At 59.8% G+C, this 115,343-nt stretch carries 104 protein-coding genes and 5 tRNA genes (2 of these 109 running past the window's edge); 87 read left to right on the plus strand and 22 right to left on the minus strand.

All coding sequences use genetic code 11. From position 1 onward, the window contains the following. Positions 1-275 carry the end of a 1-deoxy-D-xylulose-5-phosphate synthase gene (gene dxs, locus I6E73_RS07855; protein WP_197124395.1) on the plus strand. The gene continues 1,672 nt to the left of window position 1, outside the view, so the window shows 275 of its 1,947 coding nt (coding positions 1,673-1,947); the start codon falls outside the window, past its left edge; its stop codon occupies positions 273-275. A gap of 128 nt (positions 276-403) precedes the next feature. On the opposite strand, the gene I6E73_RS07860 is transcribed toward dxs, so the two are convergent. The 4 genes from I6E73_RS07860 to I6E73_RS07875 form a co-directional block, all read right to left on the minus strand. Next, entirely contained in the window at positions 404-2,527 is a 2,124-nt protein-coding gene (locus I6E73_RS07860; protein ID WP_197109891.1) for a 3-hydroxyacyl-CoA dehydrogenase NAD-binding domain-containing protein, read from the minus strand. 2 nt (positions 2,528-2,529) lie between these two features. Further along, entirely contained in the window at positions 2,530-3,726 is a 1,197-nt protein-coding gene (locus I6E73_RS07865; RefSeq protein ID WP_197124397.1) for a thiolase family protein, read from the minus strand. 77 nt (positions 3,727-3,803) lie between these two features. Next, entirely contained in the window at positions 3,804-5,060 is a 1,257-nt protein-coding gene (locus tag I6E73_RS07870) for an HRDC domain-containing protein (RefSeq protein ID WP_307784254.1), read from the minus strand. Continuing rightward, entirely contained in the window at positions 5,053-5,649 is a 597-nt protein-coding gene (locus tag I6E73_RS07875) for a DUF3000 domain-containing protein (protein WP_197124401.1), read from the minus strand. The genes I6E73_RS07870 and I6E73_RS07875 overlap by 8 nt, the downstream gene beginning before the upstream one ends. A 79-nt stretch (positions 5,650-5,728) precedes the next feature. Here I6E73_RS07875 and I6E73_RS07880 point away from each other — a divergent pair, with 79 nt between their 5' ends. Next, entirely contained in the window at positions 5,729-6,937 is a 1,209-nt protein-coding gene (locus tag I6E73_RS07880; protein WP_197124403.1) for a S9 family peptidase, read from the plus strand. A gap of 59 nt (positions 6,938-6,996) precedes the next feature. Here the strand turns inward: I6E73_RS07880 and I6E73_RS07885 are convergent, their stop codons facing one another. Continuing rightward, entirely contained in the window at positions 6,997-7,434 is a 438-nt protein-coding gene (locus I6E73_RS07885) for a SufE family protein (protein WP_197124405.1), read from the minus strand. Positions 7,435-7,443: 9 nt separating this feature from the next. Continuing rightward, entirely contained in the window at positions 7,444-8,343 is a 900-nt protein-coding gene (locus I6E73_RS07890; protein WP_197124407.1) for a sulfurtransferase, read from the minus strand. Between the two features lie 138 nt (positions 8,344-8,481). Here I6E73_RS07890 and zapE point away from each other — a divergent pair, with 138 nt between their 5' ends. Together zapE and I6E73_RS07900 are read left to right on the plus strand one after the other, a co-directional pair. After that, a complete protein-coding gene (gene zapE / locus I6E73_RS07895) occupies positions 8,482-9,492 on the plus strand; it encodes a cell division protein ZapE (RefSeq protein ID WP_197124417.1) in 1,011 nt (336 codons plus the stop codon). Between the two features lie 91 nt (positions 9,493-9,583). After that, complete coding sequence (locus tag I6E73_RS07900) at positions 9,584-10,660, plus strand: ammonium transporter (RefSeq protein WP_307784255.1); 1,077 nt, start codon at positions 9,584-9,586, stop codon at positions 10,658-10,660. Here I6E73_RS07900 and I6E73_RS07905 read toward each other — a convergent pair. Together I6E73_RS07905 and I6E73_RS07910 are read right to left on the minus strand one after the other, a co-directional pair. Next, a complete protein-coding gene (locus tag I6E73_RS07905) occupies positions 10,583-11,413 on the minus strand; it encodes an EI24 domain-containing protein (protein WP_197124421.1) in 831 nt (276 codons plus the stop codon). The genes I6E73_RS07900 and I6E73_RS07905 overlap by 78 nt on opposite strands. Before the next feature lie 82 nt (positions 11,414-11,495). Beyond that, a tRNA-Val gene (locus I6E73_RS07910) sits at positions 11,496-11,568 on the minus strand. A gap of 115 nt (positions 11,569-11,683) precedes the next feature. Between I6E73_RS07910 and I6E73_RS07915 the strand changes: the two genes are divergently transcribed. The 18 genes from I6E73_RS07915 to I6E73_RS08000 all read left to right on the plus strand — a co-directional run bounded on the left by I6E73_RS07915 (position 11,684) and on the right by I6E73_RS08000 (position 28,678). After that, positions 11,684-11,755 (plus strand) — tRNA-Gly (locus I6E73_RS07915). 40 nt (positions 11,756-11,795) lie between these two features. Beyond that, a tRNA-Cys gene (locus I6E73_RS07920) sits at positions 11,796-11,866 on the plus strand. Between the two features lie 32 nt (positions 11,867-11,898). Further along, positions 11,899-11,970 (plus strand) — tRNA-Val (locus I6E73_RS07925). Positions 11,971-12,100: 130 nt separating this feature from the next. Beyond that, positions 12,101-13,960 carry a glycosyltransferase gene (locus I6E73_RS07930; RefSeq protein ID WP_231600594.1) on the plus strand — a complete coding sequence of 620 codons (1,860 nt, stop codon included), beginning with the start codon at positions 12,101-12,103 and terminating at the stop codon, positions 13,958-13,960. Continuing rightward, positions 13,953-15,107 carry a hypothetical protein gene (locus I6E73_RS07935; RefSeq protein ID WP_197124423.1) on the plus strand — a complete coding sequence of 385 codons (1,155 nt, stop codon included), beginning with the start codon at positions 13,953-13,955 and terminating at the stop codon, positions 15,105-15,107. The genes I6E73_RS07930 and I6E73_RS07935 overlap by 8 nt, the downstream gene beginning before the upstream one ends. Positions 15,108-15,202: 95 nt before the next feature. Next, a complete protein-coding gene (thrS, locus tag I6E73_RS07940; protein WP_231600857.1) occupies positions 15,203-17,116 on the plus strand; it encodes a threonine--tRNA ligase in 1,914 nt (637 codons plus the stop codon). A gap of 3 nt (positions 17,117-17,119) precedes the next feature. After that, on the plus strand, positions 17,120-17,683 hold the full coding sequence (locus I6E73_RS07945; RefSeq protein ID WP_197105724.1) for an HIT domain-containing protein: 564 nt from the start codon (positions 17,120-17,122) through the stop codon (positions 17,681-17,683). A gap of 50 nt (positions 17,684-17,733) precedes the next feature. Continuing rightward, the gene (gene pdxS / locus I6E73_RS07950) at positions 17,734-18,636 is read left to right on the plus strand and encodes a pyridoxal 5'-phosphate synthase lyase subunit PdxS (protein WP_197109896.1); all 903 of its coding nucleotides are present in this window, start codon (positions 17,734-17,736) and stop codon (positions 18,634-18,636) included. Further along, on the plus strand, positions 18,626-19,237 hold the full coding sequence (gene pdxT, locus I6E73_RS07955; protein ID WP_307783868.1) for a pyridoxal 5'-phosphate synthase glutaminase subunit PdxT: 612 nt from the start codon (positions 18,626-18,628) through the stop codon (positions 19,235-19,237). Before pdxS ends, pdxT begins: the two co-directional genes overlap by 11 nt. Before the next feature lie 18 nt (positions 19,238-19,255). After that, on the plus strand, positions 19,256-19,870 hold the full coding sequence (locus I6E73_RS07960; RefSeq protein ID WP_197124427.1) for a hypothetical protein: 615 nt from the start codon (positions 19,256-19,258) through the stop codon (positions 19,868-19,870). A gap of 51 nt (positions 19,871-19,921) precedes the next feature. Continuing rightward, positions 19,922-20,680 (plus strand): YebC/PmpR family DNA-binding transcriptional regulator, encoded by a 759-nt coding sequence (locus I6E73_RS07965; protein ID WP_197124429.1) that lies wholly within the window; start codon positions 19,922-19,924, stop codon positions 20,678-20,680. 9 nt (positions 20,681-20,689) lie between these two features. After that, positions 20,690-21,307, plus strand: a complete 618-nt coding sequence (gene ruvC / locus I6E73_RS07970) for a crossover junction endodeoxyribonuclease RuvC (RefSeq protein WP_374058847.1) — start codon at positions 20,690-20,692, stop codon at positions 21,305-21,307. Further along, complete coding sequence (ruvA, locus tag I6E73_RS07975) at positions 21,304-21,921, plus strand: Holliday junction branch migration protein RuvA (protein WP_197124431.1); 618 nt, start codon at positions 21,304-21,306, stop codon at positions 21,919-21,921. Before ruvC ends, ruvA begins: the two co-directional genes overlap by 4 nt. After that, complete coding sequence (ruvB, locus tag I6E73_RS07980; RefSeq protein ID WP_197105717.1) at positions 21,921-22,949, plus strand: Holliday junction branch migration DNA helicase RuvB; 1,029 nt, start codon at positions 21,921-21,923, stop codon at positions 22,947-22,949. The genes ruvA and ruvB overlap by 1 nt, the downstream gene beginning before the upstream one ends. 64 nt (positions 22,950-23,013) lie before the next feature. Then, positions 23,014-23,433, plus strand: a complete 420-nt coding sequence (yajC, locus tag I6E73_RS07985; protein WP_197105716.1) for a preprotein translocase subunit YajC — start codon at positions 23,014-23,016, stop codon at positions 23,431-23,433. Positions 23,434-23,560: 127 nt separating this feature from the next. Beyond that, positions 23,561-25,303, plus strand: a complete 1,743-nt coding sequence (secD, locus tag I6E73_RS07990; RefSeq protein WP_374189161.1) for a protein translocase subunit SecD — start codon at positions 23,561-23,563, stop codon at positions 25,301-25,303. Next, positions 25,303-26,319 carry a protein translocase subunit SecF gene (secF, locus tag I6E73_RS07995; RefSeq protein WP_197105714.1) on the plus strand — a complete coding sequence of 339 codons (1,017 nt, stop codon included), beginning with the start codon at positions 25,303-25,305 and terminating at the stop codon, positions 26,317-26,319. Before secD ends, secF begins: the two co-directional genes overlap by 1 nt. Before the next feature lie 112 nt (positions 26,320-26,431). Further along, the gene (locus I6E73_RS08000; protein WP_197105713.1) at positions 26,432-28,678 is read left to right on the plus strand and encodes a bifunctional (p)ppGpp synthetase/guanosine-3',5'-bis(diphosphate) 3'-pyrophosphohydrolase; all 2,247 of its coding nucleotides are present in this window, start codon (positions 26,432-26,434) and stop codon (positions 28,676-28,678) included. Here I6E73_RS08000 and I6E73_RS08005 read toward each other — a convergent pair. The 3 genes from I6E73_RS08005 to I6E73_RS08015 all read right to left on the minus strand — a co-directional run bounded on the left by I6E73_RS08005 (position 28,675) and on the right by I6E73_RS08015 (position 31,437). Continuing rightward, positions 28,675-29,247, minus strand: a complete 573-nt coding sequence (locus I6E73_RS08005; RefSeq protein WP_197109900.1) for a hypothetical protein — start codon at positions 29,245-29,247, stop codon at positions 28,675-28,677. The two genes, I6E73_RS08000 and I6E73_RS08005, sit on opposite strands and share 4 nt — an antisense overlap. Positions 29,248-29,329: 82 nt before the next feature. Further along, the gene (locus I6E73_RS08010) at positions 29,330-30,559 is read right to left on the minus strand and encodes a DUF349 domain-containing protein (RefSeq protein ID WP_197105711.1); all 1,230 of its coding nucleotides are present in this window, start codon (positions 30,557-30,559) and stop codon (positions 29,330-29,332) included. Between the two features lie 83 nt (positions 30,560-30,642). Next, a complete protein-coding gene (locus tag I6E73_RS08015) occupies positions 30,643-31,437 on the minus strand; it encodes a peptidylprolyl isomerase (protein ID WP_197124435.1) in 795 nt (264 codons plus the stop codon). 152 nt (positions 31,438-31,589) lie between these two features. On the opposite strand from I6E73_RS08015, the gene I6E73_RS08020 reads away from it, so the two are divergent. The 47 genes from I6E73_RS08020 (at position 31,590) to pyk (ending at position 81,398) form a co-directional block, all read left to right on the plus strand. After that, a complete protein-coding gene (locus I6E73_RS08020; protein WP_197105709.1) occupies positions 31,590-32,921 on the plus strand; it encodes a replication-associated recombination protein A in 1,332 nt (443 codons plus the stop codon). A 252-nt stretch (positions 32,922-33,173) separates the two neighbouring features. After that, complete coding sequence (gene rpsD / locus I6E73_RS08025) at positions 33,174-33,803, plus strand: 30S ribosomal protein S4 (RefSeq protein WP_010202678.1); 630 nt, start codon at positions 33,174-33,176, stop codon at positions 33,801-33,803. Positions 33,804-33,921: 118 nt separating this feature from the next. Then, on the plus strand, positions 33,922-34,284 hold the full coding sequence (locus I6E73_RS08030) for a DUF948 domain-containing protein (protein WP_197105708.1): 363 nt from the start codon (positions 33,922-33,924) through the stop codon (positions 34,282-34,284). A gap of 59 nt (positions 34,285-34,343) precedes the next feature. Continuing rightward, positions 34,344-34,571 carry a hypothetical protein gene (locus I6E73_RS08035; RefSeq protein ID WP_197105707.1) on the plus strand — a complete coding sequence of 76 codons (228 nt, stop codon included), beginning with the start codon at positions 34,344-34,346 and terminating at the stop codon, positions 34,569-34,571. A 47-nt stretch (positions 34,572-34,618) separates the two neighbouring features. Further along, positions 34,619-37,273 carry an alanine--tRNA ligase gene (gene alaS / locus I6E73_RS08040; protein WP_197124437.1) on the plus strand — a complete coding sequence of 885 codons (2,655 nt, stop codon included), beginning with the start codon at positions 34,619-34,621 and terminating at the stop codon, positions 37,271-37,273. A gap of 3 nt (positions 37,274-37,276) precedes the next feature. Next, positions 37,277-37,738: a Holliday junction resolvase RuvX gene (ruvX, locus tag I6E73_RS08045; RefSeq protein ID WP_197124440.1), complete on the plus strand. Its 462-nt coding sequence runs from the start codon at positions 37,277-37,279 to the stop codon at positions 37,736-37,738. 3 nt (positions 37,739-37,741) lie between these two features. Further along, a complete protein-coding gene (gene mltG, locus I6E73_RS08050; RefSeq protein WP_231600595.1) occupies positions 37,742-39,292 on the plus strand; it encodes an endolytic transglycosylase MltG in 1,551 nt (516 codons plus the stop codon). Then, on the plus strand, positions 39,286-40,170 hold the full coding sequence (locus I6E73_RS08055; RefSeq protein WP_197124442.1) for a shikimate dehydrogenase: 885 nt from the start codon (positions 39,286-39,288) through the stop codon (positions 40,168-40,170). Before mltG ends, I6E73_RS08055 begins: the two co-directional genes overlap by 7 nt. Positions 40,171-40,215: 45 nt before the next feature. Then, positions 40,216-41,421 carry a chorismate synthase gene (gene aroC / locus I6E73_RS08060; protein WP_197124450.1) on the plus strand — a complete coding sequence of 402 codons (1,206 nt, stop codon included), beginning with the start codon at positions 40,216-40,218 and terminating at the stop codon, positions 41,419-41,421. After that, positions 41,411-41,920 carry a shikimate kinase gene (locus I6E73_RS08065; RefSeq protein ID WP_197124452.1) on the plus strand — a complete coding sequence of 170 codons (510 nt, stop codon included), beginning with the start codon at positions 41,411-41,413 and terminating at the stop codon, positions 41,918-41,920. Before aroC ends, I6E73_RS08065 begins: the two co-directional genes overlap by 11 nt. Next, positions 41,917-42,993 (plus strand): 3-dehydroquinate synthase, encoded by a 1,077-nt coding sequence (gene aroB / locus I6E73_RS08070; protein WP_197109907.1) that lies wholly within the window; start codon positions 41,917-41,919, stop codon positions 42,991-42,993. The genes I6E73_RS08065 and aroB overlap by 4 nt, the downstream gene beginning before the upstream one ends. A gap of 26 nt (positions 42,994-43,019) precedes the next feature. Continuing rightward, a complete protein-coding gene (locus tag I6E73_RS08075; protein ID WP_197109908.1) occupies positions 43,020-43,475 on the plus strand; it encodes a type II 3-dehydroquinate dehydratase in 456 nt (151 codons plus the stop codon). A 71-nt stretch (positions 43,476-43,546) separates the two neighbouring features. Beyond that, complete coding sequence (efp, locus tag I6E73_RS08080; RefSeq protein WP_197105699.1) at positions 43,547-44,110, plus strand: elongation factor P; 564 nt, start codon at positions 43,547-43,549, stop codon at positions 44,108-44,110. Continuing rightward, positions 44,111-44,524 (plus strand): transcription antitermination factor NusB, encoded by a 414-nt coding sequence (gene nusB / locus I6E73_RS08085; RefSeq protein ID WP_197105698.1) that lies wholly within the window; start codon positions 44,111-44,113, stop codon positions 44,522-44,524. 91 nt (positions 44,525-44,615) lie between these two features. After that, positions 44,616-45,428 (plus strand): ABC transporter ATP-binding protein, encoded by an 813-nt coding sequence (locus I6E73_RS08090; RefSeq protein WP_197124454.1) that lies wholly within the window; start codon positions 44,616-44,618, stop codon positions 45,426-45,428. A 54-nt stretch (positions 45,429-45,482) separates the two neighbouring features. Further along, positions 45,483-46,523, plus strand: coding sequence for an aliphatic sulfonate ABC transporter substrate-binding protein (locus tag I6E73_RS08095; RefSeq protein WP_197124456.1), 1,041 nt, complete (start codon positions 45,483-45,485; stop codon positions 46,521-46,523). Next, a complete protein-coding gene (locus I6E73_RS08100; RefSeq protein ID WP_197124458.1) occupies positions 46,486-47,364 on the plus strand; it encodes an ABC transporter permease in 879 nt (292 codons plus the stop codon). The genes I6E73_RS08095 and I6E73_RS08100 overlap by 38 nt, the downstream gene beginning before the upstream one ends. A 78-nt stretch (positions 47,365-47,442) precedes the next feature. Beyond that, the gene (gene pyrR / locus I6E73_RS08105) at positions 47,443-47,970 is read left to right on the plus strand and encodes a bifunctional pyr operon transcriptional regulator/uracil phosphoribosyltransferase PyrR (protein ID WP_197124460.1); all 528 of its coding nucleotides are present in this window, start codon (positions 47,443-47,445) and stop codon (positions 47,968-47,970) included. Beyond that, positions 47,967-48,914 (plus strand): aspartate carbamoyltransferase catalytic subunit, encoded by a 948-nt coding sequence (locus I6E73_RS08110; protein ID WP_197124462.1) that lies wholly within the window; start codon positions 47,967-47,969, stop codon positions 48,912-48,914. Before pyrR ends, I6E73_RS08110 begins: the two co-directional genes overlap by 4 nt. Before the next feature lie 58 nt (positions 48,915-48,972). Then, entirely contained in the window at positions 48,973-50,298 is a 1,326-nt protein-coding gene (locus I6E73_RS08115) for a dihydroorotase (protein WP_197105693.1), read from the plus strand. Further along, on the plus strand, positions 50,291-50,785 hold the full coding sequence (locus I6E73_RS08120; RefSeq protein WP_197124464.1) for a hypothetical protein: 495 nt from the start codon (positions 50,291-50,293) through the stop codon (positions 50,783-50,785). Before I6E73_RS08115 ends, I6E73_RS08120 begins: the two co-directional genes overlap by 8 nt. Beyond that, positions 50,782-51,921: a glutamine-hydrolyzing carbamoyl-phosphate synthase small subunit gene (carA, locus tag I6E73_RS08125; RefSeq protein ID WP_197124472.1), complete on the plus strand. Its 1,140-nt coding sequence runs from the start codon at positions 50,782-50,784 to the stop codon at positions 51,919-51,921. The genes I6E73_RS08120 and carA overlap by 4 nt, the downstream gene beginning before the upstream one ends. Beyond that, positions 51,921-55,235 (plus strand): carbamoyl-phosphate synthase large subunit, encoded by a 3,315-nt coding sequence (gene carB, locus I6E73_RS08130; protein ID WP_197124482.1) that lies wholly within the window; start codon positions 51,921-51,923, stop codon positions 55,233-55,235. The genes carA and carB overlap by 1 nt, the downstream gene beginning before the upstream one ends. Continuing rightward, positions 55,228-56,070 (plus strand): orotidine-5'-phosphate decarboxylase, encoded by an 843-nt coding sequence (gene pyrF, locus I6E73_RS08135; RefSeq protein ID WP_197124484.1) that lies wholly within the window; start codon positions 55,228-55,230, stop codon positions 56,068-56,070. The genes carB and pyrF overlap by 8 nt, the downstream gene beginning before the upstream one ends. After that, entirely contained in the window at positions 56,070-56,999 is a 930-nt protein-coding gene (gene gmk / locus I6E73_RS08140) for a guanylate kinase (RefSeq protein ID WP_197105688.1), read from the plus strand. Before pyrF ends, gmk begins: the two co-directional genes overlap by 1 nt. Beyond that, positions 56,992-57,252 (plus strand): DNA-directed RNA polymerase subunit omega, encoded by a 261-nt coding sequence (gene rpoZ / locus I6E73_RS08145; RefSeq protein ID WP_197105687.1) that lies wholly within the window; start codon positions 56,992-56,994, stop codon positions 57,250-57,252. Before gmk ends, rpoZ begins: the two co-directional genes overlap by 8 nt. 9 nt (positions 57,253-57,261) lie before the next feature. Then, positions 57,262-58,461 (plus strand): bifunctional phosphopantothenoylcysteine decarboxylase/phosphopantothenate--cysteine ligase CoaBC, encoded by a 1,200-nt coding sequence (gene coaBC / locus I6E73_RS08150; RefSeq protein WP_197124486.1) that lies wholly within the window; start codon positions 57,262-57,264, stop codon positions 58,459-58,461. Positions 58,462-58,490: 29 nt separating this feature from the next. Next, positions 58,491-59,687, plus strand: coding sequence for a methionine adenosyltransferase (metK, locus tag I6E73_RS08155; protein ID WP_197105685.1), 1,197 nt, complete (start codon positions 58,491-58,493; stop codon positions 59,685-59,687). A 2-nt stretch (positions 59,688-59,689) separates the two neighbouring features. Further along, on the plus strand, positions 59,690-61,666 hold the full coding sequence (locus tag I6E73_RS08160) for a primosomal protein N' (RefSeq protein WP_197124488.1): 1,977 nt from the start codon (positions 59,690-59,692) through the stop codon (positions 61,664-61,666). A gap of 54 nt (positions 61,667-61,720) precedes the next feature. After that, positions 61,721-62,641, plus strand: coding sequence for a methionyl-tRNA formyltransferase (fmt, locus tag I6E73_RS08165; RefSeq protein WP_197125214.1), 921 nt, complete (start codon positions 61,721-61,723; stop codon positions 62,639-62,641). Then, the gene (locus I6E73_RS08170) at positions 62,638-64,002 is read left to right on the plus strand and encodes an RsmB/NOP family class I SAM-dependent RNA methyltransferase (RefSeq protein ID WP_197124490.1); all 1,365 of its coding nucleotides are present in this window, start codon (positions 62,638-62,640) and stop codon (positions 64,000-64,002) included. The genes fmt and I6E73_RS08170 overlap by 4 nt, the downstream gene beginning before the upstream one ends. A 13-nt stretch (positions 64,003-64,015) precedes the next feature. Continuing rightward, entirely contained in the window at positions 64,016-64,678 is a 663-nt protein-coding gene (gene rpe / locus I6E73_RS08175; RefSeq protein ID WP_197105682.1) for a ribulose-phosphate 3-epimerase, read from the plus strand. A gap of 97 nt (positions 64,679-64,775) precedes the next feature. Continuing rightward, entirely contained in the window at positions 64,776-65,150 is a 375-nt protein-coding gene (locus I6E73_RS08180) for an FKBP-type peptidyl-prolyl cis-trans isomerase (RefSeq protein WP_197105681.1), read from the plus strand. A gap of 59 nt (positions 65,151-65,209) precedes the next feature. After that, complete coding sequence (locus tag I6E73_RS08185; protein ID WP_197105680.1) at positions 65,210-65,473, plus strand: phosphoribosyl-ATP diphosphatase; 264 nt, start codon at positions 65,210-65,212, stop codon at positions 65,471-65,473. 43 nt (positions 65,474-65,516) lie between these two features. Beyond that, positions 65,517-66,356, plus strand: a complete 840-nt coding sequence (hisG, locus tag I6E73_RS08190; protein WP_197124492.1) for an ATP phosphoribosyltransferase — start codon at positions 65,517-65,519, stop codon at positions 66,354-66,356. A gap of 1 nt (position 66,357) precedes the next feature. After that, positions 66,358-67,110, plus strand: coding sequence for an imidazole glycerol phosphate synthase subunit HisF (gene hisF, locus I6E73_RS08195; protein WP_197124494.1), 753 nt, complete (start codon positions 66,358-66,360; stop codon positions 67,108-67,110). Continuing rightward, positions 67,107-67,484 carry a phosphoribosyl-AMP cyclohydrolase gene (gene hisI / locus I6E73_RS08200; RefSeq protein ID WP_197124496.1) on the plus strand — a complete coding sequence of 126 codons (378 nt, stop codon included), beginning with the start codon at positions 67,107-67,109 and terminating at the stop codon, positions 67,482-67,484. Before hisF ends, hisI begins: the two co-directional genes overlap by 4 nt. After that, on the plus strand, positions 67,477-69,003 hold the full coding sequence (locus I6E73_RS08205) for an anthranilate synthase component I (protein ID WP_197124498.1): 1,527 nt from the start codon (positions 67,477-67,479) through the stop codon (positions 69,001-69,003). Before hisI ends, I6E73_RS08205 begins: the two co-directional genes overlap by 8 nt. Then, on the plus strand, positions 69,000-69,569 hold the full coding sequence (locus I6E73_RS08210) for a Trp biosynthesis-associated membrane protein (RefSeq protein WP_197124500.1): 570 nt from the start codon (positions 69,000-69,002) through the stop codon (positions 69,567-69,569). The genes I6E73_RS08205 and I6E73_RS08210 overlap by 4 nt, the downstream gene beginning before the upstream one ends. Before the next feature lie 60 nt (positions 69,570-69,629). Continuing rightward, entirely contained in the window at positions 69,630-69,860 is a 231-nt protein-coding gene (locus tag I6E73_RS08215; protein WP_197105674.1) for a DUF6704 family protein, read from the plus strand. A 1-nt stretch (position 69,861) separates the two neighbouring features. Next, entirely contained in the window at positions 69,862-70,632 is a 771-nt protein-coding gene (gene trpC, locus I6E73_RS08220; protein WP_197105673.1) for an indole-3-glycerol phosphate synthase TrpC, read from the plus strand. Next, positions 70,632-71,906: a tryptophan synthase subunit beta gene (gene trpB / locus I6E73_RS08225; protein ID WP_197124502.1), complete on the plus strand. Its 1,275-nt coding sequence runs from the start codon at positions 70,632-70,634 to the stop codon at positions 71,904-71,906. The genes trpC and trpB overlap by 1 nt, the downstream gene beginning before the upstream one ends. Continuing rightward, on the plus strand, positions 71,903-72,685 hold the full coding sequence (gene trpA / locus I6E73_RS08230) for a tryptophan synthase subunit alpha (RefSeq protein ID WP_197124504.1): 783 nt from the start codon (positions 71,903-71,905) through the stop codon (positions 72,683-72,685). The genes trpB and trpA overlap by 4 nt, the downstream gene beginning before the upstream one ends. Before the next feature lie 33 nt (positions 72,686-72,718). Continuing rightward, positions 72,719-73,768 carry a prolipoprotein diacylglyceryl transferase gene (lgt, locus tag I6E73_RS08235; protein ID WP_197109926.1) on the plus strand — a complete coding sequence of 350 codons (1,050 nt, stop codon included), beginning with the start codon at positions 72,719-72,721 and terminating at the stop codon, positions 73,766-73,768. Positions 73,769-73,872: 104 nt separating this feature from the next. After that, positions 73,873-78,447: a glutamate synthase large subunit gene (gene gltB / locus I6E73_RS08240; protein ID WP_197105669.1), complete on the plus strand. Its 4,575-nt coding sequence runs from the start codon at positions 73,873-73,875 to the stop codon at positions 78,445-78,447. Continuing rightward, the gene (locus I6E73_RS08245) at positions 78,440-79,897 is read left to right on the plus strand and encodes a glutamate synthase subunit beta (RefSeq protein WP_197124506.1); all 1,458 of its coding nucleotides are present in this window, start codon (positions 78,440-78,442) and stop codon (positions 79,895-79,897) included. The genes gltB and I6E73_RS08245 overlap by 8 nt, the downstream gene beginning before the upstream one ends. 55 nt (positions 79,898-79,952) lie before the next feature. Beyond that, a complete protein-coding gene (gene pyk / locus I6E73_RS08250; RefSeq protein WP_197105667.1) occupies positions 79,953-81,398 on the plus strand; it encodes a pyruvate kinase in 1,446 nt (481 codons plus the stop codon). Between the two features lie 117 nt (positions 81,399-81,515). Here the strand turns inward: pyk and I6E73_RS08255 are convergent. Further along, positions 81,516-81,598 (minus strand) — tRNA-Leu (locus I6E73_RS08255). A gap of 39 nt (positions 81,599-81,637) precedes the next feature. On the opposite strand from I6E73_RS08255, the gene I6E73_RS08260 reads away from it, so the two are divergent. Beyond that, the gene (locus tag I6E73_RS08260) at positions 81,638-82,243 is read left to right on the plus strand and encodes an ANTAR domain-containing response regulator (RefSeq protein ID WP_197105666.1); all 606 of its coding nucleotides are present in this window, start codon (positions 81,638-81,640) and stop codon (positions 82,241-82,243) included. Positions 82,244-82,330: 87 nt separating this feature from the next. Here the strand turns inward: I6E73_RS08260 and I6E73_RS08265 are convergent, their stop codons facing one another. Next, complete coding sequence (locus tag I6E73_RS08265) at positions 82,331-82,762, minus strand: PaaI family thioesterase (protein WP_197109928.1); 432 nt, start codon at positions 82,760-82,762, stop codon at positions 82,331-82,333. Positions 82,763-82,849: 87 nt separating this feature from the next. Here I6E73_RS08265 and polA point away from each other — a divergent pair, with 87 nt between their 5' ends. The 4 genes from polA (at position 82,850) to rpsA (ending at position 89,286) form a co-directional block, all read left to right on the plus strand. Then, positions 82,850-85,498: a DNA polymerase I gene (gene polA / locus I6E73_RS08270; RefSeq protein ID WP_231600598.1), complete on the plus strand. Its 2,649-nt coding sequence runs from the start codon at positions 82,850-82,852 to the stop codon at positions 85,496-85,498. 50 nt (positions 85,499-85,548) lie between these two features. Next, entirely contained in the window at positions 85,549-85,818 is a 270-nt protein-coding gene (locus tag I6E73_RS08275) for an HPr family phosphocarrier protein (RefSeq protein ID WP_197124509.1), read from the plus strand. Between the two features lie 64 nt (positions 85,819-85,882). Continuing rightward, on the plus strand, positions 85,883-87,595 hold the full coding sequence (locus tag I6E73_RS08280; protein WP_197124511.1) for a DUF885 domain-containing protein: 1,713 nt from the start codon (positions 85,883-85,885) through the stop codon (positions 87,593-87,595). Positions 87,596-87,819: 224 nt separating this feature from the next. After that, complete coding sequence (rpsA, locus tag I6E73_RS08285; protein ID WP_197105661.1) at positions 87,820-89,286, plus strand: 30S ribosomal protein S1; 1,467 nt, start codon at positions 87,820-87,822, stop codon at positions 89,284-89,286. A gap of 142 nt (positions 89,287-89,428) precedes the next feature. Here rpsA and I6E73_RS08290 read toward each other — a convergent pair whose 3' ends face one another. After that, positions 89,429-90,019 (minus strand): DUF4126 domain-containing protein, encoded by a 591-nt coding sequence (locus I6E73_RS08290; protein ID WP_197124513.1) that lies wholly within the window; start codon positions 90,017-90,019, stop codon positions 89,429-89,431. Positions 90,020-90,058: 39 nt separating this feature from the next. On the opposite strand from I6E73_RS08290, the gene coaE reads away from it, so the two are divergent. Both coaE and uvrB read left to right on the plus strand, forming a co-directional pair. Next, positions 90,059-90,676, plus strand: a complete 618-nt coding sequence (gene coaE, locus I6E73_RS08295; protein ID WP_197124515.1) for a dephospho-CoA kinase — start codon at positions 90,059-90,061, stop codon at positions 90,674-90,676. Positions 90,677-90,736: 60 nt separating this feature from the next. Next, complete coding sequence (gene uvrB, locus I6E73_RS08300) at positions 90,737-92,809, plus strand: excinuclease ABC subunit UvrB (protein WP_197124517.1); 2,073 nt, start codon at positions 90,737-90,739, stop codon at positions 92,807-92,809. Here the strand turns inward: uvrB and I6E73_RS08305 are convergent. Then, entirely contained in the window at positions 92,763-93,908 is a 1,146-nt protein-coding gene (locus tag I6E73_RS08305) for a glycosyltransferase (RefSeq protein WP_197124519.1), read from the minus strand. The genes uvrB and I6E73_RS08305 overlap by 47 nt on opposite strands. A gap of 80 nt (positions 93,909-93,988) precedes the next feature. Here I6E73_RS08305 and uvrA point away from each other — a divergent pair, with 80 nt between their 5' ends. The 10 genes from uvrA (at position 93,989) to I6E73_RS08355 (ending at position 105,334) form a co-directional block, all read left to right on the plus strand. Continuing rightward, positions 93,989-96,862 carry an excinuclease ABC subunit UvrA gene (uvrA, locus tag I6E73_RS08310; RefSeq protein WP_197124521.1) on the plus strand — a complete coding sequence of 958 codons (2,874 nt, stop codon included), beginning with the start codon at positions 93,989-93,991 and terminating at the stop codon, positions 96,860-96,862. A gap of 17 nt (positions 96,863-96,879) precedes the next feature. Next, the gene (uvrC, locus tag I6E73_RS08315) at positions 96,880-98,832 is read left to right on the plus strand and encodes an excinuclease ABC subunit UvrC (protein WP_197124523.1); all 1,953 of its coding nucleotides are present in this window, start codon (positions 96,880-96,882) and stop codon (positions 98,830-98,832) included. A 21-nt stretch (positions 98,833-98,853) separates the two neighbouring features. Beyond that, positions 98,854-99,729: an RNase adapter RapZ gene (gene rapZ, locus I6E73_RS08320; RefSeq protein ID WP_197105654.1), complete on the plus strand. Its 876-nt coding sequence runs from the start codon at positions 98,854-98,856 to the stop codon at positions 99,727-99,729. A gap of 45 nt (positions 99,730-99,774) precedes the next feature. Next, on the plus strand, positions 99,775-100,755 hold the full coding sequence (whiA, locus tag I6E73_RS08325; RefSeq protein WP_197105653.1) for a DNA-binding protein WhiA: 981 nt from the start codon (positions 99,775-99,777) through the stop codon (positions 100,753-100,755). A 110-nt stretch (positions 100,756-100,865) separates the two neighbouring features. Continuing rightward, positions 100,866-101,492 carry a superoxide dismutase gene (locus tag I6E73_RS08330; protein WP_197105652.1) on the plus strand — a complete coding sequence of 209 codons (627 nt, stop codon included), beginning with the start codon at positions 100,866-100,868 and terminating at the stop codon, positions 101,490-101,492. A gap of 108 nt (positions 101,493-101,600) precedes the next feature. Beyond that, positions 101,601-102,608 carry a type I glyceraldehyde-3-phosphate dehydrogenase gene (gene gap / locus I6E73_RS08335; protein WP_197109937.1) on the plus strand — a complete coding sequence of 336 codons (1,008 nt, stop codon included), beginning with the start codon at positions 101,601-101,603 and terminating at the stop codon, positions 102,606-102,608. A 12-nt stretch (positions 102,609-102,620) separates the two neighbouring features. Beyond that, positions 102,621-103,838, plus strand: a complete 1,218-nt coding sequence (gene pgk / locus I6E73_RS08340) for a phosphoglycerate kinase (RefSeq protein ID WP_197124525.1) — start codon at positions 102,621-102,623, stop codon at positions 103,836-103,838. Next, complete coding sequence (gene tpiA / locus I6E73_RS08345) at positions 103,826-104,641, plus strand: triose-phosphate isomerase (protein ID WP_197124527.1); 816 nt, start codon at positions 103,826-103,828, stop codon at positions 104,639-104,641. The genes pgk and tpiA overlap by 13 nt, the downstream gene beginning before the upstream one ends. Positions 104,642-104,687: 46 nt before the next feature. After that, entirely contained in the window at positions 104,688-104,936 is a 249-nt protein-coding gene (secG, locus tag I6E73_RS08350) for a preprotein translocase subunit SecG (protein WP_197105648.1), read from the plus strand. A 32-nt stretch (positions 104,937-104,968) separates the two neighbouring features. Continuing rightward, positions 104,969-105,334: an RNA polymerase-binding protein RbpA gene (locus I6E73_RS08355; protein WP_197124529.1), complete on the plus strand. Its 366-nt coding sequence runs from the start codon at positions 104,969-104,971 to the stop codon at positions 105,332-105,334. A 117-nt stretch (positions 105,335-105,451) separates the two neighbouring features. Here I6E73_RS08355 and pgl read toward each other — a convergent pair whose 3' ends face one another. Genes pgl through tkt form a run of 6 tightly spaced genes read right to left on the minus strand, consistent with a single transcriptional unit; the run spans position 105,452 to position 113,625 of the window. Then, the gene (gene pgl, locus I6E73_RS08360; protein WP_197124531.1) at positions 105,452-106,255 is read right to left on the minus strand and encodes a 6-phosphogluconolactonase; all 804 of its coding nucleotides are present in this window, start codon (positions 106,253-106,255) and stop codon (positions 105,452-105,454) included. Continuing rightward, the gene (locus I6E73_RS08365; protein ID WP_197105645.1) at positions 106,252-107,226 is read right to left on the minus strand and encodes a glucose-6-phosphate dehydrogenase assembly protein OpcA; all 975 of its coding nucleotides are present in this window, start codon (positions 107,224-107,226) and stop codon (positions 106,252-106,254) included. Before I6E73_RS08365 ends, pgl begins: the two co-directional genes overlap by 4 nt. Continuing rightward, on the minus strand, positions 107,223-108,764 hold the full coding sequence (gene zwf / locus I6E73_RS08370; RefSeq protein WP_197105644.1) for a glucose-6-phosphate dehydrogenase: 1,542 nt from the start codon (positions 108,762-108,764) through the stop codon (positions 107,223-107,225). Before zwf ends, I6E73_RS08365 begins: the two co-directional genes overlap by 4 nt. Positions 108,765-108,799: 35 nt before the next feature. Continuing rightward, positions 108,800-110,398 carry a glucose-6-phosphate isomerase gene (locus I6E73_RS08375; RefSeq protein WP_197124533.1) on the minus strand — a complete coding sequence of 533 codons (1,599 nt, stop codon included), beginning with the start codon at positions 110,396-110,398 and terminating at the stop codon, positions 108,800-108,802. Next, a complete protein-coding gene (tal, locus tag I6E73_RS08380; protein ID WP_197124536.1) occupies positions 110,395-111,507 on the minus strand; it encodes a transaldolase in 1,113 nt (370 codons plus the stop codon). The genes I6E73_RS08375 and tal overlap by 4 nt, the downstream gene beginning before the upstream one ends. Before the next feature lie 24 nt (positions 111,508-111,531). Next, complete coding sequence (gene tkt, locus I6E73_RS08385) at positions 111,532-113,625, minus strand: transketolase (RefSeq protein ID WP_197124538.1); 2,094 nt, start codon at positions 113,623-113,625, stop codon at positions 111,532-111,534. Between the two features lie 235 nt (positions 113,626-113,860). Between tkt and I6E73_RS08390 the strand changes: the two genes are divergently transcribed. Beyond that, positions 113,861-114,781, plus strand: coding sequence for a heme o synthase (locus I6E73_RS08390; RefSeq protein WP_197124540.1), 921 nt, complete (start codon positions 113,861-113,863; stop codon positions 114,779-114,781). A gap of 33 nt (positions 114,782-114,814) precedes the next feature. Here I6E73_RS08390 and I6E73_RS08395 read toward each other — a convergent pair whose 3' ends face one another. Next, on the minus strand, positions 114,815-115,343 hold the 3' portion of the coding sequence (locus I6E73_RS08395) for a COX15/CtaA family protein (RefSeq protein WP_307784258.1). 347 nt of this gene lie beyond the right edge of the window; the window shows 529 of its 876 coding nt (coding positions 348-876); its start codon lies off the right edge, out of view; the stop codon is at positions 114,815-114,817.

Below are 115,343 nucleotides of genomic sequence, written 5' to 3' on the forward strand. Positions count from 1 at the left end.
CGATCGAGGATGGTGTGCGCGTGGGGGGAATCGGCACGCGTATCAGACAAGACATGCGGGCCAATGGCGTCGATACTGCGGTAAACGAGTTGGGATTGCCTGACAGCTTCCTCGACCACGGTAGTCGCGATTACATCCTCGACCAGGTCGGGCTGACACCTCAGCACATTGCTCGCGATGTGGTCGCTCAGGTGTTGGGGAGCAAGATCCCCGTGGCTCGTCCGCTGGCGGATCGCGACTCCGAAGAGTTCCGGTTGCCCGCAGAGCGCGGCTAGCCGCCTCGGGCCGAACGCCCGAGCAGTCTTTGTGGCATTGCGGCGAAATCCATTGTTTAACAGCCAAAGGCCCGGTTCAGAACTGATCTGAACCGGGCCTTTGACGGATGCCGTCTATCTACGAAGGGCTACTGCACTCCGCGAATCGGCGGGTTGTGGAACGTGCTGCCGAACGCTCGCTCCGATGCTCCCGCGCGGTCGAGGTACGGTGTGACGCCACCCATCTGGAACGGGTAACCCGCGCCGAGAATGAGGCAGAGGTCGATGTCCTCTGCCGCGGCAACGACGCCGTCTTCGAGCATCCGGTGAATCTCATCGGCCAGACCATCTTCGATCCGGATCTGAAGCTCCTCGGCCGTCATCGGCGTGTTTCCGCCCTTGACAATCTCGACGGCCTTCTTGGAGACGCCCTTCGACTTGCCCTTGTTGTCGCGGTCGAAAATGAATCCGAGTTCGGCGAGCTTGTGAAGGTTCTCACTCTCGAAGAACCGGTCAGGGAACGCAGCGTGGTGAGTATCAAGAACGTGAGCGCCGACCTTGAGACCAACCAACTCGAGGAGTTCGAAGGGAGTCATCGGCAGGCCGAAGGGGCGCGTCGATTCTTCAACAACTTCGAACGGCGTGCCGGTATCCACAGCGTGCATGGCCTCGCCGAGCACCTTAGCGAGAATGCGGTTCACGACGAAACCAGGGGTATCGGTCGTGATAACAGCGTTCTTACGGAGGTTCTTGGCCGTCACCATGGCTGTTGCGAGCGACTCATCGTTGGTGTGCGGGGTCTTCACGACCTCAATCAGCGGCATTACTGCCACCGGGTTGAAGAAGTGGAAGCCCACGACGCGCTCAGGGTGCTTGAGCTTGGCTCCGATTTGTTCCACCGACAGGGAGGACGTGTTCGTCGCCAAGATCGTCTCGTCAGAGATGTACTGCTCGACTTCAGCAAAGACGGCCTGCTTAGCGCCGAGTTCTTCATAGATGGCTTCAATAACCCAGTCGCAGTCAGCGAAGTCAGCCTTGTTGGTTGTGCCCGTGACGAGAGCCTTGAGACGGTTGGTGTCGTCAGACGAGAGACGACCCTTCTCATGCAACTTGTCGATTTCGGTGTGAATGGCGGCAACGCCGGCATCCGTTGCGGTCTGGTCGAGGTCAGTGATGACGACGGGGACCTGCAGTCGACGGACGAAAAGTAGTGCGAACTGACGTGCCATGAGCCCGGCGCCAATAACGCCAACCTTGGTCACCTTGCGCGCAAGCTCCTTGTCGGGAGCTCCCGCTGGGCGCTTTGCGCGCTTCTGCACGAGATTGAAGGCATAAATGCTCGCCTGGAACTGGTCGCCGGAGATCATGTCGGCGAGAGCGTTGTCCTCTGCTTCGAAACCGGTCTTCTTGTCGGTGTTCTTGGCGGCCTTGAGCAGCGCGAGAGCAGCGTAAGGAGACTTGGCAACGCGGCCGATGCGGTTAGCCAGCATCTTGTCGGCGATGCCGATAGCGACATCCCACTTCACGGTGCGTTCGATCTTGCCCGGCTCGTTCTTGCGCTTGACCTTGGTGGTGCCAGCGATGACTCCGTCGGCCCAGCGGATTGAGTCTTCGAGGAAGTTTGCCGGACCAAACATGGCATCGGCGATGCCGAGTTCGAAGGCCTCTGGGCCCTTGAGCATCCGGTTGTTCTTGAGTGGGTTTTCGATGACGACCTTGAGGGCGTTCTCGATACCGATCAGGTTGGGGAGCAACCACGCGCCACCCCAGCCAGGGATCAGTCCGAGGAAGACCTCGGGAAGCGCAAACGCAGGAACCGAGCTGTCGATCGTGCGGTAGTCAGCGTTGAGGGGAATCTCAACACCGCCACCGAGGGCAAGCCCATTGACGAATACGAACGATGGCACGCCAAGTTCGCTGAGCTTACCGAGCGCCCAGTGGCCCAACTGAGCCATCTGCTTGCCGGTCTCGCGGTCGGGGATTTCGCTTACCTTCGAGAGGTCAGCACCGGCCGCGAAAATGAAGGGCTTGCCCGTGACAGCGACACCGTGGATTTCGCCAGCGGTCGCGCGTTCCTTTTGCTCGTCGAGCACCTTCGCGAACTCAAGCAGAGTTGCCGGGCCGAGAGTGTTTGGGCGGGTGTGGTCCTTGCCGTTGTCGAGCGTGATGAGCGCGAGAGTGCGACCCGCGGAGAGCGGTACATCACGCACGAAGGAGTGAGTAATTACCTCGTCTTTTGCGAGGTCCGAAAGACGTGCGAACTGTTCGGTCATTGTTACTTTGCTCCCTTGTAGTTCGGGTTTTCCCAAATGACTGACCCACCCTGGCCGAGACCAACACACATCGCGGTGAGGCCGAACTGCACCTCGGGGTGCTGTTCAAATTGGGCAGCAAGCTGGATCATCAGGCGAACACCCGACGACGCAAGCGGGTGGCCCATCGCGATAGCGCCGCCCCACTGGTTGACACGAGGATCTTCGTCATCGATGCCAAAGTGATCAAGCAGCGACAGAACCTGAACCGCAAAAGCTTCGTTCAGCTCGAAGAGGCCGATGTCGTTGATCGTCAAGCCAGCCTTACGGAGCGCCTTCTCTGTGGACGGGATCGGGCCGATGCCCATGATCTCCGGTTCCACGCCAGCGTAGGCGAAGCTCACCATGCGCATCTTGGGCTTCAAACCAAACTCGCGTGCGGCATCCCCGCTAGCAATAATGCTGGCGGTTGCACCGTCGTTCAGCCCGGAAGCGTTGCCAGCGGTAATGCGTCCGTGTGAACGGAACGGCGTCTTGAGCGCTGCAAGGCCCTCAAGAGTGGTTTCGGGGCGCAAGCCCTCGTCGCGGGTGGCCAAGCCCCAGCCGGACTCGCTCTTGGTGGCAACCGAGATGAGGTCAGGCTGGATGTTGTTCGCGTCGTACGCGGCGGTGGCGCGCTGTTGGCTGCGCAGCGCGAACGCGTCGGAGCGTTCCTTGGTGAGCTGCGGGAAACGGTCGTGTAGCTTCTCGGCCGTGTTGCCCATGTTGAGAGCTTCAGGATCGACGAGCTTTTCTGAGAGGAAACGAGGGTTGGGGTCAACGCCCGAGCCCATGGGGTGATGACCCATGTGCTCAACGCCACCAGCGATTGCGAGATCGTAGGCGCCGAATGCGATGCCGCCAGCCACGTTTGTGACGGCCGTCATGGCGCCGGCACACATGCGGTCGATCGCATAGCCGGGAACAGACGTGGGCAGTCCAGCCAGCAAAGCAGCGCTGCGACCGATCGTGAGACCCTGATCGCCGGTCTGAGTTGTTGCTGCGATAGCGACTTCGTCGAAGCGATCCTTGGGGATCTGCGGATTCCGCTCCAGTACACCAATCATCGCCTTTACGACGAGGTCATCGGCTCTGGTATTCCAGAACATGCCCTTCTCGCCTGCACGTCCAAACGGAGTACGGACTCCATCTACGAATACAATCTCAGTTTCCTTGGCCACAATGCCTCCACTAAATCCTTGGATGTAGCACTGATCCTAGGCTGGGGAGATTAGCGGATGGAATCCTTTGACTGTTCCTACGACTTGGTGTCCGCGGAGTCCTCAGGCGTTTGGTTGGCTTCGACAAAGGCTTCGGCGATTGACTGTGCAGATACGTCAAGTTGCCAGCGGCGGGCGCCGAGCGCCGTGAGGGCGTCTGAGATGCTGTCGACCGTGATCTCCGCCGGTGGGTTCCATGCCACACGCCGCAAGTGATCGGGCGTGAGCAAGTTCTCAATGGGGATAGACATCTCTTCAGAGAACTCTGCCATGAGGGCACGAGCCGCTTTGAGGCGACGATCCGCAGCGGGGTTCTTGTCTGACCACACCCGTGGTGGCGGCAGAGTGTCGCTGGCCACTCGCGATGCTGGAATGTCAGTAGACGCTAGCCCGGCCAAAATGGCCTGCCACCAGCGATCAATCTGGGTGCGGCTCGCGCGCCCGCTGAACTCTCGGAGGCTCGACAGCTCCCGCTTCGACTCCGGCAGCAGCTTTGCGGCAGACAGAAGGGCGGAGTCTGGAACGAGGCGGCCAGGGGCAGTATCGACTTCTCGCGCGTAGGCGTCGCGGGCCAACCAGAGCTCGCGCGCAACAGCCAAGTTTTTGCCGCCGCGAATGGAATGAACTCCACTCAGTCGGCGCCATGGTTCGGCGCGCACGTGGCTCAAGTCACGAGCAAGAACTGACTCGAATTCTTGGCGGGCGATCTCGCTCTTGTCGTCGCCCTCAAGTACGCCGCCGAGCGCCTCGCGAAGATCTACGAGCAACTCAACGTCGAGCGCGGCGTACACGAGCCACGACTGGGGAAGTGGCCGCGTAGACCAGTCCGCTGACGAATGTTCCTTTGCGAGATGGATGCCCAACAAGTGTTCCACGACGGTTCCGAGTCCCACCCGCGGGAGGCCAGCGATCCGCGCCCCCAGTTCGGTATCGAACAAGCGCGTTGGGTGGAGGCCAACTTCACGCAAGCAGGTGAGGTCCTGTGTCGCTGCGTGCAGAATCCACTCTTCCTCAGCGATAACGTCGTTCAGCTCGCTAAAGTCACCAATGGCCGGCGGATCGAACAGAAAAGTACCCGCACCGCGACGGAAGATCTGGATGAGATAGGCGCGCTGCGAGTAGCGGTAGCCGCTTGCTCGTTCTGCGTCTATTCCGATAGGGCCATGGCCGGCAGCGATGGCTGCCACGGCGGCAAGATATTCGTCCCGATCGTCAATGACGTCAACGGGAACATGAGGGGCTTGGGTAGCGTGCGACTCGCCCTCGGGGGCTGCACTGTCGGTGGCGCTACTCACGCCCAGCTCTACGGGCCGACAACATAGTGACTCCTTCATTCGTGGGAGGAAGTCCGGCAAGCATGCAGACTAACTCGCTCCAGCCTTCCACATGTGCGGCGATATCGAGGTCTCGGGGGCTCCAAGACGCGCGAAGTTCGATTTGGGCACCATCCGGTTGGGACTCAAGTTCGCCAAATCCAGTGGAGAGAATACGGGTCGCGGTTCCCGATACCTGGTCGTACTGTGCGCCCCTGCTATCGAGAGCATCGACGAGCCAAGACCAGGTAACTTCACTCAGAAACTGGTCAACACCGATCTCGGGTTCGAGCGGCGCCTGAGCAAAACAGATGATCCGGAATTCGCCCTCCCACGCCTCGGGAGACGAGGGGTCATACAGAAGCACGAACCTGCCGGTGCCGAGATCGGAGTCTTCGCCGTGACGAGAGGGCGTGACATCCGCAGCTAGAGCAAAGGACCACGGGGCAATCTGCGTTGGTGCTGAAATCTCGGTAATGGCGAGCTCAGGGCGCAAAGTCGCAGCACGAAGCGACTCAACCGCTGAAGCAAATGCCGCGGGTGGTGTTGGTCCAGCTGGCGAATCGGGCACGAGTGAAGATTAGGCTTTAGGAGAACGATCGCTAGTGAGGCACGCCGCGCTAGGGCGGCTGCGAGACGGAGGTTTAGGGATGCGGGCACGGGATCGCTTGCGCATAGTCGCCGGAATCGCCGGCGGGGTTGCTATCGGGGCGGCCGCAATCGCCGCGATCGGAGTAGCGGTCGGTGCCGCGCTTTCAGTCTTTGTAGCGCGTCGTGTGGTGACGCCGCCGGGCCGAGCCGACAGTAACTTGCGAATTCTCGCTGTGGGGGAGTCCACGATCGTCTTGTCGTCGGCAGAGGAGAGCAGAGCCCCCGGTCGATTCAGCCTGTGGTTCGCCGACGAAACCGGATTCGCACGCATCGGGCCCGTGGTTTCGCAGGGCGCGCAGTGGGTTGCGCGGGAACTCATCGACGTTGAAACCGGTGTTCCGCATCCGGGAGACAACGCGCGCACGAGCGGATGGTTTTATCTGACGCCGGCTGGGCTGGGGCTTGAGTTCTCTGAGGTGCTGATTCGCACAGAGCTCGGCTTCGCGCCCGCGTGGTTGATACCCGCGGATTCGCCGAGCGCCACGTGGGCAATCCACATTCATGGTCGAGGAGTGCAGCGGCCAGAGACAGTGCGCGCGCTAGGTGAGTTTCACGATGCTGGGATCACTTCGCTGTCAATTTCGTATCGGAACGACACGGAAGCGCCCGATTCGGCAGATGGCCGGTATGGCTTAGGTTCTACCGAATATCGCGATGTTGACGCCGCGATCGCCTACGCACGCTCCGCTGGTGCCGAGCGCATTATTCTCATGGGCTGGTCAATGGGTGGAGCGACTGCGCTTCACACGCTGATCCGATCTCGCTATCGAGACATGATCATGGGGCTGGTGCTCGACTCGCCTGTCATCGCCTGGGGTCCGACGCTCGCGCTGCACGGCGACTTGAACCGCATCCCGTCGTTGATTCCTCGTGCTGCAGTAGCTGTACTGGGGAGCGACCAAGCCCAGTTTCTCGTGGGAACGGAAAACCCGCTCGACTTCGCCACGCTGAACTTCGTCGACCGCGCTCACGAGCTGGATCGCCCTATTCTGCTTATGCACAGCGAAGACGATGGCTACGTTCCCGTCGAACCCTCTCGAGCGTTGGCCGAGGCCCGACCTGACATTGTCACCTACGAGGAGTTTGACACCGCAGGTCACACGCGATTGTGGAACTATGACAGCGAACGCTGGCTATTGGCCATCCGCTCGTGGCTCGCAATCCAACGGGGTGTGGATGCTGCCGATGAAGAGTCCGACGTTGCCTAGAGCTCATGGCGAGCGCCGCTACACATTCACCGGCGGCACGCCAGAGCCAAAATCGGGGGTTACGCGACGCTCTTGAACCGGATCTGTCGCTTTGCTCGTGCCAGCATGCCCGTCATTCCGCGCAGCCGTAGTGGGCTCACAGCTTTAGCTAGACCCAGCGACTGGGGGTAGTCGTCGGAGAGTTCTAGTACCTCTTTGCTACTGAGGCCCGACAATCCTTGCGCCAAGATCGAAGCGAAGCCCCGAGTGGTCGGCGCCTCTGGTGGTGCCGTCGCGAACATGTGTACGACGTCGTTTTCAACCTCGATGAAGATGAAAACGGGGGACTGGCACTCCTCGACCCGTTCGAACAAATCGGGGTGGTCGCGGTACCGGTCTGGCAACTCCGGAAGCTCGTTCGCGAACTCCAGCAGGAGCTGCAGCCGATCCCGTAGTTCAAGCCCCAGAAAGTCGTCACGAATTTCGGCCAACTGGGATGGGATCTGCTGCTCACTCACCGCTTTAGTCTAACGGGACGGAACGTCGCCGGGTTCAGTGCCGACCGTGATCGGTACAGCAACCAAGGAGCCCCACTCGGTCCACGAACCGTCGTAGTTGCGCACGTTCTCGAAGCCCATCAGGTAGTTCAGAACGAACCAGGTGTGGCTCGAACGCTCGCCGATGCGGCAATAGGCCACTACTTGGTCGCCATTTTTGAGACCAGCGCCCTCACGATAGATCGCGTTGAGCTCATCGAGTGGACGGAAAGTTCCGTCTTCTGCAACTGCCTTTGACCACGGCACGCTCTGCGCGCTCGGGATGTGACCGGCACGCAGGGCGCCTTCTTCAGGATACGCGGGAGCGCTTGTGCGTTCGCCGCTGTACTCCTCGGGGGAGCGGACATCGATCAGTGGGTTTCCCAAGTGGGTCAGGACGTCGTCGCGGAACGCACGAATAACTGAGTCATCGCGCTCGATGATGGGGTACTCGGTGGGCGTCGGAGTGGGAACTTCGAGGGTGTATTCACGGCCATCCGCTTCCCACTTGGCGCGGCCGCCATCCATGAGGCGTACGTCTTCGTGGCCGAACAAGGTGAAGACCCAGAGAGCGTAGGCCGCCCACCAGTTGGTCTTGTCGCCATAAATCACCACAGTCGTGTCGCGCGCAATCCCGCTGCGCGACATGAGCTCGGCAAACTCTTCTCCATTGATGTAATCGCGGGTCACCGGGTCATTGAGGTCGGTGTGCCAGTCGATCTTGACGGCAGTGCGAATGTGCCCGGTTTCGTAGAGCAGTACGTCTTCGTCGGACTCGACGACAACGAGCCCTGGCTTGCCGAGTCGTTCTTCAAGCCAGTCTGCGGTGACCAATCGTTCCGGGTGTGAAAACTCGGAAAAGTGGGGGGCTGGGTCGCGTTCGATAGTCATAGCTACCTCCGATTGTTGGTGAAAAAATTGGCGCGGGCTTCAAACTAAGCTTGACGGGTCCCTTGCCCAAGAAATTACGCATTCGCCGCTGAGTTCACCGCGTTGCCGTAAGACTGCGAAAAATAACCGAGGCTGAGAATGAGCGCTACTGCGCCTACGACTCCTGAGCGTCTAGTCGATCGTATCCCGTCGTTGACCGGAGCGCAGATGCTTGCCGAACTTGTGCCTCCGCGCCAGTTCACCGGCGCGACTTTGGAGTCGTACCGCCCCGACCGGGACTACCCGTCACAGGGTGCTGCCGTAGCAGCAATGCGCCACTTTCTCACTAGTGCGCAGAAGGCCAAGCTCTTCTCTCGCAAGAAGGCGCCGGTGGCGAAGCCGGGCGTGTACCTCGATGGCGGATTTGGCGTTGGCAAGACTCATTTGTTGGCTGCGCTGTGGCACCAGACCGCTGGCCGCAAGTACTTCGGAACCTTCATCGAATACACCGCTCTCGTTGGCGCGGTCGGCTACGCGCCTGCAGTGCAACTCCTCAAGGGTGCGACTCTTGTCTGCATCGATGAGTTCGAGCTTGACGATCCCGGCGACACCCGCCTTATTTCGCGGCTGCTCTCGGAACTGGTCGCATCGGGAACAAAAATCGCGGCGACATCAAACACTCCTCCCAACGCCTTGGGAGAGGGCAGATTCGCCGCCCAAGACTTTTTGCGAGAGATCGACTCTCTCTCTGCCAAATTCGAAACGATCCGAATTGATGGTCTCGATTACCGCCGACGTGACACCGGTGCACATGCGATTGCGGTGGATGATGCGGCCGCCGCAATTTCCGCTGTGCAGGGGGTTGTAACCCTCGACTCCTTCGACGGAGTGCTCAAGCACTTGGCGGGCGTGCATCCTTCGCGTTACGTCAAACTCATCGAAGGTATCGACGCGATTGCCTTGACCGGTGTGCACGAGTTCACCAACCAGACAGATGCACTGCGATTTGTGGCTTTTGTTGATCGGCTCTACGACGCCCAGATCCCGGTCTACGCCGAGGGCACTCCGCTCGATGCGGTATTCCCTGACGACATGCTTGATGGGGGATACAGCAAGAAGTATCTCCGAGCAGTTTCCCGCCTCATCGCCCTCACCTCTAACAACGCCTAGTACGATTCGCAGTACTGGCTAGGCGCTCGGTGATCCGGGCAGTGTCCGGGGTGTCTGAGCGGGATCTAGAGGGCTGGGGAGGCTGACGTTGGTGGGAGACCTGGCGGCGGCAACTATCGGCGTGGTCGCGCTCGTCACGCTGCTGTTCTCCTTACTCGTGCTTTACTCGAGCACGCTGCCGGCTGTGAAGTGGCGGAGGCTCGTTCTGGAGTCCCTCGCTTGCGCGGTTCCAGGGGCTCTGGCCTGGGCATTGATCGTGCCCGCAATGGGGCTGAGCCTGCGTTTTGTCATGATGCCGTCGCTGGGCGCTCTCGGCGCTGTGTGTTGTCTTCTGGTGACACTCGTGTCCCGAAGCTCAGGGGCGTCACTCGTTCGAAGTATCGCGTATAGCTGTGTGTGGGCAGTCGGCGTCTATGTGCCCATCGCCGTGCGAACGTTTGAGCCCTTCGGGACGACGACGCCGTTGGGGCTGAACCCCATCGACCACGGCGGTGCGCTCGTCATGAGTGTTGCGGTTGGGGCGAGCATGCTCGCGGTGCTGGTGGTAGAACGTCACTCGCTCATCAGGGGCGCCCGAATGACGCTCCCGGCGCCAGTCGGGGTCATCGCCCTCGTCGGAGTTGTCCTGTCGTGGCTGCTGTGGCTCGTAGGGGCCGAATTTGCCCTCGACGACGTTGTAGGCCTCATCCTCACAAACGGAGCCGTGAGCGCGGTATTTGGCGTGATCGGCTGGGTAACGGTGCAGCTGATCAACCACGGAGTGGTTGGGCTGAAGTCACTCGCCGGTGGCGGTGTAAGCGGCTTGATCGCCGTTACCGCAGGTGCGCCGCTGTTCACTCCGGTATCCGCAGCAGTTGCGGGGTTGATCGCCGGTGCCGTGGCCTGTGCCTTTACCGTTCGAAAAGGATCACCCCTGGGCAATCAGCTTCGCTTTCTCGTCAATGCCCATTTGATGGGCGGGAGCATCGGAGTGGTTTCGCTCGGCGTTCTCGCGACCGGGTCGGGATTCTTATTCACCGGTCAGACCTACATCGTCGAGCAGCAGTTTTTGAGCGTTGTTGCCACAGCAAGCTATGCGTTCGTGGTGTCGTCAGTCTTCTGGTGGCTGCTCGGAAGGATCAGGAGCGTTGTTGAGGGCCCCCGGCCGCGCATCCTCTCCTCGCACTGAACGAGTCAGGAGCGTTGCCCCGGCGAGTGCTGCAGGCATCGCGACGACCGCGCCGAATGGAATAAGAAATACCAGATAGGTAGCAGCCCCGAACCCGACCGCCCGGGCGCGACTGCCGCGAAGGGCGCGGCGCCGAGCAGTGAGATGCAATCCACGAGCCTCAAAAGGGATGTTGCCCAGTTCGACGACGAGAAGCCAGCCGCCGAGCAGCGCGCCAGCGGTAGCAGCAACGATGCTGCCCACCACTGGGATAAAGCCGAGGATGAGAACGAGAATGGCCAACCCGACTGTCGGAATCAGTACGCGAACACCTTCACCGATGCCCCGGCGAAAGTCCTTCCAAAAACCCAGCGGCTGCTGTGCCGGGGGAGCGCCGTAGACCGCATCCACGTGGGCCGAAATTTTGCGGTAGAACGCATCACCCACCATCAACGTCGCGGTTGTGTAGGTGTTGACTACGAGCAGGATGCTGGCGAGCACCACCGCCAAGCCCGCGGCGAACTGAGTCGCGCCCTTTGCAAGCTCGCTCCAGTCGTTGGCGAATGGCGTAATAAATGCGGCCACCGTTTGGATGTTCGCGAACAGAGTCGCGAGCACAGCAATAGCGACCACACCAACAATTGCGGCTGGAACCATTCCCAGGACCATGAGGCGAGGCGCACTAATCCATGTCCGAAAACCTCGAAACAAAAAACTCGCACCAACGAAGAACTCGCGGATGGCCGACGGGCGTTTCGGCGAAAGCGTAGTCATGTAGCCAAGGCTACTTGGCCAAACAGAGTCGACTCTCCCGCGAGAACAGGCTTGTGAGCTGTTCAGACGGTCTAAATTTCAGTGGGCGATACCGGACTCGAACCGATGACCTCTTCCGTGTGAGGGAAGCGCGCTACCAACTGCGCCAATCGCCCGCAGAGCAATCTTCGCATATCTTGACGACACGCTCGCCGCCGAATTGGAAGTTCACGCACTCTTCGTATACAGTCATCTAGCACGCGAAAACGGGTAACCGAATAGCTTGTAAATGCGGATGTGGCGCAGTGGTAGCGCATAACCTTGCCAAGGTTAGGGTCGCGAGTTCGAATCTCGTCATCCGCTCAAGTGGGAAGTGTCAGCCTCGCTGGCACTTTCCATGTGCGGTGGAGTGGCCGAGAGGCGAGGCAGCGGCCTGCAAAGCCGTATACGCGGGTTCAAATCCCGTCTCCACCTCGTAACGAGTGTTTTACGTAACTAAATAGCATGAGCGATTGGCGCAGCGGTAGCGCGCTTCCCTGACACGGAAGAGGTCGCTGGTTCGATCCCAGTATCGCTCACAGATGAAGCCCCGGTTCGCCGGGGCTTCTGCTTTTAACTCCCTACCGCGCACGTGTGCGAAAGCCAACGGCCCACGCGAAGTCAGCGTGGCTCCCTCCCCGCGGCATGAGAGTGCGCGACGATAGGGCCATGGGGAAAATCGGGGAACCGTCGCGCCAGAGTGAAGCCTTTGTGAAGCTCCTACTCGACGAAGGACTGGCGACCCGCAGCCAGATTGCTGAAGCGCGCTCAGTCAAAGCACGCTCCGGCGTTCACATCGACCAAACTCTCGCTAGCCGTGGGCACCTCGACGACGCCACGTTGGTGGATGTGATCTCCCGCGTCTGGGGCATTGATCGTGCCACCATGTCTGACGTCGATGGTGACTTCGCTCGCCGGTGGAGCGGGCAGCTGTACATTGCCGAAAACTGGATGCCTCTCCGCGAGCTGCCAGACGGTCGCGCCCTCGTAGCGACCGCTCGGGTTCCGGACGAAGAGCGCAGCGAAAGAATCGCTGATGCGCTCGGGCGAGACGTCGTTTTTGTGGCGGCGACATCCGCCCAAATCTGGCACACCATTCTTGATGTCTTTGGGCCGCTGATTGCCGATCAGGCCGCGAATGAGTTGTGGAACCGCAATCCGGTGTTGTCGGCGAGAACTGTTGCGTCCCGCGGCCAGAAGATCGGTTTGCTCATACTGCTTATCGTCTTTGTGATCGCTCTGGTGTTCTGGCCGGTAACAACGGTGATTACCCTCATCGCTATCACCAGCCTGATATTTCTCGCAGGCACAGCCTTCAAGTTCTTTATTTCCTTGCGCGGAGCGCGGTTCGATCTCGTCGAGCGGGTGTCCGACAGTGAAGTTGAAGCGCTCAATGACGACGATCTGCCGCGCTACACAGTGCTGGTGCCAGTTTTCAAAGAAGCAAACATCGTCGCCCAGCTGGTCAGGAACCTAGGGGATATCGATTGGCCGACTAACCGGCTTGAGGTCTTTGTCTTGATCGAGGAATCGGACGATGAAACACGAGCGGCGTTCGAGGCGAGCTCTCCACCCGATCACTTTCAGATCATCACTATTCCTGCCGGGCACCCGCAGACCAAACCGCGGGCCTGCAACGTTGGTTTGTTCTTCGCAACGGGCGACTACCTAGTTATTTTCGATGCAGAAGACACGCCTGAGCCTGACCAGCTCAAAAAGGCCTATATTTCGTTCCAGCGCGGCGGCGAGAAGACGGTGTGCGTTCAGGCAGCGTTGAACTATTTCAATGCCAGCGAAAACGTGTTGACCCGGATGTTCTCGCTCGAGTATGGCTACTGGTTCGACTACATGTTGTCTGGCCTCGATTCGCTCGATTTACCTATCCCGCTTGGCGGCACTTCGAACCATTTCCGCACGGAGGCTCTCAAGAGCCTCGGGGGATGGGACCCGTACAACGTCACCGAAGACGCCGATTTGGGCATCCGTGCCAGTGCGCTCGGCTATCGCGTCGGTGTCGTGAACTCGGCAACGATGGAAGAGGCCAACAAGTCCATTCCCAACTTCATACGGCAGCGCAGTCGGTGGATCAAGGGCTACATGCAGACCACCCTCGTGCATGCGCGTCGGCCGGTGGCACTCATGCGAGAGATCGGGTTCTGGCGATTCTGTAGCTTCGTCCTGCTTATCGCCGGCACGCCAGCCACCTTCTTAGGGGTGCTGCCGTTCTACGTGCTCACGGTTCTGTCTCTTGTGCTGCCTACAGAACTTGTGGGGCAGTTCTTTCCCGTGTGGTTGCTCTGGGTGTGCTTTCTCAACTTCATCATCGGCAGCTCGATCATGGTGTATTTGTCGATGATGGGGCCCTATAAACGGGGAACATTCGCCCTTGTTCCCTGGGCGCTGCTGAATCCCTTGTATTGGATTTTGCACTCGATTGCGTCCTACAAGGCCCTCTGGCAGCTCATCACGAAACCGCACTACTGGGAGAAGACGGAGCATGGCCTGACAAGCCAGACCAATCATGAGTGAGCCGCTGACGAATACGCGGGCGCTTCGCATTGCAACCCGCCCGCCACGCACTCGCCTCGATGTCTGGCCGCGACGCACTCCTCGCCGGTGGATGCTCCGTGGCATCTTCGCGCTTCCCTACGTCATCTTTGCGCTCGTCGTTTCAGCGTTAGGAGCGACAGACTCGCCCAACGCCACCCTTGTTGCGCGAGCAACCCAGATAGATTGGCAGCGAGCAGACGCCCAATGGCTGGGAGATATTTTTCCGCCCATCAGCACCCTGCTCGCAGCTTTCGTGCCTGGTGGGGCGCTGACGCTCTCGATCATCGGAGCGCTCAGCGCCGGAGTCTTCTTGCAGAAGCTGATCGAGATCATGGTGCAGCGGCGCTTCGCACGATCCACGATCGTGATCCTGATGATGGCGCTCGCGCTCAACCCACTCTTTTTCTACAACGCGACTCAAAATTATGCAGCGTTCTTGGGGCTTATTCTCTTCGGCCTCGGGATGTCACACATCGTGAGATTTGTGGCGTGGGGTAACACCGAGTCCGGTTTTCGGGTCGGAATCTACTTCATGGTTGCAGTTCTCACCGATGTGACAGCACTCGTTTACGTCACTGCTGCGGCCCTCTCCGCGCCCATCCTTCGCCATCGTCGCGCGGGAGTAGTCGGCGCTCGACGAGCGAACGCTCTCGTCATCCTCTATCCCGCTGCGTCTGCGCTCATTTCCCTCGCCGTGCTCAACGCCCTCTTTCTCGGACGTCCATTTGCCGGGGCAACGCAATCGGCGTTTATCGGATTCGGCGATCGACTCGTTATCGTGGGCCAGTTCTTCAGCACTGTTGAAGGCTTCTTCGTGATCGCACCACTTGTCAGTGCGTGGCTGGTTGCGCTCATCGTTCGCAGGCCGGGCGCGATCATTATTTCGAGCCTTGTCTTTGCGGCGTTTATCGTCGGGTTCGCCCTCGGGCTCTTGCCTGACGGCTCGACCGGAAATATTTTCATGGCGATGACACTTCTTGCTATCGCCCTCATCCCTACGGCTCGCAGCGCCCGGGGAACGCTAATGATCTCGCTCGTGGGGGTGCTGCAACTCCTGATTGGGTGGGCCAACGCGCTCACCAGTACGGCACTTGCTCTGTGGGCGAGCCAGATCTTTGGTGGCTAGCGCATTGAGTGACGCGGAGTTGTCGGTATCGCGGCTAAAGTTGTTGTGTGAGTAAGACTGGATTCGACCTATTTACCGACCGCAACGTCGTCGCCATGCGCGTCAACGGTGAGCTGAAAGACCTCGCCTCGACGGTGACCGACACGGATGAGGTCGAGGCGGTCACTATCGACTCGCCTGACGGGCTCAACATCCTTCGCCATTCGGCGGCGCACGTCGCGGCACAGGCGGTTCAGACGATCAACCCCGAAGCGAAGCTTGGTATTGGTCCACCCGTGACCGATGGTTTCTACTACGACTTTGACGTCGAGGAGCCGTTCACGCCCGAGGATCTCAAAGCGATCACCAAGGCGATGGATCGCATCATCCGTCAGGGTCAACGTTTTCAGCGTCGTGTTGTGACGGAGGCTGAAGCTCGTGAAGAGCTCGCCAACGAGCCGTACAAGCTCGAATTGATTGGCCTCAAGGGCGCCGTAGCCGAGGGCGATGCTGACGCTGACAATGAGTCAGTCGAGGTCGGCGGCGCCGAGCTCACCATTTATGACAACGTCGACGGCAAGACGGGCGAGGTTTACTGGAAAGACCTGTGCCGCGGGCCGCACCTGCCGAACACTCGCATGATTGGCAACGGTTGGTCGCTCACACGTACCGCCGCCGCATATTGGCGCGGTTCGGAGAAGAACAAGCAGCTGCAACGTGTGTATGGCACGGCGTGGCCGACCAAAGACGAGCTTCGTGAGTACCAAGCTCGTCAAGAGGAAGCTCTCAAGCGCGACCACCGCAAGCTTGGTGCTGAGCTAGACCTATTCTCTTTCCCCGACGAAATTGGTTCTGGTCTTGCTGTGTTCCATCCCAAGGGCGGAATCATCCGCCACGAGATGGAGAATTATTCACGCACGCGTCACTTGCAAGAGGGCTACTCGTTCGTTAATACTCCTCACATCACCAAGGCGGCTCTGTTCGAGACCTCCGGTCACTTGGGCTGGTACAAGGACGGCATGTTCCCACCGATGCACCTCGATGAGGGCCGCAACGAAGAGGGCGAGATCACTCGCCAGGGCGCCGATTACTACCTCAAGCCCATGAACTGCCCGATGCACATCCTGATTTACAAGTCGAGCGGACGCTCGTACCGCGATCTTCCGATGCGCCTCTTCGAGTTCGGCACGGTCTACCGCAACGAAAAATCCGGCGTCATTCACGGCCTCACGCGTGTTCGTGGCCTCACGATGGACGACGCGCACATTTTCACCACCAAGGAAGGGATGAAGGAGGAGCTCACGAACACCCTCAACTTCGTTCTTTCGTTGCTGCGTGACTACGGTCTGACCGACTTCTACCTTGAGTTGTCGACGAAGGATCCAGAGAAGTATGTCGGCGATGACGACGTGTGGGACGAAGCGACGCAGACCCTTGCTGAGGTTGCAGCCGAATCCGGTCTAGAACTTGTTCCCGACCCGGGAGGGGCGGCGTTCTACGGCCCGAAAATTTCGGTTCAGGCTCGAGACGCTATTGGCCGCACGTGGCAAATGTCCACAGTGCAGCTCGACTTCAACCTTCCTGAGCGCTTCGAACTGGAATACACCGCTGCGGATGGTTCACGCCAGCGTCCGGTGATGATCCACCGTGCCCTGTTCGGTTCGATCGAGCGCTTCTTCGGTGTGCTCACTGAGCACTACGCCGGAGCATTCCCGGTCTGGCTGTCGCCGGTCCAGGTTGTCGGCATCCCCGTTGCTGAGGCCTACGAGGAATACTTGGGTGGCGTGATCGATCAGCTCACAGCGCTCGGCGTTCGCGCTGAGCTCGATGCCTCGAGTGAGCGGATGCAAAAGAAGATCCGCACTCACACCAAATCGAAGATTCCGTTCCAGCTCATTGCTGGTGAACAGGATCAGGCTGCGGGTTCAGTGAGCTTCCGTTTCCGTGATGGAACTCAGGAGAATGGAATCCCGATTGCTGATGCTGTCGCGCGCATCACTGAGGCGATCGCGACCCGAGCGCAGGTTTAGTTCGTGCAGGATTACGACGGTTCGGAATTGCCTGCGGGGGAGTCGAGTGCTGACTTCGCTGCGGTTCCCGATGCCTTCCAGCGGCTGTGGACACCGCATCGCATCGCATACATCATGGATCAGTCGCAGCCTGACAAGGACGACTGCCCCTTCTGCGTTGCGCCGACCCTTGACGACGAGAAAGCGCTGATCGTCGCGCGCGGTGAGCACGCTTTCGTTCTGCTCAACCTCTTCCCCTATAACAGTGGCCACCTCTTGGTGTGCCCCTATCGGCACGTGCCCTTGTACGACGAAGCGACGGATGAGGAGACGGCAGAGATCGCGTCGCTCACTCAGACAGCGATGCGAGTGCTCCGCGAAACGTCGAAGGCTCACGGTTTCAATATCGGGATGAATCAGGGTGCGCTAGCAGGCGCCGGTATCGCTAATCACCTGCATCAGCATGTTGTTCCGCGGTGGGCAACTGACTCGAACTTCTTCCCGATTGTGGCCGGAACGAAGGCCATTCCTCGGCTGCTTGGTGAGGTTCGCGAAGAACTGGCGAAGGCCTGGCCGACGAACCACTGAGTTCAAATTGGCTGCATTCTTTTGAGGGCTCCGGTCTTAGCGTTGTAGCTATGAGCGAGAACACTTCATCCAACGAATCCGGTACGAGCCGCGTTAAGCGCGGACTGGCAGAAATGCTTAAGGGTGGCGTCATCATGGATGTCGTCAACGCTGAGCAGGCAAAGATCGCTGAGGATGCCGGCGCTGTTGCCGTCATGGCCCTCGAGCGCGTTCCTGCTGACATCCGTTCGCAGGGTGGAGTAGCTCGCATGAGTGACCCCGACCTCATCGACGGCATCATCGACGCAGTTTCAATCCCCGTTATGGCCAAGGCCCGAATCGGACACTTCGTTGAAGCTCAGGTTCTTCAGGCGCTCAAGGTCGACTACATCGACGAGTCCGAGGTGCTGAGCCCCGCAGACTACGTCAACCACATCGATAAGTGGAACTTCGACGTTCCCTTCGTCTGTGGCGCAACCAACCTGGGCGAGGCGCTTCGTCGCATCACCGAGGGTGCTGCGATGATCCGCTCAAAGGGCGAGGCGGGCACGGGCGACGTTTCTGAGGCGACCAAACACATCCGCACTATCAAGGGCCAGATCAACGAACTGCGCTCGAAGTCTGCTGACGAACTGTACGTTGCGGCTAAGGAACTTCAGGCTCCCTATGAGCTCGTGCGCGAAATCGCGGAGACGGGAAAGCTTCCCGTTGTACTCTTCACGGCCGGCGGCGTAGCAACTCCCGCCGATGCTGCTCTGATGATGCAACTCGGTGCCGATGGAGTCTTCGTCGGGTCCGGAATCTTCAAGTCGGGCAACCCGGCGCAGCGCGCGGCCGCAATTGTGAAGGCGACGACCTTCTTCGATGACCCGAGCGTTATTGCTGCTGCCTCGCGCGGACTCGGTGAGGCCATGGTTGGCATCAACGTGTCTGACCTTGCTGCTCCCCACCGTCTCTCTGAGCGTGGCTGGTAGTCACACAGTCGATCAGCTCCCTATCGGAGTATTAGCTCTCCAGGGTGACTTCCGTGAGCACCTCGCTGTGCTCGAACTGCTGGGCGAAACCGCAATCGCGGTCAAGACCGCTCAGCAGCTTGAGCATATTGCTGGACTCATCATTCCCGGCGGAGAGTCGAGCGTGATCGACAAGCTCTCTCGTCTCTATGGGCTGTATGACCCGATACGCGAAGCGATTGCGGGCGGACTTCCGGTCTATGGCACGTGTGCGGGGCTGATCATGCTGGCTGACACTGTGCTCGATTCGATCGACGGGCAACGGTCTTTTGGCGGGCTGGATGTCGTGGTGCGCCGTAACGCGTTCGGGTCACAGACTGACTCCTTCGAGACGGACATCCATGTGCCGGAGTTGGGCGATGTGCCCGTTCACGCCATCTTCATTCGGGCTCCTGTTGTCGAATCCGTTGGCGCGAGCGCGCGAGCAATCGCAACGCTTGACGATGGGCGGATTGTGGCAGTCGAACAGGGAAACCTTCTCGGTACCTCCTTTCATCCGGAGATCACGGGAGATACCCGTTTTCACGAGTACTTCGTTTCTCGCGTGCGCGCTAAGCCATAGTTCCTGCATCATGGGGGAATGCAACTGTACGCAGACCTTCCCGCCCGCAGAGCTCGCCAGATTACGGCCGATGTGTTCTCGCTAGCATTCATTGTTCTCTGGATTGTGATCGGCAGTTGGGTTTACCAACTCATTGCAGCGTTCCAAGAGCTCGGCGCTCAGATGCAGGATGCCGGGGCAGGCTTCCGGTCGACGATGGTCGAGCTTGGAGACACCCTCGGTGCTGTTCCGCTGATTGGATCGGGCATCCGCGCTCCTTTCGATGGGGCGAGTGATGCCGGGGCTACGCTAGAGGCGGCAGGGCGGAATCAGCAGGAGACGGTTCTGGCTGCGGCAACTTTGGTTGGTGTCTTCATCGCTGTAGTTCCGGTTGTGCTGATACTGCTCGTGTGGTTGTTGCCCCGGATCCGTTTTGCGGTGCGAGCGGATGAGGCCAAGAAACTTCTCGCAACGCCGGGCGGCACTGATTTGCTCGCGCTTCGCGCACTGGCTTCTCAGAATTTGACCGCGTTATCTCAGGTTTCCGCTGATCCGGCTGCCGAGTGGAGGGCAGGGAATGCCACCACTGTCGCCCGGCTCGCCCAGCTTCAATTGAACGATGTCGGTGTGCGCACGAGGTTTGATCAGGCCTAGCGCGGGGATTCGCGCACGCGGGACCTCGCGAGGCCAGATAGAATAGCCGTCATGTCAGGGCATTCTAAATGGGCAACTACCAAGCACAAGAAGGCGATTACTGATTCTCGCCGCGCGAAGTCATTCGCGAAATTGATCAAGAATATCGAGGTCGCCGCCAAGATTGGCGGAGCAGATCTTGCGGGCAACCCGACTCTTGTCGACGCCATTCAAAAGGCGAAAAAGACGTCGGTTCCCAACGACAACATCGATCGTGCGGTCAAGCGTGGCTCCGGCCAGCTTGGCGACGCCATCGAGTACCTCAACATCATGTACGAGGGCTACGGTCCCAACGGTGTCGCTCTCCTGGTTGAATGTCTTACCGACAACAAGAACCGCGCGGCAGCCGATGTTCGCACGATCATGAGCCGCAACGGTGGCTCGTTGGCCGATCCCGGCAGCGTTGCGTACAACTTTGAACGCAAGGGCGTCATCTCGATCACCAAGACTGAGGGCGTCACCGAAGACGACATTCTCATGGCAGTGCTCGACGCTGGTGCTGAAGAAGTCATGAACCATGGCGAAGGCTTCGAGGTCATCACCGATACAGCTCGCCTGGTTGAGTCGCGTAACGCGCTTCAAGAGGCTGGCATCGACTATGACGCCTCGGAAGCCGAGTTCGTTCCGAACGTCAAGGTCGAAGTCGACGCCGATACTGCCCGCAAGGTTTTCAAGCTGATCGATGCGCTTGAAGAGTCCGACGACGTTCAGAACATCTACTCCAACTTTGACATCACGCCTGAGGTCCAAGCCGAGCTTGACGAGGACTAGTCGATGACGCTGCGTGTGATCGGGATCGATCCCGGGCTCACGCGGTGCGGCATCGGTGTGGTCGATGTTGCGCCCAATCGTCGTGCGACTTTGGTGTACGTCGGTGTAGTCCGCACTCCGCCAGCAATGGCATTGGAAGAGCGGTTGCGCGAGATTGGTGACGGTATTGACGCCATCATTGCCGAGTTCGCTCCACAGCAGCTCGCGCTTGAGCGAGTCTTCGCCCAAAACAATGTGAGCACGGTGATGGGCACGGCCCAGGCCAGTGGCGTCGCGATGTATGTCGCCGCACGTCATGGCATCCCGGTGACGTTGCATACACCTACCGAAGTGAAGCTTGCCATTACGGGCTATGGCGGTGCGGAGAAGAAGCAAGTAGGTGCCATGGTGGCGCGCGTGCTCGGTCTCGCTGAAGCACCCAAGCCAGCGGATGCCGCTGATGCGTGTGCGTTGGCGATCTGTGGTGCCTGGAAGAGCGGCCCCGGATTCACAGCAGCACCCGTTGCAGCACGAAGCGGAGCGGCAGGCGCACCAGCGGAATCGTCACGCTCAACCGGGCTCACCCCTGCTCAGGAGGCGTGGCGGTCAGCAGAGAAGTCAGCGGGTGCTCGTAGGCTGAACCTATGATTTCTTCCCTTCGTGGCACCGTTCTCGCCGCGGTCGGAACTTCGCTGGTTGTTGAGGTCGGGGGAGTCGGCCTGAGTGTGAGCGTGACTCCCGAACATGCCCTGTCCGTGCGGGTGGGCGCTGAAGCCCAACTCAATACGGCGCTGATTGTGCGGGAAGACGATCTAGCGCTCTATGGTTTCCGCACCACCGACGAGTTAGACGTGTTCAACTTATTGCGCGGCGTCACCGGTGTGGGGCCCAAGAGCGCGATGGGTGTTCTCGCCGCTCTGACCCCTGACGATGTCGCGCGAGCTGTCGCTGAAGAAAACGACTCCGCGTTCCGCAAGGTATCGGGTATCGGCCCCAAGACTGCCAAGCTCATCGTGTTGAACCTTGTCGGCAAGCTCATCGTTTCTGCGCATCGGCCCACTGCTGCAGCACCGCGCTCTACGTCTGTGTCCGAACAGGTGTCATTGGCCCTTCAAGGCTTGGGCTGGGCCGAGAAGCTCGCTCACCCCGCAGCTGAAGGCGCGGTTCAGGATGCCGACGAGTCGGAGCAGAGTGATGTGCAGGCCATTCTGCGCCGCGCCCTGCTGCTTGTTGGCTCGCAGACCGGCAAGGCGGGTCTCTAATGGCGGAGAACGACGACGTCGTGACGTCAGGCGTCGAGTCGGATGCTGAACTTGCGTTCGAGGGTGCCCTCCGTCCAAAATCTCTCGATGAGTTTGTCGGCCAAACGAAGGTCCGCGGTCAGCTGCAGTTGCTCTTGCGGGCGGCAGCGATGCAGAATCGCACGGCTGACCACATTCTTCTTGCCGGTCCTCCCGGGCTCGGCAAGACCACGTTGGCCATGATCGTCGCTCACGAGAGCGATCGCCCGTTGCGCATGTCAAGTGGCCCGGCTATTCAACACGCTGGTGACTTGGCGGCTGTGCTGTCGTCGCTGCTTCCCGGCGAAGTACTGTTCATCGACGAGATCCACCGCATGGCACGCTCCGCTGAAGAGATGCTGTACCTCGCGATGGAAGACTTCCGCATCGACATCATGGTGGGCAAGGGAGCGGGAGCCACATCCATCCCGCTCGACATCGCGCCCTTTACTCTGGTCGGTGCCACGACGCGTTCGGGCCTTTTGCCGAACCCGTTGCGCGACCGTTTCGGTTTTACAGCCCACCTCGAGTTTTATGACGAGGGCGAACTTGAGCGAGTGCTGGCTCGAGCTGCAACGATGTTGGAGCTGGATATCGACAAAGAGGCTATTGCAGAGATCGCCGGGCGCTGTCGCGGCACACCTCGAATCGCAAATCGTTTGCTACGCCGGGTTCGCGACTACGCGCTTGTTAACGGTATTCCCGCCAGTACGGATGCGGTCCGTGCGGCGCTCGAACTCTACGACGTCGACGAACGCGGTCTCGATCGCCTTGACCGCGCCGTCATGCACACGGTCCTCAGTCGTTTCGACGGGGGACCAGTCGGTCTCAGCACGTTGGCTGTCTCTGTCGGCGAAGAAGCGGAGACCGTCGAATCCGTTGTCGAGCCATTCCTCGTTCGGATCGGCTTGTTGTCTCGCACCCCGCGAGGCCGAGTGGCAACGCGTGCGGCGTGGGAACATTTTGGAATGGCTGACAGGAATTCGTCGCTGTTCAGCGATGAACTATAGTTTTACTGGCTTAACACGCGCATCAGCTTGAGCGCCAGGCCCACAGACCACCGAAAGGTACCTCATGGATCCTCTTTCTATTGCGATGCTCGCCATCCTCGGCGTGCTCATCTTTTTCATGTTCCGCAACAGCCGTAAGCGCAAAGCTCAGATGGAAGAACTGCGTGAGCAGATGATTCCTGGCGTCGAGGTCATGACCAACTTCGGTCTCTTCGGAACTCTCATCACGATGGACACCGTCAAGAACGAAGCTGAGATCGAAATCAGCAAGGGCGTTATCGTCAAGGTCCACAGCCAGACTCTTGCGAAGGTTGTCGCTGAAGACGCCGTCGAAGATGGTTCACCTCGTTCGGTTGAAGAAGCGATGGAAATCGCTAACCGCGAAGCAGCTGAGCGCGAAGCCGCTGGCGAAGCTGCTGTGTCCGAGACTGACCCGGAGTTCGGCGAGCTTTCCGACTCTAAAGACGACAAGTCGTCTAAATAGAAGAACGAGTTCCAGTAACCCACTAGTGTTGAGAGTCGTCCTCCCCGGGGGCGACTGTCCAACGGCGTGCGATCCTGCACTGCTCTGTCAAGAAAGCTGAGTCAAATAGGTGGCAAGAACAACCCCTGTGAAAAACGCGTGGCGAGCCATCGTCTGGCTCACAGCACTCACGGTGGGGCTCGCCGTTTTGATCGGTGCTGGCTCCATATTCGGAGAGGACTCCACGACTGGAGCGGCTTCATGGACACCGAAACTTGCGCTTGACCTTGAGGGCGGAACGCAAATCGTTCTCGCTCCTCAGCTCGAGAGTGGTCAGACGGTCACTGGCGAGCAGCTGACACAGGCTGTGTCGATCATTCGTGATCGGGTCGATGCCAGTGGTGTTGCCGAGGCAGAGGTCACCACTCAAGGTGCTAGCAACGTAGTGGTCTCGATCCCAGGCGTTCCTGACGAAGAGACGCTGAAGCGCATCCAATCGTCGGCAAAGCTCGAGTTCCGTCCGGTTCTGTACACGGATGTTGCGGCAACGTCGACGGCGACCGAAACTCCGGAGCCTACCGACACCGCTACACCTGATGGTGAAACTGCGACGCCGACTCCTGAGCCGACGCTCGCTACGACCCCAACGGCAGCACCTACCGATGCCAGCGACCTCAATTGGATTACTGAGGCGTTGTTCGATGAATTCACTAACTTTGACTGCGCTTCGCTGGATAACTTCAGCGTCGCCCCGGCGGGCGAAGCCCTCATCACGTGTGATTCCGATGGGCTGTACAAGTACATCCTCGGCCCGGTCGAAGTCGAAGGAAGCACGATCACCGACGCCTCGAGCGGACTTGTCACGAGCTCGCAGGGCATCAGCACTGGCCAGTGGGGCGTCTTCCCGACGTTCAACGCTGAAGGAACTGCGGATGTCGCTGAAATGACGACTCGCCTCTTCGGTTTCGATGAGACCGACCCGCGCAACCGGTTCGGCATCGTTCTCGATGGTCAAGTGATATCGGCCCCGACTACGCAGGGTGTCATCACCGGTGGAAACCCGCAGATTTCGGGCAGCTTCACTCAAGAGACCGCTGAGATTCTGGCTGACCAGCTCAAGTTCGGTGCACTGCCGATCGGGTTCGAAGTTCAGAGCAGCGAGAATATTTCCGCAACTCTGGGTAGCAACCAGTTGAACTCCGGATTGATCGCTGGGCTAATCGGTCTTCTGCTCGTTGTTATCTACTCACTCTTCCAATACCGACTTCTCGGTTTGGTGACGGTTGCATCGCTTATTGTCGCCGGCGTACTCACGTACTTGGTCATCGCGTACCTGTCGTGGCGTCATGGCTATCGCCTCTCACTCGCTGGCGTTGCGGGTCTCATCGTGGCTATTGGTTTCACGGCGGACTCGTTCATCGTCTACTTCGAGCGGATTCGCGATGAGCTCCGTGACGGACGTTCACTCACTGGTGCGGTAGAGGCCGGCTGGAAGCGCGCATTGCGCACGATCTTTGCCGCCAAGGCTGTCAACCTGCTCTCTGCGGTTGTGCTCTTCGTTCTTGCCGTGGGCAACGTTCGAGGCTTCGCACTCACGCTGGGAATTACGACGGTAATTGACGTACTCGTTGTGGTGCTGTTCACCCACCCGGTTCTTCAATTGCTCGCAACCACCCGGTTCTTCTCGAGTGGTCACCGTTTGAGCGGACTCGACCCCAATGCGCTCGGTGCGATCTATCGCGGACGAGCACAGTTCCGCACTCCGGCCCCCTCGAAGAACAAGACAGGCGCAAGCCGCGAAGCTGCGCGTCGACAGACTATTGCTGAACGTAAAGCTGCTGAGCTGGCAGGTACTGCCTCTGATGCCAGTTCAGATGGAAAGGACTCCTGATGGCTAGCTTCTCTAAGTTCGGCAACGACCTCTACACCGGCGACGTATCGATCAACTTCATCGGCCGCCGCAAAGTTTGGTACACGCTGGCCGCGGTATTGCTCGCCGTTTCCATCGTCGTACCGGCGCTGCGTGGCGGATATGTCTTCGGCATCGAGTTCACCGGTGGATCACAGTTCCAAATTGACTCGGTTGAGCAGCTTTCGGACCCCGATGTCAACGCTGAGGCCCAGACGCTGGCAACAGACACTGTTATCGATGTTGTAGCGGAAGCTGATCCCAAGGTCACCGTCGTCGGGACGAACTCGCTCCGTATTCAGACGGAGCAGCTTGAGACCGACGAGTCCAACGCCGTGCGTGACGCTCTTGCTAACGCGTTCGATGTCGAAAATGACCTAGTCGCGGCATCCTTCGTTGGCCCCTCGTGGGGCGCCGACATCACGAGTTCAGCCCTTCGTGCACTCATCGTCTTCATCGCCCTTGCCGCGATCATGATGGCAATTTACTTCCGTACCTGGAAGATGTCGATCGCCGCAATGATCGCATTGCTCCACGACATCGTGATCACCGCTGGTGTATACGGAGTCTTCGGTTTCGAAATCACTCCATCGGCGGTGATCGGATTCCTGACGATCCTAGGTTTCTCGCTGTATGACACCGTCGTTGTGTTCGACAAGATTCGAGAGAATACGTCGGAAGACGGCTCTGAATCGCGTCGCACGTTCGCGGAATCAGTGAACCTCGCGGTGAACCAGACTCTCGTTCGTTCGATCAATACCGGTGTCGTCGCGGCTCTGCCCGTGGCCGCCATCCTGTTCATCGGTGCTTACGTGCTTGGCGCAGGAACACTGCGCGACATCGCTCTGGCGTTGTTCATCGGTATTGTCGTCGGCACATATTCCACGATCTTTATCGCTGCTCCGCTCTATGCCCAGTTCCGCCAGAACGAGCCAGCGATCCTTAGCCGCACCAAGCGACTGACCGCTGCCCGCGCTGCAGACAAGGGCGGCAAGTAGCCACTGTGGGCGCACGAACGGTTGTTCGTGCGCAAGCAAAAACGCTGGTTGGTAGCGGTCGTGAACTTCTTGCTCTCGAACGCGTCCTAGAATCGATCTAGGAGGGAGCGGAATGAGCGATTCGCAGCAGTCATCAGCTTCTTTTCGCGCGCTCCTTCCGCGTCTGTTTTCGCGAGCTCAACCGGCGGGTTCGGTCGAGAAGCTTCTGCGCACCGTCAAGGCGAGTCACCCCAAGGCAAACCTTGCTCTGATCGAGCGCGCGTATGCCGCAGCATTTCGCGCGCACGACGGCCAGAAGCGCAAGAGCGGTGAGCCGTACATCACTCACCCGATTGCCGTAGCGCAGATTCTTGCGGAGCTCGGCATCGGTGAGAAGACGATTGCCGCGGCGCTGCTGCATGACACGGTAGAAGACACCGCCTATTCTCTCGACGAGCTTCGCCTCGAGTTCGGCGATGAGATCGCCATGCTCGTCGACGGCGTCACCAAGCTCGACAAGGTGAAATACGGCGACAGCGCTCAGGCGGAAACTGTTCGCAAGATGATCGTCGCGATGTCGAAAGACATTCGCGTGCTGGTAATCAAGCTTGCTGACCGCCTCCACAACGCCCGTACGTGGGGCTTTGTTCCTCGGGAGTCTGCCTCGCGCAAGGCGCAGGAGACCCTGGAGATTTACGCTCCTCTCGCCCACCGGCTCGGTATTCAGGCGATGAAGACCGAGCTTGAAGATCTGTCGTTCGCGGTGTTGCACCCGAAGATCTATGTCGAGATCGAAAGCCTGGTCTCAAAGCGAACCCCGCAACGTGACGAATTTGTCAAGCAGGTTATCGCGTCGGTGAAAGACGACCTCAGAACGTCGCGGATCAAGGGAACCGTCGCCGGCAGGCCCAAGCAGTATTACTCGATCTATCAGAAGATGATTCTGCGGGGTCGGGAGTTCGACGAGATTTATGATCTGGTCGGTATCCGCGTGCTCGTAAATTCGGTACGCGATTGCTACGCCGTGCTCGGATCGATCCACGCTCGCTGGAATCCGATTCCTGGTCGCTTCAAGGATTACATCGCAACTCCCAAGTTCAACCTGTATCAGTCACTTCACACCACAGTCATCGGACCTGATGGTCGTGCCGTCGAGATCCAAATTCGAACGAACGAGATGCACCACCGTGCTGAGTTTGGTGTTGCTGCACACTGGAAGTACAAGGACCGTGCCGCTGGTAAGGCGATTGAGTCAGGCCCAGCAGACAATGACATGGCGTGGTTAGCCCACATCACTGACTGGCAGGCAGAGACCTCTGATCCCAGTGAGTTCCTCGAGTCGCTGCGCTTCGAAATTGGCGCGAAAGAGGTGTACGTCTTCACTCCTCAGGGCAAGGTAATCGGCCTGCCTGCTGGCGCTACCCCTGTCGACTTTGCCTACGCAGTGCATACGGAAATCGGTCACCGCACCATGGGTGCCAAGGTCAATGCCCGTTTGGTTCCGCTTGAGACGGTACTCAACAGCGGGGACTCCGTCGAAGTCTTCACATCGAAGAGTCCGGATGCGGCACCGAGCCAGGACTGGCTTGGGTTCGTCAAGAGCACGCGAGCGCGCAACAAGATCCGTGCCTGGTTCACAAAAGAACGCCGAGACGAGGCCATCGAGCAAGGCAAAGATGCCATTGCTCGAGCGATGCGCAAGCAGAACATGCCCCTTCAAAAGCTCATGAGCCAAGAGTCTTTTGCCGAGCTTGCTGCGAACATGCGCTACGAAGACGTATCCGCGCTCTATGCGGCTGTTGGCGAAGGGCACATTTCCACTCAGTCAGTGATTGAGAAGCTTGTTGGCTCTCTGAGCGCTGGAACCGAAGAAGACGACGGCGAGCTCACGTTCCCTGCTGCGGGCAAACTGCGTCCCTACAAGCATTCAGACTCAGGTATCCTGGTGCGAGGCGCGCCGGACATTCTGGTGAAGCTTGCACGCTGCTGTACTCCCGTTCCCGGCGATGACGTCGTCGGCTTCGTTACTCGTGGAGCTGGCGTTTCGGTTCACCGCGCTGATTGCAAGAACGTGCAATCACTTCTCGATGAGCCCGAGCGCATGATCGAAGTGGAGTGGGCTCCTACGTCTAAGAGCTTGTTCCTCGTTCAAATCCAGGTTGAAGCTCTCGACCGTGCTGGACTGCTCTCTGACATCACCAAGGTGCTCAGTGAGACCCATGTCAACATACTTTCGGCTACCGTCAACACGTCGACTGCCCGCCTCGCGATCAGCAAGTTTGTTTTTGAGATGGGCGACACGACTCACCTCGACCGTGTGCTCAACGCCGTACGGCGCGTAGACGCTGTCTACGACGTCTATCGGGTCAATAGCGGCTAGCTGGCAGAGGTGAGCGCTGCGGGAGACTGTAGCGCTGCTAAGCGCGCGAGGGCGATTCGCTTTTGTGGCAAGTTTCGGCGCGCGTTGAGTGAATCGACGCACTGACCGTAGTCGAGCTTGCCTTCGGCCATGAGGACTCTGACTGCAGCCTCTTCTCGGGCTCCAAATGGTTCGCTAAAGCGGACGAGGTCAAAAACTGTGCGCAATCGAGACGTGACGCTAACGCCCGACACCGTGTCGATGTCATCATCGGTGATGACTACCTCCCGGAGCACCGCATTCAGGCTTGGATGTGGTCGCGTTCGGGCGCCAATGGCTACGCACAACTGGTGGCGAGCCGGGGGATTGAGGGCAGCACCCCACACCCAGGCGGCTGTCATCCGTTCGGCAATTATGCGAGCATCCAAGACGACCCCGAGTGCACGGGCGCGTAAATGAATGGTGTCGAATTCATCGATCGGGCAGAAGCACTGGTCAAGAGCGAACAGTTCACCGTCGAGTGCGGCGCATTGGAGTTCCGCTAGCGGCAAATCGATCGCGCTGAGCACTGGGGGGAGTCGTGGTGTCATGCCTCTATCGTGCGGTCGCGAGCAACCGCACGAAGACAACATCAGCGATTCAGTGGAGAACTAATCACCTGTGGACAACGACCTACTTGAGAGCGCCCAACCATGCCTTGCGGGCATCGAGCGCATCTTGGGCTGAGGCGATCTTCTTTGCATTGCCCGTAGCCTGGGCTTCCGCCAGTTCTGCCTCAAGCTTTGCGATCGCTTCGTTGAGTTGACCTAGGAAGCCTTCTGAGCGTTCTTGACGCTCAGGGTTGTTCTTGTGCCAGTGGTCCTCGTCGAGCTTGCGCACGGCAGTCTCGACCTTGCGGAGGCGTTCCTCAGCGGTCTTGATCTTGTCGCGGGGAACTTTGCCAATCTCATCCCAGCGCTTCTGAATCGAAAAAAGAGCCTTTTTGGCTTGCGCACGATCAGTTGCAGTGAGCAGCGGCTCGGCTTCGTCAAGCAGCGCTTTCTTCAACTCCCAGTTTGCGGTGAACTCGACGTTGTCGTGAGCATCAACTTCTGACTTAGCGGCGTAGAGCACGTCGCCGGCCTGCTTGAACTTCGCCCAGAGAGCGTCGTCAAACTTCTTGCCCGCGCGGCCAGCAGCCTTCCAGCTATCGAGCAATCGACGGTAGGTGTGGATGCCCTCGGCACCCTGTGCGGCAAGAGCCTCTGCTTCGTCGACAAGAGCTTGCTTGTCTGCGCGCGCCTTCTTGTGTGCGGAATCTAGTTCGGCGAAGAAGGCACGGCGGTGGGTGTCGATTGTGCTGCGCGCTGCACGGAATCGCTTCCACAATTCGTTCGCTTCGCTCTTGGGAAGGCGAGGACCGTCAGTCTGATGGGCTTTCCAGCGCGCAAAGATGTCGTCCATCTGAGCGGTGACTTGCTTCCACTGCGCTTTGGCCGGATCGCCAGCAGCGAGCGTCTCCGCCTCAACAACGAGTGCGTTGCGGGCAGCAATTGCCTCCGTGAGGGCAGCTTTCGCTTCTTCGCTTTGCTGTTCGGTGAGCTTCGATACGGAACCGCCAAGCGCCTGCACTCGCGTAAGCAGTGCTGCGAGGTCGCCGACAGCATTCGCTGTGGCAATCGACTCGTTGAGTGCTGTAACAGCCTTCGCAACGTCAGAGGCGGGAGCGCCGTTCTTGACCCGCTGTTCAAGCAACGTCACTTGCCCAGCAAGTTCGTGATACTTGCGGGTGAAGTAGGCCAATGCCTCTTCGGGAGTTCCGTCAGGGTACTGGCCGACGGCACGTTCGCCGTCCGCCTCGCGGACGAATACGGTGCCTGTCTCGTCGACGCGGCCCCACTCGTTCTGGTTCTCTGTAGCCAATTACTTCACCTTGCTGCTTATGCCGGAAGTTGCTGCCGGGTTACCCAAGCTTAGGACAACCGTACTCACGGTCGCTGACGCTGTTATTGGATCGTGAAGCCCGTGATGCTTGTGGCAGTCACCGGGGCCCCATCTTGGGCATCGCCAACGATGCCGCCAGCGACGATCTCCGATTGGAGAACGTCGAGTCCAGAGGTGACCTGACCGACGATGCTGTAGCCGCCGGCCGTGTCATCAGGAATGATCGCATCGTCAAAGACGATGAAGAATTGACGGCCATTCGAGAAAGGGTTGTCGCCCGTTCGTGCCATCGCGATGGTGCCTGCGGGGTAGAAGCCGCCGACTCCGGAGTTTTCAACGGGGCCGTAGGCATAGTCGGGGTCGCTCGCGCCGGTGCCGTCTAGCGAACCGCACTGAATCAATCCTGCGTTATCGGTGACGACCAGCCGGTGGCAGACGGTGCCAACGTAGTAGTCGGATGCCGCGGAGTCGACCAGAGAAGCCACGGCTTGTGGTGCCGCTGCGCCGTCGAGCTCAATGCCGAGTGCGACATCGTTGAGAGTAAGTTCCCCAGACCACGTGCGGGCTTCGGCGAGAGCAATATCCGGAACATCCCCGACATTGCCGGGTTCGGTGGCTTCGGCCTCCGGAGTGAAGGACGGCGCAGGCTCTGGAGTTCCCGGCCCTGCCGAGAAGTAGAAGACCTGAGCCGTAGCTACGAGCGCGATGATGACAAGACCGACGCCCACGGCGAGAACGTTGTCACGCTTGCGGCGAGCCACGGTCTGTTCATGCACTGACGCACGCGCAGTGTAGAGGCGCAGTCGTTCCCGAGCTTCTCGTTGCTCGCGGGAATGCTTCTTGCTGGATGCCACCATTACTCCTTGAAGAATCGCGGACGTCGCCGCTGTCGTAGGAACGCCACAATGAACCTTACGGTCTCCCGGGAATCTCAACCAAACGCCACGACGCCCGAACGTAATGAAGGTGCACTGTGCCGACGGTCAGTGCGGGCGATTACGATTGAGCTATGGATGCTTCCGCAACTCTGCACAGCGGAGCAACACCTCTTGCCGTGCGCATGCGGCCGCTGACTCTCGACGAGATCGTCGGTCAAAAACATTTGCTGCAGCGCGGGTCGCCGCTGATGAGCCTCGCAAACGATGCCGAAGGCAGCCATGGTTCGGCATCCATTATTTTGTGGGGCCCGCCTGGCACCGGTAAGACCACAATCGCTAAGGCGATCGCGCGGGGGTCTCAACGAAAGTTTGTAGAGCTTTCTGCGGTCACCGCCGGCGTGAAGGATGTGCGTCAGACCATGGAAGAGGCGCTGACTGCCCGCGATCTTTATGGTGTGTCTACGGTTCTGTTCCTCGATGAGATTCACCGTTTCACTAAGGCACAACAGGATGCGTTGCTTCCTGGGGTAGAAAACGGCTGGGTCATTCTGATTGCGGCGACGACAGAGAATCCGTCGTTCTCCGTGATTTCACCGCTATTGTCGCGGTCCCTGTTGCTGACGCTCAACCCGCTTGACGACAACGATCTGGGGGACTTGGTCGATCGCGCGGTCTCAGACCCCCGAGGGCTTCGGGATGCGGTGGTGCTGGAGCCTGAAGCGCGCGCACTCCTCATCCGACTGTCATCCGGAGATGCGCGCCGGGTGCTGACTGCGCTCGAAGCTTCCGCTGTTTCTGCATCGAATGACGAAGACGCAGCAACTCCAGCGCTAGTGACGGCAGAACATGTCGCGAATGCTGTTGATCGCGCCCTATTGCGTTACGACAGAAACGGTGATGAACACTACGACGTGATCAGCGCCTTCATTAAGTCTGTGCGTGGTTCTGACGTTGATGCCGCGCTCCATTACTTGGCACGCATGATCGAAGCGGGGGAGGATCCCCGTTTTATTGCGCGGCGCGTGATTATTAGCGCAGCGGAAGACGTGGGTGTTGCCGACCCTCAAGCGCTCGTCATTGCCGTAGCGGCCGCCGATGCAGTGCAGCTCATCGGAATGCCCGAAGGCCGCATCCCGCTGGCCGAAGCTGTTGTTTATCTGGCGACAGCCCCGAAATCGAATGCCGCCTATTCCGCTTTGGATGCCGCGATAGCCGATGTGCGTGCAGGCAAGATTGGCCGGGTGCCCAAGCCGCTTCGCGATGCTCACTATCCGGGTGCCAAACGTCTCGGCCACGGAAAGGGGTATCGCTACTCTCACGATTCTGAGTTTGGAGTGGTGAAGCAGGAGTACCTTCCCGATGTCTTGAAAGGCACCGAGTATTACACTCCGACGAACAACGGCAACGAACGCGAAGTTTCTGCCCGGCTCGTCAAACTGCGAGAGATTATTCGCGGCGAATAGCTGCCTCAACTCGCTCTCCGGCTCGGTGTGGCGAGTCGTGGCCTGCAGGGTGCTGCCGTGATAGAGTTACACGTCCCAACGATACGGTTTCGGCGCGCGGCTGCAATGAAATCGAATATCGCGGAACATCGGTCTGTAGCCGACCAGGTTCCCTAGGGTCATCCCTCTACTTCGTCTGGTGTGTTGTGTACGCGCGTTCGCGTGCGAGTGATCGCCAGATTGTTCTTACTTGAATCAATCGAAAAGGATCCTGTGTCTACTAAGTCACGTACCCGTAGCAAGACTCGCCTGTCGCGCGCGTTGGGCATTGCCCTCACGCCGAAGGCTGCCAAGTACCTCGAAAAGCGCCCCTATGCTCCCGGTGAGCACGGCCGCACCAAGCGCAAGCAGGACAGTGACTATGCTGTTCGTCTTCGCGAGAAGCAGCGTCTGCGTGCCCAGTACGGCATTCGTGAAGCTCAGCTGAAGATTCAGTTCGAGGAAGCTCGCAAGACCGCTGGCCTGACCGGTGAGAACCTGGTTGAGCAGCTCGAAATGCGTCTCGACGCTCTGCTCGTTCGTTCGGCAATCGCTCGCACGACCGCACAGGCTCGTCAGATGATCGTTCACCGCCACATCTTGGTTGATGGCCAGCTCGTCGACCGTCCCTCGTTCCGCGTTAAGCCGGGACAGCTCATGCACGTCAAGGCTCGCAGCGAAGGCATGGAAATCTTCCAGGTCGCCGCAGCTGGCGGACACGTGGATGTTCTTCCTAAGACTCCTGGTTACCTCGAAGTTGAAATCGACAAGCTGCAGGCACGTCTCGTACGTCGCCCCAAGCGCGCCGAGGTTCCCGTGACCTGTGAAGTTCAGCTCGTTGTTGAGTACTACGCAGCACGCTAACTATTGAAAGAAAGGGCCGGAGCTTTTGCTCCGGCCCTTTCTTGGTTTACGGCGGAGTTCGGCACGAATGTCGAATACCGTGTACTTGTACCTTTTCTTCAGATTGACGGGAGTAGCCATGACTGGTGGAGATATCGCAGGGCTCATTGCGGCCGGAGTGTTCGCAGTGCTGGTGGCATTGCTCGCTGTTCCTCTTCTCAAGCTGGGGAAGGTCTTTGACGAAACCAGCACCGCCATCCGTGGGGTGAGCGATAACCTCGATCCCATGCTGACGGAGGCCACGACAACGATTTCGGAAACTAACCGTCAAATCGCGCGCGTGGACGCCATCACTCGCAATGTGGAAGAAACGACGGGCAACATTTCTGCCCTCGTCGCCCTCGGCGCGGCCACCGTTGGCGGCCCGTTGATTAAGATCGCAGGCTTCAGCGCTGGAGTTCGGGCCGCTGTCCTGAGCCTTCGCCCTAAGCGCCGTCGCTGAGGCGTCGAAACCGCCTAAGCTAATACGGTTCGTGTTACCCCCAATCTGAAGGAGAAATCATGAAAGGCGCAGTCCTTTTCGTCGTTGGAATTGCCGTTGGGTTCGTGGCAGCACACCAAGTCGCAAAAACGCCAGAGGGAAAGCAGTTCTTCTCCGACGTTGACAGCAAAGCACGTGAGTTCACGAGTGCTGTTGTCGATGGCTATCGCGAACGCGAAGCAGAGCTTCGTGACGCCGTAGCGGATGTCGAAGAAGCAGTAGCTGACTTCTCTCAGCGTTCTAAGTAAGACCATCAGGGCCCTTGGGCCGCATCATTGAGTTCCCGGGGATCCCCATGCAAACCGCAGAAATCCAGAAACGTTGGCTGACCTATTTTGGTGAGCGTGGCCACACGATCGTTCCATCCGCATCGCTTGTTAGCGATGATCCGACACTGCTCTTTACTGTCGCAGGAATGGTTCCGTTCGTCCCCTATCTGACCGGTCTGGTCCCGGCTCCGTACGACCGTGCAACCAGCGTGCAGAAGTGCATCCGTACCCTCGACATCGAAGAGGTCGGCAAGACGCCACGCCACGGCACGTTCTTCCAGATGAATGGCAACTTCTCGTTCGGAGATTACTTCAAGAAGGAAGCCATCCAGTTTGCATGGGAATTCCTGACGCTGCCAGAAGATGAGGGCGGACTCGGTTTTCGACCTGATGACCTCTGGGTCACCGTGTACGAAGATGACGACGACGCTGTTGCATTCTGGAAAGAGACAGCAGGACTGCCGGATGAGCGCATCCAGCGACTCGGCATGGACAGCAACTATTGGTCGACCGGGCAGCCAGGGCCGGCTGGACCATGTTCGGAGATCTTCTTCGACCGTGGCCCCGCTTATGGCGCTGATGGCGGCCCGGCGACAGACGACGACCGTTATGTCGAAATCTGGAACCTCGTCTTTATGCAGTACTTGCGTGGCGAGGGTAAGGGCAAAGACTTCTCGATCCTTGGTGAGCTTCCGAAGCAAAATATTGACACTGGTATGGGGCTTGAGCGCGTCGCGTTTCTCAAGCAGGGCGTCGAGAACATGTATGAGATCGACCAGGTTCGCCCTGTCCTTGACAAGGCGGCGGAGCTAGCCGGACGCACTTACGGCGCCGACCACGAGGCTGATGTCCGGCTGCGTGTAGTCGCTGACCACGTGCGCTCCAGCCTCATGCTCATTTCTGATGGCGTAACACCCGGCAACGAAGGCCGTGGGTACGTGCTGCGTCGTCTGCTCCGTCGCACGGTGCGCGCGATGCGACTTTTGGGCGTCGAAGGCACCACGTTCGCAGAGCTCTTCCCGGCATCCCGCGATGCCATGAAGGCGGCGTACCCCGAAGTATCGAAAGACTACGATCGCATCTCGCGGATCGTGCTCGCCGAAGAAGACGTCTTCATGCGCACCCTCGCGAGCGGCACCACAATTCTCGACACTGCAGTAGAAAACACGAAGAAGTCAGGCGCGACTGAGCTGCCGAGCGACACCGCATTCTTGTTGCATGACACGTTCGGATTCCCCATCGACCTCACTCTGGAGATGGCTGCTGAAGCGGGGTTGAGCGTCAATCGCGATGCTTTCGACACCCTGATGAAGCAGCAGCGTGATCGCGCAAAGGCGGATGCCGGCTCAAAGAAGCAGTTCTTGGCAGACCTTTCTGTTTACGGTGCGTTCCGTGCTCTCGGCGAAACGACGTTCACCGGCTACGACACCCTGGAAACCGAGTCCAGCGTGATCGGCATCATCGTTGACGGCGTCTCAGTGAGCCGGGCCACGACGGGGCAGACGGCTGAAGTCATCCTTGCCGAGACTTCGTTGTACGCCGAGTCTGGTGGACAAGAAGCGGATGCCGGTGCCATCGTGGGCGCCAGTTTCCACCTCGAAGTTCTCGACGTGCAGCGCCCGGTTAAGGGCCTCATCAGTCACAAGGTCACCGTCACAGCCGGCGAGGTCGGAGTCGGAGATCCTGCTTCTGCGCTTGTTGACGCTGAATGGCGTCGCGGGGCGACTCAAGCTCACTCGGCTACCCACGTCATCCACGCAGCATTGCGTCAGATCTTGGGCGATGACGCTCACCAGTCTGGTTCCTACAACAAGGCCGGCTACATGCGCCTTGACTTCTCTTGGTCGCAAGCGCTGTCGGTTGAGACGAAGACCGAGATTGAAGAGGTTGCCAACACTGCAGTGCGCGACAACCTCGAGGTCTCGACGCGCATCATGGCCTTGGACGATGCCAAGGGGCTCGGCGCTATGGCGCTGTTCGGAGAGAAGTACGGCGACACAGTGCGCGTTGTCGAAATTGGCGGCCCCTGGTCGCTCGAACTCTGTGCAGGAACGCACGTTGCACGGTCATCCGAAATCGGACTGATCTCGCTGGTAGGGGAGTCGTCCGTTGGTTCGGCTAACCGGCGAATCGAATCTCTCGTAGGACTCAATGCATTCCGCAACTTCGCGACGGAACGCGCGATCGTGTCTGAACTGACGACGAACCTGAAGACTCCGCGCGAACAGCTTCCTGACCGTATCGCCGAGCTGCTGGCCAATCTGAAAGCGGCTGAGCGCAAAATTGCTCAGCTGGAGGCCGGTCAGCTGTCGCAGCGTGTTCCTGCGCTCGTGGAGACCGCTCGTGTTGCCGGATCTGTGACTGCTGTCATTGAGAATGTTGGCGAGTTGGCTTCGACCGACGATCTGCGCGGTCTTGTTCAGTCGGTGCGCGAACGGTTGGGTGCAGAGTCGGCAGTAGTCGCCCTCGCGGCCACCATCGGTGACAAGCCTGCCGTGATCGTCGCAACCAACGAGGCCTCACGGGCGCACGGCTTCAAGGCGGGCGAACTGGCCAAGGCTGCTGCTGGCGTGCTCGGCGGTGGCGGAGGCGGAAAGCCAGATATTGCTCAAGGTGGCGGTGCACACCCCGCGGCTATTCCCGACGCCCTCGCTCTCATTCTGTCGAGACTGTCGGCGTAACCGATGCGTTCGGGAACCAGAATCGGCGTAGATGTAGGCAAGGTCCGCGTCGGGGTCGCTCGCAGCGACCCTCACGGGATGCTGGCAACACCGGTCGAGACTGTTCAGCGAGCCCAGAAGAGCGTGAAGCGTATTCTCGCGCTTGCGGACGAGTATGACGCTGTCGAGTTCGTTGTCGGGCTTCCGATTGCGCTCTCTGGCCGGGATACCGCGTCGACGGGCGATGCGCGAGAGTTCGCTCAGCAACTCGCTAACAAGTCGTCGCTGCCGGTGCGACTGGTGGATGAGCGGATGACGACGATGACGGCGCAATCCGCTTTGCGTGCATCCGGTCGAACCACGAAGAATTCACGGTCGGTGGTCGATCAGGTTGCCGCCGTTATAATTTTGCAACATGCCCTCGACTTCGAGCGCTCGGCGGCCCGCCCGCCCGGAGAGCTCGTGGACCCGACGCAAGGATCCTGAATTATGGCTGACGAACCCAACTGGGAAGACATTTTCGGCGAACAACCCGCCGAGAGTGCTCCTAAGTCAGCGCGCGAGGCTGCCGCGCACGGGACCGATCGTTCCGCGGAGTCGGGCCAGCCAACTGACAGCGGCACCCCCGCCGAGCCGGCGAACTCCGCAGACCCCGCGAACCCCGCAAACCCCGCAAACCCCGCGATCCCAGAGAACCCTGTCCGGGGTTCAACGCCACCGGCGGCGAGTGGTCAGCCCATGACCCGTCGCGAGGCTCGGGCGGCGCAAGAGGCCGCGGCTGCCCGGCGGGGCGGCGATCCGCACCTTCCCGCTGTGACACAGGCGGCCCGAGAAGCCGATGCTTTCGCCACCTTTGAACAACTGACCGCCGGAACGGCAGAGTCAGGCAATGATGCCGCCGCAGTGCCCGGGGCGACGATGCCCGCGCAGGGCGATGGCGATGGAGGAGCGCCCGGTCGCAAGAAGCGTCGGTGGGGGCTCATCATCGGGCTTCCACTGCTCATCATCGCCCTCCTCGGCGCTGGAGTCGCTGCGTACGCCTGGGTCAACTACGAAGACAAAATTCGCGAAGTTCTGGGCTGGGAAATTCCCAATGACTTCGAGGGTTCGGGCAATGGCGAAGAGGTTATCGTCACAGTTAATTCGGGCGATATCGGCTCGGACATCGCTCGCAGCCTGAATGTTGCCGGCGTCACGATGAGCTTTGACGCGTTCTATGACCTCCTCTTGGCACAAGAAAGCGACCCAGCGTTCTTTCCCGGAAACTACTCGCTCCAAAAGGAGATGAGCGCGCAATCAGCTCTCGATGCGCTGCTCGATCCCGAGAATATCGTGACGGACAGGCTTCTCATCACTGAGGGCACCACGCTGCCGAATGCGCTTGAGATCATTTCTGAAACGACCGGTATTGCCTTGGCAGATCTGCAAGCGGCATCCGAAGACCTTGAGCACTTCGGGCTTCCATCGGAAGCGGTGAGTCTCGAGGGGTATCTATTCCCCGCGACGTATGAACTCGATGGCAACCAGGATCCATACGCCGTGCTCGACCTGATGGTCAACACGATGTACGAGAAGTTGGACGCCGCTGGCGTTGCTGTCGAAGATCGCTACCGGATTCTGACGATGGCTGCGCTCGTGCAACGCGAAGCCGGACCCAACACGGACGACTTCTACAAGATCGCGCGCGTCTTCTACAACCGGCTCGACCAAGACATGTTGCTGCAGTCTGATGCCACCGTCGCGTATGGCACCGGCAACCTACACACGGTGTGGACGACGGATGCCGAACGTGCGGATGCGAGCAACCCCTACAACACGTACGCGAACCCCGGCTTGCCGGTCGGCCCCATCGGCCTGCCAGGCGAACTGGCGATTGATGCGGCGCTTAACCCTGCAGAGGGAGACTGGCTCTTCTTCGTGCCGATCAACCTGGCCACGGGCGAAACAGTCTTCACGACCAACGTTGACGACCACGAAGCAGCGGCACAGCAATTGCGCGACTGGTGCGCAGCGAGTGACGAAAATGGGAGCTATTGCTAGAGAATTCTGAGGTGCCGGCTGAGGCATCCGATCGTTCGAAGCTCGCGGTACTCGGGTCGCCGATTACGCATTCCTTGAGCCCCACGATTCATCGCGCGGCGTATGAGACGCTCGGGTTCGACTGGGAGTATGACGCCGTTGAGCTGACGGGGGAGTCCCTTCCTGCGTTCTTAGGCGCGCTCGACCGGCGTTGGCGAGGTCTCTCTCTTACGATGCCCCTCAAGCGGGACGTAGTGCCCTTGCTCGATTGGGCGGATCCGCTCGTTGAGCTTGTCGGCGGAGCGAACACCGTCGTAGTGAGCGAAGGGCGCCTTCGCGGGTACAACACGGATGTCGAAGGCGCGATGCGTAGCTTTCTGGACGCGGGCCTGTCGAACTTAGATTCCGTGTGGATTTTGGGAGCAGGGGCCACTGCAGCCTCACTGCTCGTGGCATCCATTCGCATGGGCGCTCAGAGTATCGAGATTTTTGCACGCACTCCTTCGAAGGCGGAGCCGTTGAAGAAGCTCGGCGAGTCTCTTGGCGCCACCGTCACGCTGCGGCAATGGCAAGAAGCGGCCACTGCGACCACGACGCCCGACGTCATCATTACGACGGTTCCGGGAGGCGCAATGGATCTCCGTTTCGCCGAAGCTGTGCGCACCACCTCGGTGCTCTTTGATGTCGCCTACGACCCGTGGCCGAGTGATATTGCAACGAGCTGGTTCGAAGCGGACGGCACCGTAATCTCTGGGCATGATCTCTTGATTAATCAGGCGATCGCACAAGTGCGCATCTTTGCCGCCGGTACCTCCGACGTGCCACTGCCTCATGAGGCAGACGCAATCGACGCGATGCGCGCTTCAATTGAGCAGCCCGAGGGGCACAACCATCCGTAACTGACGGCGCGAAAGTGTCACCCGCTCATGTGGGAGGATTGACGCATGCTTCGATGGTTAACGGCCGGTGAATCTCACGGCCCAGAATTGGTCGCGATCCTTGAGGGGATGCCGTCGGGCGTCCCCATTTCTCCTGAGCAGATTCAGGCGGATCTTGTGCGTCGCACGCTCGGCTACGGCCGGGGTGCTCGCATGAAGTTCGAGCAGGACGAGTTGACCCTCAGTGGCGGAATTCGTTTTGGCGCAACGATGGGAAGCCCCATTGCGCTGCGGATCGGCAACACTGAGTGGCCTCGCTGGGTTGATGTAATGAGCCCCGTTCCCGTCGATCCCGACACCCTGCCGAAGGGTCGCGGTGCCGCTCTCACGCGCCCTCGCCCGGGGCACGCCGACCTCGTCGGCATGCAGAAATACGACTTCGCCGAGTCCCGCAATGTTCTCGAACGGGCCAGCGCCCGCGAGACTGCAGCTCGGGTGGCGCTCGGAGCGATCGCTCGTGCCTTCTTGGGCGGGCTCGGCATCCGTTTGGTCAGTCACACCCTGTCGATCGGCACCGTTCGTTCGCCCGAGGGAAGCGCGCTCCCTGCGCCAGACGACGTCGCGACGCTCGATGCTGATCTGCTGCGCTGCTTCGACCCCGCTACCTCTGAGCGCATGGTCGCCGAAGTCGATCAGGCTCACGAGGACGGCGACACTCTTGGCGGAGTAGTCGAAGTTCTCGCCTATGGTCTTCCGCCCGGGCTCGGTTCGTACACACATTGGGATCGTCGACTCGACGCTCAGCTCTCTGCCGCGCTCATGGGTATCCAAGCTATTAAGGGTGTCGAAGTCGGCGATGGCTTCGAAACCGCTGTTCGTCGCGGTTCTGTTGCTCATGACGAACTCGTGCAAGACACGGATGGCATCTCACGATTGAGCGACCGCGCTGGCGGTATCGAAGGCGGCATGACAACCGGCACCGTTTTGCGAGTGCGCGCAGCGATGAAGCCGATCTCCACCGTGCCTCGCGCTCTGCGCACCGTCGATGTTGCGACCGGTGAAGCCGCCGTTGCTCATCATCAACGTTCAGACGTGTGCGCCGTGCCAGCAGCCGGCGTTGTTGCTGAAGCGATGGTCGCGTTGACGCTCGCTGACTCAGTACTCGAGAAGTTTGGGGGCGACTCGCTTGGTGAGACCAAGCGCAACCTCGATTCTTACCTCGCATCGATCCCAGAATCGCTCAACACCACACGGGCTTCGCGTGCTGAATGACAGCGGTGCGCTCGTCGTCATCATCGGCGCACCAGGCTCAGGTAAGACGCGCGCAGGCAAGAAGCTGGCGAAGATTCTGGATGCCCCGCTTATCGATACCGACAAAGTAGTAGTGGCCTCCCACGGACCGATTCCGGAGCTTTTCGCTGAGTTCGGCGAAGAATACTTTCGGGAACGCGAGCGTGAAGCGGTCGCCAATGCGCTGCTTGAACCTGCTGTCGTCACCCTGGGCGGGGGAGCAGTGCTTAATTTCGACACGCAGGCTGACCTCGCTTCGCACCGTGTTGTCCAACTGACCATGTCAAAAGCTGCGGCTCGGCTTCGAATCGCCGGCAGCAAGCGCCCTCTGGCAAAGAACGCGGACGAGTGGGAGAAACTCGTTGACGCTCGCCGCCCCATTTACGACGAGCTTTCGTCGCTCACGATCGATACCTCACTGAAGCCAATGGAAAAAGTTGCGCGCGAGATCGCCGACTGGTTGGGAACCCAACAACAATGACTGAAACCACGATCATCCCGGTCGCCGGGACCAATCCTTACGACGTTCTTGTCGGCCACGGTTTGTTGCCGAAACTTGCGGAACAGCTTGGTACCCGCGTCGCGAAGGTGCTCATCATCCACCCGGCGACGCTTGGCGCGCGCGCAAACGCGCTGCGCGACTCGCTCTCCGAGAAGTACGAAGTGCTTCTTGCCGAGGTTCCGGATGCCGAAGATGCGAAGCGAATCGAAGTTGCCGCATTCTGCTGGCAGATCATGGGCCAGACCGATTTCACGCGCACGGACGCCGTCATCGGGTTCGGCGGCGGGGCATCAACCGACCTCGCGGGCTTTGTCGCTGCGACGTGGTTGCGCGGCGTGAAGCTTATTCAGTGCCCGACGAGCGTCGCCGGAATGGTTGATGCTGCCGTCGGTGGTAAGACGGGTATCAACACCGCTGAGGGCAAGAACCTTGTGGGCGCCTTTTATGCGCCGAGCGCGGTTGTTGCCGACCTCGATGTTCTTGACGATCTTCCTCGCAATGAGGTTTTGGCTGGCTTCGCGGAAATCGTGAAGTGTGGCTTCATCGGTGAGCCCGAGATCCTCGACCTGATCGAAGCCGATGTGGATGCTGTGACTGATCCGCACTCGGAGTCGTTCCGTCGTGTCGTTGAGCTCTCGATCGGGCTCAAGGCCCGGGTCGTTGGCGAAGACTTTATGGAGAAGGGCCTGCGCGAGACGCTCAATTACGGCCACACTCTTGGCCATGCAATCGAGCATGCCGAACGTTACCGCTGGCGCCACGGTGCCGCAGTGTCGGTCGGAATGGTGTTCGCTGCCGAACTTGCGCATCTTGCGGGTTCGTTGAGTTCAGACGTGGTGGACCGTCACCGCAGCATCCTGCAGTCGCTGAGTCTTCCCATTGATTACCCGCTCGGCCGCTGGAACACGCTGCTCGCCACGATGCAGCGTGACAAGAAGGCGCGTGCCGGCATGATTCGCTTTGTCGTGCTCGACTCCGTTGGTCATACGTCGATGCTCAATGGTCCCGACGAAGCCATGCTCTACTCCGCCTACCAAGAAGTCGGGGTCTAGCGGGTCATCCTCGCTAGAGTGGAGCGGTGACTACAGTATTCGTGCTCAACGGGCCCAACCTCGGTCGGCTCGGCAGCAGAGAACCCGATGTCTATGGCGGGGGAACGCTCGTCGACTTGAGCGCCGAGCTTGACGCTCACGCGCTGACGTTGCCCAACGCGGCATCCATTGTTCTCGATTTTCGCCAGACCGACAGCGAGACCGAACTCATTTCCTGGCTTCATGAAGCTGTGGATGCGGGTGCTCCCGTCATCATGAACCCCGCGGCGTTCACTCACTATTCGTATGCGCTTCGGGATGCTGCAGCTCAAGTGTCAGGCGCTGGACTGCCTCTGGTTGAGGTCCACATCACGAACCCACACACTCGCGAAGAGTTCCGTCACACCAGCGTGATCTCGGGAGTTGCCACCGGAGTGATCGCCGGCTTCGGTTTTGAGTCCTATATTCTTGCCCTCGACGCGGTTGCTCGACGACTCAGTTAGACTCGAACGTTGGTTTTTGTCGCTAGTCGACTCAATCGCGCTTTTGCTCGTTAACAGAAACGGATTTACGCATGGCCTCTACCGCTGACATCAGGAACGGCGTCGTTCTCAACATGGACGGTGGATTGTGGACCGTTATCGAGTTCCAACACGTCAAACCCGGCAAGGGTGGTGCTTTTGTTCGCACCAAGGTGAAGAACGTTCGCTCGGGTAAGACCGTAGACCGCACGTTCAACGCCGGCGCCAAGATCGAAACCGAAACCGTTGACCGTTCCGAGTTCCAGTACCTGTACAAGGATCTCGAAAACTTCGTGTTCATGAACACGAGCGACTACGACCAGATCACCTTGAGCGAGACTGCCGTTGGCGATGCTGCGAACTTCATGCTGGAAAACCAGAATGTCGTTATCGCGCTGCACAACGGTGAGCCGCTCTATGTAGAGCTTCCGGCATCCGTAGTTCTTGAAATCACGTACACCGAGCCTGGCCTTCAGGGCGACCGTTCCACCGGTGGCAGCAAGCCCGCCACCGTTGAGACTGGATACCAGATTCAGGTTCCGCTGTTCGTTGAACAGGGCACTCGCGTCAAGGTTGATACTCGTGACGGCAGCTACCTCGGTCGCGTGAACGACTAAATGGGGGCCCGCAGCAAGGCGCGTAAGCGCGCGCTTGACGTCATGTACGGCGCGGATGTCCGCGGTGAGAGTATCAATGCAGCTCTCGCGGCCGAATCTTCGCGCGCAATGAGTGAACCCGCCCGTGCAACAGCATGGGCTTATGCCCAAGACATCGTCGTGGGCATCACCGAGCACGGTGAAGAGATCGATGAACTCATCGAAACTTATTCGCAGGGGTGGCCTTTGAACCGCATGCCTGCGGTTGACCGTGCTCTGCTCCGCATTGGTCTGTGGGAGATCATGTACAACGATGAGGTCCCGACGGGTGTCGCGATCTCCGAGGCTGTTGAATCAGCAAAAGTGCACTCGACCGAAGACTCCGCCGGATTCATCAATGGTTTGCTCGGTCGCATCGCGGCCAGCACCGAATAGTTCGACTTATGTGACGTAGCGTTACGCCTTTGCGTGACGCTACGTTACGACCTCGCTGGCCAGCGCTTTCGCGCGGCCCTAGCGTTCAGGGATGAGTTCTTCCTCCCTTCGCGACAGCACGGCTGCCGATGCGCTGTCTGTCTCCATTCACGACCTTTCGCGCCGCTTTGGCGACCGTGTGGTCTTGAGCGAACTCTCACTCGAGATCGCAGCAGGAGAGATTGTCGCGCTGATTGGCCCGTCTGGTTGCGGTAAATCAACGCTGCTACGCCACATCGGTGGCTTGGATAGCCCTACCGGTGGCTCAATCGCTATCGGAGGCACTCCCGTCACTGGGCTGGATGCTCGCTCCGCGATCGCCTTCCAGGAACCTCGCCTTCTTCCATGGTGCTCCATCACCCGCAACGTCGAGGTGGGGCTCCCGCGCGGTAAGCGCGCCCACGACGATCGGGACCGGGTTGCCGCACTGCTTGAGCTGGTGAAACTTTCCTCGTCGGCCCATCTGCGTCCCCGGGAAATCTCCGGTGGTATGGCCCAGCGTGTGTCGTTGGCGCGGGCATTGGCTCGTCGTCCTGGCGTACTTCTGCTCGATGAGCCGTTTGGTGCTCTCGACGCTCTGACTCGCCTGTCAATGCAGGACCTGCTCCTTGATCTCCACGCCGCAGAGCCCGCGACGATCGTCATCGTCACTCACGATGTCGATGAGGCCCTGTATCTCGCCGACCGCGTGATTCTGCTTGGCGCAATTGACGCCGAGGAGAACGCCGCTCAGGCGAGCATCCGCTCCACCGTCGTCGTGCCAGGGGTTCGCCCGCGCGACCGGGGAAGCGGAGATCTTGCCGAACTACGGGCTGAGCTGCTCGAAGGGCTCGGCGTTCCCACCCATCACCTCGCGGCGCGCTAGCGTCCGCTGACCTTTTCCACCATCCATTCTCATTTCTCTCCCCTGAAGGAAACAATGTCTCCCCGTTCTCGTATCGCTTCTGTTGCCGCCGGTGTTCTTGTTCTCGCTCTTGGCGTCTCGGGCTGCGTGGAAGGTGAAGGCTCGTCGCTCTCGCCCGATGCCCCTGACTCTGCCGCCGGCTGGAGCAGTGACCAACTCACGGTCGACTTCGCAACGTACAACCCACTCAGCCTCATCATCAAAGAAGAGGGCTGGCTAGAAGAGACGCTTGGCGACGACGTTGAAGTCACTTGGATTCAGTCATCAGGCTCCGCCGCAGCCAACGATGCGCTTCGCTCCGGCTCACTCGATGTCGGGTCAACGGCTGGTTCCGCTGCCCTCTTGGCGCGAGCCAATGGTTCGCCAATCAAGACGATTGATGTCTACTCGCAGCCCAACTGGTCGGCAATCGTTGTTGCCGCCGATTCGGACATTCAGTCGGCTGAGGACCTTCGCGGCAAGAACATTGCGGCCAATGCGGGAACCGACCCATATTTCTTCCTGCTCCAGACTCTTGCGGAGGCCGGTATCGGCCTCGACGAGGTTACGATCACGCAGCTTCAGCACGCTGATGGAAAGACCGCGCTCGAAGCGGGAACTGTAGATGCGTGGGCCGGGCTCGATCCACTCATGAGCGCATCCGTCGTCAACGCAGGTTCGCGCATCGTTTACGACAATCCTGATTTCAATAGCTATGGCTTCCTGAACGCTACAGAGAGCTTCCTCGAGACATCACCTGACCTCGCGCAGCTCGTCGTTGATGCGTATGAGAAGGCGCGTCAGTGGGCCGCCGATAGCCCGGATGACGCTGCAGCGATCTTCGCGGATGTCGCCGGCATCGATCTCCCCATTGCCAACTCTGTGCTGCTGGAGCGCACGAATCTCGCGATCGACCCCGCGCCCGGCCAGAAGCAGCTCGACGTTCTGAATGTCATTGGTCCGATCTTCGTTGACTCAGGTGCCGTTGCGGAGCAGTCGCAAATCGATGACGCTCTCGCGTCGCTCTTCGAGACAACGTATGTCGACGCTGCGGACCCGAGTCGTGTCAGTGAATAGCGGAACACCGGTGCTCGAGCGGCCTCTGGTCGACGACGCAGTGGGCACCCCGGTGCCCACTGCGTCGGCGCTACCACGGCCGCCACGCCGTTGGGTGCGGGCCACCATCCTCGGCGCAGTGATTCCCATCGCCGTGATCGTTCTCTGGCAAGCTATCGCAACGTCCGGCTTGGTGCCGAGCTACCGGCTTCCGACGCCGCTCAGCGTGTGGGCCGCGGGAGTCGATCTCTACGAGCGCGGAGTGCTTTACCAACACATCGCGATCTCCACGCAGCGCGTGCTGCTGGGGTTCGGAATTGGAGCCATCGTCGGACTGGCGCTTGCTTCGATTGTCGGGCTCTCGGCGCGGGCGTCCGAACTCTTCGCACCGACTCTGGGCGCATTGCGGGCCGTGCCGTCTCTGGCCTGGGTGCCGCTTCTTGGGCTCTACCTCGGTCTCAACGAAGACTCGAAGGTGGCTCTCGTCGCTATCGGAGCGTTCTTTCCGGTCTACACGACGGTCGCCCCAGCCCTTCGGCATGTGGATGCTCATTTGGTCGAGCTGGGGCGCAGCTACGGCTACTCCGGTCCGGCGTTGCTGAGCCTCGTGCAGTTGCCCGCCGTAGTTCCCGCCGTTATTTCATCGCTACGCCTTGCGCTAGCCCAAGCGTGGCTCTTCTTGGTCGCGGGGGAGTTGCTTGGCGCCTCGCTCGGGCTGGGGTTCTTGCTCGTGGATTCGCAACAAAATGGCCGAATAGATCGACTGTTTCTCACGATCATCCTGCTCGGCATTCTGGGCAAGGGAACCGATGGAGCGGTTGGTTTACTCGAACGGTTCTTACTGAAGCGTTGGGGGTCGTAGCGCTGCCGCGAGCGCGGTATAGTCGGTGAAACAGATTTCCTTTAAATTCCGTCCAGAGAGGCGGGGAAGGAGGTCAGAATGTCTGTACGCACCGTCTTGCAGCATGCTGATATCACCCGAGCGTTGACTCGGATTTCCCATGAAATCCTTGAGTCCAATCGCGGTTCCGACGATCTCGTCATTCTCGGTATTCCTACGCGTGGGGTGACCCTCGCTAAGCGGATTGCGGCGATCATCCAGTCGGTCGACTCCACGTCCGTGACGTCAGGTGTACTCGACGTCACGATGTACCGCGATGATCTGGCCCAGAATCCCACTCGAGCAACTGGCCCGACCGACATTCCTGCGGGCGGCATTGACGGCAAGACCGTCGTACTAGTCGACGATGTGTTGTATTCCGGGCGCACCATCCGTGCGGCACTCGATGCTCTGGGCGATCTCGGCCGCCCTCGCGCTGTGCGGCTCGCGGTTCTGGTCGATCGTGGCCACCGGGAATTTCCGATCCGGGCCGACTTTGTGGGCAAAAACCTGCCGAGCTCCATGGAGGAGCGTATTAACGTGCGCCTTGAAGAGACCGACGGATCGGATGAGGTGACGATCGGATGAGGCACCTACTCAGCACCCAGGGTCTGCCCCGCGACGAAGCTATTGCGATTCTCGATGTCGCCGAAGATATGGCAGCCGTCTCCGAGCGCGAAGTGAAGAAGCTTCCGACGCTGCGCGGCAAGACCGTGATCAACCTCTTTTTTGAAGACTCAACGCGCACGCGCATCTCGTTCGAAGCGGCGGCGAAGCGACTGAGCGCCGATGTCATCAACTTTGCGGCCAAGGGATCGAGCGTCTCCAAGGGGGAGAACCTCAAGGACACCGCTCAGACTCTCGCTGCCATGGGAGCCGATGCGGTCGTCGTTCGACACTGGGCATCCGGCGCTCCGAAGACCTTGGCCGATGCTGGCTGGATCGATGCCGGAATTGTGAACGCCGGTGACGGCACGCATGAGCATCCGACTCAGGCTCTGCTCGACGCGTTCACGATTCGTCGTCGTCTTCACGGGGCTGCTGCTCGGGGCAAAGGTTTGGACGGCGTGACCGTCACGATCGTGGGAGATATCGTTCACTCTCGAGTGGCACGCTCGAACGTGTGGTTGCTCACAACGCTTGGCGCTCACGTGACGCTCGTCGCCCCGGCGACTCTTCTTCCCGTGAACATCAGCGGTTGGCCTGTTGAGGTCTCCTATGACCTTGACCACGCGATCGCCCAGGGCCCCGACGTCATCATGATGTTGCGAGTGCAGGCCGAGCGCATGAAAGCAGCATTCTTCCCCAACGCACGCGAGTATTCACGGCAATGGGGTCTCAATGATGAACGGATGGCGGCCCTGCCAACAAGTAGCATGGTTATGCACCCTGGGCCGATGAACCGCGGCCTAGAAATCTCGGCTGGAGCCGCGGATTCGCCACAATCGACAGTGCTCGAGCAAGTGTCGAATGGCGTCTCGGTCAGAATGTCGGTGCTGTATCACTTGCTGTCCGGAGCTGTGGAGCGGTGAGCGCGGGATTTATGCCTGCCGCCCCTGATTGCGTACTAATCCAGAGAAGAGGACTCTCGTGAGTATAAGAATCGTTAACGCCACGCTGCCCAACGGTGAGCGCGCCGACTTCACGATTGAGCGCGGCGTTTTCACCGACGCGACATCCGCTGATCGCACGATTGATGCCTCAGGCCTGCAGGCCCTGCCCGGACTTGTTGATCTCCACACTCACTTGCGTGAACCTGGCTTCGAGCAGAGCGAAACGGTGCTTTCGGGCAGTCGTGCTGCTGCGATGGGCGGCTTCACCGCCGTCTTCGCCATGGCCAACACCATGCCGGTTCAAGACACCGCTGGAGTTGTTGAGCAGGTTCAGTCGCTCGGTATTGATCACGGGTACGCGACTGTGCGCCCCATCGGCGCCGTCACCGAAGGGCTTGACGGCGTCAAGCTTTCGGAGATCGGTGCCATGGCCAATTCGCGAGCCGGCGTGCGCGTTTTCTCCGATGATGGCAAGTGCGTTCACAACGCGTTGCTCATGCGTCGCGCGCTCGAATATGTGAAGACGTTTGACGGTGTTGTCGCTCAGCATGCTCAGGAGCCGACGCTCACTGTTGATGCGCAAATGAACGAGGGCGCAGTATCCAGTGAGCTTGGTCTTGCGGGCTGGCCTGCCGTCGCAGAAGAGTCGATCATCGCGCGCGACGTGCTCCTCGCCGAGCATGTGGGGGCACGCCTCCATATCTGTCACCTGTCGACCGCTGGCTCGGTTGACGTCATCCGCTGGGCTAAGGCTCGCGGAATTGCTGTGACGGCAGAAGTGACGCCTCACCACCTGCTTCTCACTGAGGAACTTGTGCGCGGCTACGACGCTCGCTTCAAAGTGAACCCGCCTCTGCGTCGTGACGAAGACGTTCACGCGCTTCGTGCCGCTCTCGCCGACGGAACCATTGACATCGTCGCTACCGACCACGCACCGCATCCGCCAGAGGCAAAAGAGTGCTCGTGGGCAGAAGCTGCGTTTGGCATGGTCGGTCTTGAATCCGCTCTCAACGTTGTTCAGCAGGCTGTCGTCGATACTGGCCAGTTGAACTGGACGGATGTCGCCCGCGTTCTTTCGCAGAAGCCGGCCGAGATCGGTCGCCTCGACGGCTACGCGACCCCGTTCGCTCTCGGCTCGGCCGCGAATCTCGTGCTGCTCGACCCGAGCGCACGGTCTACGTTCTCGACCGAATCCCTGCGGGGCAAGAGCACGAACTCGCCCTACCTAGGCCGCGAACTCCCTGGCCGAGTGATGACCACCATCCACAACGGCTACGAAACCGTTCGCGATGGCGACGTCGTCGATGCGACTGAGGTCGCTCAGCAGGCCAGACTGGCTGAAAGCGAGGCAGCGAATGTCTAAAGACGTCTCACTGCTCATCGTGATCGGCATCCTGGTTATCTTGCTGGCACTCATGGTTGCTGGCTGGTATTCACGAAAGCGACGACAGGCTCACATCGGGCTCCCGGTTGCACCGCCGGCTGACCTAGCCGACACTGACCTGCGGTTTAGCGGCAAGTACGTATCGACCACGGTTGCCGGCGATCAGCTCAACCGTGTGAACGTGCACGGCCTGGGATTCCGGGCGAACTGTTTGCTCGAAGTGCATTCCGAAGGCATCGTCGTCTCGCGCGCGGGATCAGACGATCTCTGGCTTGCTCGTGACACAGTGCGCGGCATTTCCCGCGCTACCTGGACCATCGACCGTGTGGTCGAAAACAACGGATTGCAGGTGATCGAGTGGACGCTCGATGGCACTGCAGTCGATAGTTATTTCCGAATGGACGACCCCGAGACGTGTGAACGCGCTCTCGATACAGTCGTCGGCAATGAAAGGCAGTCCCTGTGACTTTTGAACCTGCAGTGCTCGTCCTTGAAGATGGCACACGCTATCTCGGTCAGGCCTACGGCGCCCGCGGTCAACGCCTCGGCGAGGTAGTCTTCGCCACCGGCATGACCGGCTACCAAGAGACGATCACCGACCCCAGCTATGCGGGCCAGATCGTTGTCATGACGGCACCGCACATCGGCAACACCGGTGTGAATGATGAAGACCCTGAATCCTCACGAATTTGGGTCTCCGGTTTCGTCGTGCGCGATGCGAGCCGCGTGGTGTCGAACTACCGTGCCGATGGATCGCTGGATGACGACCTCGTCACCCAGAACATCGTCGGCATCAGCGGCGTCGATACCCGCGCGATCACCCGTCGCTTGCGCGACTCCGGCTCCATGCGCGGAGGAATCTTCTCCGGCGCGGATGCTGAACTCAGCGACGCCGAGCAACTTGCCGCGGTCACCGCCGCAGCACAGATGAGCGGCCAAAGCCTGTCGTCTGAAGTGTCGACATCTGAGGCCTACGTTGTTGCCGCAGTGGGGGAGAGCATCGGCCGCTTGGCTGTTCTTGACCTCGGAGTGAAGACGTCAACGCTCAACTACCTCGCCGAGCGAGGCTTCGACGTTCATGTGCTGCCCCAGACCGTTACTTTCGACGAGCTGCTGTCGATCGAGCCGGTCGCCGTCTTCTACTCGAACGGACCAGGCGACCCGTCGGCATCCGACGCTCACGTTGCACTCCTCACAGAGGTGCTCAAGAAAGGGCTTCCTTTCTTCGGTATCTGTTTCGGCAACCAGCTTCTCGGTCGCGCACTCGGCTACGGCACCTACAAGCTGCCGTTTGGCCACCGCGGAATAAACCAGCCCGTCATCGATGTGCAGACGCAGCGCACCGAGATCACCGCCCACAATCACGGCTTTGCCGTTGATGCTCCGGTCGGCGAGATCAGCCAATCACCGGCAGGTTTTGGCCGCGTCGAGGTCAGTCACGTCAACCTCAACGACAACGTTGTTGAAGGACTTCGAGCCCTCGATATCCCCGCATTTTCTGTGCAGTACCACCCCGAGGCGGCCTCAGGCCCCCACGACGCCAATTACCTTTTCGACAGGTTCCGCGACCTTGTCCTCAAGAACGCAAAGGACAGCAAGTAATGCCCAAGAGAGAAGACATTTCCTCGGTACTGGTCATCGGCTCCGGCCCGATCGTTATCGGTCAGGCCGCAGAGTTCGACTACTCCGGAACGCAAGCCTGCCGCGTACTGCGGGAAGAGGGCATCCGAGTCATCCTGGTGAACTCGAACCCGGCCACAATCATGACTGACCCCGATTTCGCCGATGCAACCTACATCGAACCGATCACGTGGGAAGTCATCGAGTCGATCATTGCCAAGGAGCGTCCGGATGCGCTGCTGCCGACATTGGGTGGCCAGACCGCTCTCAACGCAGCGATCGAGCTCGACGCTCACGGCATCCTCGAGAAGTACAACGTCGAACTGATCGGCGCCAACCTCGAAGCGATCAACCGTGGTGAAGATCGCCAGATCTTCAAGCAGCTCGTGATCGATTGTGGGGCCGAGGTCGCGAAGTCCTACATCGCGCACACGGTTCCTGAGGCGGTTGAGTTCGCCGAGGATCTCGGATACCCACTCGTGATCCGCCCCTCCTTCACGATGGGCGGCCTCGGCTCGGGCTTCGCGTATTCACGTGAGGAACTGATCCGGATGGTCACCGACGGCTTGCACCAGAGCCCCACGACCGAGGTGTTGCTCGAAGAGAGCATCCTGGGCTGGAAAGAGTACGAGCTCGAGCTCATGCGCGACACGTCAGACAACACCGTTGTCGTGTGTTCGATCGAGAATGTTGACCCGGTCGGTGTTCACACCGGCGACTCGATCACGGTGGCTCCGGCGCTCACGCTGACCGACCGCGAGTACCAGAACCTTCGCAATATCGGCATCGACATCATCCGAGCGGTTGGCGTCGACACCGGCGGCTGCAACGTTCAGTTCGCTATCGATCCCGCTACCGGGCGAGTGATCGTCATCGAGATGAACCCCCGCGTTTCGCGGTCGAGCGCTCTGGCGTCGAAGGCAACGGGCTTCCCGATCGCCAAGATCGCGGCCAAGCTCGCCATCGGCTACCGTCTCGATGAGATCCCCAATGACATCACGAAGGTCACTCCGGCGAGCTTTGAACCGACCCTCGACTACGTCGTGGTCAAGGTTCCGCGGTTCGCGTTTGAGAAGTTCCCGGCGGCAGACACCCGCCTCACGACCACGATGAAATCGGTCGGTGAGGCCATGGCAATCGGTCGCAATTATTCGACCGCTTTGCAAAAGGCTCTTCGTTCACTCGAAAAGCGCGATTCGAGCTTCCATTGGAAGGGCGAAGTCGGCGACAAGGCTGAACTATTGGCGCTGTCGTCCATTGCGACCGATGGTCGTATCGTCACGGTGCAGCAGGCGATGCGCGCTGGCGCCACGACCGAAGAGGTCTTCGAGGCCACCAAGATTGACCCGTGGTTTGTCGATCAGATCGCTCTCATCAACGAAGTTGCGGTTGACATTGCGGATGCCGCAGAGCTGTCAGCCGCATTGCTCACGCACGCCAAGAACCACGGTTTTAGTGACGCGCAAATCGCTGAGCTTCGGGGGACCACTGAGGCAGAGGTTCGCGACCTGCGTTGGGGACTCGATGTGCGCCCCGTCTTCAAGACGGTCGACACGTGTGCCGGAGAGTTCCCGGCTCTCACCCCGTACCACTACTCAAGCTACGACTCCGAGACTGAAGTTGCCCCGAGCGATAAGACGAAGGTCATCATTCTTGGTTCCGGCCCGAACCGTATCGGTCAGGGAATTGAGTTTGACTACTCGTGTGTTCATGCCTCGTTCGCCCTCTCTGATGCGGGCTACGAGACCATCATGATCAACTGCAACCCCGAGACGGTCTCGACTGACTACGATACGAGTGACCGTCTCTACTTTGAGCCGCTCACGCTCGAAGACGTGCTCGAGATCGTCCACGCGGAAAGCCAGAGTGGCGAACTCCTCGGAGTGATCGTGCAGCTTGGTGGCCAGACGGCACTTGGTCTTGCTCAGGGGCTCAAGGATGCCGGCATCCCGATTTTGGGAACAACGCCCGAGGCGATCGACCTTGCCGAGGAACGTGGTTTGTTCTCCACGATTCTCGACAACGCCGGGCTGCTCGCACCCAAGAACGGCACTGCCACGAACCAGACCGAAGCGATTGAAATCGCCGAACACATTGGGTTCCCGGTTCTCGTTCGTCCCTCGCACGTTCTTGGTGGGCGTGGCATGGAGATCATCTATGACTCCGAGGCTCTCGCCGACTACTTCGAACGGGTTCGCGATGTCGTCATCATTTCGCCGAGCTCACCGTTGCTCGTCGATCGGTTCCTCGATGACGCAATTGAGATCGATATCGACGCGATTTACGACGGCACTGAGCTCTACGTCGGCGGCATCATGGAACACATCGAAGAAGCTGGCATTCACTCCGGCGACTCTGCCTGCACCCTTCCTTCGGTCACTCTTGGCCGCGACGTGCTCAAGCGCGTGCGGGAAGCAACCCTCGCTATCGCGGAAGGCGTCGGCGTGCGCGGCTTGCTGAACGTGCAGTTCGCGATCGGTCAGGGCATCCTTTACGTGCTTGAAGCCAACCCGCGTGCCAGCCGCACGGTTCCCTTCGTCTCGAAGGCGCTCGGGATTCCACTCGCGAAGGCTGCGGCTCTCGTCATGGCCGGTTCAAGCATCCGCCAACTCGTCGACAGCGGACTGCTGCCGATTCTTGACGGCTCGCAAGTACCGTCGACGTCACCGGTCTCGGTGAAAGAAGCGGTACTTCCGTTCCGACGCTTCCGCACCGTTGAGGGCCAAGTCGTTGACTCGGTGCTCGGCCCGGAGATGCGTTCCACCGGTGAGGTTATGGGTATCGACTCGAACTTCCCCAAGGCATTCGCCAAGAGCCAAGAGGCCGCGTACGGCGGGCTGCCCGACAGCGGGTCGGTATTCGTGTCGGTTGCTGACCGCGATAAGCGTGCCGTCATTCTGCCGGTTCTGCGCCTTAGCCAGCTGGGCTTCACGATTCTCGCCACCGAAGGCACCGCCGAGATTCTCGCGCGCAACGGCATCGAGGCTCAGGTCGTGCGCAAGTACTTCATGGGCCAGGAAGCAAATGCTGCTGAACCGTCGATCGTTGAAATGATCAACGACGGCAAGGTGGATGTCGTGATCAATACGCCAAGCGGACGCAGTGCGCGTGCCGATGGCTACGAGATCCGCACCGCGACAGTCGCCGCCGACAAGCCGATCTTCACGACCATGGCCCAGCTTGCGGCCGCTGTTGCGTCGTTTGAAGCTATTCGCGACGGCTTTGATGTGCGTTCGCTTCAGGACTACGCCTTGGATCGTGCCGCCGAGCTCGAGAAGGTAGCCAACAATGCCTAGTTTCTCCTCACGGCTTGCGCAGACCTTCGAAGAGTTCGGGGGAGTGTGCATGGGAGTGGACCCGCATCCGTTCCTTCTCGAAAGCTGGGGCCTCTCCAACGACGCCCACGGCGTGCGCGAATTCGCCCTCCGTGCGGTGGATGCTGCCGCCGGCAACGTGGGAATGATCAAGCCCCAAGTCGCTTTCTTCGAACGCTTCGGGTCTGCGGGTTACGCGATTCTCGAGGAGTCTTTTGCCCTGGCGCGCTCCGCCGGATTGCTTGTGATTGCCGATGTGAAGCGTGGCGACCTGTCGTCGTCCGTCGATGCTTATGGGCAAGCCTGGCTGACGCCGGGCTCACCCCTGGAGGCCGACGCAATGACTGCCGTGGCCTATCAAGGAGTTTCGGAGCTGTCTGGGCCATTCGAACTTGCTCGCTCAGCGGGCAAAGGAATCTTCGTGCTGGCAGCAACCTCTAACGCTTCGGCGCACAGCATCCAATCGGCGCGAATCGCTGAAGGTGAACACGCGGGCGCGACTGTCGCCGCTAGTGTCGTGCGCGATGTGGCGGCCCTCAATACCGAAAGCGGGCTTGGATCGTTTGGTGTCGTAATCGGTGCCACCGTCGATGTTGCCGACTACGGCATCCGCAACGGTGAACTGGTTGACTTGCCCATTCTTGCTCCAGGGTTCGGCGCTCAAGGGGCGCAGGTCGAGCAGGCCCGCGAACTGTACGGCGATGCCGTCGCGAATACGATCGTGACCGTTTCCCGCAGTGTGCTGCAAGAGGGTGCCAGTCAGATTCCGGCAGAGCTTCGATCGCTGCGCTCGCAACTTCGTGAGCAGGTTCGCTAATGGGACCTCGCCCGGAGCCACCCGCCGTTGACCGTGCAGCGGCATCGCGCGCGGCAATTGCAGCGCGACGCGCCCGGGCTTCTGTCAAACGTGAAGTTGCTGAGCGCGCTCGGACAGCGCTCAGTGTTGCCCGCACAGCGTGGGCTCAGCCCGACAGCGCAGAAGCTCGACTGCTCGTGCGCGAACTGCTGATGAGCGTTCCCTCTCTCGGGCCAACCCGGGTCGAATCGATCATGGCCGATCTGGCAATCGCCGATCGCAAACGGGTCGGTGGCCTCGGTCCGAAGCAGCGTGAACGCCTCACAAATTACTTGTCAGAGCGGCAGGGGCCCGAGCCAACACGACTCGTGGTCTTAGCTGGCCCGACCGCTGTCGGCAAAGGTACCGTCTCCAGTTTTATCCGCGACAACCACCCCGATGTGCTGCTGAGCGTGTCAGCGACTACTCGTAAGCCCCGTCCGGGCGAGGTCAACGGTGTTCACTACTATTTCGTGACCGACGACGAGTTTGACTCTATGATCGCGAATAATGAGTTGCTGGAGTGGGCGGTAGTCCATAACTCCTACCGTTACGGCACTCCACGACCCCCGATCGATGTCGCCCTCTCTGAGGGAAAGCGCGTGATGTTGGAGATTGATTTGCAGGGTGCACGATCGGTGCGCAAGGTTATGCCCGAGGCACTTTTGGTCTTTCTTTTGCCGCCAACCTGGGAAGAATTGGTGCGCCGCTTGATCGGTCGCGGCACCGAGGATGCCGCAGAACAGAGCCGTCGTTTGGAGACCGCCAAGGTCGAAATGGCGGCCCAAGAAGAGTTCGATGTGAGAGTCGTGAACACAGAAGTAAGCCAAGCGGCTCAAGAAGTCGTAGAATTGATGGATGCGCCCGCTGGCGCGACCACTTCCGACTCCAAGGAGCACCCTCATGGCTGACAAGAACTCGGGCATCATTGATCCCCCCATCGACGAACTGCTGTCGAAGGTTGACTCCAAGTACCAGCTCGTTATCTTCGCTTCGAAGCGCGCTCGCCAGATCAACGACTACTACGCTGACCTCCACGAAGGCAGCCTGTTCGACAACGTCGGACCGCTCGTAGATTCCACGATCGACGACAAGCCGCTCTCCGTTGCTCTCCACGAGATCAACGAAAACAAGCTCGAGCTCAAGCGCCTCAGCAACGAATAGAACCTTTCGGTGGCCGCGCTCAACATTGTCGTCGGGATATCCGGCGGAATAGCTGCCTATAAGGCGGTGTCCATTGTGCGTGAGCTGGTGCTCGCGGGCCACGACGTTCATGTCGTGGCCACGAGCAACGCTCTCAAATTCGTGGGTCTTCCCACCCTTGAGGCCATAAGCCGAAATCCGGTTCACACCGACCTCTATGAGGGTGTGGACGAAGTGCGGCATGTTTCTGTCGGCCAAGCCGCAGATGTCATCGTCGTCGCTCCCGCTACTGCGAATACGATCGCTAAGATCGCGACCGGTCAAGCGAGTGACTTTCTCGGCAACACCATCCTCGCGACCCGTGCGCCCGTCATTGTGGCGCCGGCGATGCACACCGAGATGTGGCAGAACCCGGCGACCGTCGCCAACATCGAGACGCTGCGTTCGCGTGGCATCCGCATTGTTGGTCCAGAGTCTGGCCAGCTGACTGGTTCCGATAGCGGGCCCGGTCGGATGTCTGAGCCCAGCGACATCGTCGCCGCGGTTCTCGAAACCGTGGTTTCGTCGCGCGACCTCGTCGGTCGCTCAGTGCTGGTTACGGCGGGTGGCACTCGGGAACCCCTAGATCCGGTGCGCTTCATCGGTAATCGTTCGAGCGGAAAACAGGGCGTTGCTCTGGCAACGGCAGCCGCGGCGCGCGGCGCTGATGTCACCCTCATCGCCGCCAATCTTGAGGTTCCGCTTCCTGCCGGGGTTCGCTGCATTCAGGTGTCTACGACCCTGGAGTTGCAATCAGCGGTGCAGGCTGAAGCGAAGTCGGCCGGTGCCATCGTTATGGCGGCGGCGGTTGCTGACTACCGCCCAGCCGAGACTGCTCAATCCAAGATCAAGAAGCGCAGCGATTCGAGCACGCTCGAGTTGCGTCTTGAAGAGAACCCCGACATTTTGCGTGGTCTCGCGGCAGAGAGCCCCGAGAGCCAAATCGTCGTTGGCTTCGCTGCGGAGACTGAGCCTCAAGACGCTGCGCTGCTTGAGTTGGGCCGCGCAAAGATCGCCCGTAAGGGCTGTGACTTCTTGGTCATCAACCGCGTCGGGTGGACTGAAGGTTTTGCCTCAGACCGTAACACCGTGATCGTCATCGATAAGGTCGGCGATAGAGTGGGTGAGGCAAGCGGAAGCAAGTTGTCGGTGGCTCACCGCATTCTGGATCTTGTGTTCGCAGCCCGCTGACATCCATTCATCGCTACCGGAGACGGCTTATGACTTCGCCCCTGCGCACCTTCACCTCAGAGTCTGTTACCGAGGGACACCCCGACAAGATCTGTGATCAGATCAGTGACAGCATTCTTGACGCTTTGCTCGAGGAAGACCCGAATGCTCGGGTCGCTGTTGAGACTCTCGTGACAACGGGGCTCGTGCATGTCGCCGGTGAAGTGACCACAACCGGCTACGCCGACATCCCCGCGATTGTGCGTGATCGCATTTCCTCCATCGGTTACAACTCGTCTGATGTTGGCTTTGACGGTCGTTCGTGCGGCGTGTCCGTCTCGATTGGTGCACAGTCACCCGACATCGCTCAGGGTGTTGACCGTGCGCTCGAAGCGCGTGAAGGCAATTCAACAGACTCGCTGGATGTCTTGGGCGCTGGAGACCAGGGCGTCATGTTCGGGTACGCCACTAATGAGACTCCGCAGCTCATGCCCGCCCCTGTCTGGTTCGCTCACCGCATGGCCGAGCGTCTCGCGGCTGTGCGCAAAGAGGGGCTTGTCGACTACCTGCGTCCCGACGGAAAGACTCAGGTCACCGTGGGCTACGAGGGATCGGTGCCGCGCAGCATTGAAACCGTCGTGTTATCGACACAGCATTCGCCCTCGGTGTCAACCGCTCAGTTGCGCCGTGAGATCGAAGAACTCGTCGTGCGACCGATTGCGGAAAGCTCGGGCCTCGACCTGTCGAATCTGCAATCAATCGTTAATCCCAGCGGCCGTTTTGAGATTGGCGGCCCTCAGGGCGACGCCGGTGTCACCGGTCGTAAAGTCATTGTTGATACTTACGGCGGAGCATCCCGTCACGGTGGGGGAGCATTCAGCGGTAAAGACCCCTCGAAGGTAGACCGCTCGGCAACCTATGCCATGCGCTGGGTGGCGAAGAATGCGGTTGCCGCAGGTCTTGCTGATCGTCTCGAAGTGCAGATCGCGTATGCGATTGGCCGGGCAGCACCCGTCAGCTTGTACGTCGAAACCTTCGGCACCGGCCATGTTTCTGACGAGGCCATTCTGGGCGCGATCCATGATGTCTTCGATCTGCGCCCGGGCGCGATCATCCGCGATCTCGATCTCTTGCGTCCCATTTACGCGAAGACTGCAACCTACGGTCACTTCGGTCGTGAGCTTCCTGAGTTCACCTGGGAGCGCCTTGACCGCGTTGAGGCTCTTCGCGGGGCCGCCGGGCTGTAGAGATGAGTGAAGCATCCATCGCTCGGGTGCTCATTGATTCGCCGCTGCCCCAACTCGACAGACTCTTTGACTACGCGGTTCCCGAGAAGTTTCGTGCCGAGGCGCGCGCTGGCGTTCGTGTCAAGGTGCCGCTGCGCACGCTCGGCCGGCTCGTGGAGGGCTGGATCGTCGAGCTCACCGACACCGTCGCCTACGCAGGCAAACTCAGCGAGCTTGAAGCAGTAATCTCCCCGTTCCCCGTGTTGTCGCCCGAGGTGTGGACACTAGCGCGCACGGCGGCGGATCGAGCGGCGGGCAACGCAGCCGATGTGCTGCGGTTGGGCATCCCGAAACGTCATGCTCGGGCGGAGAAGTCACTTCTCGACCCCACGACGGTGACGTACGAACCGCTCCCTGAAGCACGTGCAGTGTCGTACTTCGACGCGGGTGCCATCGGCACTCTGATCGCCGAGCACAAGCGGGCCGCGCTGGCCGCACCGACCGGCGTAGCGGAGGTCGCTCCCGGCGTGTGGGTTGGCCGTTGGGCTGTCACGATGGCCGAACTCGCCTCGCAGGCTCTTGCTCGCGGCACGACCGCGATTCTGGCGACCCCCGACTTTCGTGATCAGGAACAACTTGAGGCAGCCGTCGCGGCTCTGCTGCCCGCTGAGCGCGTGTTGAGATTGGATGCTCGCCAGAGCGTTCAGAAGCGCTACAGCAACTTTCTGCGCACCCACGAAGACACCCCGTTCGTCATCATCGGCAATCGTTCCGCGGTGTATGCACCCGCGTCTAACCTCGGGCTGATCGTGGTGTGGGATGACGGCGATCCGCTCTACAGCGAGAACCTCACGCCCTACATCCATACGCGGGATGCCGCGCTGCTCCGCCAAGAGCAACAACAGTGCTCGCTGGTGTTCATGAGCCATTCGCGCAGCACCGAAGTGCAACGACTCGTTGAAGTCGGGTGGTTAGCGGCCATCAGTCCCGGCGGTATCCGACCGCCAAAGGTGATTCCCACCGCAAACCAGGAGAGCCAGGACCGCCTCGCAGCCCTTGCTCGTATTCCCTCATCAGCGTGGAAGGCGGCGCGCGCCGGGCTCGACGAAGGTCCCGTGCTCGTGCAGGTGGCGCGCCCCGGCTACGCACCCCGCTTGGCCTGCGCCGAGTGCTCGCAGTCTGCACGCTGCACCACGTGCGCCGGTCCGCTTGCGCAACACTCTGCCTCCGCCACTCCCAGCTGTGTCTGGTGTGGCGCGCTTGCCGTCAAGTGGCGCTGTCGCGAATGCGATGGCACCCGACTGCGCATGGTGGGGTCGGGCACCGGCCGTACCGCGGACGAACTGGGGCGCGCCTTTCCTGGCTATCGCGTGATCGTCGCCGACGGCGAGCATCAAATCCTCACGGTGGCGAACGAACCTTCGCTCATCATTGCCACTCGCGGTGCAGAGCCGATCGCGGAGGGCGGCTACCGCGCCGTCATCCTGCTTGACGGTGCCGGAATGTTGGCGCGAGAGAGTCTGCGCGTCGCCGAGGACTGTCTGCGCGCGTGGTCAAATGCGATTGCTCTCGGCGCTGACGGCGTCCCCTCCGTCGTTGTCGGGGTCGGCGGCTCACTCGCGACGGCTCTTGTCACGTGGCGCCAAGAAGATTTCGCGCAAGCGGAACTCGCCGATCGCCGTGAGTTGCGGTTTCCGCCGGCAGTGCGGGTCGCGACTCTCACGGGAAAGATTCCGCTCGTTTCGGATGCGATTAGCCAGCTGCCGGTCGCTCCGCTCGATGTGCTCGGCCCCGTCGATCTGCCCGAAGGGCTGGTTCGCACCATCATCCGTTTCGACTACAAAGACGGAGCAGCCGTCGCTGAGCAACTCAAAGCACTCGTGGTGGCGGCCACGACGGTCTCCCGCAGCAGCCGCAAACCGGGGGCTCCACGCTCCAGCCAGCCGGCGCCAGGGCTACGCGTTCATCTCGACGATCTGGAGCCGTTTGTTGACCTGTAGCCCCAGCGTGCACCCGTTCGGGCCATTTCGCGAGACAATTGGGGGATGACTTCGTTGCGACTTCTTTTTGCCGGTAGCCCCGAGGTTGCTGTTCCCAGTCTCGACGCGCTCTTGAACTCCGAGCACGAGGTAGCTGGCGTCCTCACCCGCACCGACTCGCCGCAGGGCCGTCGACGCGTCATGACTCCGACGCCGGTGGCCGCGCGCGCTGAAGAAGCGGGGATCAGCGTGATTCGCGCCAATCGGCTCGACGCCGCTGCGGCATCCGCGATTACTGACCTCACCGTTGATCTGGGCGTCATTGTGGCCTATGGCGGGCTTGTTCCGGCCTCAGTTCTCACGATTCCGCGGCTCGGGTGGATCAACCTCCATTTCTCTCTCCTGCCTCAGTGGCGCGGAGCCGCCCCGGTGCAGCGCGCGATCATGGCGGGCGACACCATCTCAGGCGCAGCGGTCTTTCAACTCGTCGAACAGCTTGATGCTGGCGACGTTTTCGCGACGATGACTGAACCGATTGGCGCCCAGCAAACAGCAGGGTCGCTCCTGCAACAGTTGTCCTTCTCGGGCGCTGAGCTGCTCGGCCGCGTGGTCGACTCCATCGGCGCAGGCACTGCCACCGCAGTTCCACAAACCGGCGACGTGACTCTCGCGCCCAAGCTGTCGCTCGAAGACGGCCGCATTGACTGGACAGAACCCGCGCACGCAGTGCACAACCGCATCCGCGGCGTGACGCCAGAGCCCGGTGCCTCGACGACAATCGACGGAGCACGACTCAAGGTTCTCGAGGCCGCGATCGCTCGCGACGTCCCGACGCTCGCGCCGGGGCACTTCGATTTCGTCGGCAAGAAGGTGCTGGTCGGTACCGCAACCGAACCCCTCGAACTTCTCCGGGTCCATCCCGAGGGACGCAAAGCAATGGATGCCGCAGCCTGGTGGCGCGGCCTTAACTCAGAATCAGAGGTGGTGGCTTCGTGAGCTACGCACAGTCAGCCCGTCGGGTCGCGCTCGACGTCATCATGGCGGTGCGCGAGTCGGATGCGTACGCGAACCTTCTTCTTCCCGTGCACCTGGAGCGCGCGAAACTCTCGAGCGCGGATGCCGGCCTTGCCACCGAACTCACCTACGGCACCCTGCGCATGCAGGGCTACTACGACGCGGTGATCGCTCAGGCGGCCGGCCGCGACGTGTCCAAGATCGACCCGCCTGTGCTCGACGTGTTGCGCCTCGCCACGCACCAGTTGCTGTCAATGCGCGTTCCCTCGCACGCGGCAGTGGATGAGTCGGTGCGCCTCGCTAAGACGATCGGCTCGCGTTCCGCGGTCGGCTTTGTCAACGCGGTGCTGCGTGCGATCACGAAGCACGATGCTGATACGTGGCGCGAGCGAGTGATTGGTGCTGCAAGCTCGGGGGAGCAAGCCCTTGCGGTGGCGTATTCCCATCCGTTATGGGTGACCCGGGCCTTCCGGCAGGTACTGGTCGCTGAGGGTCGCGAAGCTGAGCTCGAAGGTTTGCTCGCAGCAGACAATGTTCCTGCCCGCGTATCGGTCGCGGCGCTTCCTGGATTCTCGGAGGTCGCCGACATCGACGTCACGCCGGCACAATACTCGCCGGTGGGCGGAACTTTGCGTGAAGGAGACCCGTCGAAGAACTCGGCCATCGCCGCAGGGCGCGCTCGCGTGCAAGACGAAGGCTCGCAGATTGCGGCACTCGCGCTCAGCCGCGTCCGGCCCATTGTGGCGGGGGAGTCGTGGCTCGATATGTGTGCTGGCCCGGGTGGCAAAGCCGCTCTGTTGGCCGCGGAAGCTCTGGAGGGTGGTGCCGTGCTCACCGCCAACGAACTGATTCCGGCGCGCGCCAAGCTCGTTCGCAACGCCCTCGCGGTCTTCGACGCTCCGCCTGTGGTCTGGGAGAAAGACGGCATCGATATCGGCGAGGAGCATCCCGAGCAGTTTGATCGCATCCTTCTCGATGCGCCGTGCACCGGCCTCGGTGCGCTACGCCGTCGCCCTGAAGCTCGCTGGCGCAAACAACCCGGCGATGTCGCTCAGCTGGGCGCGATTCAGACGGCGTTGCTGCAATCAGCATTGAAGGCACTCAAGCCGGGCGGAGTGTTGGCGTATGTGACCTGCTCGCCTCATGCCGCCGAGACAAAGGCGATTGTCGGTTCTGTGCTGCGCAAGGCTGAGGGCATCACCAAGATGGATACGCCCTCCGTGGTTCAGAGTTTCTCGAAAGCAGAACTCGACCTGCCGGAGGCAACTCATGTTCAGCTGTGGCCACACCGTCACGGAACAGACGCCATGTTCATCCAACTCCTTGTCAAAGCAGACTCCTAGATAGGCTCTCGGTATGTCAGTGCGCATTAGCCCCAGTATTCTCGCCGCCGATTTCGTCAACCTTGAGCGAGATATCGCGAAGATTTCGAATGCGGATTTCGTCCACGTCGACATCATGGACAACCATTTCGTGCCCAACCTCACGTTCGGTCTCCAAATGACAGAGCGTATTCAACAGGTCTCGTCGATTCCGCTCGATGTGCACCTGATGATCACCGATCCCGACCGCTGGGCCCCCGACTACGCCGATCTCGGTGCCTATGGTGTTACTTTCCACGCCGAGGCGGCAGCGGATGCGGTGGCTCTCGCCCGCACGCTGCGGGCGAAGGGTGCGCGAGCGGGCATCGCGGTCAAGCCGGGCACCGCTATCGAGCCGTACCTCGAGTTGCTCGAGGAATTCGACCAGGTGCTCGTGATGACGGTCGAACCGGGTTTTGGCGGCCAAAGCTTTATGGAAGAGACAATGCCGAAGCTGCGACAGCTGCGGGAGCTGGTCGACAAGCGCGGTCTCGACGTGTGGCTCGAAGTTGATGGCGGTGTCGATGAGCGCACGATTGAGATTGCCGCAGCTGCGGGTGCCGACACCTTTGTCGCGGGCTCCTCGGTGTATCGCGGAGATGATCCCTCGTTGCGTGTCTCAGAACTTCGTGAGCGCGCGAGCGCGCACCAGCACTGATCATCGCCGCCGCGTGACCACGCCGCCGAGAGCGAACATAGGCTCACACGGCATCCACGAGCGCCGGTTTTAGTTTTGTTTCTGGTTGACTGGTCATATGACCGATTCAGGAAAAACTAAGCCAGAGGTCGAGTTCTATGCGGGCGATGCCCCCACCGAACTCGTCATTATTGACATTGAAGAGGGAACCGGCGCTGAAGCAACTGCTGGTTCCACCGTTGACGTGCACTACTTGGGCGTCGACTTTGAGACTCTCGAAGAGTTCGACTCCTCGTGGAGCCGCGGCGAGTCCATCAACTTCCCGCTGATGGCGCTCATCAGCGGTTGGCAAGAAGGAATCCCCGGCATGAAGGTGGGCGGACGTCGCCAGCTCATCTGCCCGCCGCACCTCGCTTACGGTCCCGCAGGCGGAGGGCATCAGCTCTCCGGCCGCACGTTGACCTTCGTGATCGACCTGCTCGGCACGAACTAGTAACCCCACGTTCGAGTCATGCGGCAAGGGACCGCCCTCCGGGGCGGTACCCTTGACGTGTGAAAGACTTCGACGCACTTTTTGCTGAACTCAGCCGCAAAGCGGTAGAACGCCCGGCCGACTCCGGTTCGGTTGCCCTATTGGATGCCGGAGTGCATTCGATCGGCAAGAAGATTGTGGAAGAGGCTGCCGAAGTATGGATGGCAGCCGAGTACCAGTCGGATGAAGAAACCGCAGACGAAATCTCCCAACTCATTTATCACCTTCAGGTTCTGATGGTTGCTAAAGGGCTCAGCCCCGAGGACGTGTGGCGACATCTCTGATGTCCCTACGACCACTTTTCGCACCAACTGACTGAGAGCTGACATGTTAAGAGTTGCAGTGCCCAACAAGGGTTCACTGAGTGAGATCGCCTCCGAAATGCTGTACGAAGCGGGCTACACGGGCCGTCGCGATCCACGCGCGTTGAATGTGCGTGACGACCGCAACGGCGTCGAGTTTTTCTATCTTCGCCCTCGCGACATCGCGACCTACGTGGGCTCGGGAGCGCTCGACGTAGGAATCACCGGCCGAGACCTCCTGCTGGATTCCGGATCCACCGCGACAGAGATCGCCAGCCTCAACTTTGGCGATTCCACGTTCCGTTTCGCCGGGGAGCCTGGCCGCTTCACTGAACTTTCCGATCTCAACGGTGTTCGCGTTGCCACGAGCTACGCCGGGCTCGTCGGTGCCTTCCTCGAACGCAATGGCGTCACGGCAGAGCTCGTCAGCCTCGACGGTGCCGTTGAATCTGCGATCCGACTTGGTGTGGCGGATGCCGTGGCCGACGTCGTGTCGACAGGCTCAACCCTGCGCGCGCAGGGCCTCGAAATTTTCGGCCCCGTCATCCTCGATTCAACTGCTGTGTTGATCAGTTCAGGCAATGAGGTTGAGGGCAGCGCCACGCTCCAACGCCGCCTGCAGGGTGTGCTTGTCGCCCGCCAGTATGTGTTGATCGACTACGACGTGCCGGTAGCCCTCCTCGAGGCTGCGACGAAGGTGACTCCCGGTATCGAGAGTCCAACCGTTTCTCCGCTCCAAGACCCCGCGTGGGTTGCGGTGCGCTCAATGGTGCGTCGCGTCGATACCAATCAGGTGATGGACGAGCTTCACGCGGTTGGGGCGCGCGCGATCTTGGTCAGCGCGATTCACGCAGCGAGGATCTAAAATGGCGGTCGCAGTTCGGGTCATTCCGTGCCTCGATGTCGCCGACGGTCGTGTCGTCAAAGGCGTCAACTTCAAGGATCTCCGCGATGCGGGTGACCCGGTTTCCCTCGCGCGGCTGTATTACGAGCAGGGCGCTGACGAAGTGACGTTTCTCGATGTCACGGCAACTGTCGAGGGACGCGCAACGATGTATGACGTCGTGCGGTCGGCAGCCGAGCAAATCTTTATCCCCTTGACGGTCGGTGGGGGAGTCCGCGAGCCAGATGATGTCTCCAAGCTTCTCGCCCACGGGGCAGACAAAGTCGGCGTCAATAGCGCCGCCCTTGCTCGCCCGCAGCTTATCGATGACATTGCCCACCGCTTTGGGGCACAGGTCCTCGTGCTGAGCCTCGACATCAAACGCCGCGGCGATGGCTGGATCGTCACTACTCACGGTGGTCGCACCGAGACAGACCGCGACGCGCTCGAGTGGGCTCGTGAAGCCATGGAGCGCGGCGCGGGCGAGTTGCTCGTCAATTCCATCGACGCGGATGGCACGAAGGAAGGCTTTGACCTCGAACTCGTGTCCGCGATCAGTGAGTTTGCGACAGTCCCCGTCATCGCCAGTGGCGGAGCGGGCAAAGTCGAACACTTTGCGCCGGCTATCGACGCCGGTGCCGATGCCCTGCTCGCGGCATCCGTTTTCCACAGTCGCCAGTTGACGGTGGGAGACGTTAAAGCTTCACTCAACAGTCATGGATTGGTTACACGATGAGCGATGAACTCACTCTTGAGACCGTCAGCGATGTGCTGGAACGCGCGCAGTTTGCTGCCGATGGTTTGTTGCCGGCAATTATTCAGCAGTGGGAAACCAAAGAGGTACTCATGCTTGGTTACATGAACGCTGAGGCGCTGACCCGCACGCTGACCGAGGGTCGCGTGACGTTTTATAGCCGTAGCCGCCAAGAGCTGTGGCGCAAGGGCGACACGAGTGGGCACCGTCAGTACGTCCGCACTGCGGCCCTTGACTGCGACCGCGATGCACTGTTGGTCGGAGTGGAGCAGGTTGGTCCTGCATGCCACACGGGCGCTCATTCCTGCTTCGAAGTAGACCCACTCGTACCTCATCAGGGGTTTTCCCATGAATAGCACGACGAGTCGCGAGGAATTCGAGGCGCTGGTTGCCGGCGGCAATCGCGTTGTCCCCGTTATCCGTCAGCTCTTCGCCGATGGTGAAACTCCCGTCGGGGTGTATCGCAAGCTCGCCAAGGCAAACCCGGGAACGTTTTTGCTTGAGTCGGCGGGCCAGGGCGGCATCTGGTCACGCTTCTCCTTCGTGGGCGTCGCCAGCTTCGGTGTTCTCACCCAACACGAGCACGGCGTCGAGTGGATTGACTACGGGATGCCGCGCGAGCGAATCCTCGGTGATGACTGCCCGACGGCGCCGCTGGAAGCCCTCGCTCATCTCAACGAGCGTTGGAAAACGCCGCGCGTCGAGGGGCATCCTCCGCTCACCGGCGGCCTTGTCGGGTTCATTGGTTGGGAGGCTGTTCGCGAGCTGGAGAACCTTCCCGATGCCCCGCCCGCCGACTTCGAGGTTCCGAGCCAGGCGCTAAGCTTTGTCTCCGACCTCGTGGTGCTCGACCACCGTTTCGGCACCGTCATGCTCATCTCGACTGCGCTGAACGACGGGCATCAGGATGTCGAGGAGATGTGGACCGAGACCCAGTCCCGCCTCGACGTGCTTCAGTCTGGCCTCGCTCAACCCACGGATGCTTTCCTCGCTGATGTGGATATCGAGATCGATCCCGAGCCAACGTCGCGCTCCACGCCGGCGGAGTATGCGAAGGCGATCGAGAAGTCGAAGGAGTTCATCCGCGACGGCGATGTCTTCCAGGTTGTCATTTCGCAGCGGTTTGACCATGAGGTTTCGGCGACTCCGCTTGATGTCTATCGCGTCTTGCGCACCCTCAACCCGTCGCCCTATATGTATTTGCTGTCGCTTGTTGACATGGATGGTCGTCCGTATTCGATCGTCGGCGCGAGTCCGGAAGCACTCGTGAAGGTCTCCCAAAAACGCGTGCACATGCATCCCATCGCCGGTTCACGACCTCGTGGCGCTGACACCGAGCGAGACCTTGAGCTCGCCGAGGAACTGCTCGCCGACACGAAAGAACGTGCCGAACACCTGATGCTCGTCGACCTCGCGCGTAATGACCTCCTGAAGGTTTGCACGCCGGGTACCGTCGCTGTCACCGAGTTCATGCAGGTCGAACGATTTAGCCACATCATGCACCTCGTCTCCTCGGTGGAAGGCGATCTCAGACCCGAAGCCTCCGCTGTCGATGTGTTCCGTGCGACTTTTCCTGCAGGCACGCTCTCGGGCGCACCCAAGCCTCGCGCCCTCGAGATTATCGATGAGCTAGAACCAGCCCAGCGTGGCGTGTATGGGGGAGTCGTTGGCTACTTCGACTTCGCCGGCGATGCTGATCTCGCGATCGCCATTCGCACGGTCACGATCGTGGATGGCGTTGCTCGCGTTCAAGCCGGAGCCGGCCTTGTTGCCGATTCCGACCCTGCCGCCGAGCACCAAGAGGCTCAGAACAAGGCTGCGGCGCCCCTTCGCGCTGTCGCGGTCGCTAATGCGATGACTCACCTCAGCTCATGATCTGGAAACGTTCACGTTCGATCGTGCTGAGCAGCCTGGTGCTGCTTGGTGCAGTAGTAATGCTGTCGTGGACGCAGCGCTGGTTCACGATCACACTCCAGGATGAGGTGAGCGTCGAGGTGCTGGGCAGCGATGTTGCCGGGGCGCTTGCTGCGCTCGCGCTCTCGACTTTCGCGCTCGTCGCAGCCCTCGGCATCGCATCGGTCACTGTACGGCGCGTTCTCGGAATCATCGCCGCCATCGTAGGGGGAATCATCGTTGCGGTCAGCCAGGCGACGCTTGCCGACCCCACCCGCGCAGCCTCGGAATTGATTACTGAGGCGACGGGAATCAGCGGCATCGACTCAATCCGTTCCCTAGTAGTCGCTGTTGACGGTAGTGCGTGGTCGTTCACGGCACTGGTCGCCGGCGTCCTCATCATCGCTATCGGCATCGCTGCCGCAGTTTCCGCTCGGCACTGGCCGACCGCAACCAAGAAGTATGACCGAACGACCACGGTTATCGCCGATGATCCGGCATCACAGTGGGATGCTCAAAGTCGAGGATTAGACCCGACAGAGGGCTGATTGGCAACGCCAAGCGGGTTACTCCCGCTACAATTTAGGATCAGCAAAGAATGGAGCCTGATGAGTACTGATACTGACCCCGGCCACGGAAATTCCCCGGCGGCATGGACCGCTGTAGTGATCATGTTGGTCGCGTTCACGATCGGAACGCTCGCTTTTTGGTTCAACGTGGCATGGCTGGTGTACGCATCGGCTGGGCTGGTCGTCGTTGGTCTCCTTGTTGGCCAGGTGCTGAAGAAGCTTGGCTATGGCGTGGGTGGCGACAAGCTCACCCCCAAGCCGCACAGCTAGAGTGCTCTCCGATTTAGTTGACGGCGCGCTCGAAGATGCCGCCGTCCGTCGTGAGTCCGTCAGCCTTGCTGATGTAGAGCGTGCTGCCGCTGATGCGCTTCCGGCGTTAGATGCGCTGGAGGCTTTGTCTCCTCGCGAGCGAGTTCACATCATTGCGGAGATCAAGCGGTCAAGCCCGTCTCGTGGTGCTTTGGCTGAGATCAGCGACCCGGCGTCGCTTGCGACGTCCTACCAAACTGGTGGAGCAAGCGCGATCAGCGTTCTGACTGAACAGCGTCGTTTTGGTGGTTCTCTCGAGGACCTCATGACGGTGAAGTCGATCGTGCGCCTCCCGGTGCTTCGCAAGGATTTCATTGCTGAGCCGTATCAAGTGTTTGAGGCGCGAGCCGCTGGTGCTGACCTCGTTTTGCTGATCGTGGCGGCCCTGGAGCAAGAGAAACTTCGCACGCTCTACGACCTCATCGTCGAGCTAGGCATGACGCCGCTCGTCGAAACACACTCCGCAGACGAGGTCTCTCGTGCTCTCGATGTTGGCGCAAGCCTCGTCGGCGTTAACGCGCGCAACTTGAGCACTTTCGAACTCGATCAGAATCTGTTCGGTGAGCTTGCCGACCAGATTCCTAGTGGAGTCATCCGTATCGCAGAATCAGCGGTCAAAACGGCCGCTGATGTCGCGCACTATCGCAACGCCGGCGCCGATGTGGTTCTGGTTGGCGAGGCTCTCGTCACCGGTGATCCGATCGCCACGTTGCAAGACTTTTTGGACTGCTAATGCTGAAAGATGAATTGGGCCCCTACTTTGGAGAGTTCGGTGGTCGATTCGTTCCTGAATCGCTCATCGCTGCTCTCGACGAGTTGGATGCCGCCTATAACGAAGCCAAGAATGATCCGGAGTTTGTCGCTGAGCTTGCCGAGCTTCACGCAAGCTACACCGGTCGGCCGTCGATTATCACCGAAGTACCGCGGTTTGCGGAGTACGCCGGTGGGGCTCGCATCATTCTGAAGCGCGAAGACCTCAACCACACGGGATCGCACAAAATCAACAATGTGCTCGGTCAGGCGTTGCTTGCCCGTCGCCTGGGCAAGACCCGCCTCATTGCTGAAACCGGCGCCGGTCAACACGGCGTTGCAACGGCCACCGCTGCTGCGCTCTTCGGAATGTCATGCATCGTGTACATGGGGGAGGTCGACACCGAGCGTCAAGCGCTCAATGTTGCCCGCATGCGGCTTCTTGGCGCCGAGGTTATTCCGGTCACTGCAGGGTCGCGCACTCTCAAGGACGCGATCAACGAGGGTTTGCGCGATTGGGTAGCCAACGTCGATGACAGCCACTACCTCATGGGAACCGTTGCTGGCCCGCATCCCTTCCCCGTCATGGTTCGCGACTTCCACCGTGTCATCGGTGACGAAGCTCGTGAGCAAGTCATCAAGCTGACGGGCGCACTGCCGGATGCCGTCGTGGCGTGCGTCGGTGGTGGCAGCAATGCCATGGGTATTTTCCACGCTTTCCTCGACGACGCCGATGTTGCGCTCTACGGCTACGAGGCCGCTGGAGAGGGCCACCTGACGGAACGTCACGCCGCTACGCTCACTCGCGGTCGTCCGGGTGTTCTCCACGGGGCGCGCAGCTACATGCTGCAAGACGCTGAGGGCCAAACTATCGAGTCGCACTCCATCTCTGCCGGTCTCGACTACCCCGGAGTTGGCCCTGAGCATTCGTGGTTGAAAGACATCGGTCGAGCCAACTATGAGCCCATTACCGATGCTGAAGCCATGGATGCGCTGCGCCTGCTCAGCCGCACCGAGGGCATCATTCCCGCAATCGAGTCGGCACACGCCCTCGCCGGAGCGATCAAGCTCGGCAAGGAACTTGGTCCGGATTCGGTGATCCTCGTGAACCTCAGCGGCCGCGGTGACAAAGATATGGAAACTGCGGCGGAATACTTCGATCTGATCGATTCGGCTGAGAAAGCGTCAGCGGAGGACAGGAAGGCGTCCGACAAGAAGGCCGCCGACGAGCAGAACGCTGCGGGGAATAAGTCATGAGCGCTGTAGAAGTAGCAATCGCTCAGGCCAATCGTGACCGTGCGGGTGCCCTCATCGGCTACTTGCCTGTCGGTTTTCCCACTGTTGCTGAGAGCATCGAAGCTGCTGTGGCCCTCGCAGAGAATGGCGTCGACGTCATTGAGCTCGGCCTGCCGTACTCAGACCCCGTCATGGACGGCCCTGCTATTCAGAAGGCTACCCAGCTCGCTCTCACGAACGGTTTTCGCCTCCAGGACGGCTTCGACGCGGTCGCCGAGATCACGTCTCGCGTGTCGACGCCTGTCGTTCTCATGAGTTACTGGAATCCGATCATGCAGTATGGCGTCGATCGTTTTGCAGACGAGCTGAAGGCTGCTGGCGGAGCGGGAATCATCACGCCAGACCTCGTGAGCGATGAGGCCGCTGACTGGATTGCCGCCTCCGAGCGCACCGGTCTTGACCGCATTTTCTTGGCGGCTCCGTCCTCCAGCGATGAACGGCTCGTGCGCGCTGTTGAGGCCAGCACCGGCTTTGTCTATGCCGTATCGACCATGGGTATCACTGGTGCTCGTTCCGACGTAGATATCGCGGCCAAAACCCTCGTGGCACGCTTGCGTGAGGCAGGCTCCACGAGTGCGTGTGTCGGTCTGGGTATCTCCACTGCTGAGCAGGTTCGCGAAGTTCTTACCTACGCGGATGGCGCCATTGTGGGGTCCGTTTTCGTTAGTGCGTTGTCTTCCGGTGGGGTGGATGCTGTCGCTAAAACGGCCGCGTCGCTTTCGACCGGTACTCTTGCTTAGTCGCAGTTCAGAAAGGTCACCGTTTTGTCACTAATGCCGTTGAGCATTCCCAGCCCGCCTGATTCATGGGCGACGCTTGTTACCCTTCCGTTTGGCCAGTGGTTCAGCAACCTGGGCCTCAATTTCGGCGGTACGGTCGTGATTCACACGTACGCGATCTGCATCCTGATCGGCATTATTGCGGCAACATGGCTGACGTCACGTCGGCTGACTCGTCACGGTGCTGAGCCCGGGATTGTCATCGACATCATCATTTGGGCTGTCCCCCTTGGCCTTGTGGGTGCACGTTTGTATCACGTGTTTACTCACCCGGGCGATTACTTCTACGACGGCGCAGACCCCTGGGAGATCATTCGCATCTGGAATGGTGGAAACGCCATCTTCGGATCGCTGATTGGTGGTGCTGTCGGTGCCTACATCGGTGCTCGCCTGACGGGCATCCGTTTCTGGAGCTTTGCGGATGCACTGGCGCCCGCAATTCTGCTCGCTCAGGCCATTGGCCGCCTCGGTAACTACTTCAATCACGAACTCTTCGGTCAGCCGACGGCTTTGCCCTGGGGCCTCGAGATTGAGGCGGGCAACTCGGCTATTCCCGTTGGCCTGCCGGTTGACACTCTCTTCCACCCGACCTTCCTGTACGAAATGGTCTGGAACGTCGTCGGAATCGTCTTCTTGCTCACGATGGAGCGCCAGTACGGCTTCGTCAAGAAGCACGTTCTTGGTCTCTCCGTTCCTGTTTTCGCTGCGGTCGGTCCCGTCCGGTTGCAGTGGGGCAAGGTCTGGGCCTTGTACATGATTTGGTACGGAGTCGGCCGCTCGTGGTTCGAATCGATCCGTATTGATCCCAGCGAGGTCTACTTCGGTTTGCGCGTGAACGTGTGGGGAGCCATCCTTACTGTTGCGCTCGGTATCCTGCTCTATGTCATTCAGTCTCGCCGTCACGTTGGTCGCGAAAAGAGCGCCTACGTCGACGGTCACGTCTGGAGTGCCGATGGTGTTGTAAACTCCGATGAAAGATATTCCGAGCATGACATTGTCGTCAGCGCTGCGGAGGAGTCCGCTCCTGTCGTAGATTCGAAGTAGTCCGCCACAAGCGGCCACACCCCCTCAGGCCTGAATCAGGTACTGATTTTCTTTGGGCCATAGAAGTCCCTCTCCGCACCAGTAATACGTGAGGACGGTACGGCATGGCTGTTACCCCACCCTTTGAACGCTTTGGTTCTATTCCCGCAGCACAGGGAATGTACGACCCATCCAATGAGAAAGATGCCTGTGGCCTTGCCATGGTGGCGACGCTTCGCGGCACGCCGGGGCATGACATTATTGCGACGGCTCTAGAGGCGCTGCGCAACCTTGAACACCGCGGGGCCGTAGGGTCCGACGCGGGCACCGGTGACGGTGCTGGCATCATGACGCAGATCCCGGATGCCTTCTTCCGCGATGTTGTCGACTTTGAGTTGCCTTCTGTTGGCCGCTACGCCGTCGGCATTGCGTTCTTGCCGCTCGACAGTGTTGCTCGTGATGACGTCAAGCGCGGCATTGAGAAGCTAGCGGAAGAGGAAGACCTCACTGTCCTCGGGTGGCGCACTGTGCCGATCCAGCCGGGGGAGCTCGGTTCGCTCGCACGCGGAGCGATGCCCGCATTTGAGCAGCTATTTCTGCAGTCGAAGCGCGTTGACCTCAAGGGCACGCTTCGCGGCATCCACCTCGATCGCCAGACCTACCGCTTGCGCAAGCGGGCTGAGCGGGATCTGCACGTCTACTTCCCGTCGCTGTCGTGCCGCACCATTACCTACAAGGGAATGGTCACGACCCTGCAGCTCGAGCCGTTCTACCCTGACCTGTCAGATGAACGCTTTGCCTCGAAGCTTGCTCTCGTGCACTCGCGGTACTCCACCAACACGTTCCCCTCATGGCCGCTCGCACAGCCGTTCCGTATGGTCGCGCACAACGGTGAGATCAACACGGTGCAGGGAAACCGCAACTGGATGCGCGCACGCCAGTCGCAGCTTGAATCTGCCGTTTTCGGCGACATCAAGGACATTCTGCCGGTCAACACGCCTGGCGCTAGCGACTCGGCGTCGTTCGATGAGGTTGTTGAGCTTCTCAACCTCGCTGGGCGTCCGCTGCCGCACGCCATGATGATGATGGTTCCGGAAGCGTATGAGAACCAGACAGACACCGATCCTCGTCGCCGTGCATTCTACGAGTACCACTCGATGCTCATGGAGCCGTGGGATGGTCCAGCCGCCCTGGTCTTCACCGACGGTTCGCTCGTAGGCGCGACTCTCGACCGCAATGGGCTTCGCCCCGGTCGCTACCTTGTCACCGACGATGGTCTTGTCGTGTTGGCGAGTGAGATTGGCGTCTTCGATATTGAGCCGACGAAGGTCGTGCGCAAGGGGCGGCTTCGTCCGGGCAAGATGTTCCTTGTCGACACGGCTGCCGGTCGTCTTATTGAAGATGATGAGATCAAGGCTGAGCTTGCCGCGTCGCGTCCCTGGGCTGAGTGGCTCGAGAGCGGCCGCATTGCTCTCGAAGAACTTCCCGAGCGCGAACACATCGTGCACACGCCGGCGTCAGTTACGCGCCGCCAACGTACCTTCGGTTACACCGAGGAAGAAGTTCGCATTCTCATCGAGCCAATGTCGCGGCTCGGTGCGGAACCGCTGGGCGCCATGGGCTCTGACACTCCCATTGCCGTGTTGTCTCAGCGACCCCGTTTGCTATTCGATTACTTCACGCAGCAGTTTGCTCAGGTCACGAACCCGCCGCTTGACTCGATCCGAGAGGCCGTCGTCACGTCGATGCGCCTCGGGGTTGGCCCTCAGCGCAACTTGCTCAGCGCAACTCAGGACCACGCTAGGCAAGTAGCGCTAGCGTTCCCGGTGATTGACAACGATGAGCTAGCGAAGATCCAACACATCGAGCCTCATCCTGGCAGCCGCTTAGCTACCACGATCAAGGGTCTCTATCGTGTGGATGCTGGTCCGTCCGCGATGCAAAAGCGTCTTGACGAAATGTGCGCGGAAGCTGACGCAGCAATCGCCGACGGCGCAGAATTCATCGTGCTCTCCGACCGCGATTCCAACAAGGATTTGGCACCGATTCCGTCGTTGCTCATGTTGGCAACGGTTCACCACCACCTCATCCGCCAAGAAGAGCGCATGAAGGTCGGCATGATCGTCGAAGCTGGCGACGTGCGTGAAGTTCACCATGTTGCACTGCTTGTGGGTTATGGCGCTTCCGCCATCAACCCGTACCTCGCTATGGAGTCAGCTGAAGAGCTCGTGCGTAACGGCACGATCACCGACATCACTCCCGAGAAGGCTGTTCGCAACCTGATTACCGCGCTCGGTAAGGGCGTTCTGAAGATCATGTCCAAGATGGGCATCTCTGTGGTCAGTTCCTATGCTGGCGCTCAGGCTTTCGAAGCTGTTGGTTTGTCGCAGGCGTTCGTTGACCAGTACTTCACGGGAACCACGAGCATCTTGGGGGGAGTCGGTCTCGACGCGATTGCACGCGAGAACGCTGCCCGCCACGTAGCGGCGTACCCCGAAGACCGCGCACCCACGGTTCACGAACGACTCAACACGGGTGGCGAGTACCAGTGGCGTCGCGAGGGTCCGCCCCACCTCTTCAACCCGGAGACCGTATTCAAGCTGCAGCACTCTACTCGCACGCGCCGCTACGACATCTTCCGCGAGTACACCTCGAAGGTCGATGAGCAGGCCGAAGCGCTGATGACCCTTCGCGGGCTCTTTAAATTCAACATGACGGATCGCACGCCGGTTCCGATTGATGAGGTTGAACCGATCTCGAGCATCGTTAAGCGCTTTAGTACCGGTGCGATGAGCTATGGATCGATTAGCAAGGAAGCGCACGAAACGCTTGCTATTGCGATGAACCAGCTCGGCGCGCGCTCGAACACTGGTGAGGGCGGCGAGGATGTCGATCGACTTCTTGACCCCACTCGCCGCAGCGCCATCAAGCAGGTGGCATCTGGTCGCTTTGGCGTCACGAGCATGTACTTAACGCACGCTGACGACATTCAGATCAAAATGGCTCAGGGAGCGAAGCCCGGTGAGGGTGGCCAGCTTCCCGCAGGCAAGGTTTATCCCTGGATTGCGCGCACTCGACACGGCACGCCCGGCGTCGGCCTCATTTCGCCGCCTCCGCATCACGACATCTATTCGATCGAAGACCTCAAGCAATTGATCTTCGATCTCAAGCGCTCGAACCCTTCGGCGCGGGTGCACGTCAAGCTCGTGAGCCAAAAGGGCATTGGTGCTGTGGCTGCCGGCGTCACCAAGGCGAAGGCTGATGTCGTGCTGGTGTCTGGCCACGACGGCGGAACGGGTGCTAGCCCGCTCAACTCGCTCAAGCACGCCGGAACGCCGTGGGAAATCGGTCTTGCGGAAACGCAGCAGACCCTCATGCTCAATGGCATGCGCGATCGTGTTGTGGTGCAGGTAGATGGCCAAATGAAGACCGGTCGCGACGTCATTATTGGCGCGCTTCTCGGTGCCGAAGAGTACGGTTTCGCCACCGCTCCTCTCGTTGTCTCTGGTTGCATCCTCATGCGTGTGTGTCATCTCGACACATGCCCGGTCGGTGTTGCCACGCAAAACCCCGTGCTTCGGGAGCGCTTCACCGGCAAGCCAGAGTTCGTCGTCAACTTCTTCGAGTTCTTGGCTCAAGAAGTTCGCGAATACCTCGCTGAGCTCGGTTTCCGCACTCTTGAGGAAGCCATTGGCCACAGCGAGATTCTCGACGTCAACCGCGCTATTTCACACTGGAAGACTGACGGTCTCGACCTGTCGCCCGTGTTCAATGGTCCGGAGTTCAGCGACACTGAGCCTCGCACGCACGCTGTCGAACAGGACCACGAGCTTGCTGAGCACTTTGACCAGCAGCTGATCGCCCTGAGCGAGGCTGCTCTTGAACGCAAAGAGCCTGTCTCGATCGATCTCCGCGTTCGCAACACCGACCGCGCGGTCGGCACGATGCTCGGTCACAATGTCACGTTGCGCCACGGGGAGCACGGCTTGCCCACCGACACGATTTCGATCACGCTGCACGGTTCTGCCGGTCAGTCGTTGGCCGCGTTCGTTCCGGCCGGTATTTCGATCAAACTGTATGGCGATAGCAATGACTACGTCGGAAAGGGATTGTCTGGCGGTTCCGTCGTAGTACGCCCTGATCTGACGAGCACGTTTGCGGCGGAGACCAACGTCATCGCCGGAAACGTCATTGGTTATGGCGCTACGAGCGGCAGCATCTTCATTCGCGGCAAGGTTGGCGAACGATTCATGGTGCGCAACTCGGGAGCCACTGCCGTCGCGGAGGGAGTGGGAGACCATGCCCTGGAGTACATGACCGGTGGCCTCGTTCTCATTCTGGGAGCCACAGGCCGCAACCTCGGCGCTGGTATGTCGGGCGGCACCGCCTACATCCACCAGCTTCGCGAGGAGCGCGTCAACGGTGACTCACTGAGTTCCGGCGAGCTTCAGCTGAGCGGACTCGGTGGCGCCGACGTTGAGATCGTCAAGGATCTTCTCGAACGCCACCTCGAAGAAACCGGCTCGGTCGTTGCCGAAGGCATGCTGGCCGACATGGATGCCACGGCAGCCCAGTTCACGAAGGTTACTCCTCGTGATTACGCGGCTGTCATCCAGACTCGAGAGACTGCAATAGCCGAGGGACTCGACCCCGACGGGGACGTTACCTGGGCTCGAATTAGGGAGGTAACCGGTGGCTGATCCCAAGGGATTCCTCAAGGTTCAAGAGCGTGAATTGCCGAAGCGGCGGCCTGTCAGCCTTCGGTTGATGGATTACAAAGAGGTCTACGAGCAGCAAGAATCGGGTGAACTGGCCCGTCAAGCTGGTCGCTGCATGGATTGCGGTGTGCCGTTCTGCCATCAGGGATGCCCGTTGGGCAACCTGATTCCCGAGTGGAACGACCTTATGCGTCGCGGCGAGAGCGCTGAAGCAATTGAGCGCCTCCATGCGACAAACAACTTCCCGGAGTTCACCGGACGTTTGTGTCCAGCACCGTGTGAGAGCTCGTGTGTTCTGGGAATCAACCAGCCTGCCGTCACGATCAAGCAGATCGAAGTCTCGATCATTGATCAGGCGTTCGCCGACGGTAATGTCACTCCGCATCCTCCGGGACGTTTGACGGGTAAAACTGTTGCTGTTGTCGGTTCGGGGCCTGCCGGCCTTGCTGCTGCTCAGCAGTTGACGCGCGCTGGCCACACGGTCGCTGTTTTCGAGCGTGAAGATCGCATCGGTGGATTGCTGCGCTACGGCATCCCCGATTTCAAGATGGAAAAGCGCCACATCGAGCTGCGTTTGGCTCAAATGCAGGCCGAGGGAACTCGTTTCCGTGCCGGCGTGAACATCGGCGTCGATATTTCGTGGAGCGATCTTCGCACCCGCTACGACGCTGTCGTGGTTGCTACTGGATCTACAGTGCCGCGCGATCTGCCCATCCCCGGCCGCGATGCGCTCGGCGTTCACTTCGCTATGGAGTATCTTGTCCAGTCGAACCGCGCCGTTGCCGGCGACACGGTGAGCGAGCAGGTCACCGCAGAGGGCAAGCACGTCGTTGTTCTCGGTGGTGGCGACACCGGTGCTGACTGCATCGGCACAGCTCACCGTCAGGGTGCACTGTCGGTCACAAATCTGGCCATTGGTGTTCAGCCTCCCTCGGAGCGCCCGGAACACCAGCCGTGGCCATTGACGCCGACCCTGTTTGAGATGTCGAGCGCCCACGAAGAGGGCGGCGAGCGCGAATACCTTGCATCGACGGTGGAGTTCTTGACGAACTCGGTCGGCGAAGTTCGAGCGATTCGTGTCGCTGAGACTGAGTTCCTCGACGGCCGTCGTGTTCCCAAGGCTGGAACCGAGCGGGAGATTCCTGCCGACCTGGTTCTTCTTGCGCTCGGCTTCACCGGGCCTGAGACCGAAACACTCTCCACACAGCTTCCTCTCGAAGCGGATGCGCGGGGAAACCTCTCGCGCGACGAAAGCTACGAGACCGCAACCCCCGGCGTGTACGTTGTCGGGGATGCTGGCCGTGGGCAGTCGCTCATCGTGTGGGCTATCGCTGAGGGAAGGGCTGCGGCATCCGCTGTAGATCGCTACCTTGAAGGGGAGACGCAATTGCCATTCCCTGTTCGCCCAGACGATCGCGGCATGTCTCTCTAGAAGTTCCACCACCACCACTACCACCACCACCACCACTAACCCGTCAAAGGAAGTTATGAGACGCGCAAAAATCGTCGCGACACTCGGCCCGGCTACGTCGAGCTACGAGAACATCAGAGCAATCATCGATGCAGGTGTCGATGTTGCCCGGATGAACCTCAGCCATGGAAGCTATGCCGTCCACGAAGAGGTGTACGCGAACGTTCGTCGCGCCGCTGAGGATGCCGGCAAGCCGGTAGCGGTGATGGTTGACCTTCAGGGCCCCAAGATTCGTCTCGGAAAGTTCGAGGACGGCCCCTACGACCTCGCGGTCGGCGACATCTTCAAGATCACTATCGACGACATCGTGGGTAACCGCGAGATTTGCGGCACCACGTTCAAGGGTCTTCCTCAGGACGTTGCTCCCGGTGACTTCTTGCTCATTGACGACGGCAAGGTCAAAGTTAAGGTCGTGAGCGCGACTGACACGGTTGTCACAACTGAGGTCATCGTCGCCGGCGCGGTTTCTAACAACAAGGGCATCAACCTTCCCGGAGTTGCGGTCAATGTTCCTGCTCTGTCAGAGAAGGATGAAGACGACCTGCGCTGGGGCCTCAAGCTCGGCGCAGACCTCATTGCTCTTTCTTTCGTGCGCAACGCAGAAGACATTGTTCGCGTCCACGAGATTATGGACGAAGAGGGCCGTCGGGTTCCCGTCATCGCAAAGATCGAGAAGCCTCAGGCCGTCGACCACCTCGAAGCGATCATCGATGCGTTCGACGCCATCATGGTTGCCCGTGGTGACCTGGGCGTAGAGCTTCCTCTCGAGGCTGTTCCGATTGTGCAGAAGCGCACCGTTGAACTCGCGCGTCGCATGGCGAAGCCGGTAATTGTCGCGACTCAGATGCTTGAGTCGATGATTTCCAGCCCCGTGCCGACCCGTGCTGAAACATCTGACGTCGCGAACGCAATCCTCGATGGTGCTGATGCCGTCATGCTCAGCGGTGAGACGAGCGTGGGGGAGTACCCCGTGATTACCGTTCAGACCATGGCGAAAATCGTTGAGTCCACGGAAGAGCACGGTCTCGACCGCATCGCAAAGCTGGGCACCAAGCCCAAGACTCAGAGTGGTGCGATTACTCTTGCGGCAGCCGAGGTCGCTTCATTCGTTGAGGCGAAGTTCGTCTGTGTCTTCACGGAGTCGGGAGACTCTGCGCGTCGTATGTCGCGTTTGCGCTTCCGTATCCCTATGAAGGCGTTCACTCCGAGTCCAGAAATCCAGCGTCGCATGTCGCTGATTTGGGGCATTGAGTCGTTCATCGTTGACCGCGTTACGCACACCGATGAAATGTATCGCCAGGTAGACGAACTTCTGCTTGGCCAAGAACTCGCTGAGGTTGGCGACAAGGTCGTCGTGATTTCGGGATCCCCTCCCGGAATTTCGGGTTCCACTAACGACCTGCGAGTGCACGTGATCGGCGATGCCGTGAACGCCAAGGCACCCGCGTGGGCTACGAAGTAGCGTCAGCGCACTAATAAACGCCCAGCAGCGGCGCGAACTCTCGGGTTCGTGCCGCTGCTGTCGTTAACAAGAAAAACCGGGAGCACGTGCTGCTCCCGGTTTTTCGTGTAAATGTTGTGCCGAATGTGGGACTCGAACCCACACGTCCTTTCGAACAAAGCATTTTGAGTGCTCCGCGTCTACCATTCCGCCAATTCGGCTGACTACAACGCTGAATAGAATACCGTAGGCTTGCACTTGTGACTGACCAAAACACCAATCAAACTGCTCCCCGCCGCGTTGTCGTTGCCGAAGATGAGTCGCTCATCCGCATGGACATTGTCGAAATCCTGCGGGATGCCGGCTACGAGGTTGTCGGAGAAGCGGGTGACGGCGAGACTGCTGTTGCGCTCGCTACCGAGCTTCGCCCCGACCTGGTCATCATGGATGTCAAGATGCCTCAGCTCGACGGAATCTCCGCTGCGGAGCGCCTCAGCGCCAACCACATCGCCCCTGTCGTACTGCTGACTGCCTTTAGCCAGAAAGAACTCGTAGAGCGGGCTTCTGAGGCCGGAGCGCTGGCCTACGTGGTCAAGCCCTTCACCCCGAACGATCTTCTTCCGGCAATCGAGATCGCTCTCAGCCGTTACACACAGATCCTCACCCTCGAGGCTGAAGTGAGCGACCTGGTTGAGCGTTTCGAGACCCGCAAGCTCGTCGACCGCGCTAAGGGACTGCTGAACGAGAAGATGGGGCTCAGCGAGCCTGACGCTTTCCGTTGGATTCAGAAGGCATCCATGGATCGCCGCCTGACGATGCACGATGTGTCTCAGGCCATCATCGACCAGCTCAGCGCCAAAAAGTAGCAGGCGCCCGCACCTTCTCCTCTGGGGTTCAGTTGCGGGCTCTCAACGCCGCTGAGAACTCCTAGCGGGGTTTCGACACGCCCGCCGCTACGCGGTTGGGCGATCTTTCAGGATGTTCGTAATCCGGATGGTGGAGAGCCGACGTTCTTCCTCATCGCGGATAACGATTTCATGTGTCGCTAGAGTGCGCCCGAGGGCGATCGCGGTGCAGGTAGCGGTGACGATGCCTGAGCGCACAGAGCGGCTGTGGGTCGCGTTGATTTCGATTCCCATCGCGACACGACCAGGGCCGGCGTGGATCGCCGACGAAATTGATCCGAGGGACTCGCCGAGCACGACGTGAGCGCCTCCGTGCAGGATGCCGATCACTTGAGTGTTGCCTTCAACGGGCATCGTTGCGACGGATCGCTCTGCGCCAAGTTCGAGAAACTCAATTCCCATTTTTCGCGTGAGAGAGCCGCCCCCTGACTCGACAAGTCGCGCAAATAGTTCGGGATCGAGGTCATCGGGGTACTTCACAGAGGGTGTCCTTCGCATTCGGCCGTTTCCGCTGTCGGCAGCCGCAGCTAGGCTGGCTCCGTGTCGGATTCCCAAAAGCCTACTCTTATGATCATTGATGGCCACTCGTTGGCCTTCCGAGCCTTTTATGCGCTCCCCGTCGACAGTTTTCAGAACCGCGAGGGGCAGCACACCAATGCCATCCACGGTTTCTTGTCGATGCTGATTTCTCTCTTGCAGAACGAGAAACCTACGCATTTGGCCGTTGCCTTCGATATTTCACGGTACTCATTCCGTACGCGGGAGTATCCCGAGTACAAGGGAACCCGTGGCGAAACGCCGGTGGAGTTCGTGGGGCAGATTCCCTTGCTCGAAGAGGCCCTCAAGGCGATGGGCATCCAAACCCTGAGCAAAGAGGACTACGAGGCTGACGACATCCTCGCCACCTTGGCGCACGAGGGCTCAGAGAACGGCTTCCGTGTTCTCGTGGTCTCCGGTGACCGCGATGCCATTCAGATGGTCAACGACAACGTCACCCTGCTGTATCCGAATGCTCGCGGTGTTTCTGAACTCAAGCGTTACGACCGTGACGCGGTTTTCGAGCGGTACGGCATCGAGCCTCACCAGTATCCGGATGTCGCAGCGCTTGTCGGAGAAACCAGCGACAACCTGATCGGCGTCGACAAGGTGGGGGAGAAGACTGCAGTCAAGTGGATCAACCTCTACGGCTCTCTCGATGAGGTGTTGGCTCACGCCGAGGAGATCAAGGGCGTTGTAGGCCAGAACCTTCGTGATCAGATTGATCGCCCCGTTCGCAACCGCAAGCTCAACCACTTGCTCACCGATGTTGAGCTTCCGGTCAATGTCGGCGATCTCGATCGCCGTGCGATCGACGAGGCTGCTGTACGTGAGGTGTTCGATCGCCTGCAGTTCAAGACGCTCCTGCAGCGCGTGATGAAGATTTCTGCGGTCGAAGGCGGCGGTGATGCGCAATCGTCGTCAGCAGCGAGCGCTCCTGACGATGCTGCAGCTATTCCTGCCGTGCGCACCATGGTTGACGAAGAGTTGGCCAAGTGGATTGCGACCAATAGCAACGGCAGTACGTCACCGCTGGGGCTCACCATCGCGAGTGTTGATGGCGTTGTCACCGGGCTTGGTCTTGCGACGGTCTCGGAGACTGCCTTTGTGCCGTGGGCGGCGGATCGCCCAGACTATGACGTGCTCACGCAGTGGCTCGCAAGTGACGCCCCCAAGTACATGCACTCCGCTAAGTCCCAGCTCAAAATTGCCGCCAACTGCGGCCTAACGATCGCGGGCGTGGCGTTCGACACAACGCTCGCGTCGTGGCTCTTGAAGCCGGGCGGCAAGCCTGAAGAGCTTGAGTCTCAGGTGTACAACTACCTCGGCGAAACAATCGAGCAGGGCGACCCCAACCAGTTGGTTCCGGAGACTGAAGAACTGAGTCCCGCCACCAAGTCGTGGTACGTCGTTCGCTTGGCTGCTTACCTTGCTGGGCGCCTCGACGAGGGCTCTCTTGCTGTGCTCACCGATATTGAGATGCCGCTCGTGCCTGTCTTTGCTCAGATGGAACGCACGGGCATTGCGGTCAACCGCCAGTTGCTTGACGACCTCAGTAGCTCCCTCAGCACGACCGCGGCCGATGTCGCCCGCAATGCGTTCGAGGTCATCGGTCGCGAGATCAATCTCGGCAGCCCCAAGCAATTGCAAGAGGTTCTCTTCACGCAGCTTGAGATGCCCAAGACCCGCGCGAACAAGACGGGCTTCTCGACGGATGCCGCGAGCTTGGCTGACCTCCAGGAACAAGCACCGCATCCGTTCCTCGACTTGCTCCTGCAGCACCGTGACGCCACCAAGCTCGTGCAGATCATTACCGGCATCGAGAAAGCCATCGATGCCTCGGGCCGGGTGCACACCACGTACGAGCAGGCGGGGTCGAGCACTGGCCGAATCGCTTCGAACGATCCGAACTTGCAGAATGTTCCCGTCAAAACGGCGACGGGGCGCCAGATCCGTGCCGCTTTCGAGGCGGGAGAGGGGTACGACACTCTTCTCACCGCTGACTATTCACAGATCGAAATGCGCATCATGGCGCATCTCTCGGGCGATGAGGGGCTTATTCAGGCTTTCAACGAGGGCGAAGATCTTCACCGCTTCGTTGGCTCTCGCATCTTCGGCGTCGAGCCGGCCGATGTCACTCCCGAAATGCGTACCAAGGTGAAGGCAATGTCCTACGGCTTGGCATACGGGCTGAGCGCGTTTGGCCTGAGCAAACAGCTTCGTATCGAGACGAGCGAAGCCAAAGCACTCATGACGGATTACTTCGCGCGGTTTGGCGCGGTGCGGGACTACCTGCGCAACGTTGTCGAGCAGGCCCGAGTTGATGGGTACACCACAACGATTTTCGGCCGCCGTCGGCCTTTCGGAGATCTCACGTCAAAGAACCGAGTGTTGCGCGATAACGCGGAACGTCAGGCACTCAATTCGCCCATCCAGGGCTCGGCAGCAGACATCCTCAAGCGCGCCATGCTTCAGATCGATGGCGATATCCGTGAGGAGGGCCTGAAGTCACGAATGTTGCTTCAGGTGCATGACGAATTGGTGTTCGAAATCGCTGGAGGTGAGCTCGAGCGAATGACTACTATTGTTCATGAGCGAATGTCAGGGGCTGCAACCCTGTCGGTTCCGCTTGATGTGCAGATCGGCACCGGTCACAACTGGGATTCGGCGGCACATTAGGCTCGCGCCGTGCGGCATTCATTCTCAGAGCACCCCACAAAGGAGCAGCGGTGAGTAGCACGACAGTAGTGATCGGTTCACGGGTTGGCCTGCACGCGCGTCCCGCTTCTGTCTTCGCGCATGCCGTTGCGCAGTGCGGAATCACCGTGATGCTGGCGGATGCTGCGGGCTCCACGATCAACGCTGGCAGCATCCTCAGCGTGCTCGCGATGGGCATCGGCTATGGCGATGTCATCACTCTCAGCTCAGACGACGAGGGGGCGGAGCCCGTCTTGGCCTCCCTCGCCGAGCTGCTCGAACGCGAACTCGATAGGCCTTAGCGTGACCTCGGGGCGGATTGTCCGCCCGTTCAACGCCGACGATTAACCAAGGAGCCAGACAACGATGTCCGATTTGACGCCCTCTACTTCAGATGCTGCACCCTCGGGTCGGCAGGCTACTCCGCTCGATGCGATTGCTGAGGAATGGGTCTCCACTCTGGTCGAACTAGACCCAACCATCGGAACGTACATCGGTTCGCCGGGACGCCACTCGGGGTATGCCGACTATTCGCCCGAGGGGCATGCTCACGTGGTGGCGTCGACTAGGGACATTCTTGCTCGACTGGAAGCCGCTCCTGTCATGGATGACGTTGATCTCGTCACAAAGTCCGACATGGTCTCGACTCTGAAGCTCGATCTAGAGTCCGATGCCGCGCAATTGTGGAAGCGCGATCTTAATAATCTGGCGAGTCCCGCCCAAGAGATCCGTGGCGTTCTCGATCTGATGCCGACCGCATCGAGCGAAGATTGGTCCGTGATTGCGGAGCGCCTGCACAATATTCCGGAGGCGATCAATGGCTACATCGCCACTCTTCGTCACGGTATGGATGGGGCAGTGGTTCCTGCGCAGCGTCAGGTTGCCGAAGTTGTGGCGCAAGCCCGCCAGATCTCAGCCCCCGGAGGATTCTTCGAGTCGTTCATTGCGCAGGCTGAGGCTGTGGGCGGCGACAGCGCTCTCCAAGCAGCGCTGGCTGATGGCGCTGCCGTTGCGGCATCCAGTTATCAGCAACTTGAGCGTTTTTTGAGTGACGAGCTTGCTCCGCGGGCGACACCTCAGGACGCTTTTGGACGCGAGCTTTACGCGTTGCAGTCTCAACGCTTCCTCGGTGCCACGGTCGACCTCGATGAAACCTATGAGTGGGGGATTGAGGAACTGGCGCGCATGACTGCTGAGCAAAAGCAGATCGCGCACGAGATCAAGCCGGGAGCATCCATCGCCGAAGCAATCGAGCTTCTTGACTCTGACCCTTCGCGAACGCTGCACGGCACCGATGCCCTGCAGAGGTGGATGCAGCAGCTCAGCGATGAAGCCATCGAAGCGTTGGCAGGCACCCACTTCGATATCGCAGAGCCCATGCGCGCGTTGGAGTGCATGATTGCGCCGACTCACGACGGAATCATCTATTACACGGGGCCGAGCGATGACTTTTCGAGGCCGGGTCGCATGTGGTGGTCTGTGCCGGAATCGGTCACTGAGTTCACCACGTGGCGCGAGGCGACAACCGTCTATCACGAGGGCGTTCCCGGGCATCACCTCCAGATCGCCCAAGCCGTCTATAACCGCGATCAGCTGAATACCTACCGTCGGCAGCTGTCGGGAACCTCTGGCCATGCCGAGGGATGGGCGCTCTATGCTGAGCGGCTGATGGCGGACCTCGGTTTCCTCGACGACCCTGCCAATCGACTCGGGATGCTCGATGGTCAGCGGATGCGTGCTGCCCGCGTCGTTCTCGACATCGGTGTCCATCTCGGCAAGCCCAAGCTCACTGGTTCGGGCGTCTGGGATTGGGATTATGCTCTCGATTTCATGACGAACAACGTCACGCTAGATCCCGCCAATGTTCGCTTCGAAGTGAACCGTTATTTCGGTTGGCCAGGACAGGCACCGTCATACAAGGTGGGGCAGCGCATCTGGGAGCAGCTGCGCGATGAGTGCAGTGCCATTGAGGGCGCTGATTTCTCACTTCGTGAGTTCCACCGTCGTGCCCTCAATGTGGGTGGCGTTGGGCTGGATACCCTTCGGGCCGCGCTTCTGGCCCCCTACACAGCACGCTGATCTTCGGCAGGATTTTCGCTCGAGAGGTCTGAGGGATCCAGCAGCACGAGATACCTCGAAACACGGCTGTTAAGTGGTTGGTTTTACCGCCGTCGAAGCGCTAGGCTGGAGTGTCGCATTTGTGACTTCTTATTCGCCTGCCTACGGCGAGCACACAGATTCATTTCGCCGTCGGCCCAATTATGCGCTTTTCGAAGCGTGACCCATACCGGAGCAACTACTACATGACAAACGCAACGACTGACAAGGCACCCAAGCAGGTCGCCATCAATGACATCGGATCTGCTGAAGATTTCCTCGCCGCAGTCGAAAAGACGCTGAAGTTCTTCAACGATGGTGACCTTATCGAAGGTACCGTCGTCAAGATCGACCGTGACGAGGTTCTCCTCGACGTCGGTTACAAGACTGAGGGTGTTATCCCCTCTCGTGAACTTTCCATCAAGCACGACGTTGACCCCACTGAGGTTGTCAACGTCGGTGACACCGTTGAGGCCCTCGTTCTTCAGAAAGAAGACAAAGAAGGCCGCCTCATCCTCTCCAAGAAGCGCGCACAGTACGAGCGTGCATGGGGCGACGTCGAGAAGATCAAGGAATCGGATGGCGTTGTCACCGGTTCGGTCATCGAGGTTGTCAAGGGTGGACTCATCGTCGACATCGGACTTCGTGGATTCCTCCCCGCATCGCTCATCGAGCTTCGCCGCGTTCGTGACCTCACGCCGTACCTCGGCCAGGAGATCGAAGCCAAGATCCTCGAGCTCGACAAGAACCGCAACAACGTTGTTCTGTCGCGCCGTGCACTCCTCGAAGAGACGCAGTCGGCAAGCCGCACTTCGTTCCTCAACAACCTCGCCAAGGGCCAGGTTCGCAAGGGTGTCGTGTCGTCGATCGTCAACTTCGGTGCATTCGTTGACCTCGGTGGCGTAGACGGCCTCGTCCACGTTTCTGAGCTCTCGTGGAAGCACATCGAGCACGCTTCAGAAGTTGTTGAAGTTGGCCAGGAAGTTACGGTTGAGATCCTTGAGGTTGACCTCGAGCGCGAGCGCGTGTCGCTGTCGCTCAAGGCAACCCAGGAAGACCCGTGGCAGGTATTCGCCCGCACCCACGCAATCGGACAGGTTGCTCCCGGTAAGGTCACCAAGCTCGTTCCGTTCGGTGCGTTCGTTCGCGTCGCAGACGGCATCGAGGGCCTCGTGCACATCTCCGAGCTTTCGGGTAAGCACGTTGAACTCGCCGAGCAGGTTGTTTCGGTTGGCGACGAAGTATTCGTCAAGGTCATCGACATCGACCTCGAGCGTCGTCGCATCTCGCTTAGCCTCAAGCAGGCTAACGAGGGTGTTGACCCCGAGGGTACCGAGTTCGACCCGGCACTCTACGGAATGCTCACCGAGTACGACGACCAGGGCAACTACAAGTACCCCGATGGTTTCGACCCCGAGACCAACGAGTGGAAAGACGGCTTCGAGTCACAGCGCGAGAAGTGGGAGCAGGACTATGCTGCAGCCCAGGCGCGTTGGGAACAGCACAAGAAGCAGGTTGCCGCCGCAGCGATTCAGGAAGAGTCGATCAGCAGTGCACCCGCCGGAGCATCGTCGTTCTCCAACGACGACGCTGCAACGAGTGCAGGCGCGGGCACGCTCGCAGACGACGAGACTCTCGCCGCTCTGCGCGAGAAGCTCTCGAGCAACAACTAGTAACACTTAGCTGAACAGTGTGGCCAGTCTCCTTCGGGAGGCTGGCCACACTCAGTTAACGAGCCACGGCTATCCGCTGAATGGTCGGCGGAAATCGGGCGGGGGAGCGCTCTGCTCAGCTGGCGAGCCTGAGCGGGGGTGCCTAGGTTGTGCGCTTTGTGGCGCGTCGCGCTCGTCGAACTCGTGCAACCAGCCACGCCATGAGCCCGATGAGGGCAAGCGTTCCGATAACAGGAACAATGAGCGCCATCAGACTGAGCAGTACGCTACTGATGTCCTCTGCGGCGCTGACCACTGGTGCAGCCGCTCCGGCAGTAGCGGCGTTGAGCACAGGGCGTGCAGCCATCTTGGTGGCGTGCGTGCCGAACGCAAGAATGATTCCGATGACGACGGGCACCCACGCCTCTGACGTGAAAAATGATGCTGGATCGGTGACCACTGCTGTCTCAGAAGCGGCACCCGTGCCGAAGGCGATACCGCCTGCTGCGGGACGCACGATGGTCTGAATCCAATCGTTCACGGAATCCACGATGGGCACTTTGTCGGCGATTACTTCCACGACGAGCAGCACCCCGAGAACGGCGATCACCCAGGGGTTTTCGAGCCACGACCATGCGGCGGGCAGCTCTACAAAGTCAAAGACTCGGCCGGCGATGCCCAATATGAGAAGCGGAATATAAGCGTTGAGGCCAGCCGCAACGGCGAGGCCGCTGCCGGTGAGTATTTCGAACATCCGCTCTCCCTTTCAACAGGCTGAGGTTAGCATTGAGGAATGCACTTGATAGCGCTCACCGGTGGGATTGCTTCGGGAAAGTCGACTGTCGCTAAGCGGTGGGCCGGACACGGAGCTGTCGTCGTCGACGCGGATGCTCTCGCCCGCGAAGTGGTTGAGCCAGACTCCCTGGCGCTGGCCGCGATCGTTGATCATTTTGGCGCAGACGTCCTGAACGACGATGGATCTCTCAACCGCCAGGCTCTCGGCAGTATCGTTTTTGGTGACTCGGATGCCCGTCAGGCTCTTAACAGCATCACCCATCCGGCGATCAGTCGGCTCGCCCAGCAACGTTTCGCGGCCGCCTTCGATCGCGACCCTGAGGCGCTGATTGTGTACGACATCCCCTTACTGGTGGAGTCGGGTCAACCCGTCGATAAGTTCTCGGCAGTAGTGACGGTTGAGGCTGATCCAGAAACTCGCATTCAGCGTTTGATCGAGCACCGCAACATGCCGCGCAGTGAGGCAGAGGGGCGCGTCGCGTCTCAAGCGTCGAGCGCCAATCGCAGAGCGGTGGCCGACTTCGTCGTGGATTCCGGAGCCGATTTGGCGGATACAGAACGTCACGCTGACGAAGTGTGGCAGTTGCTTCGCGACCAATTAGTGAGTTCGCGCTAAGCGTTCGCTTGGCGACTCCGTTTTCGGGTCGTTGTCAGTGCCGGTGCCTACACTTGAGGTATGGAACCAACTCGCTCAGTACGTCCTTTTGAGGTAATTAGCGAGTACTCACCTTCCGGAGATCAGCCTCAGGCGATCCGCGAGCTTGCTCAGCGCATCAATGCCGGCGAAACCGATATTGTGCTGCTCGGCGCCACCGGCACGGGAAAGTCGGCAACAACCGCGTGGCTTATCGAACAGGTGCAGCGACCAACGCTCATCATGTCCCACAACAAGACTCTTGCCGCTCAACTGGCCAACGAGTTCCGGGATTTGATGCCCAACAACGCGGTGGAGTATTTCGTTTCGTACTACGACTACTACCAGCCCGAGGCCTACATTCCGCAGACAGATACCTTTATCGAGAAGGACTCGTCGGTCAACGCCGAAGTCGAGCGACTGCGACATTCCACTACCAACTCTTTGCTCAGCCGCCGCGACACGGTCGTGGTCTCCACAGTGTCGAGCATTTACGGGCTTGGCGCTGCTGAGTCCTATCTTGAAGCGATGATCGCCCTGCAGGTGGGAATGCGCATCGATCGCGAAACGCTCATCCGCAAGTTTGTGGGAATGCAGTATCAGCGCAACGACTACGACTTCTCGCGGGGAAACTTCCGCGTGCGCGGCGACACCATTGAGATCATTCCAGTGTATGAAGAGCTTGCTATCCGAATCGAGATGTTCGGAGACGAAATCGAGGCGCTCTACTCCCTGCATCCGTTGACCGGCGACATCGTCAAGAAGATGGATTCGGTGTCGGTGTTCCCTGGCACCCACTATTCGGCAAGCCCCGAAACGATCAAAACCGCAATCGTATCCATTCAGGCGGAGCTCGCCGACCGGCTTGCCGTGCTGGAGCGTCAAGGAAAGCTTCTCGAAGCTCAACGCTTGCGTATGCGCACGACCTTCGACATCGAAATGATGGAGCAGATCGGTTTTTGTAACGGCATTGAGAACTATTCTCTCCACATGGACGGGCGCCAACCCGGCGAACCACCAAGCTGTTTGCTCGACTACTTCCCGGATGATTTTCTCGTGGTGCTCGATGAGTCGCACGTCACGGTGCCTCAGATCGGCGCCATGTACGAGGGCGATGCCTCACGAAAGCGCACTCTTGTGGAACACGGGTTCCGCCTCCCGAGCGCGCTCGACAATCGCCCGTTGAAATGGGAAGAGTTTCTTGAGCGTGCCGGCCAGAAGGTCTACCTTTCTGCGACACCGGGCAAATACGAGATGGGTATCACTGACTCCGTTGTCGAGCAGGTGATCCGCCCGACAGGACTCATCGATCCGCAAATCGTCGTTAAGCCGTCGAAGGGTCAAATTGACGACCTTCTCGAACAAATCAGGCTTCGCGTCGAGAAGAACGAGCGTGTGCTCGTCACCACGCTCACAAAGAAGATGGCTGAAGAACTCACCGAATTCCTTTCGGAGAATGGTGTTCGGGTGCGCTACTTGCACTCTGACGTCGACACGCTACGCCGCGTGGAGCTACTCACCGAGCTCCGACAGGGCATCTATGACGTGCTCGTGGGCATCAACCTCCTGCGGGAAGGGCTTGACCTTCCCGAAGTGTCGCTCGTCGCGATTCTGGATGCAGACAAGGAAGGCTTCTTGCGGTCGTCCACATCACTCATTCAAACCATCGGGCGTGCCGCTCGAAACGTCTCCGGCGAGGTTCACATGTACGCCGACGTCATTACGCGATCGATGGCGTTTGCGATCGAGGAGACTGATCGTCGCCGCGAAAAGCAGGTGGCATACAACACCGAGCACGGTATTGACCCCCAGCCGCTACGCAAGAAAATTGCTGACATCACTGATGCCCTTCTCCGTGAGGGCGCTGACACCGCAGAGCTGCTTGCCACCCGCAATCGCGACGGCAAGAAACGCACTCCGACGCCCAAACTGGCGCGGGAAGGAATCGCTGCCGCCGGCGGAAATGATCTTGAAAATATCATCGGCGATCTCAACGAACAGATGCTGCAAGCGGCATCCGAGTTGAAGTTTGAGCTTGCTGCTCGATTACGAGATGAAGTTCAGGAACTCAAGAAGGAACTGCGCCAGATGGAGCAGGCTGGTCATTTAAAGTAGTGGCCAGCGTTTCGTGCATCGCAATCATGCGGCGCTCCTGAGCGAAGGAGTCGTGGGGGAGTGCGGTAGTTCGCGCAGCCCCACGTCGTTCCTCTACCGGGATATCGGCAAGAACTCTGAGCGCGTGAGCGATATGAGTATGATCCGGAGCCACCGTGAGTCCACCGCCATCGGCGAATGCAATGTGCTCCTTGCACGCGGTAGTGATAATCGTGGGAGTGCCCGTAGCGAGGGATTCCAGAGCTATGGCCTGAGCGCACGATCCGTTTGTTGTGACGATCGCAAGGTCTGCGGTCGCAAAGACTTCTGCTCGCTCCACCAGCGTGAGGTCGTGCGCGCTCAGAAATTGAACTGAAATCCCCACCGCACTTCGTTCGAGCCGGGCACGCAGCGGGCCATCGCCCAAGATCACCAAATGGAGGTCCTCGCCCTGAGAAGCTCGGTGCCGCACTGCGTCAATCGCGACTGAGACCGCTCCCGCGGAGGTGAGCGGCGCCGCACATACGACGACCAATTCGGCGCCGCTTGAGTCGCGGAGAGGGCTGTTGTGGCGCAGCGGAGAGAACGCTTCGACGTTTACCCCTGACGGGATGCTCACAACGCGATTGTCGGGAGCGGACGTCGTTGCAGGGTCGGTCGCCGTGCGCGAGTTTTCGTGGGTCGCAGAATCGGAACCCTGCGCGCCGACTACCCCCATGTGAATGACCTGGTCGAACCCCAGTGGGGTGTGTGCCGTAGCCCACTCGGCTTCGCCATCGTCCGTGAGGAGCACGGCCGGCACACGGTTGTCGCGCGCCCACGCGCCCAGTTCGCGAGCACTGAGGCGGTCGGCGACTTCGATCTGATCGGGCACAAGTTTTTCGAGAGCACGGCGCACAGCTTTGGCGATAGGAACGAATCCGCGGGATAATGCTCGGCCACGAGCGGGCACCGTGACCACCGTGCCGTATTCGGTCCAGGTCACCGATGACTCGGCTCCGGGGATGATGATGGAAAACTCGTGCCCGGCTGCCTGATACGCCAGACCACGAGAACGCACAGCGCTTGAAGGCAATAAGGCTGGTGCCGAGTAAAAGCTCGTAACGTGCGCAATGTGCATTCACCCATTATCGCGGGGATGAGCACTCTGTGCTGGGCGAACGTCCAGACAATGTCAGTGGTTTCCGTAGAATAGGAAGAGTGACTACAGCACAGTCGATTCCTAATTCTCACCTCAGCGTCCGTGGCGCTCGGGTTCACAATCTCAAGAACGTTGACCTCGAGATTCCGCGCGACTCTCTCGTCGTCTTCACTGGTCTTTCAGGGTCAGGCAAATCGAGCCTCGCGTTCGACACTATTTTCGCAGAGGGCCAGCGACGCTACGTCGAATCGCTTTCGGCCTATGCGCGTCAATTCCTAGGCCAGGTCGATCGGCCAGACGTCGATTTCATTGAGGGACTCAGCCCGGCGGTCTCGATTGACCAGAAATCCACGAACCGAAACCCACGGTCAACCGTCGGAACGATCACAGAGATCTACGACTACATGCGACTGTTGTGGGCGCGCATCGGAGTTCCGCACTGCGCCGTGTGCGGCGAAAAGATTGAGCGCCAATCGGTGCAACAAATTGCCGACCAACTGATGAAGCTTGAGAGCGGCACACGCTATCAAATTGTCAGTCCCGTCGTTTCTCAGAAAAAGGGCGAGTTCGTTGATCTCTTCGCGGAGCTCGCCTCGAGCGGTTACTCCCGCGCCATCGTGGATGGCGATGTCATCCAGCTCAGCGAGCCTCCCAAGCTGAAGAAGCAGTACAAACACGATATTTCTGTCGTCGTTGACCGGTTGGTGGCAAGCGACGACATCCTTACGCGCCTTACCGATTCACTCGAGACCGCACTGCGACTCACCGACGGAACTGTCGCGATCAACTTTGTTGACGAGGAGGGGGATGCCGCGTGGCGTTCGTTCTCCGAGAAGCTGTCCTGCCCCAATAATCACCCCATCCAGCTCACCGAAATCGAGCCACGCACCTTCTCATTCAACGCCCCTTTCGGCGCGTGCCCGGAGTGTTCGGGGCTCGGTACCCGCATGTCGATCGACGCAGAGCTCCTCATCGCCGATGATTCAGTCAGTCTCTCTGAGGGCGCAATCTTGCCCTGGACGAACTCGGGCAAGGGTCTCTATAACTACTTCGAAAAGTTGCTCGGCGGCCTAGCCCTCGACCTTGACTTCTCGCTCGACACTCCGTGGGGCGATCTCCCCGAAGATGTTCGCGAAGCAGTTTTGCGAGGCAACGATTTCAAGGTGTCCGTTAAGTGGAAAAACCGCTACGGGCGCGAGATGAAGTACTCCACGGGGTTTGAGGGAGTGATTCCCTACATCGAGCGCAAATACCTCGAGGCGGAGACAGATGTTCAGCGCCAGCGCTATGCGGCGTACCTCCGCGAGATTCCCTGCCCCGTATGCGATGGCAAGCGTTTGAAGCCAGAGGTCTTGGCCGTCACTGTCGCTGACAACAGCATTTCTGACATCTGCGAGCTCAGCCTCATCGATGCCTATGGCTTCATGAATGAACTGGTTCTCTCTGAGCGGGATGCCCACATTGCTGCTCAAGTGCTTCGCGAAATCCGATTGCGCCTAGAATTCTTGGTCGAGGTCGGCCTGAGTTATCTGAACCTCGCACGTGCGGCCGCAACATTGAGCGGTGGCGAGGCGCAACGCATTCGTCTGGCGACCCAAATTGGCTCCGGTCTCACTGGCGTGCTCTATGTGCTCGACGAGCCCAGCATCGGACTTCACCAGCGTGACAACCGACGATTGATCGAAACTCTCGTCAAGCTCAAGAACCTCGGCAACACCCTCATCGTGGTTGAGCACGATGAAGATACGATTCGCACCGCCGATTGGGTTGTCGATATTGGGCCTGGCGCCGGCGAACACGGTGGAGAAGTCGTTCACTCCGGTTCCTACGAAGAGCTACTCACCAATACACGGTCGATAACCGCTGACTACCTGTCGGGGCGTAAGGCCATCGAAACGCCGAAGAAGCGTCGCCCGATTGACAAGGCGCGCCAGATTACCGTCGAGGGAGCGAAGGCGAACAACCTCAAGAACCTCACCGTCAAATTCCCGCTTGGCACGTTCACCGCGGTCACGGGCGTCAGTGGTTCTGGAAAATCAAGCCTCGTCAACGACATCCTCTACAAGGTCCTTGCCAACGAACTCAACGGTGCGCGCCAGATTCCAGGCAAGCACACGCGAGTCACGGGCCTCGAGAACCTCGACAAGGTAGTTCATGTCGACCAGAACCCGATCGGACGCACTCCACGATCCAATCCCGCCACATACACGGGCGTCTTCGACAAGATCCGCACGTTGTTCTCCGAGACCGCGGATGCGAAAGCTCGAGGATACTTGCCCGGTCGCTTCAGCTTTAACGTCAAGGGCGGTCGCTGCGAGAACTGTTCGGGTGACGGCACTATCAAGATCGAGATGAACTTCTTGCCCGACGTGTACGTCGCGTGTGAAGTGTGCGGGGGAGCTCGCTATAACCGCGACACCCTCGCCGTAAAGTACAAGGCCAAGAACATCGCTGAAGTGCTCGACATGCCGATCAGTGAGGCCGCGGACTTCTTCGAGGCAATCACGAGCATTCACCGTTACTTGAAGACGCTCGAAGAGGTCGGGCTTGGCTATGTGCGTCTCGGCCAGAGCGCGACAACTCTCTCGGGCGGTGAGGCACAACGAGTCAAGCTTGCTACTGAGCTCCAGCGCCGATCGATGGGGCGCAGCGTCTATGTGCTCGATGAGCCAACGACAGGTCTCCACTTCGAAGACGTGCGCAAGCTCTTGTTGGTGCTCAACGGTCTCGTTGATAAGGGAAACACTGTCATCGTGATCGAGCACAACCTTGATGTCATCAAGTCTGCTGACTGGCTCATTGATCTCGGCCCCGAAGGCGGGTCTGGCGGCGGAGAGCTGCTATCCGTCGGAGCTCCCGAGAAGGTCGCCAAGGTCGCGGGAAGCCACACTGGCCAGTTCTTGGCTGAAGTATTGAGTGGCAATCGTGTCTAGGCCGCTGGGAGTCAACGGTGGCTAACACTGTTCCTTGGCGCCCGCGTGCAGGAGACATCCCTAACCAGCCAGGCGTCTATCGGTTTACCGACGATAAGAAGCGCGTGCTCTACGTGGGAAAAGCGAAGAACTTGCGAGCACGTCTCAGCAACTACTTTGCACCGCTGACCACTCTTCACGAGCGCACTCGACGGATGGTGCTCACCGCAACAAACGTTGAGTGGACGATCGTCGGCAATGACTTTGAAGCGCTGCAGCTGGAATACACCTGGATCAAAGAATTCGATCCGCCGTTTAACGTTCAGTACAAAGACGACAAGTCCTACCCGTACCTTGCGATCACGATGGGTGATCCTGTTCCACGGGTGCTTGTCACGCGCAATCGTAACCTGCCCAATGCGCGATACTTCGGCCCCTATTCGCGCGCGTGGGCCATCCGCGACACGGTCGATGTGATGCTCAAAGCTTTCCCGATGCGCAGCTGCTCGACGTCGGTCTACAAGCGCGCCCAACAAACTGGTCGCCCCTGCTTGCTCGGCGATATCGGTAAGTGTGCGGCGCCCTGTGTCGGACGAGTGACGCTCGAAGAGCATAAATCGATTGCACTAGATTTTGCGTCGTTCATGGGAGGCAACGACTCTCGAATGCTCAACTCAATCAAAGCCAAAATGGCAGAGTCCGCAGCGACTCAAGAGTATGAGGCGGCCGCGCGCTATCGAGACCAAATTGGGGCGATGGAGACAGCGCTCGCTAAAAACCAGATCGTGTTGTCCGAGGATGTGGATGCCGATTTCTTCGGAATTGCGCACGATGAACTCGCAGCCGCCGTGCAACAGTTCATTGTTCGAGGCGGCCGAATTCGCGGTGTTCGTGGATGGGTCGTCGATAAAGAACTGGATGTCGAACTCGGCGGACTGGTCGAATCTGTGTTGCAGAACGCCTACGACGACACCGTCCCACCGCGCGATGTCCTCGTGCCAGCGCTGCCAGAGGACGGCACTGCGCTGGAAGAGTGGCTAGCGCAGCGCCGTGGGCCGGGCGCGCGCGTCCGTTTGAGGGTCGCGCAGCGGGGCGAAAAGGCGTCACTGGCACAGACCGTGGAGACAAACGCTCAGAACGCGCTCATGCTCTATAAGTCGAAACGGAGCGGCGACTTCGTTGCTCGTTCGCAGGCGCTGGCAGATATCCAGGAAGCATTGGGAATGACCGAGGCTCCGCTTCGGATGGAATGTTTCGACGTTTCGCACCTCTCAGGCACGAATGTGGTTGCATCCATGGTCGTCTTCGAAGATGGACTGCCCAAGAAGCAGCACTACCGGCGTTTTAATATCCCCGAGACCACCGACGACACTGATTCCATCTACCAGGTCCTCACGCGTCGGCTTGCCTATCTTGCCGCCGGGAATGCGGTCCCTACTGCTGCTGAAGCGCAGGCGACGTCGCCCGACAAGATACTCAGCGCGGGGGAGCCGGATGGGGATGCCGCAGCTTCTGCGAAGCTCGCGACCGATGTTGTGGTGCCTTCTCCCAAGTTTGCTTATCCGCCCCAATTGCTGATCGTTGATGGTGGGCAACCGCAGGTTTCAGCGGCACAGCGCGCTCTCGAGGAGTCCGGCGTTTCCGGTATCCAACTCGCTGGAATTGCTAAGCGACTAGAAGAGATCTGGCTGCCCGACTCTGATTATCCGGTTATTCTTCCCCGCAATAGTGATGCGCTTTTTTTGATTCAACGCATCCGCGATGAGGCGCACCGCTCCGCAATTACTCATCAGCGTCAGCGAAGGTCAAAGGACATTTCCTCGATCCTCTCCACTGTTCCGGGCCTCGGCCCGTCCCGCATCAAGGCGCTGTTGCAGCACTTTGGTTCCGTCGCTCGGCTCAAGGCGGCGACGCCCGAACAGATCACAGAAGTCCCGGGAGTCGGAGAGGCGACTGCTGCCGCGATCATCGAGAAGCTCGGTCAGCGCTAGCTCAGGTAGTCTGAAGCCACCATGAAACCCGTGACAGAGCAGCAAGAAGTTCTTATTGTGACTGGCATGTCGGGCGCCGGTCGTTCGACCGTCGGCAACGCGCTGGAGGATCTCGGCTGGTATGTCGTAGACAACTTGCCACCTCAGATGCTTCTGCCTCTTGTGGACCTCGCTCACCGCGCCGGAGATTCCCTCCCACGCGTGGCTGCGGTTATCGACGTGCGTGGTGGCAAACTCTTCTCGGATGCCCAGCATGCAATTGAGGCCCTCCGTGCTTCCACTTCTCTTCGGGTTCTTTTTCTTGATGCCGAAGATGCCGCGCTGGTTCGCCGTTTTGAGCAGGTCCGCCGGCCGCACCCTCTCCAAGATGAGGGAACCCCGCTCGATGGAATTGCTGCCGAACGAACCCGTATGGCAGAGATTCGCTCCAGTAGCGACATCATCATCGACACTACAGACCTCAACATCCACCAGTTGGCGATGACCATCATCGAAAAGTTCTCTGCGGAGAGCGATGCTGGATTGCGTATTACTATTGAGAGCTTCGGATTTAAGTACGGACTTCCAGCAGACGCCGACATGGTTGCTGACTGCAGATTCTTACCTAATCCCTTTTGGGTGCCCGAGCTCAAAGCATTAGACGGACTCGATGAACGCGTCCGTGCCTATGTCGTTGGGGCGCCAGGAGCACAGGAGTTCGTTGCAGATTATGCGCGAGCCCTCGAACCTGTATTCGCCGGGTATCAGCGCGAGAATAAAAGACACGCAACGATCGCGATCGGCTGTACTGGTGGCAAACACCGTTCGGTTGCGATTGCCGAAGAGCTGTCAGCTATTCTTAGCGGCCTGCCCGGTGTAGCCGTAAGTATTAAGCATCGGGACCGTGGACGAGAGTAGATTGCTCATCCAACAGAACCGCCATCTTGGAAGGAAGGCCAGTTAGTGGCATTAACTGCTGAAGTCAAAGACGAACTGGCACGAATTCAGTTGGGCAAGACGACTGAGCGCGCTGCAGAGCTCGCAACAATTTTGCGGTTCTCGGGTGGTCTCCATCTGATTTCCGGACGTATCGCCGTCGAATCTGAGCTGGAAAGCGAATTGCTCGCTCGCCGTGTGCGGCGCGACATTGCTGAGCTGTACGGCGTTCGCTCTGAGATTTCGCGCGTTGCGTCTTCCGGTGGCCGGCGTACGAACAATCTTCTGGTGCGCGTTCTCGACGGGGGAGAGACCCTCGCTCGCCAGACTGGACTTTTGGATGCCCGCCGCCGCCCCATCCGCGGCCTCCCGAACCGCGTGACTACTGGCGGCCGCGGTGAACTCGCTGCTGTCTGGCGTGGGGCGTTTCTTGCGGCAGGCTCGCTCACAGACCCGGGTCGCTCGGCCGCTCTCGAAGTAACCTGCCCTGGCAACGAGGCCGCAATGGCGCTCGTTGGCGCTGCAGGTCGACTCCGCGTCGCCGCAAAGGCACGCGAGGTTCGCGGTGTTCACCGTGTCGTTGTTCGCGATGGCGAAGCCATTAGCGCCATGCTCACGATCATGGGCGCCGAGACGACTGTGGTGAGCTGGAACGAATTGCGTCAACGTCGCGAAGTTCGCGCCACCGCCAACCGCCTAGTGAACTTTGACGATGCGAACCTTCGCCGTTCGGCGCAAGCTGCTGTTGCCGCGTGCGCCCGCGTCGAACGCGCTCTTGAGATCTTGGGGGATGACGTGCCGCAGCACCTGCGTTACGCCGGCGAACTTCGCCTCAGCCACCGAGACTCAAGCCTGGACGAATTAGGCCACCATGCTGATCCGCCGATGACGAAGGATGCTGTTGCTGGCCGCATCCGTCGGCTACTGGCAATGGCGGACAAGCGCGCAAGCGACCTCGGTGTAGCCGGTACTGAAGCAAACCTTCCCGCTGAGTTGGACGAGGCTTAGCGTTCCCTCCATACGACACGTGCGTCGGATGGACGTGGTTAGACTGGATGTATCTCACCTGACCGTGCTCGCCAGCCGGCGCAGGAATCACGATCCTAGGAGGACTTCCGATGGCTGATTACACGCTTCCAGAACTTTCGTACGACTACTCCGCGCTTGAGCCAAGCATCAGCGCCATGATCATGGAGTTGCACCACAGCAAACACCACCAGGCATATGTCACTGGTGCGAATGCTGCGATCGCCGGGCTTGCTGAAGCTCGCGATTCCGGAAACCTCGCCAATGTGAACAAGCTCGAGAAGGACCTCGCGTTCAACTTGGGTGGACACATCAACCACTCCATTTTCTGGACCAACATGTCGCCCAACGGTGGCGACAAGCCCACCGGCGACCTTGAGAGCGCCATCGACGACCACTTCGGCTCGTTCGATAAGTTCACGGCACACTTCACAGCGACCGCTATGGGTGTGCAGGGTTCGGGCTGGGCAGTGTTGGCTTGGGACTCCATCGGTGAGCGCCTCATCATCGTTCAGTTCTTCGACCAGCAGGGCAACTTGCCTGCGGGCATCGTTCCTCTCCTCATGCTTGATGTGTGGGAGCACGCCTACTACCTCGACTACAAGAACGTGCGTGCTGACTACGTCAAGGCGTTCTGGAACATCGTTGACTGGGCCAACGTTCAGGACCGCTTCAGCGCAGCGCGCTCGAAGACAAACGGTCTGCTGCTACTCTCGTAGCGGCATCGTGGCCGGGTTAGGCCCCGGCTTTAGCCCAGTCTCCACCCAAGCAACACCCCCACCACTACAGCACGACGCGTCCTAGACGCCTGATTTTCTGGAGCAACAGTGAGCGTAAAAATCGGTATTAATGGTTTCGGTCGCATCGGTCGCAACTTCTTTCGAGCGGCAATGGCTAAGGACAGCAACATTGAAATTGTTGCGGTCAACGACCTCACAGACAACAAGACCCTCGCTCATCTCCTCAAGTACGACACCATCACTGGTCGTCTAGACGCTGAGGTTACGTTTGATGACGAGCAAATCGTCGTCGACGGCAAGGCAATCAAGGTTTTCGCTGAGCGCGATCCCTCGAACCTCCCGTGGGGCGAGCTTGGCGTCGACATCGTCATCGAGTCGACCGGTCACTTCACCAAGTCGGCGGATGCCGCGAAGCACATCGCTGCTGGTGCCAAGAAGGTCATCGTTTCGGCCCCGGCTTCGGGCGATGACGTAGCAACTCTGGTGCTCGGCGTCAACGAGGGAATCTACGACCCCGCCGTTCACAACATCATCTCGAACGCATCGTGCACGACCAACTGCCTCGCACCGTTGGCCAAGGTCTTCATGGACAACTTCGGAATCGACACCGGGTTCATGACGACTGTTCACGCGTACACCGCAGATCAGAACCTTCAGGACGGCCCGCACGGAGACCTTCGCCGCGCTCGCGCAGCAGCGCAGAACGTCATCCCGACGTCGACTGGTGCAGCGAAGGCACTCGGCTTGGTCATCCCTGAGCTCGTCGGCAAGCTCGATGGTTACGCCCTTCGCGTTCCCGTCATCACTGGTTCGATCACTGACCTCACCATCACGACTTCGTCTGAAGTTACGGTCGAGCAGGTCAACGCGGCGTACAAGGCCGCGGCTGAGGGCCCTCTCAAGGGCATCCTCAAGTACACCGAAGACCCCATCGTTTCCACCGACATCGTCGGCGACCCACACTCGTCGATCTTCGATGCAGGACTGACGAAGGTCATCGGCAACCAGGTCAAGGTCGCTTCGTGGTACGACAACGAGTGGGGTTACTCCAACCGCCTCGTTGACGTTGCAGAATACGTCGGCGCCCGCCTCTAACATCCAACGACTATGAGCCTCAGAACTCTTTCAACGCTTCCCGACTTGCGCGGTAAGCGCGTGATCGTCCGTTGCGACCTGAACGTACCCCTCAAGGACGGCCAGATCACGGATGACGGTCGCATCCGTGCATCGTTGCCCACGCTCAACGCACTCATCAATGAGGGCGCTCGCGTCGTCATCGTGTCTCACCTGGGTCGCCCCGGTGGTGAGCCCGATGCTCAGTACAGCCTCGAGCCGGTCGCACAGCGGCTCTCGGAGCTGTTGGGCAAAGCCGTTGTGTTCGCTAAGGACACCGTCGGGCACGCCGCTGAACAAGCGGTTGCCGAGCTCGACGATTGCGGTGTAGCGCTGTTGGAGAATCTGCGGTTCAACTCCGGCGAAACCTCAAAGTCAGAGACGGAACGTGAAGAGTTTGCCGCCAAGCTCGCTCGCTTCGGCGACGCGTTCGTCTCTGACGGTTTCGGAGTAGTTCATCGCAAGCAAGCAAGCGTGTTCGAGTTGGCTAAGGCCCTCCCGAGTGCTGCTGGGCTGCTTATCGAGACTGAACTTGGCGTTCTCGAGCGCCTCACGGTAACCCCAGAGCGTCCTTACACGGTCGTGTTGGGCGGTTCTAAAGTTTCTGACAAGCTCGACGTCATCGGCGCGCTTCTTCCGCGCGTTGATTCGTTGCTCGTTGGTGGCGGAATGCTCTTCACCTTCCTTGCCGCGCAGGGCTACAAGGTTGGAGCTAGCCTCCTTGAGAACGATCAGCTCGATACAGTCAGGGGCTATATCGCCCAGGCTGAAGAGCTGGGTGTCGAGATTGTTCTTCCGACAGACATTGCAGTGGCCGCTTCGTTCGGGCCGGATGCCGCTCACACAGTAACGTCGGCTCAGGCGATTGAAGACACCGAGTTCGGTGCTGCTGGCATCGGACTCGACATCGGGCCGGACACTGCAGCTCGATTCGCCGAAGTAATTCGGGCCTCCAAGACTGTTTTCTGGAACGGGCCTATGGGCGTGTTCGAATTCCCAGCATTTGCGGCAGGAACGAAGGCAGTCGCGCAAGCGCTCACGGAGACAGATGGATTCGGCGTTGTCGGCGGTGGCGATTCTGCCGCGGCCGTTCGCGCATTAGGTTTTGACGACGACCAGTTTGGTCACATTTCTACGGGTGGCGGTGCGAGCCTCGAGTTTCTCGAAGGCAAGCAGCTCCCCGGACTGGAGGTACTTGGATGGCAAAGGTAAAGCGCGTCCCGTTTATTGCGGGCAATTGGAAGATGAATCTTGACCATCTTCAGTCAATCGCGTTTGTGCAGAAGTTGGCATGGACGTTGAAAGATGCAAATCACGACTTCGGTGTCGACGGTGCAGAGGTTGCGGTGTTTCCCCCGTTCACCGATCTGCGTTCGGTGCAAACCCTCGTCGCAGCGGACAAGCTTGACGTACGCTTCGGCGGCCAAGATCTTTCCGAACATGATTCGGGTGCATACACGGGAGAAATCTCCGGTGCGTTCCTGTCATCGCTTGACTGCCGCTATGTGCTGGTCGGTCACTCCGAGCGTCGCACGATGCACGGAGAAACCGATGAGCAGCTTGCTCGCAAGGTTGCCGCAGCGCTGAAGCACGGCCTCGTGCCGGTTCTGTGCGTCGGCGAGACCGCGGATGACCTCGAAGCTCACGGTCCTAGCGCTGTCCCCGTCGCTCAGCTGAAGGCTGGACTCGCTGGACTCGCTGGACTCGCTGGACTCTCTGGCACGCCAGAGCTCGTAGTTGCTTACGAGCCCGTCTGGGCTATCGGCTCGGGCAAGGCCGCGACGCCTGAACAGGCCGAGCAAGTTGCGGCACGACTGCGCGAGACCCTCGCCGAGGTGCTCGGCGATGATGTCGCTGCGGCCACACGAATCCTCTATGGCGGTTCCGTGAAGTCAAGCAACATTGCGAGCCTCATGCGCGAACCCAACATTGACGGCGCTCTTGTGGGCGGTGCAAGCCTTGATGTGGCGGAATTTGCCAGCATCTCGCGCTTCTCCAAGCACGTCGGCACCTAGCCGTTATACTGTTCGAGGCCGGAACGGCCTGTTCGAAAGGTTCTTTGTGGAAATTCTCCAAGTTGTGCTGCAGGTATTGCTCGGCATTACGAGCTTGCTGCTCACACTTCTCATCCTTCTTCACCGCGGACGCGGTGGAGGTCTCTCCGACATGTTCGGCGGGGGAACCACGTCCAATCTGGGTGCTTCCGGTGTTGCAGAACGCAACCTGAACCGCATCACTGTGATCCTGGGCGTCGTATGGATCAGTTGCATCGTCGTACTCGGTCTCATCACCAAATACAACGGCGCTTAAGAACCTCCAGTTTTAGCAAACGAAGGAACACAGTGGCAGCAGGCGGAAGTGCAATTCGTGGGTCGCGCGTTGGCTCGGGCCCCATGGGGGAACAAGATCGTGGTTTTCACGCTGAACGCGTGCAGATCTCGTACTGGGACGCTCTCGGGAACGAAACCGTAAGGTCGTTCTCGGCGAACGTTCCCGACGACGAAATCCCCGCGACGATTGATTGCCCGTCGTCCGGTCTTCCCGCGGGCCGCGACCAGGAGAACCCGCCGTCGGCTTCGAAACTGGAGCCCTACAAAACCCATCTTGCCTACGTCAAAGAGCGTCGCAGCGATGACGAAGCGACTGAGCTCCTCGATGAGGCTCTTCTGCAGCTTCGAACCCGTCGTGGCACGGCTACCGCGGAATAGCACGATCGCTGTCAGCGTGGTCTTTTAACATCGCATAGTGCGGTCGACACAAGCCTAAGAACAGAGGCCCCAACCGAATCGGTTGGGGCCTCTGTTCGTTAAAACCGCATCTGAGGTTTAGTGCTCGTCCGTGGAGTCTGCGCTGGTCCAGAACTGCCCAGGATCGATCAACGATGCCGGAACTTGGGCTGCGGCGTCGGAATCGACAAAGAACAAGGTTTTGCGACGGCCTTCAAGGCCCGCTGCGGGAACCTCGTTGTAGCTGGCACCGGCCAGAGTGAGTCCCAAAGCGGAAGCTTTATCGCTTCCGGCAACGACTGCCCAGATTCGAACTGAAGAGTTGATCACCGGCAGCGTGAGGCTCACTCGTTCGTCAGGGGGCTTGGGGGAGTTGCGCACAGCAATAACGGTTCGCTCGGTTTCACGGATGCCTTCGCGCTCCGGAAAGAGCGAAGCAATGTGACCGTCCGGGCCGACCCCGAGGAAGACGATGTCGAAGTTCGGGTACTTGCCGTTACGTGCGGAGTGAGCTGCGAGGTCGTTGGCATAAGCCTGAGCCGCGTCATCCAGAGTGAGACCCGAGTCGGATGCCGCGACGGCGTGGACACGGCTGGGGTCGACGGGGATGTGATCGAGCAGAGCAGCGCGCGCCTGAACATCGTTGCGCTCGGGATCGCCGGCAGGCAGCCAACGCTCATCGCCCCACCAGAAGTTAACGCGTGACCAGTCAACGCCGTCGCGTTTGGACGACTTATTGATGGCTTCGAGAACTGCTATCCCCATGCTTCCACCGGTAAGAGCCACGGTTGCTTCATCGAACTCGGCGATGAAGTGGGGGACTTTCGAGAGAAAGCGCGCAGCAACAGCTTTCGCCAGCTTCGCTTTATCGGTGTGGACTATCGCACGACGTTCGTTACTCATTCGCTCTTCGCCTTCGTAGAGTTGTTGATCTGAACCCCAGTGATCTCGCTGACACCGTGACGAACCACGTCACCAAAGAGGCTGTCAGGGTCGAGGCGGCGGAGTTCTTCCGCCAGGCAGTCCCGAAGACTGCGCCGTGGCAGCGAAATGTCGTGCACGGGCTGGTCTGGCTGTGTCAACGTTGCGATGTTGGCCATGTTGCGCTCGAGCGTGATCGTGCCCGATGCTCGCTCAAGGATGACGGCGTGGATGCCGGTGGGAACAGGCGAGCCCTCAGCGACGTGCAGCGTGACCTTCACTTTGAGCTGCATCTGCAACCAGGCTGCGAGCAGCATCGTGGAGGCGGAATCGGCGGCGCCACTGACGGTGACGGCGGTGATGGCCTCGTACGGAGGCTGATCCAGCACAGCGGCAAGCTGCGCGCGCCACAGCGTAAGTCTGGTCCACGCGAAGTCTGTGTCACCAGGTACGTAGGTCTTGCACATGCGGTGCATTGCATCCAGCGGGTTGGTACTGGCAGCCGCATCGGTGATGCGGCGCTGTGCAATACGACCGATTGGTGACTGTGAAGCACTAGCGGGGCCTTCACCGGGCCACCACGCGACGACGGGAGCATCGGGCAGGAGCAATCCAGTTACGAGGCTCTCCTGGTCGAGTGCGGCATCTCCGTGGGCGGTGACAACGATTACCTCGCTCGCACCGGCGTCTCCGCCAACACGAATCTGAGCATCAACGCGAGCGTCGTCGTCACGAGCGGATGACGCGCTGCTCGTTGACACAACCAGTACACGCATCGGGTGTTCACGCGAGGCGTCGTTTGCCGCTTCAATCGCTTCTTCTTCGTTGCCGAACTCGGTCGCAATGATGAGCGTGAGCACGCGACCTAACGCGACCGCACCGCCATCCTCTCGAATGCGCACGAGCGCTTTCGAGATTTTCGCGGTTGTGGTGTTGGGCAGATCAACAATCATGGTCGTCTCCAGACTCGTCCATCGCGTTCCATGAGGTCGTCGGCAGATTTGGGACCCCACGTGCCTGGACGGTATTGCTCCGGTGCGCCTTGCGTTGCCCAGAACTCTTCAATGGGATCGAGAATCTTCCAGCTAAGCTCGACCTCTTCGTGACGGGGGAACAGCGGCGGATCGCCAAGCAATACATCGAGGATGAGTCGTTCGTAAGCTTCGGGGCTGGCCTCGGTGAACGCGTGGCCGTAGCCGAAGTCCATTGTGACGTCGCGCACATGCATTTCGGCGCCGGGAACTTTCGACCCGAAGCGAATCGTGACGCCCTCATCGGGCTGTACGCGGATTACGAGAGCGTTTTGCCCCAGCGCCGAAGTGCGGCTCTCTTCAAAGAGATACTGCGGAGCGCGCTTGAAGACGACGGCAATTTCGGTGACCCGTCTTCCGAGACGCTTTCCAGCACGGAGGTAGAACGGAACGCCTGACCATCGACGCGTGCCAATGTCGAGGCGAATCGCTGCGTAGGTTTCTGTCTCGGATTCGGGATTCATCCCGTCTTCTTCGAGGAAACCGGTGATCTTTTCGCCACCTTGCCAACCGCCGGCATACTGTCCGCGAGCGGTGTGCTCGCCAAGATTGTCAGGAAGGCGAACCGCCGAAAGTACCTTCTCCTTTTCGGCGCGCAGATCCGCGGCGTCAAAAGAGACAGGTTCTTCCATTGCCGTGAGAGCGAGAAGCTGAAGGAGGTGGTTCTGGATGACGTCGCGAGCTGCGCCGATTCCGTCGTAGTACCCGGCGCGGCCCCCAACTCCGATGTCCTCTGCCATCGTGATCTGAACATGATCGACGTGGTTGGAGTTCCAAATCGGCTCAAAGAGCTGATTGGCAAAGCGCAACGCGAGGATGTTCTGAACGGTCTCTTTGCCCAGATAGTGATCGATGCGAAACACACTGTCGGGAGGGAATACCGATTCAACGACGTCATTGAGCTCGCGAGCCGTCGTGAGATCGCTACCGAATGGCTTCTCGATGACAACGCGACTCCACTGCCCGTCGCGCTGTTCTGCGAGCCCGGAGTTACGGAGCTGCTCCGTTACCTGCGGGAATGACTTCGGAGGGATCGAAAGATAGAACGCGTGGTTGCCCATCGTGCCTCGCTCACTATCCAAGTCGGAGAGTGTGTCCTTCAGGCGTTCGAAGGCAGCGGCATCATCAAACTCACCCTGCACGAAGCGAATGCCTTGAGCCAGCTGCTTCCACACATCCTCGTCAAAAGGCGTGCGAGCGTACTGTTTGACAGCGTCGTGAACGACTTTCTCGAAGTCTTGGTCTTCCCAGTCTCGTCGAGCAAAGCCGACGAGTGCGAAGCCTGGGGGAAGTAGCCCCCGGTTGGCGAGGTCATAGACGGCCGGCATGAGCTTCTTGCGCGACAAGTCGCCGGTTACGCCAAAAATGACCAGAGCGCTCGGACCAGCAATACGGTTAAGCCTGCGGTCAGAACTCAACCGCAGGGGATTGAATTCAGCACTGATGTCAACGGGGGACATACTTCTCCTCTACGTGCGGCACGTACGTGCTGCAGCTATCCGATCGCGTCGAGAACCTGCGGCAACGACACCTTCGGGTTCGATACCGTGAGGCTTAAGACGGGGCGGCCGTGTTCAGCAAGCACGCTAGCGTCACCGGCAGCTTGAGCGCGGATGAGCTGTCCAAACGTGAATGGACGGTCGGGAATCTGCAGATCAGATTCTTCGACCACAATGATTTGAAGGAACACACCAATTGCAGGCCCGCCCTTGTGGAACTGACCAGTGGAGTGCAGGAACCGGGGTCCCCAACCGAAAGTGACTGGGCGCTTGGCGCGCGCCGCAGTCTTCTCTCGAAGTTCCGAAAGTTCCGGGTAGCCAGTGCGGTCGGCGTAGACCTGAATGGCGACGTAACCGTCGTCATCGAGGTAGGACAGAAGCGAAGACACAACTCCGGCGAGGTCGCTGCTATCAGCCACCACGCCCTCGGTGCCCCGAACCTCGATGTCGCCAACCGAGAAGGCAGGCGCCTGCTGAGGAGTCGGGTTATCAATGAGTTCCCGCGCTGCGTTCTTTGCAGCCTCAACATCGGGCTGATCAAAGGGGTTGATGCCGAGAAGGCGACCAGCGACGACAGTGGCGTACTCCCAGAGCAGCAACTGTCCACCGAGCGAACCAGCGATTTCAATCTCGCCCTCTGCTACCTCTTTGGTGTCGTCCCAGTCTCCGACGAGTCGAACGATTTGGAGGTCATCCAAACCTTCCATGACCTCGGGGGAGTCAGTGCGCAGGACAACGGGAAGAAGTCCCTTGCCGAGCTTTCCCGTCGACTCAGCGATGAGCTGCTCAGCCCAATCTCCAAAGCCGAGGATGTGGGTTCCGTCGGTCACGATGCCGAGCTTGTCTTTCAGTGGGTCAGTTCCTGCAATCGCAGCGCCAAGCACGAGGCCAGGGTTGCTCTCGTTGTCGACAGCAAGCTCAACCATGACGGCTTCGGCCTCGTCGAGAAGCTCGGTCAGATCGACACCAGCCAGTCCAGACGGAACGAGTCCGAAGGCGGTGAGCGCCGAGTAACGGCCGCCGACGTTGGGATCAGCGTTGAACACGCGGTATCCCGCAGCGCGAGCCGCGATATCCATCGGCGAACCGGGATCGGTGACGATTACGATGCGCTCCCGCGGGTCGATTCCGGCATCCGTGAAAAACTTTTCGTAGATGCGTTTCTGGGAATCAGTCTCGAGCGTAGAGCCCGACTTGGACGAGATGACGACGGCCGTCGACTGAAGACGATCCGCGAGGGCAGCCTGCACCTGTGCGGGGTCTGTCGAGTCGAGAACTGTGAGTTCAACTCCGTACGTGCGAGTGATGACCTCAGGGGCAAGCGATGAACCGCCCATACCGCCGAGGACAAAGTGATCCACGCCGTCGGCGCGCAGTTTGTCGCGCAGAGCGTAGATGTCCTCGATCATCGGCCGACCGACAGAAACAGCTTCGACCCAGCCCAGGCGCTTCGCCGACTCTTCTTCGGCCGCAGGGCCCCAGAGAGTTGCGTCGCCGCCAGTGATGCGGCTTGCAACTAGATCATTGACGAGCTGCGGAACGATGCGGTCGACGGCTTCTGCCGCCGCACCGGATACTGCAAGCTTCACACTCATTTTGCGGCCTCAAGAGCAGCTGACACGGTGTCGAGCAGCTCGTTCCAGGACACGATGAACTTCTCAACGCCCTCCTTTTCGAGCAGCGCGGTCACCTCGTCATACGAGATTCCGAGTGCGGAGAGTGCGTCGAGAGTGAAGTTTGCCGCGTCGTAGTGAGCCGTGACCTGCTCGCCCTCGATTACACCGTGGTCGAAGGTCGCTTCAAGCGTCTTCTCCGGCATCGTGTTCACCGTCTCGCCAACGGCAAGCTCCGTGACGTAGAGCGTGTCGGGCAGGCTCGGGTCCTTCACACCGGTGGAAGCCCACAGCGGACGCTGCTTGTTTGCGCCAGCGGCAATGAGAGCCTGAGCGCGCTCCGTAGCGAAGGCGTTCTCGTAGACCTGGTACGCAAGACGAGCGTTTGCAATACCGGCCTTGCTCTTGAGAGCCTTGGCGTTATCGGTACCGATCGCGTCAAGACGCTTGTCGATCTCGGTGTCGACGCGGGAGACGAAGAACGACGCGACCGAGTGAATCTTCGAAAGGTCGTGGCCGGCAGCCTTCGCCTTCTCCAAACCAGTGAGGTAAGCCTCGATAACTTCGCGGTGACGCGCCAAGCTAAAGATCAAGGTGACGTTGACGCTGATTCCGGCTGCGATCGTTGCAGTGATGGCCTCAAGGCCCTCAACGGTCGCGGGAATCTTGATCATTGCGTTCTCGCGGGCAACCTTCGCCCAGAGCTGCTGAGCCTGAGCAATCGTGCCAGCGGCATCATGAGCCAGTCCAGGTTCAACCTCGATCGAGACTCGACCATCGCGGCCGTCAGTTGCGTCATATACGGCGCGGAAAATGTCGCTGGCGGCAGCAACATCATCGGTCGTGATCTCGAACACAGCATCAGTGACGCTCGTACCCTTGGCCGCCAGAGCAGCGACCTGCTCGTCGTAGGCCTCGCCCTTTGCCAACGCCGTGGCAAAGATCGTGGGGTTAGTCGTGACGCCAACAACGTTGCGTGAAGCAATGAGCGACTGGAGTCCACCCGAGTTGATTCGCTCACGCGAGAGGTCGTCGAGCCAGATGCTTACGCCGACGCCCGAGAGCGCTGCGGTGGGTGTTTCGTTAGTCATTTCTTGTCTCCTTATCTGGGGCGCCTAGACGGCGTCCAGAGAATCGCGTGCAGCGGCCACAACGGCCTCGGTGGTGATTCCAAACTCACGGAAAAGAGTCTTGTAGTCGGCGGATGCTCCAAAGTGATCGATCGAGATGCTGCGACCTGCGTCGCCAACGTACTCGCGCCATCCAGTGGATACTCCTGCTTCAACCGATACGCGTGCACGCACAGTAGAAGGCAAAACGGACTCGCGGTATTCCGCGGTCTGCTCGGCGAACCACTCAAGGCTAGGAGCGGATACGACGCGCGCATTGATTCCGTCAGCCTTGAGCGTCTCGCGCGCTTCCACAGCGAGCTGCACTTCAGAACCGGTGGCAATCAGGATTACGTCCGGAGTTCCGTTCGGCGCTTCAGCGAGCACGTAAGCTCCCTTGGCTACGTTCGCAGCGGAAGCGAAGGTCTCGCCAGACGCGTCGGCATCCCCACGATCGAATGTGGGCACGTTTTGACGGGTGAGGGCGATACCCGCTGGGCCGTTACGACGCTCAAGGATGGTCTTCCATGCCCAGGCGGTCTCGTTGGCGTCGGCTGGGCGAACTACGTCCATGCCAGGAATCATGCGCAAGCTAGCAAGCTGCTCGATCGGCTGGTGAGTAGGACCGTCTTCGCCGAGGGCGATCGAGTCGTGAGTCCAGACAAAGATCGACGGCACACCCATGAGAGCGGCCAGTCGAACAGCAGGACGCATGTAGTCGCTGAAGATCAGGAACGTTCCGCCGAAAGCACGAGTGTTTCCGTGAAGAACGATGCCGTTGATAATCGCGCCCATGGCGTGCTCGCGGATACCGAAGTGGAGTACGCGGCCGTACTCGTTTCCGCTCCACTCGCCGGTGGAGTGCTCGCTCGGCACGAAGGACTTCGCCCCGGCGATGGTGGTGAGGTTCGATTCGGCGAGGTCGGCAGAGCCACCCCACAGCTCGGGCATGATCGCACCAATGGCGCCGAGTACCTTGCCGCTTGCCGCACGAGTCGAAACGTCTTTGCCTGCTTCGAACTGGGGGAGTGCTTCTTCGACGCCCTCAGGCAATGTACCAGACAGAACACGGTCGAGCAGAGTCTTGCGCTCGGGGTTTGCCGCAGCCCACTTGTCGAAGGATTCTGTCCACTCAGCGCGCTGTTGCTTGCCGCGGTCAATTGCTTGACGCGTGTGAGAGATAACGTCGTCGTCGACGACAAAGCTCTGCTCGGGGTCAAAGCCGAGAGCCTTCTTAGTGCCAGCAAGTTCTTCAGCGCCCAGAGCAGATCCGTGGATCTTTCCGGTGTTCTGCTTACTGGGGGCTGGCCAACCGATAATGGTGCGCAGGATAATGAGCGAAGGCTGGTCGGTGACGGCCTTGGCGTCTTCGATCGCGGCGTTGAGCGCCTCGACGTCTTCGACGTATTCGCCGGTCTTCTTCCAGTCAACGACCTGTACGTGCCAGTTGTAGGCCTCGTAGCGCATCTTCACGTCTTCGGTGAAGGCGATGTTGGTGTCGTCTTCAATAGAGATCTGGTTGCTGTCGTAGATCGCAATGAGGTTGCCGAGCTTCTGGTGACCCGCGAGGGACGAAGCTTCTGCTGATACGCCTTCTTGAAGGTCGCCATCACCGGCAATGACATAGACGAAGTGATCGAAGGGGCTCGTGCCTGCTTCAGCCTCAGGGTCAAACAGTCCACGCTCGTACCGTGCTGCGTAAGCGAAGCCGACAGACGATGCGATTCCTTGCCCGAGAGGGCCCGTGGTGATTTCTACACCCTTGGTGTGGCCGTACTCTGGGTGCCCCGGAGTGAGCGAGCCCCACGTGCGCAGAGCCTTGAGGTCGTCGAGCTCCAGCCCGTAACCGGCAAGGTACAACTGAACGTACTGAGTCAATGAGCTGTGGCCCACCGAGAGAATGAAACGGTCGCGACCAATCCACTGATCGTCGCTTGGATCACGACGCATCACCTTCTGAAAGAGCAAGTACGCTGCAGGCGCCAAACTCATCGCGGTACCGGGGTGACCGTTACCTACCTTCTCAACAGCATCTGCCGCCAGAATTCGAGCGGTGTCTACCGCTTTGTTGTCGATGTGATCCCATTGAAAAGCTGCCATGAGAATAATGACCCTTCTGCAAGCGAAGTGCCTAGCCAGAAATGGCTACGGCACGTGAACGACCCGCCACACGCCTTCGTTGGCTCGGTCAGTGGTTTTGCCGCAGCGCACTGGTGGTGCGCGTGAGCATGCCACCGACAGGCGGGCACCCCAAGTATAGGGAACCCAGTACATGATCGCTCCCTCGCTACGGCGACGGTCAGCAGTTTTTGTTATGCGGTTTAGAATCGTAGATATGGATGTCACTTTAGAAGCCCCCACGCAGCAGCAACGCATTGGCATCCTTCGCAAGATTCGCGCCTATGTTGCGCTCACCAAACCGCGGGTCATCGAGCTTCTGCTCGTCACCACCGTGCCCGTTATGGTCCTCGCCGCTGGCGGAATCCCTAGTCTGTGGCTGGTATTGGCTACTTTGGTCGGCGGAATTCTCAGCGCATCCTCGGCCAACGCCTTCAATTGCTACATTGACCGCGATATCGACCGAGTGATGGCCCGCACCAAGAACCGACCTCTCGTGACAGGTGAGCTCAGCGACCGCGAGGCTCTCTTGTTCGCGTGGATCAGCGGAGTTGGTTCGGTTGTGTGGCTCGGGTTGCTCACGAACTGGCTTGCAGCAGCGCTGTCGCTGTTCGCGATCCTCTTCTACGTTTTCATTTACACGCTTCTTTTGAAGCGTCGTACACCCCAGAACATCATTTGGGGTGGCATCGCCGGTTGCATGCCCGTGCTTATTGGGTGGGCTGCCGTCACCAACGATCTCTCGTGGGCAGCGTGGATCTTGTTCGCCGTTGTCTTCCTTTGGACGCCTCCGCACTACTGGCCGTTGTCAATGAAGTACCGGGCTGAGTACCAATCTGTTGGCGTTCCCATGCTCGCTGTCGTTCGTGGCCGCGCCGCTGTCGGCCTTCAGGTGATCTTGTATGCCTGGGCAACCGTCGCGTGCTCGTTGCTTCTTGTACCGGTTGCTGACATGGGCATCGTATACACGCTCGTTGCGAGCCTGAGCGGCGCTTGGTTCATTATCGAATCTCACCGTTTGTACTCGACGGCGATCCGTCATGGAGACGTCAAAGCTATGCGCGTATTCCACAGCTCGATCAGCTATCTGACGCTCGTATTCCTCGCGGTGGGCATCGACCCGCTGCTGCCGTTCTAGCAGACACAGCAACACCGGGTCGCACCTCGCGGGCTACGTTGTGGCGAACGACTTCTCGTCGGCTGCCGCTCGCTGCGTAACGCTGGGGCGCAGCGAGAGCACTACGGCCGTCATAGCGGCCGCAATTGCACAAGCAATAACCATGTGGCTACCGACCAGAAGGATCGGCAGTCCACTACGCGACTGAATGATTCCGATTGTGGCCTGAACGACTTCGAGCACGAGCAGAATCACTGCGAAGTCAAGGATTCGACGGTGGCCGCCCTTGGCGAGCAGAATCACCAACGCGAGAGTCGTGGCGAGAAGCACATAGCCCGGCCAGCTGTGGACGTGTTGCAGGATGCCCGCATCCAAACCATTGCGCGCCGTGCCATCGTCGCCCGCGTGCGGACCAGCACCGGTCGTGAGAATACCGGCAACGATCGTCAACGCGACGAAGAGGCTCGTCACATGGGTCACGATCGTGACGGGGCGCGACACTTCACTCTGGGTCCCACGAAGCCCGGTCCAGACTCGATAGACGAGGGCCGCGCTCACCGCGACAAGGATCGCTGAGATCGCG

This window comes from Salinibacterium sp. SWN248, assembly GCF_015864575.1.
GTDB lineage: Bacteria > Actinomycetota > Actinomycetes > Actinomycetales > Microbacteriaceae > Rhodoglobus.

Bases quoted from the DNA above. Each gene is read 5' to 3' on its own strand.
- I6E73_RS07860 (WP_197109891.1), bottom strand. From the start codon at position 2,527: ATGACCGAACAGTTCGCACGTCTTTCGGACCTCGCAAAAGACGAGGTA.
- I6E73_RS07880 (WP_197124403.1), top strand. From the start codon at position 5,729: ATGCGGGCACGGGATCGCTTGCGCATAGTCGCCGGAATCGCCGGCGGG.
- I6E73_RS07890 (WP_197124407.1), bottom strand. From the start codon at position 8,343: ATGACTATCGAACGCGACCCAGCCCCCCACTTTTCCGAGTTTTCACAC.
- zapE (WP_197124417.1), top strand. From the start codon at position 8,482: ATGAGCGCTACTGCGCCTACGACTCCTGAGCGTCTAGTCGATCGTATC.
- I6E73_RS07905 (WP_197124421.1), bottom strand. From the start codon at position 11,413: ATGACTACGCTTTCGCCGAAACGCCCGTCGGCCATCCGCGAGTTCTTC.
- I6E73_RS07930 (WP_231600594.1), top strand. From the start codon at position 12,101: ATGGGGAAAATCGGGGAACCGTCGCGCCAGAGTGAAGCCTTTGTGAAG.
- I6E73_RS07935 (WP_197124423.1), top strand. From the start codon at position 13,953: ATGAGTGAGCCGCTGACGAATACGCGGGCGCTTCGCATTGCAACCCGC.
- thrS (WP_231600857.1), top strand. From the start codon at position 15,203: ATGCGCGTCAACGGTGAGCTGAAAGACCTCGCCTCGACGGTGACCGAC.
- pdxS (WP_197109896.1), top strand. From the start codon at position 17,734: ATGAGCGAGAACACTTCATCCAACGAATCCGGTACGAGCCGCGTTAAG.
- I6E73_RS07960 (WP_197124427.1), top strand. From the start codon at position 19,256: ATGCAACTGTACGCAGACCTTCCCGCCCGCAGAGCTCGCCAGATTACG.
- I6E73_RS07965 (WP_197124429.1), top strand. From the start codon at position 19,922: ATGTCAGGGCATTCTAAATGGGCAACTACCAAGCACAAGAAGGCGATT.
- ruvA (WP_197124431.1), top strand. From the start codon at position 21,304: ATGATTTCTTCCCTTCGTGGCACCGTTCTCGCCGCGGTCGGAACTTCG.
- ruvB (WP_197105717.1), top strand. From the start codon at position 21,921: ATGGCGGAGAACGACGACGTCGTGACGTCAGGCGTCGAGTCGGATGCT.
- yajC (WP_197105716.1), top strand. From the start codon at position 23,014: ATGGATCCTCTTTCTATTGCGATGCTCGCCATCCTCGGCGTGCTCATC.
- secF (WP_197105714.1), top strand. From the start codon at position 25,303: ATGGCTAGCTTCTCTAAGTTCGGCAACGACCTCTACACCGGCGACGTA.
- I6E73_RS08000 (WP_197105713.1), top strand. From the start codon at position 26,432: ATGAGCGATTCGCAGCAGTCATCAGCTTCTTTTCGCGCGCTCCTTCCG.
- I6E73_RS08005 (WP_197109900.1), bottom strand. From the start codon at position 29,247: ATGACACCACGACTCCCCCCAGTGCTCAGCGCGATCGATTTGCCGCTA.
- I6E73_RS08015 (WP_197124435.1), bottom strand. From the start codon at position 31,437: ATGGTGGCATCCAGCAAGAAGCATTCCCGCGAGCAACGAGAAGCTCGG.
- I6E73_RS08020 (WP_197105709.1), top strand. From the start codon at position 31,590: ATGGATGCTTCCGCAACTCTGCACAGCGGAGCAACACCTCTTGCCGTG.
- I6E73_RS08030 (WP_197105708.1), top strand. From the start codon at position 33,922: ATGACTGGTGGAGATATCGCAGGGCTCATTGCGGCCGGAGTGTTCGCA.
- I6E73_RS08035 (WP_197105707.1), top strand. From the start codon at position 34,344: ATGAAAGGCGCAGTCCTTTTCGTCGTTGGAATTGCCGTTGGGTTCGTG.
- alaS (WP_197124437.1), top strand. From the start codon at position 34,619: ATGCAAACCGCAGAAATCCAGAAACGTTGGCTGACCTATTTTGGTGAG.
- ruvX (WP_197124440.1), top strand. From the start codon at position 37,277: ATGCGTTCGGGAACCAGAATCGGCGTAGATGTAGGCAAGGTCCGCGTC.
- mltG (WP_231600595.1), top strand. From the start codon at position 37,742: ATGGCTGACGAACCCAACTGGGAAGACATTTTCGGCGAACAACCCGCC.
- aroC (WP_197124450.1), top strand. From the start codon at position 40,216: ATGCTTCGATGGTTAACGGCCGGTGAATCTCACGGCCCAGAATTGGTC.
- aroB (WP_197109907.1), top strand. From the start codon at position 41,917: ATGACTGAAACCACGATCATCCCGGTCGCCGGGACCAATCCTTACGAC.
- efp (WP_197105699.1), top strand. From the start codon at position 43,547: ATGGCCTCTACCGCTGACATCAGGAACGGCGTCGTTCTCAACATGGAC.
- nusB (WP_197105698.1), top strand. From the start codon at position 44,111: ATGGGGGCCCGCAGCAAGGCGCGTAAGCGCGCGCTTGACGTCATGTAC.
- I6E73_RS08090 (WP_197124454.1), top strand. From the start codon at position 44,616: ATGAGTTCTTCCTCCCTTCGCGACAGCACGGCTGCCGATGCGCTGTCT.
- I6E73_RS08095 (WP_197124456.1), top strand. From the start codon at position 45,483: ATGTCTCCCCGTTCTCGTATCGCTTCTGTTGCCGCCGGTGTTCTTGTT.
- I6E73_RS08100 (WP_197124458.1), top strand. From the start codon at position 46,486: ATGTCGACGCTGCGGACCCGAGTCGTGTCAGTGAATAGCGGAACACCG.
- pyrR (WP_197124460.1), top strand. From the start codon at position 47,443: ATGTCTGTACGCACCGTCTTGCAGCATGCTGATATCACCCGAGCGTTG.
- I6E73_RS08110 (WP_197124462.1), top strand. From the start codon at position 47,967: ATGAGGCACCTACTCAGCACCCAGGGTCTGCCCCGCGACGAAGCTATT.
- I6E73_RS08120 (WP_197124464.1), top strand. From the start codon at position 50,291: ATGTCTAAAGACGTCTCACTGCTCATCGTGATCGGCATCCTGGTTATC.
- carB (WP_197124482.1), top strand. From the start codon at position 51,921: ATGCCCAAGAGAGAAGACATTTCCTCGGTACTGGTCATCGGCTCCGGC.
- pyrF (WP_197124484.1), top strand. From the start codon at position 55,228: ATGCCTAGTTTCTCCTCACGGCTTGCGCAGACCTTCGAAGAGTTCGGG.
- gmk (WP_197105688.1), top strand. From the start codon at position 56,070: ATGGGACCTCGCCCGGAGCCACCCGCCGTTGACCGTGCAGCGGCATCG.
- rpoZ (WP_197105687.1), top strand. From the start codon at position 56,992: ATGGCTGACAAGAACTCGGGCATCATTGATCCCCCCATCGACGAACTG.
- metK (WP_197105685.1), top strand. From the start codon at position 58,491: ATGACTTCGCCCCTGCGCACCTTCACCTCAGAGTCTGTTACCGAGGGA.
- I6E73_RS08160 (WP_197124488.1), top strand. From the start codon at position 59,690: ATGAGTGAAGCATCCATCGCTCGGGTGCTCATTGATTCGCCGCTGCCC.
- rpe (WP_197105682.1), top strand. From the start codon at position 64,016: ATGTCAGTGCGCATTAGCCCCAGTATTCTCGCCGCCGATTTCGTCAAC.
- I6E73_RS08180 (WP_197105681.1), top strand. From the start codon at position 64,776: ATGACCGATTCAGGAAAAACTAAGCCAGAGGTCGAGTTCTATGCGGGC.
- hisG (WP_197124492.1), top strand. From the start codon at position 65,517: ATGTTAAGAGTTGCAGTGCCCAACAAGGGTTCACTGAGTGAGATCGCC.
- hisF (WP_197124494.1), top strand. From the start codon at position 66,358: ATGGCGGTCGCAGTTCGGGTCATTCCGTGCCTCGATGTCGCCGACGGT.
- hisI (WP_197124496.1), top strand. From the start codon at position 67,107: ATGAGCGATGAACTCACTCTTGAGACCGTCAGCGATGTGCTGGAACGC.
- I6E73_RS08205 (WP_197124498.1), top strand. From the start codon at position 67,477: ATGAATAGCACGACGAGTCGCGAGGAATTCGAGGCGCTGGTTGCCGGC.
- I6E73_RS08210 (WP_197124500.1), top strand. From the start codon at position 69,000: ATGATCTGGAAACGTTCACGTTCGATCGTGCTGAGCAGCCTGGTGCTG.
- I6E73_RS08215 (WP_197105674.1), top strand. From the start codon at position 69,630: ATGAGTACTGATACTGACCCCGGCCACGGAAATTCCCCGGCGGCATGG.
- trpB (WP_197124502.1), top strand. From the start codon at position 70,632: ATGCTGAAAGATGAATTGGGCCCCTACTTTGGAGAGTTCGGTGGTCGA.
- trpA (WP_197124504.1), top strand. From the start codon at position 71,903: ATGAGCGCTGTAGAAGTAGCAATCGCTCAGGCCAATCGTGACCGTGCG.
- lgt (WP_197109926.1), top strand. From the start codon at position 72,719: ATGCCGTTGAGCATTCCCAGCCCGCCTGATTCATGGGCGACGCTTGTT.
- gltB (WP_197105669.1), top strand. From the start codon at position 73,873: ATGGCTGTTACCCCACCCTTTGAACGCTTTGGTTCTATTCCCGCAGCA.
- pyk (WP_197105667.1), top strand. From the start codon at position 79,953: ATGAGACGCGCAAAAATCGTCGCGACACTCGGCCCGGCTACGTCGAGC.
- polA (WP_231600598.1), top strand. From the start codon at position 82,850: ATGATCATTGATGGCCACTCGTTGGCCTTCCGAGCCTTTTATGCGCTC.
- I6E73_RS08280 (WP_197124511.1), top strand. From the start codon at position 85,883: ATGTCCGATTTGACGCCCTCTACTTCAGATGCTGCACCCTCGGGTCGG.
- rpsA (WP_197105661.1), top strand. From the start codon at position 87,820: ATGACAAACGCAACGACTGACAAGGCACCCAAGCAGGTCGCCATCAAT.
- I6E73_RS08290 (WP_197124513.1), bottom strand. From the start codon at position 90,019: ATGTTCGAAATACTCACCGGCAGCGGCCTCGCCGTTGCGGCTGGCCTC.
- coaE (WP_197124515.1), top strand. From the start codon at position 90,059: ATGCACTTGATAGCGCTCACCGGTGGGATTGCTTCGGGAAAGTCGACT.
- uvrB (WP_197124517.1), top strand. From the start codon at position 90,737: ATGGAACCAACTCGCTCAGTACGTCCTTTTGAGGTAATTAGCGAGTAC.
- I6E73_RS08305 (WP_197124519.1), bottom strand. From the start codon at position 93,908: ATGCACATTGCGCACGTTACGAGCTTTTACTCGGCACCAGCCTTATTG.
- rapZ (WP_197105654.1), top strand. From the start codon at position 98,854: ATGAAACCCGTGACAGAGCAGCAAGAAGTTCTTATTGTGACTGGCATG.
- I6E73_RS08330 (WP_197105652.1), top strand. From the start codon at position 100,866: ATGGCTGATTACACGCTTCCAGAACTTTCGTACGACTACTCCGCGCTT.
- pgk (WP_197124525.1), top strand. From the start codon at position 102,621: ATGAGCCTCAGAACTCTTTCAACGCTTCCCGACTTGCGCGGTAAGCGC.
- tpiA (WP_197124527.1), top strand. From the start codon at position 103,826: ATGGCAAAGGTAAAGCGCGTCCCGTTTATTGCGGGCAATTGGAAGATG.
- pgl (WP_197124531.1), bottom strand. From the start codon at position 106,255: ATGAGTAACGAACGTCGTGCGATAGTCCACACCGATAAAGCGAAGCTG.
- I6E73_RS08365 (WP_197105645.1), bottom strand. From the start codon at position 107,226: ATGATTGTTGATCTGCCCAACACCACAACCGCGAAAATCTCGAAAGCG.
- zwf (WP_197105644.1), bottom strand. From the start codon at position 108,764: ATGTCCCCCGTTGACATCAGTGCTGAATTCAATCCCCTGCGGTTGAGT.
- I6E73_RS08375 (WP_197124533.1), bottom strand. From the start codon at position 110,398: ATGAGTGTGAAGCTTGCAGTATCCGGTGCGGCGGCAGAAGCCGTCGAC.
- tal (WP_197124536.1), bottom strand. From the start codon at position 111,507: ATGACTAACGAAACACCCACCGCAGCGCTCTCGGGCGTCGGCGTAAGC.
- tkt (WP_197124538.1), bottom strand. From the start codon at position 113,625: ATGGCAGCTTTTCAATGGGATCACATCGACAACAAAGCGGTAGACACC.
- I6E73_RS08390 (WP_197124540.1), top strand. From the start codon at position 113,861: ATGGATGTCACTTTAGAAGCCCCCACGCAGCAGCAACGCATTGGCATC.